This is a genomic window from Promicromonospora sp. NPDC023805 (assembly GCF_040639635.1).
In the GTDB taxonomy this organism is placed as follows: Bacteria; Actinomycetota; Actinomycetes; order Actinomycetales; family Cellulomonadaceae; genus Promicromonospora.
This window is the reverse complement of the sequence record NZ_JBFAAH010000025.1, coordinates 1-101,187: the sequence shown is the minus strand read 5'-3', so window position 1 is coordinate 101,187 and position 101,187 is coordinate 1. Positions and strand designations below refer to the sequence as shown.

At 71.2% G+C, this 101,187-nt stretch carries 89 protein-coding genes and 5 tRNA genes; 44 read left to right on the top strand and 50 right to left on the bottom strand.

Annotated features, from left to right (window positions below; translation table 11 throughout):
* The first annotated feature begins 80 nt into the window (after positions 1-80).
* On the top strand, positions 81-1,712 hold the full coding sequence (locus AB0F70_RS21855) for an ATP-binding cassette domain-containing protein (RefSeq protein WP_357453207.1): 1,632 nt from the start codon (positions 81-83) through the stop codon (positions 1,710-1,712).
* Here the strand turns inward: AB0F70_RS21855 and AB0F70_RS21850 are convergent.
* Complete coding sequence (locus tag AB0F70_RS21850; protein ID WP_116674092.1) at positions 1,709-2,278, bottom strand: NUDIX hydrolase family protein; 570 nt, start codon at positions 2,276-2,278, stop codon at positions 1,709-1,711. The two genes, AB0F70_RS21855 and AB0F70_RS21850, sit on opposite strands and share 4 nt — an antisense overlap.
* 158 nt (positions 2,279-2,436) lie before the next feature.
* Here AB0F70_RS21850 and trxA point away from each other — a divergent pair, with 158 nt between their 5' ends.
* Positions 2,437-2,799 carry a thioredoxin gene (trxA, locus tag AB0F70_RS21845; protein ID WP_357453205.1) on the top strand — a complete coding sequence of 121 codons (363 nt, stop codon included), beginning with the start codon at positions 2,437-2,439 and terminating at the stop codon, positions 2,797-2,799.
* An 86-nt stretch (positions 2,800-2,885) separates the two neighbouring features.
* On the opposite strand, the gene AB0F70_RS21840 is transcribed toward trxA, so the two are convergent.
* From AB0F70_RS21840 to bcp, 3 genes are all read right to left on the bottom strand, one after another.
* Positions 2,886-2,967: transfer RNA gene (locus tag AB0F70_RS21840), tRNA-Leu, on the bottom strand.
* A gap of 31 nt (positions 2,968-2,998) precedes the next feature.
* A complete protein-coding gene (locus AB0F70_RS21835; protein WP_357453203.1) occupies positions 2,999-4,210 on the bottom strand; it encodes an acyl-CoA dehydrogenase family protein in 1,212 nt (403 codons plus the stop codon).
* An 18-nt stretch (positions 4,211-4,228) separates the two neighbouring features.
* Complete coding sequence (gene bcp / locus AB0F70_RS21830) at positions 4,229-4,711, bottom strand: thioredoxin-dependent thiol peroxidase (RefSeq protein WP_357453201.1); 483 nt, start codon at positions 4,709-4,711, stop codon at positions 4,229-4,231.
* 148 nt (positions 4,712-4,859) lie between these two features.
* Between bcp and AB0F70_RS21825 the strand changes: the two genes are divergently transcribed.
* The 3 genes from AB0F70_RS21825 to AB0F70_RS21815 all read left to right on the top strand — a co-directional run bounded on the left by AB0F70_RS21825 (position 4,860) and on the right by AB0F70_RS21815 (position 5,504).
* On the top strand, positions 4,860-5,156 hold the full coding sequence (locus tag AB0F70_RS21825) for a co-chaperone GroES (RefSeq protein ID WP_357453229.1): 297 nt from the start codon (positions 4,860-4,862) through the stop codon (positions 5,154-5,156).
* A 93-nt stretch (positions 5,157-5,249) separates the two neighbouring features.
* Positions 5,250-5,325, top strand: a tRNA-Lys gene (locus AB0F70_RS21820).
* 106 nt (positions 5,326-5,431) lie between these two features.
* A tRNA-Lys gene (locus AB0F70_RS21815) sits at positions 5,432-5,504 on the top strand.
* Between the two features lie 48 nt (positions 5,505-5,552).
* Here the strand turns inward: AB0F70_RS21815 and AB0F70_RS21810 are convergent.
* Positions 5,553-5,876, bottom strand: a complete 324-nt coding sequence (locus tag AB0F70_RS21810; RefSeq protein WP_357453198.1) for a hypothetical protein — start codon at positions 5,874-5,876, stop codon at positions 5,553-5,555.
* A gap of 198 nt (positions 5,877-6,074) precedes the next feature.
* Here AB0F70_RS21810 and AB0F70_RS21805 point away from each other — a divergent pair, with 198 nt between their 5' ends.
* Together AB0F70_RS21805 and AB0F70_RS21800 are read left to right on the top strand one after the other, a co-directional pair.
* Positions 6,075-9,584, top strand: coding sequence for a metallophosphoesterase (locus tag AB0F70_RS21805; RefSeq protein ID WP_357453195.1), 3,510 nt, complete (start codon positions 6,075-6,077; stop codon positions 9,582-9,584).
* Entirely contained in the window at positions 9,581-10,762 is a 1,182-nt protein-coding gene (locus AB0F70_RS21800) for a HupE/UreJ family protein (RefSeq protein WP_357453192.1), read from the top strand. The genes AB0F70_RS21805 and AB0F70_RS21800 overlap by 4 nt, the downstream gene beginning before the upstream one ends.
* A gap of 13 nt (positions 10,763-10,775) precedes the next feature.
* On the opposite strand, the gene AB0F70_RS21795 is transcribed toward AB0F70_RS21800, so the two are convergent.
* Positions 10,776-11,777, bottom strand: coding sequence for an alpha/beta fold hydrolase (locus AB0F70_RS21795; RefSeq protein WP_357453189.1), 1,002 nt, complete (start codon positions 11,775-11,777; stop codon positions 10,776-10,778).
* Between the two features lie 86 nt (positions 11,778-11,863).
* On the opposite strand from AB0F70_RS21795, the gene AB0F70_RS21790 reads away from it, so the two are divergent.
* The gene (locus AB0F70_RS21790; protein WP_357453186.1) at positions 11,864-12,463 is read left to right on the top strand and encodes a TetR/AcrR family transcriptional regulator; all 600 of its coding nucleotides are present in this window, start codon (positions 11,864-11,866) and stop codon (positions 12,461-12,463) included.
* A gap of 12 nt (positions 12,464-12,475) precedes the next feature.
* Here AB0F70_RS21790 and AB0F70_RS21785 read toward each other — a convergent pair whose 3' ends face one another.
* The 3 genes from AB0F70_RS21785 to AB0F70_RS21775 are packed head-to-tail and all read right to left on the bottom strand — an operon-like array spanning position 12,476 to position 13,504.
* Positions 12,476-12,766, bottom strand: a complete 291-nt coding sequence (locus AB0F70_RS21785) for a hypothetical protein (RefSeq protein WP_357453183.1) — start codon at positions 12,764-12,766, stop codon at positions 12,476-12,478.
* Positions 12,767-12,776: 10 nt separating this feature from the next.
* Complete coding sequence (locus AB0F70_RS21780; RefSeq protein WP_357453180.1) at positions 12,777-13,211, bottom strand: PIN domain-containing protein; 435 nt, start codon at positions 13,209-13,211, stop codon at positions 12,777-12,779.
* Positions 13,208-13,504, bottom strand: coding sequence for a CopG family transcriptional regulator (locus tag AB0F70_RS21775; RefSeq protein WP_357453177.1), 297 nt, complete (start codon positions 13,502-13,504; stop codon positions 13,208-13,210). Before AB0F70_RS21775 ends, AB0F70_RS21780 begins: the two co-directional genes overlap by 4 nt.
* Positions 13,505-13,701: 197 nt before the next feature.
* On the opposite strand from AB0F70_RS21775, the gene trmB reads away from it, so the two are divergent.
* The 3 genes from trmB (at position 13,702) to AB0F70_RS21760 (ending at position 16,629) form a co-directional block, all read left to right on the top strand.
* Complete coding sequence (gene trmB, locus AB0F70_RS21770; protein WP_357453226.1) at positions 13,702-14,433, top strand: tRNA (guanosine(46)-N7)-methyltransferase TrmB; 732 nt, start codon at positions 13,702-13,704, stop codon at positions 14,431-14,433.
* A 208-nt stretch (positions 14,434-14,641) separates the two neighbouring features.
* Positions 14,642-14,980 (top strand): DUF485 domain-containing protein, encoded by a 339-nt coding sequence (locus AB0F70_RS21765; protein ID WP_357453173.1) that lies wholly within the window; start codon positions 14,642-14,644, stop codon positions 14,978-14,980.
* An 11-nt stretch (positions 14,981-14,991) separates the two neighbouring features.
* Complete coding sequence (locus tag AB0F70_RS21760; protein WP_357453222.1) at positions 14,992-16,629, top strand: cation acetate symporter; 1,638 nt, start codon at positions 14,992-14,994, stop codon at positions 16,627-16,629.
* 265 nt (positions 16,630-16,894) lie between these two features.
* Here the strand turns inward: AB0F70_RS21760 and AB0F70_RS21755 are convergent, their stop codons facing one another.
* Entirely contained in the window at positions 16,895-19,213 is a 2,319-nt protein-coding gene (locus tag AB0F70_RS21755; RefSeq protein ID WP_357453219.1) for an FdhF/YdeP family oxidoreductase, read from the bottom strand.
* A gap of 90 nt (positions 19,214-19,303) precedes the next feature.
* Entirely contained in the window at positions 19,304-21,307 is a 2,004-nt protein-coding gene (locus AB0F70_RS21750) for a hypothetical protein (RefSeq protein ID WP_357453170.1), read from the bottom strand.
* Between the two features lie 164 nt (positions 21,308-21,471).
* On the opposite strand from AB0F70_RS21750, the gene fdhD reads away from it, so the two are divergent.
* The gene (fdhD, locus tag AB0F70_RS21745; RefSeq protein ID WP_357453167.1) at positions 21,472-22,317 is read left to right on the top strand and encodes a formate dehydrogenase accessory sulfurtransferase FdhD; all 846 of its coding nucleotides are present in this window, start codon (positions 21,472-21,474) and stop codon (positions 22,315-22,317) included.
* Here fdhD and AB0F70_RS21740 read toward each other — a convergent pair.
* Entirely contained in the window at positions 22,290-23,171 is an 882-nt protein-coding gene (locus AB0F70_RS21740) for an alpha/beta hydrolase (protein ID WP_357453164.1), read from the bottom strand. The two genes, fdhD and AB0F70_RS21740, sit on opposite strands and share 28 nt — an antisense overlap.
* Positions 23,172-23,241: 70 nt before the next feature.
* Between AB0F70_RS21740 and AB0F70_RS21735 the strand changes: the two genes are divergently transcribed.
* Entirely contained in the window at positions 23,242-23,688 is a 447-nt protein-coding gene (locus tag AB0F70_RS21735) for a MarR family winged helix-turn-helix transcriptional regulator (protein WP_357453161.1), read from the top strand.
* 96 nt (positions 23,689-23,784) lie between these two features.
* Here AB0F70_RS21735 and AB0F70_RS21730 read toward each other — a convergent pair whose 3' ends face one another.
* The 3 genes from AB0F70_RS21730 to AB0F70_RS21720 form a co-directional block, all read right to left on the bottom strand.
* Positions 23,785-23,943, bottom strand: coding sequence for a hypothetical protein (locus tag AB0F70_RS21730; RefSeq protein ID WP_357453158.1), 159 nt, complete (start codon positions 23,941-23,943; stop codon positions 23,785-23,787).
* A gap of 2 nt (positions 23,944-23,945) precedes the next feature.
* A complete protein-coding gene (locus tag AB0F70_RS21725) occupies positions 23,946-25,337 on the bottom strand; it encodes an OFA family MFS transporter (protein WP_357453216.1) in 1,392 nt (463 codons plus the stop codon).
* A gap of 115 nt (positions 25,338-25,452) precedes the next feature.
* Positions 25,453-26,700, bottom strand: a complete 1,248-nt coding sequence (locus AB0F70_RS21720) for a serpin family protein (RefSeq protein ID WP_357453155.1) — start codon at positions 26,698-26,700, stop codon at positions 25,453-25,455.
* Between the two features lie 304 nt (positions 26,701-27,004).
* On the opposite strand from AB0F70_RS21720, the gene AB0F70_RS21715 reads away from it, so the two are divergent.
* Both AB0F70_RS21715 and AB0F70_RS21710 read left to right on the top strand, forming a co-directional pair.
* Positions 27,005-29,410 carry a Tex family protein gene (locus AB0F70_RS21715; protein WP_357453152.1) on the top strand — a complete coding sequence of 802 codons (2,406 nt, stop codon included), beginning with the start codon at positions 27,005-27,007 and terminating at the stop codon, positions 29,408-29,410.
* 49 nt (positions 29,411-29,459) lie between these two features.
* A complete protein-coding gene (locus tag AB0F70_RS21710; protein ID WP_357453149.1) occupies positions 29,460-31,031 on the top strand; it encodes an NAD(P)/FAD-dependent oxidoreductase in 1,572 nt (523 codons plus the stop codon).
* 74 nt (positions 31,032-31,105) lie between these two features.
* Here AB0F70_RS21710 and AB0F70_RS21705 read toward each other — a convergent pair whose 3' ends face one another.
* From AB0F70_RS21705 to AB0F70_RS21695, 3 genes are all read right to left on the bottom strand, one after another.
* On the bottom strand, positions 31,106-32,146 hold the full coding sequence (locus tag AB0F70_RS21705) for a glycine betaine ABC transporter substrate-binding protein (protein WP_357453146.1): 1,041 nt from the start codon (positions 32,144-32,146) through the stop codon (positions 31,106-31,108).
* A 141-nt stretch (positions 32,147-32,287) separates the two neighbouring features.
* Positions 32,288-32,971 (bottom strand): ABC transporter permease subunit, encoded by a 684-nt coding sequence (locus AB0F70_RS21700; RefSeq protein ID WP_357453143.1) that lies wholly within the window; start codon positions 32,969-32,971, stop codon positions 32,288-32,290.
* Positions 32,968-33,627 (bottom strand): ABC transporter permease, encoded by a 660-nt coding sequence (locus AB0F70_RS21695; protein WP_357453140.1) that lies wholly within the window; start codon positions 33,625-33,627, stop codon positions 32,968-32,970. Before AB0F70_RS21695 ends, AB0F70_RS21700 begins: the two co-directional genes overlap by 4 nt.
* A 41-nt stretch (positions 33,628-33,668) precedes the next feature.
* Between AB0F70_RS21695 and AB0F70_RS21690 the strand changes: the two genes are divergently transcribed.
* Both AB0F70_RS21690 and AB0F70_RS21685 read left to right on the top strand, forming a co-directional pair.
* A complete protein-coding gene (locus AB0F70_RS21690; protein ID WP_357453137.1) occupies positions 33,669-34,739 on the top strand; it encodes an ATP-binding cassette domain-containing protein in 1,071 nt (356 codons plus the stop codon).
* 67 nt (positions 34,740-34,806) lie between these two features.
* Positions 34,807-35,703 (top strand): hypothetical protein, encoded by an 897-nt coding sequence (locus tag AB0F70_RS21685; RefSeq protein ID WP_357453134.1) that lies wholly within the window; start codon positions 34,807-34,809, stop codon positions 35,701-35,703.
* A 50-nt stretch (positions 35,704-35,753) separates the two neighbouring features.
* On the opposite strand, the gene AB0F70_RS21680 is transcribed toward AB0F70_RS21685, so the two are convergent.
* A complete protein-coding gene (locus AB0F70_RS21680; protein ID WP_357453132.1) occupies positions 35,754-35,993 on the bottom strand; it encodes a hypothetical protein in 240 nt (79 codons plus the stop codon).
* Between the two features lie 230 nt (positions 35,994-36,223).
* Here AB0F70_RS21680 and AB0F70_RS21675 point away from each other — a divergent pair, with 230 nt between their 5' ends.
* The 6 genes from AB0F70_RS21675 to AB0F70_RS21650 all read left to right on the top strand — a co-directional run bounded on the left by AB0F70_RS21675 (position 36,224) and on the right by AB0F70_RS21650 (position 40,380).
* Complete coding sequence (locus tag AB0F70_RS21675; protein ID WP_357453127.1) at positions 36,224-36,814, top strand: sigma-70 family RNA polymerase sigma factor; 591 nt, start codon at positions 36,224-36,226, stop codon at positions 36,812-36,814.
* A complete protein-coding gene (locus AB0F70_RS21670) occupies positions 36,807-37,622 on the top strand; it encodes a hypothetical protein (RefSeq protein ID WP_357453124.1) in 816 nt (271 codons plus the stop codon). The genes AB0F70_RS21675 and AB0F70_RS21670 overlap by 8 nt, the downstream gene beginning before the upstream one ends.
* 87 nt (positions 37,623-37,709) lie before the next feature.
* Complete coding sequence (locus tag AB0F70_RS21665) at positions 37,710-38,336, top strand: hypothetical protein (RefSeq protein WP_357453120.1); 627 nt, start codon at positions 37,710-37,712, stop codon at positions 38,334-38,336.
* Entirely contained in the window at positions 38,333-39,097 is a 765-nt protein-coding gene (locus AB0F70_RS21660; protein WP_357453117.1) for a hypothetical protein, read from the top strand. Before AB0F70_RS21665 ends, AB0F70_RS21660 begins: the two co-directional genes overlap by 4 nt.
* A gap of 12 nt (positions 39,098-39,109) precedes the next feature.
* Positions 39,110-39,982 (top strand): ABC transporter ATP-binding protein, encoded by an 873-nt coding sequence (locus AB0F70_RS21655; protein WP_357453114.1) that lies wholly within the window; start codon positions 39,110-39,112, stop codon positions 39,980-39,982.
* On the top strand, positions 39,979-40,380 hold the full coding sequence (locus AB0F70_RS21650) for a hypothetical protein (RefSeq protein ID WP_357453111.1): 402 nt from the start codon (positions 39,979-39,981) through the stop codon (positions 40,378-40,380). The genes AB0F70_RS21655 and AB0F70_RS21650 overlap by 4 nt, the downstream gene beginning before the upstream one ends.
* 227 nt (positions 40,381-40,607) lie before the next feature.
* Here AB0F70_RS21650 and AB0F70_RS21645 read toward each other — a convergent pair.
* The 14 genes from AB0F70_RS21645 to AB0F70_RS21580 all read right to left on the bottom strand — a co-directional run bounded on the left by AB0F70_RS21645 (position 40,608) and on the right by AB0F70_RS21580 (position 54,804).
* Positions 40,608-40,683: transfer RNA gene (locus tag AB0F70_RS21645), tRNA-His, on the bottom strand.
* A gap of 72 nt (positions 40,684-40,755) precedes the next feature.
* Entirely contained in the window at positions 40,756-41,391 is a 636-nt protein-coding gene (gene orn, locus AB0F70_RS21640; protein ID WP_357453108.1) for an oligoribonuclease, read from the bottom strand.
* Between the two features lie 155 nt (positions 41,392-41,546).
* Positions 41,547-41,696: a hypothetical protein gene (locus AB0F70_RS21635; RefSeq protein WP_357453105.1), complete on the bottom strand. Its 150-nt coding sequence runs from the start codon at positions 41,694-41,696 to the stop codon at positions 41,547-41,549.
* A gap of 315 nt (positions 41,697-42,011) precedes the next feature.
* Positions 42,012-42,191: a hypothetical protein gene (locus tag AB0F70_RS21630; protein WP_357453102.1), complete on the bottom strand. Its 180-nt coding sequence runs from the start codon at positions 42,189-42,191 to the stop codon at positions 42,012-42,014.
* Between the two features lie 206 nt (positions 42,192-42,397).
* Positions 42,398-43,246 carry an FHA domain-containing protein gene (locus AB0F70_RS21625; protein WP_357453099.1) on the bottom strand — a complete coding sequence of 283 codons (849 nt, stop codon included), beginning with the start codon at positions 43,244-43,246 and terminating at the stop codon, positions 42,398-42,400.
* Positions 43,243-44,538, bottom strand: a complete 1,296-nt coding sequence (locus AB0F70_RS21620; protein ID WP_357453096.1) for a VWA domain-containing protein — start codon at positions 44,536-44,538, stop codon at positions 43,243-43,245. Before AB0F70_RS21620 ends, AB0F70_RS21625 begins: the two co-directional genes overlap by 4 nt.
* 26 nt (positions 44,539-44,564) lie before the next feature.
* Complete coding sequence (locus AB0F70_RS21615) at positions 44,565-45,692, bottom strand: PP2C family serine/threonine-protein phosphatase (protein WP_357453093.1); 1,128 nt, start codon at positions 45,690-45,692, stop codon at positions 44,565-44,567.
* Between the two features lie 85 nt (positions 45,693-45,777).
* Positions 45,778-48,084 (bottom strand): tetratricopeptide repeat protein, encoded by a 2,307-nt coding sequence (locus AB0F70_RS21610; protein ID WP_357453090.1) that lies wholly within the window; start codon positions 48,082-48,084, stop codon positions 45,778-45,780.
* Positions 48,081-49,184 carry a hypothetical protein gene (locus AB0F70_RS21605; RefSeq protein WP_357453087.1) on the bottom strand — a complete coding sequence of 368 codons (1,104 nt, stop codon included), beginning with the start codon at positions 49,182-49,184 and terminating at the stop codon, positions 48,081-48,083. The genes AB0F70_RS21610 and AB0F70_RS21605 overlap by 4 nt, the downstream gene beginning before the upstream one ends.
* The gene (locus AB0F70_RS21600; RefSeq protein WP_357453084.1) at positions 49,181-50,188 is read right to left on the bottom strand and encodes a glutamate ABC transporter substrate-binding protein; all 1,008 of its coding nucleotides are present in this window, start codon (positions 50,186-50,188) and stop codon (positions 49,181-49,183) included. The genes AB0F70_RS21605 and AB0F70_RS21600 overlap by 4 nt, the downstream gene beginning before the upstream one ends.
* The gene (locus tag AB0F70_RS21595) at positions 50,185-51,510 is read right to left on the bottom strand and encodes a hypothetical protein (RefSeq protein WP_357453081.1); all 1,326 of its coding nucleotides are present in this window, start codon (positions 51,508-51,510) and stop codon (positions 50,185-50,187) included. Before AB0F70_RS21595 ends, AB0F70_RS21600 begins: the two co-directional genes overlap by 4 nt.
* Positions 51,507-52,406 carry an AAA family ATPase gene (locus AB0F70_RS21590; RefSeq protein WP_357453078.1) on the bottom strand — a complete coding sequence of 300 codons (900 nt, stop codon included), beginning with the start codon at positions 52,404-52,406 and terminating at the stop codon, positions 51,507-51,509. The genes AB0F70_RS21595 and AB0F70_RS21590 overlap by 4 nt, the downstream gene beginning before the upstream one ends.
* Positions 52,407-52,978: 572 nt before the next feature.
* Positions 52,979-53,563, bottom strand: a complete 585-nt coding sequence (locus tag AB0F70_RS21585) for a hypothetical protein (RefSeq protein ID WP_357453075.1) — start codon at positions 53,561-53,563, stop codon at positions 52,979-52,981.
* Between the two features lie 20 nt (positions 53,564-53,583).
* On the bottom strand, positions 53,584-54,804 hold the full coding sequence (locus AB0F70_RS21580) for a toxic anion resistance protein (protein ID WP_357453072.1): 1,221 nt from the start codon (positions 54,802-54,804) through the stop codon (positions 53,584-53,586).
* A gap of 263 nt (positions 54,805-55,067) precedes the next feature.
* On the opposite strand from AB0F70_RS21580, the gene AB0F70_RS21575 reads away from it, so the two are divergent.
* Genes AB0F70_RS21575 through AB0F70_RS21560 form a run of 4 tightly spaced genes read left to right on the top strand, consistent with a single transcriptional unit; the run spans position 55,068 to position 60,233 of the window.
* Complete coding sequence (locus tag AB0F70_RS21575) at positions 55,068-56,723, top strand: ABC transporter substrate-binding protein (protein ID WP_357453069.1); 1,656 nt, start codon at positions 55,068-55,070, stop codon at positions 56,721-56,723.
* A gap of 38 nt (positions 56,724-56,761) precedes the next feature.
* Positions 56,762-57,703, top strand: a complete 942-nt coding sequence (locus tag AB0F70_RS21570; RefSeq protein WP_357453213.1) for an ABC transporter permease — start codon at positions 56,762-56,764, stop codon at positions 57,701-57,703.
* Complete coding sequence (locus AB0F70_RS21565) at positions 57,700-58,512, top strand: ABC transporter permease (protein ID WP_357453067.1); 813 nt, start codon at positions 57,700-57,702, stop codon at positions 58,510-58,512. The genes AB0F70_RS21570 and AB0F70_RS21565 overlap by 4 nt, the downstream gene beginning before the upstream one ends.
* Positions 58,509-60,233 carry an ABC transporter ATP-binding protein gene (locus AB0F70_RS21560; protein WP_357453061.1) on the top strand — a complete coding sequence of 575 codons (1,725 nt, stop codon included), beginning with the start codon at positions 58,509-58,511 and terminating at the stop codon, positions 60,231-60,233. Before AB0F70_RS21565 ends, AB0F70_RS21560 begins: the two co-directional genes overlap by 4 nt.
* A 10-nt stretch (positions 60,234-60,243) precedes the next feature.
* On the opposite strand, the gene AB0F70_RS21555 is transcribed toward AB0F70_RS21560, so the two are convergent.
* The 5 genes from AB0F70_RS21555 to AB0F70_RS21535 all read right to left on the bottom strand — a co-directional run bounded on the left by AB0F70_RS21555 (position 60,244) and on the right by AB0F70_RS21535 (position 66,129).
* A complete protein-coding gene (locus tag AB0F70_RS21555; RefSeq protein ID WP_357453058.1) occupies positions 60,244-61,473 on the bottom strand; it encodes a sulfotransferase in 1,230 nt (409 codons plus the stop codon).
* A complete protein-coding gene (locus tag AB0F70_RS21550) occupies positions 61,470-62,777 on the bottom strand; it encodes a hypothetical protein (protein ID WP_357453055.1) in 1,308 nt (435 codons plus the stop codon). Before AB0F70_RS21550 ends, AB0F70_RS21555 begins: the two co-directional genes overlap by 4 nt.
* Positions 62,778-62,886: 109 nt before the next feature.
* Positions 62,887-64,500, bottom strand: coding sequence for an ATP-dependent DNA ligase (locus tag AB0F70_RS21545; RefSeq protein ID WP_357453052.1), 1,614 nt, complete (start codon positions 64,498-64,500; stop codon positions 62,887-62,889).
* A gap of 109 nt (positions 64,501-64,609) precedes the next feature.
* Entirely contained in the window at positions 64,610-64,837 is a 228-nt protein-coding gene (locus tag AB0F70_RS21540) for a nuclear transport factor 2 family protein (RefSeq protein WP_357453048.1), read from the bottom strand.
* Positions 64,838-64,974: 137 nt separating this feature from the next.
* Positions 64,975-66,129: a TetR/AcrR family transcriptional regulator gene (locus AB0F70_RS21535; protein WP_357453045.1), complete on the bottom strand. Its 1,155-nt coding sequence runs from the start codon at positions 66,127-66,129 to the stop codon at positions 64,975-64,977.
* An 88-nt stretch (positions 66,130-66,217) separates the two neighbouring features.
* On the opposite strand from AB0F70_RS21535, the gene AB0F70_RS21530 reads away from it, so the two are divergent.
* Together AB0F70_RS21530 and AB0F70_RS21525 are read left to right on the top strand one after the other, a co-directional pair.
* Positions 66,218-67,180 carry an ATP-binding cassette domain-containing protein gene (locus AB0F70_RS21530; protein WP_357453042.1) on the top strand — a complete coding sequence of 321 codons (963 nt, stop codon included), beginning with the start codon at positions 66,218-66,220 and terminating at the stop codon, positions 67,178-67,180.
* Entirely contained in the window at positions 67,180-67,995 is an 816-nt protein-coding gene (locus AB0F70_RS21525; RefSeq protein WP_357453039.1) for an ABC transporter permease, read from the top strand. The genes AB0F70_RS21530 and AB0F70_RS21525 overlap by 1 nt, the downstream gene beginning before the upstream one ends.
* 12 nt (positions 67,996-68,007) lie before the next feature.
* Here AB0F70_RS21525 and AB0F70_RS21520 read toward each other — a convergent pair whose 3' ends face one another.
* The 3 genes from AB0F70_RS21520 to AB0F70_RS21510 all read right to left on the bottom strand — a co-directional run bounded on the left by AB0F70_RS21520 (position 68,008) and on the right by AB0F70_RS21510 (position 70,928).
* A complete protein-coding gene (locus AB0F70_RS21520; RefSeq protein WP_357453035.1) occupies positions 68,008-69,159 on the bottom strand; it encodes a winged helix DNA-binding domain-containing protein in 1,152 nt (383 codons plus the stop codon).
* Positions 69,160-69,229: 70 nt separating this feature from the next.
* A complete protein-coding gene (locus AB0F70_RS21515) occupies positions 69,230-69,928 on the bottom strand; it encodes an RraA family protein (protein ID WP_357453032.1) in 699 nt (232 codons plus the stop codon).
* A gap of 115 nt (positions 69,929-70,043) precedes the next feature.
* Positions 70,044-70,928, bottom strand: a complete 885-nt coding sequence (locus AB0F70_RS21510) for an alpha/beta hydrolase (RefSeq protein ID WP_357453029.1) — start codon at positions 70,926-70,928, stop codon at positions 70,044-70,046.
* Positions 70,929-71,113: 185 nt separating this feature from the next.
* Between AB0F70_RS21510 and AB0F70_RS21505 the strand changes: the two genes are divergently transcribed.
* Positions 71,114-71,190: transfer RNA gene (locus AB0F70_RS21505), tRNA-Arg, on the top strand.
* Positions 71,191-71,330: 140 nt separating this feature from the next.
* Here AB0F70_RS21505 and AB0F70_RS21500 read toward each other — a convergent pair.
* Positions 71,331-73,676: a right-handed parallel beta-helix repeat-containing protein gene (locus AB0F70_RS21500; protein ID WP_357453026.1), complete on the bottom strand. Its 2,346-nt coding sequence runs from the start codon at positions 73,674-73,676 to the stop codon at positions 71,331-71,333.
* 370 nt (positions 73,677-74,046) lie between these two features.
* On the opposite strand from AB0F70_RS21500, the gene AB0F70_RS21495 reads away from it, so the two are divergent.
* The 8 genes from AB0F70_RS21495 to AB0F70_RS21460 all read left to right on the top strand — a co-directional run bounded on the left by AB0F70_RS21495 (position 74,047) and on the right by AB0F70_RS21460 (position 85,828).
* Positions 74,047-75,726 (top strand): GTPase, encoded by a 1,680-nt coding sequence (locus AB0F70_RS21495; RefSeq protein WP_357453023.1) that lies wholly within the window; start codon positions 74,047-74,049, stop codon positions 75,724-75,726.
* Positions 75,723-77,303 carry an ABC transporter gene (locus AB0F70_RS21490; RefSeq protein ID WP_357453020.1) on the top strand — a complete coding sequence of 527 codons (1,581 nt, stop codon included), beginning with the start codon at positions 75,723-75,725 and terminating at the stop codon, positions 77,301-77,303. The genes AB0F70_RS21495 and AB0F70_RS21490 overlap by 4 nt, the downstream gene beginning before the upstream one ends.
* Positions 77,304-77,356: 53 nt before the next feature.
* Positions 77,357-77,911, top strand: coding sequence for a single-stranded DNA-binding protein (locus AB0F70_RS21485; protein ID WP_357453017.1), 555 nt, complete (start codon positions 77,357-77,359; stop codon positions 77,909-77,911).
* 129 nt (positions 77,912-78,040) lie between these two features.
* Complete coding sequence (gene ettA, locus AB0F70_RS21480) at positions 78,041-79,723, top strand: energy-dependent translational throttle protein EttA (protein WP_357453014.1); 1,683 nt, start codon at positions 78,041-78,043, stop codon at positions 79,721-79,723.
* Between the two features lie 208 nt (positions 79,724-79,931).
* The gene (locus tag AB0F70_RS21475) at positions 79,932-80,885 is read left to right on the top strand and encodes a phosphotransferase (RefSeq protein ID WP_357453011.1); all 954 of its coding nucleotides are present in this window, start codon (positions 79,932-79,934) and stop codon (positions 80,883-80,885) included.
* A gap of 146 nt (positions 80,886-81,031) precedes the next feature.
* A complete protein-coding gene (locus tag AB0F70_RS21470) occupies positions 81,032-81,919 on the top strand; it encodes a hypothetical protein (protein ID WP_357453008.1) in 888 nt (295 codons plus the stop codon).
* Between the two features lie 55 nt (positions 81,920-81,974).
* A complete protein-coding gene (locus AB0F70_RS21465; RefSeq protein WP_357453005.1) occupies positions 81,975-84,053 on the top strand; it encodes a dynamin family protein in 2,079 nt (692 codons plus the stop codon).
* Complete coding sequence (locus tag AB0F70_RS21460; RefSeq protein ID WP_357453002.1) at positions 84,050-85,828, top strand: GTPase; 1,779 nt, start codon at positions 84,050-84,052, stop codon at positions 85,826-85,828. The genes AB0F70_RS21465 and AB0F70_RS21460 overlap by 4 nt, the downstream gene beginning before the upstream one ends.
* A gap of 21 nt (positions 85,829-85,849) precedes the next feature.
* Here AB0F70_RS21460 and AB0F70_RS21455 read toward each other — a convergent pair whose 3' ends face one another.
* Positions 85,850-86,344, bottom strand: a complete 495-nt coding sequence (locus AB0F70_RS21455; protein ID WP_357452999.1) for a thioesterase family protein — start codon at positions 86,342-86,344, stop codon at positions 85,850-85,852.
* A 124-nt stretch (positions 86,345-86,468) separates the two neighbouring features.
* Between AB0F70_RS21455 and AB0F70_RS21450 the strand changes: the two genes are divergently transcribed.
* Positions 86,469-87,119, top strand: coding sequence for a hypothetical protein (locus AB0F70_RS21450; protein WP_357452996.1), 651 nt, complete (start codon positions 86,469-86,471; stop codon positions 87,117-87,119).
* Between the two features lie 356 nt (positions 87,120-87,475).
* On the top strand, positions 87,476-87,988 hold the full coding sequence (locus tag AB0F70_RS21445) for a hypothetical protein (RefSeq protein ID WP_357452993.1): 513 nt from the start codon (positions 87,476-87,478) through the stop codon (positions 87,986-87,988).
* A gap of 139 nt (positions 87,989-88,127) precedes the next feature.
* On the opposite strand, the gene AB0F70_RS21440 is transcribed toward AB0F70_RS21445, so the two are convergent.
* The 6 genes from AB0F70_RS21440 to AB0F70_RS21415 are packed head-to-tail and all read right to left on the bottom strand — an operon-like array spanning position 88,128 to position 93,138.
* Positions 88,128-88,877, bottom strand: coding sequence for a hypothetical protein (locus tag AB0F70_RS21440; RefSeq protein WP_357452990.1), 750 nt, complete (start codon positions 88,875-88,877; stop codon positions 88,128-88,130).
* 12 nt (positions 88,878-88,889) lie between these two features.
* A complete protein-coding gene (locus AB0F70_RS21435) occupies positions 88,890-89,318 on the bottom strand; it encodes a hypothetical protein (protein ID WP_357452987.1) in 429 nt (142 codons plus the stop codon).
* Positions 89,319-89,330: 12 nt separating this feature from the next.
* A complete protein-coding gene (locus AB0F70_RS21430; protein WP_357452984.1) occupies positions 89,331-91,148 on the bottom strand; it encodes a hypothetical protein in 1,818 nt (605 codons plus the stop codon).
* A complete protein-coding gene (locus AB0F70_RS21425) occupies positions 91,145-91,765 on the bottom strand; it encodes a DUF6507 family protein (RefSeq protein ID WP_357452981.1) in 621 nt (206 codons plus the stop codon). The genes AB0F70_RS21430 and AB0F70_RS21425 overlap by 4 nt, the downstream gene beginning before the upstream one ends.
* 7 nt (positions 91,766-91,772) lie before the next feature.
* Positions 91,773-92,729 carry an acyl-CoA thioesterase domain-containing protein gene (locus AB0F70_RS21420; RefSeq protein ID WP_357452978.1) on the bottom strand — a complete coding sequence of 319 codons (957 nt, stop codon included), beginning with the start codon at positions 92,727-92,729 and terminating at the stop codon, positions 91,773-91,775.
* A 25-nt stretch (positions 92,730-92,754) separates the two neighbouring features.
* On the bottom strand, positions 92,755-93,138 hold the full coding sequence (locus AB0F70_RS21415; RefSeq protein WP_357452975.1) for a globin: 384 nt from the start codon (positions 93,136-93,138) through the stop codon (positions 92,755-92,757).
* Between the two features lie 153 nt (positions 93,139-93,291).
* Here AB0F70_RS21415 and AB0F70_RS21410 point away from each other — a divergent pair, with 153 nt between their 5' ends.
* The 3 genes from AB0F70_RS21410 to malQ all read left to right on the top strand — a co-directional run bounded on the left by AB0F70_RS21410 (position 93,292) and on the right by malQ (position 97,178).
* On the top strand, positions 93,292-93,525 hold the full coding sequence (locus AB0F70_RS21410; protein WP_357452972.1) for a PTS glucose/sucrose transporter subunit IIB: 234 nt from the start codon (positions 93,292-93,294) through the stop codon (positions 93,523-93,525).
* Positions 93,526-93,749: 224 nt separating this feature from the next.
* Positions 93,750-94,799 carry a mechanosensitive ion channel domain-containing protein gene (locus tag AB0F70_RS21405; RefSeq protein ID WP_357452969.1) on the top strand — a complete coding sequence of 350 codons (1,050 nt, stop codon included), beginning with the start codon at positions 93,750-93,752 and terminating at the stop codon, positions 94,797-94,799.
* 129 nt (positions 94,800-94,928) lie between these two features.
* Positions 94,929-97,178, top strand: a complete 2,250-nt coding sequence (malQ, locus tag AB0F70_RS21400; protein ID WP_357453210.1) for a 4-alpha-glucanotransferase — start codon at positions 94,929-94,931, stop codon at positions 97,176-97,178.
* A gap of 96 nt (positions 97,179-97,274) precedes the next feature.
* Here malQ and AB0F70_RS21395 read toward each other — a convergent pair whose 3' ends face one another.
* A complete protein-coding gene (locus tag AB0F70_RS21395) occupies positions 97,275-98,300 on the bottom strand; it encodes a hypothetical protein (RefSeq protein WP_357452966.1) in 1,026 nt (341 codons plus the stop codon).
* A 208-nt stretch (positions 98,301-98,508) separates the two neighbouring features.
* On the opposite strand from AB0F70_RS21395, the gene pepN reads away from it, so the two are divergent.
* Entirely contained in the window at positions 98,509-101,049 is a 2,541-nt protein-coding gene (gene pepN / locus AB0F70_RS21390) for an aminopeptidase N (RefSeq protein ID WP_357452963.1), read from the top strand.
* Positions 101,050-101,187 lie beyond the last annotated feature (138 nt).

Genomic DNA, 101,187 nt, shown 5'->3' with positions numbered 1-101,187 from the left:
CGCTGGTCGAGCCTGTCGAGACCGACAGGCTCGACCAGCGCCGGGTCTGCCGAGTCCGGAAGGGCCCGTAGGCTTGGCGGATGCACCTCGTCGCCCAGGATCTTGCCTTCGCATACCCGGGGCGGGACGTGCTGGCCGGTGTGAGCTGCACGGTGAACGACGGCACGCGGCTCGGCGTCGTGGGCGAGAACGGCTCCGGCAAGTCCACGTTCCTGCACCTGCTCGCCGGTGACCTGAAGCCGAAGTCGGGCGAGGTCCGGCGGCACGGTTCGGTGGCCCTCGTCGAGCAGGAGCTGCACCCCACGCCAGGCCAGACCATCGGCGATCTGGTCGAAGCAACGCTCGACGGCCTGCGGACGGCGGCCGCCGAGCTGGAGGCCGCGGCCGCGGCGTTCGACCACGGTTCGGGCGACCTCGCGGTGCTCGAACGCACGCTCTCGCTCGCCGAGCACCTCGCGGTCTGGGACGCCGACCGGCGCGTCGAGGTCGCGCTCACCCGGCTCGGCGCGCCGCGCGACCCCGTCCGCCGCCTCGACGAGCTCAGCGTGGGCGAGCGGTTCCGCGTCCGCCTCGCCTGCCGCCTCGCCGAGCGCTCCGACCTGCTCCTGCTGGACGAACCCACGAACCACCTCGACGACTCCGCCATCCAGTTCCTCACGGGCGAGCTCGTGGCGTGGCGTGGCGGCGTCGTCCTGGTCACGCACGACCGTGAGCTGCTGGACGACGTCGCCACGGGGATCCTCGACCTCGACCCGTCCTGGGACGGCAAGCCGGTGCTCTACGGGCAGCCGGGCTACCTGACCTACCGGTTCGCGAAGAACCAGGCGCTGCACCGCTGGCGGCAGCGCTACCGGGCAGAGCGCAAGCGGGCGGCGGCGCTCGCCGAGCGGCTGGACGAGTCGTACGAGGGCCTGTCCGACGAGTGGCGCCCGGGGAAGGGCTCGCAGAAGCACCGTCGCGCCACCCACGCCCGCATCCACGTCAAGGCCGCTGACCGGCTCGTCCAAAAGCTCGAGGCCGAGGCCATCGAGGTGCCGAAACCGCCGGTCGAGCTGGGCTTCCCGGACCTGCCCGCGATGTCCGCGGGCTGGGACCCGGCCCAGCCGGTCGTCGAGGTCCGCTCACCGCGCGTGGGGGACGGCGGCGGCGCCCGAGTGGACCTGCCGGGCACGCGGATAGCGATCCCGCCGTCGGGCAGGCTGCTCATCGTGGGACCGAACGGGACGGGCAAGTCGACGCTGCTCGGCGCGCTGGCCGGGACGCTGGAGCTGGACCGGGGGACCCGGTTCGTCGCGCCCGGGGCGCGCATCGGCGTCGTCGGGCAGGAGAGCGCGCCGATCACCGGCAAGGCGCGTCTGCGGACCGGTTTCGAGACGTACGCCGACGAGGCGCTCCGGCTGCTCGCCTCGGGCGAGCTGGACCCGGACCACGTGGTGCCGGTCGCGGGGCTCGGCCTGCTCAGCGAGGAGGACCTGGACCGACCGCTCGCCGAGCTGTCCGCGGGTCAGCGCCGCCGGTTCGAGCTGGCGCGGGCGCTCCTGCACGCGCCGCACCTGCTGCTCCTGGACGAACCGACGAACCACCTGTCGATCGACCTCGTCGACGAGCTGACCCGGGCGCTGCAGGTCACGCCGTGCGCGGTGGTCGTGGCCACCCACGACCGCCGCATGCGCTCGGACCTGGAGGACTGGCCGGTCCTTGACCTGAGCTAGGGCAGCCGGCCCACGTGGGCCATCGCCTGCTTGATCAGCATGCCCTGGCCGTTCATCATCTCGGCCTGGACGTCGTCGGCGCACGCCTCCTCCGGCGTCAGCCAGGCGAGGTCCAGGGAGTTCTGCTGGGGGCGGCAGTCGCCCGTCACCGGAACCACGTACGCGAGCGACACCGCGTGCTGGCGCGGGTCGTGGAACGCGGTGATGCCAGGCGTCGGGAAGTACTCGGCGACGGTGAACGGCTGCGGCGACGGCGGGACCTGCGGCAGCGCGACGGGGCCGAGGTCCTTCTCGATGTGCCGCAGCAGCGCGTCCCGGACCCGCTCGTGGTACATGACGCGGCCGGAGACCAGGGCCCGCGTCATCACACCCTGCGTGTTCACGCGCAGCAGCAGGCCGACGGCGACGACGTCACCTGAGTCGTCGACCCGGACCGGGATGGCGTCGATGTAGATGAGCGGGAGCTGTGCCCGCACGACCGCGAGGTCCTCGTCCGTCAGCCACCCCGAGGCCTGGGAGGGGTCGCGGTAGAAATCGTCCTGGGGGTAGTCGGCAGTGTCCGTCACGGGGTCCGTTCTACCAGTTCGCGCCGCGCGGTGCCTTACCCCCGCGCCGTCCGGACCGGCGTAGGGGTGTCGCGCCGCTCACTGCGGCGCTCTTCCCGGAATAGCTGAGGGCAGAACTGTGCTGCACCAGGGAGACGTACAACGAGAGGAAACGCGACATGGCAACCGTCGACATCACCGATGCCACGTTCGAGAAGACAGTCAGCGACAACGGGATCGTCCTCGTGGACTTCTGGGCCGACTGGTGCCCGCCGTGCAAGATGTTCGGCCCCGTCTTCGAGGCGTCCTCGGAGAAGAACGACGACATCGTGCACGCGAAGATCGACACCGACGCGAACCCCGGCGTCTCGTCGGCCGCGCAGGTGACGTCCATCCCCACGCTCATGGCGTTCCGCGACGGTGTGCTGGTCTTCCGCCAGGCGGGCGCGCTGCCGGCCAAGGGCCTCGCCGAGGTCGTGGAGGCCGTACGCGGCCTCGACATGGAGGTCGTGAAGAAGGACCTCGCGGCCCAGCAGAACTGACCTGGCCTGTCGGCCGGTCCGGTAGTGCAGACGGCGACGGCCGCTTCCCTCACGGGAGGCGGCCGTCGCCGTCTGCTGGATCGCTGTGCGCGAGGCGGGACTCGAACCCGCACGTCCGAAGACACCAGGACCTAAACCTGGCGCGGCTGCCAATTACGCCACTCGCGCGCGGCGCTCAGTCTACGGGTCCCGGGGCAGGTCAGCGGAATGCGGCGAGTCCAGTGATGTGTCGTCCGAGCACGAGGGTATGAACCTCGTCGGTGCCCTCGTACGTGCGCACCGACTCCAGGTTGCTCGCGTGCCGCATCGGGGAGTGGTCCAGCGTGATCCCGTTGCCGCCCAGCACCGTGCGCGCCTCGCGGCAGATGTTGATGGCGATGCGCGCGTTGTTGAGCTTGCCCGCCGAGATCATGTGCCCCTCCAGCCGCCCGGCATCCTTGAGCCTGCCGAGCCGCAGCGCCATGAGCTGCGCCTTGGTGATCTCCAGGGCCATGTCCACGAACTTGGCCTGCGTGAGCTGGAAGCCCGCGATCGGCGTGCCGAACTGTTCGCGGCCCTTGGCATAGGCCAGCGCGGCCTCGAACGCGTCCCTCGCGGCGCCGACGGTGCCCCACACGATGCCGTAGCGCGCCTCGTCCAGGCAGGCGAAGGGACCCGCCAGGCCGGGGTGCTCCGGAAGCAGGGCGTCCGCGGGGACGCGGACGGCCTCCAGCGTGATGTCGCACTGCACGGACGCGCGCATCGAAAGCTTCGGCTCGATCGGCACCGCCGCGAACCCTGGCGTCGACGTCGGCACGATGAACCCGCGTACCCGGTCCCGTTCGCCGCCACCCTCCTGCGGCTCCGCCACCTTGGCCCAGATGATCGCGATGTCCGCGAACGAGGCCATGCCGATCCACCGCTTGGCGCCGTCCAGCACCCACTCGCCGCCGGTGTCGCCGCCCTCGCTGCCCGGCACGAACCGGGCGCGCGTCGTCATGCTCGCCGGGTCGGAGCCCGCACCCGGCTCGGTGAGCCCGAAGCAGCCCACCACCTCACCGGTCGCCATGCGGGGGAGCCACTGCTGTTTCTGCGCTTCGGAGCCGTGCTTGTGGATCGCGGACATCGCCAGCGAGCCCTGCACCGACACGAACGTGCGGATGCCGGAGTCGCCGGCCTCCAGCTCCTGCGCTGCCAGCCCGTACTCGACGGCGGAGCGGCCGGCGCAGCCGTACCCGTCCAGGTGCATGCCGAGCAGACCGAGCTCGCCCAGCTCAGGCACCAGCTCCTGCGGGAAGTGCGCGTCGGCGAACCAGCGGGCGATGTCCGGCCGGACGCGCCGGTCCACGAACTCTCGCACCCGGTCCCGGGTGGCCAGCTCAGCGGAGCTCAGCTCCGAGTCGACGTCGAGCAGGTCGGCGGGGGAGCCCATCAGCGCCGCACCCCCGGCTCAGCCATCGAGCCCGAGGGCCTTGCGGATCCGGGCCACGTGGCCTGTCGCCTTCACGTTGTAGAAGGACTCGGCGACCGTCAGGTCCGGGTTCACCACGAAGGTCGAGCGGATGACGCCGACATACGTCTTGCCGTAGTTCTGCTTCTCGCCCCAGGCGCCGTACGCCTCCAGCGTCGCGTGGTCCTCGTCGGACGCGAGCGGGAAGGTGAGCGCCTCGGCGTCGGAGAACTTCGCCAGCTTGGCCACCTTGTCGGGCGAGATGCCCACGACGGCGTAGCCCGCGCCCAGCAGCGACGCCTCGGAGTCGCGGAAGTCGCACGCCTCCTTGGTGCAGCCCGGCGTCGCGGCGGCCGGGTAGAAGTACACGATGACGCCCTTGGACGTGTTCCGCGCCAGGTCGGCGAGGCTGACGGTGGATCCGTCGGCGGTCGGGAGCGTGAAGTCGGGAGCCTTGTCCCCGGTCTCGAGACGTGTGGTCATGCGCGTAACGGTAGCCGCCTCGCGGGCCGACGGCGGTCCGTCCGGCGGGACCTGTGGACAACCCTCTCCGCCGGTCGCGTAGCGTTGTCCTGTGAGCACCCCCGCTGTGACGAACGCCGCTACGAAGCCAGGCACCCTCCCGATCCGCATGCTGCACGACCGGCTGCTGGTCGAGCCGGAGACGGACTCCGCGGAGCGGCACTCGACGGGCGGCCTGGTGATCCCGGCGACCGCCGTCGGGCCCAAGCGGCTCGCGTGGGCCACGGTGGTGGCCAAGGGTGAGCACGTGCGCCAGGTCGACGTCGGGGACCGCGTCCTCTACGACCCCGAGGAGCGCGCAGAGGTGGATCTGGCGGGCCGTGACTACGTGCTCCTGCGTGAGCGCGACGTGCACGGCGTTGCCGAACGGGACGAGGTGGACGGCTCGACCGGCCTGTACCTGTAGGCAGGTCGGTCTGTCGCGCAGTTCACAGGCCGGAGCTGCTCGTTCGGTTTCCGGTGACGGCGCAGGTCCTGGTAGTGTTTCTTCCCGTCGCAGGCGCCATTAGCTCAATTGGCAGAGCAGCTGACTCTTAATCAGCGGGTTCATGGTTCGAGTCCATGATGGCGCACCAGACGATGGTCCAGCAGGCCCCTCCCGGGGGCTTCTGCGCGGGTCGTCGTGAGGCGGAAGTAATGGTGCGCCAGAGGGTCAAAGCCCTGGTAATCTTTCCGTCGCAGGCGCCATTAGCTCAATTGGCAGAGCAGCTGACTCTTAATCAGCGGGTTCATGGTTCGAGTCCATGATGGCGCACAGCAGGACGAAGGCCCCCACCACGGTGGGGGCCTTCGTCATTCCCGCTCAGTTGCCCGGCCGCAGCTCGCCCCGCAGATCAACGGGGAACACCTCGGTGCCCGCCACCACCAGGTCCCGCTCCTCCGCCAGCGCCGTGCGCCGGGGATCGGCGAGGTAGGAGTCCAGGCCGGCCTGGCTCTCGAACCGGTAGAGCTGGACCTCGTGCGGCCGGCCCTCCGCGCCGTCGGACACCGCGCGCTGGAGCACCGTGCCGCCGTGCTCAGGCAGCAGCTTCAGTACCCGGTCCTCGTAGGCGGTCAGTGCCGCCTCCTGACCGGGGTGGGCCCACAGGAAGCAGCAGAGCTGGATCTGGTCGCCAGGGTTCGCCATGCGCAGATCCTAGGGGCTGGCCGAGGCTCAAGTTCACCCAGGTCACGCACGCTCGCTGACCTGGGGCTTCACCCGACTGAGTGGACTATTTGTCCGGTTGTTGCCTCCCGCACCCGTTCTGTTCACCCGCCCGGTCCAGGTTGACGTCCGGGCGCGCTCAGGGCCGTCCACCTTTCACGGACCACAGGGAGGACGGCCATGCGGCCAGTCACCAGGACACAGCGAGGTCGGCAGCAGGCCGGTCTCGTCGCGGCGGTCACGGCGGCCACGCTCGCCATGACGGGGTGGGTCGCGACGTCGTCGTCCGCTGCCCCCGCGGAGGCCGGCAGCACCGCTGCCGGTGCTACCTCGAAGGCGCCGCACGAGCCCGCGAACCCGGCGGCCGACGGCCCCGTCCTCACGCCTGACGAGGGTGAGTTCCTCGAGGGGACCGTTCCGGTCGCGGCCGAACCCGTCGCGCCGGGTGACGACGTCGAACGCCTCGCCGTCGACGGCGTCGACGTGCCGGGTGCCACGGAGACGCTCGGCACTTCGGTGCTCGGCTACGACGTCGCGACGAACTCGACAGAGGCGCGCTACCGGAACTACGTGTCGGTCAACGGCTCCGAGCCCATCTACCTGCCGGACGCCGTGAGCAAGCGCGTCGAGCTGGAGATCCCCAACGAGTACCTCGTGACCGGCGAGAACATCGTCGAGGTGGTCGCGGGCACCATCAGCACCGACTGCGGCGTGAACCACGACGACTTCGTGCTCTCCGACTTCACGCTCGAGCCGCTCGGCGAGACCGCCGACGGCGAGGAGAACGAGTACACCTACGCGTTCGGCGACGGCAGCTGCGGCACCAACACGAGCCTGCTCCTGCGCGCCGAGCTGTCGTTCTTCCTGCAGAGCGACCCGCAGGGCACCACAGGGCTCAGCGCCGACCTCGACACGACGACTCTCGCGAACGGCGAGCACACCATCGAGGCACGCACGGCTGACGGCGACACGACGGCGCACCAGGTCCGCGTGAACAACGCGCCCGTCGGCGCCCCGCGCCTCACCCCGACCGACGGCACGCTCGCCAACGGAACGGTCACCGTCATCGGCGCCCGCCCGGCGGACGGCGAGGGTGCCACCACGGAGCTCACCGTCGACGGCGAAGCGGTGGAGACCACCGGGACGCTCGGCTCCGGCGACGCGGCGTTCTCGTTCAACGTCGGGTCGAACGCCGTGGACGGCAACGCCGCGAACCTGCTGGTCGTCAACGGGACCGAGATGCCGCTGGGCGGCTCGTACGCGAGCCAGCGCGCGAACATCGTCATCCCGAACGAGTGGCTGCGGCCCGGCGAGAACGCCGTCAAGGTAGTCACCGGCACCTTCGCGGGCGACTGCAACCGCGACGACTTCACCATCTCGAACCTCGCGCTGACCCCGGCGTCGGGCACAGCGGCCGGCGTCGGGCTGAAGCCCTCCTACTCGATGGGCGACGGCACCTGCGGCTCCAGCGGCACCGCCCTGCGCGAGGTCACGGTGACCTTCACCGTGGACGCCCCCGCGCGCGGCCTGCGCGCCGACGTCGACACGGCCGCGCTGCCCGACGGCGAGCACGAGCTCGCCGCCACCTCCACCACCGGCGAGACCGCCACCCGCGCCCTGTTCACGGACAACACCGGCCCGGCCCTCGTCTCCGCCACGCCCGCAGACGGCGACCGGCTCACCACCGCCGTGCACCTCGCGGTCACTGTGGACGACGCCTCCGGCGTGGTGCAGGGCCCTGACGTCACGCTCGACGGCGAGAAGGCCACCGTGGGCGACCTGGTCGGGCCAGGCCTCTCCGCGGGCGGCCACACCCTCGCCGTCTCCGCGACGGACGGCCTCGGCAACGAGGTCACCCACGAGATCGCCTTCGTCAGCGCCGGGATTCCCGACGTGCCGGCCGACGTCGCACCGGCGTCGGGCACCTCGGACGTGGGGCGCACCGCGACGCTGCGCGCGACGGTGGCCGAGCCCGACGACGGCCAGGTCACCGCAACCTTCTCCAGCGCCGAGATCCTCACCCCGACCCAGGCCTGGCAGGGCGAGGCGACAGAGGTCCCGAGCACGCTGAGCGTGCGGGGCGAGAAGAAGCTGAGCACCCGGGCGCTGGAGCCGGGCGACGGCCGGTCCGCGGACTCGCCGACGTCGGGCGACGTCACCTACCAGCGGTTCGACGTGCCGGTCCGCGGCCGCGTCGACGCGCCGGTGCTGCGCTGGGAGGGGACCGCCGATCCGGCTCGCCTGGTCAGCCTGCGGGCCTGGAACCCCGACACCGACGCCTGGGACGTCGTGGCCTCGGCGCGCGGCGCCGTCGACGGAGCTACCGTGCTGGAAGGCACGGTGACCAGCGACTACGTGCTGCGGGGCAAGGTGCACGCGATGGTCACCGGCGAGGACCCCTTCGCCGACGACATCGACCCGGGGGACCCGAACAGCTTCGCCGACCCGGCCGGGTACGACTTCTCGATGGTCCACTACACGGATACGCAGTACCTGACAGAGGGCGCCGTCGAGCAGGAGACCGCGGAGGAGCGCGCCGTCTGGGCCAAGGGCTACACGGGCGTCATGGACTGGATCGTCGACAACGCCGACGAGCGCAAGATCGCCTACGTGGCGCACACCGGCGACATCACCGAGAACAACATCCGGGCGATCCCGCCGGAGCTCGAGGAGCAGGTGGCCAGCGAGTTCGAGTTCGCGTCCCAGGCGCAGGGCCGGATCGACGCGGCGGGCATCCCGAACGGTGTCGTCGCCGGTAACCACGACAACCAGTCGGGCACCGACCCCGAGCTGTTCGACGAGCACTTCGGGCCCGACCGCTACGAGGCGCTCGCCGAGGACTGGGAGGACGCGACCTACGGCGGCTCGATGACGCCGGGTTCGAACGAGAACCACTACGACCTGTTCTCGGCCGGCGGCCTGGACTTCGTGGTGGTCGGCCTGTCCTACGGCGTGACCCGGGACGAGGCCGAGTGGGCGGCGTCGATCTTCGACCGCTACTCCGACCGCAACGGCGTCCTGCTCACGCACGACTACCTGGAGCCGTCAACGTCGCCCGACGGGCGCGGGGCAAACTTCGGCGGGTCGGACGGGCCGCTGCTGTACAACCTGCTCGTCAAGGACAACCCGAACGTGTTCCTGGTGCTGGCCGGGCACCGGCACGGCGTGGGCACCAACGTGCGCCCGCCCGTCGTCGGCGACATCGGCGGGGGCGTGGTCGAGCTCCTCGCGGACTACCAGTTCTACACGGTGTCAGCGGGCCAGCTCGGGCTCACCCAGGTCGGCGGGTACGACCCGGCCGACCAGCTCCAGTTCGGTGCGTCCTTCTTGCGGATGCTGCAGTTCGACGTCGACCGCGGCGAGGTGGCCATCGACACCTACTCGCCGCTGCTGGGCGAGTTCGGCGCCACCGAGTACGACACCGAGCACCGGTACAACGGGCTCGAGGACAACATGGTGCTGCCGGTCGACCTGACCTCCCGCACGACGTCGTTCACCACCGAGTCGGTCGTGCTGTACGACCCGGTACACCGGATCGGCAGCGACACCGTGTCCTCCGGTGAGGTCGCCTCGGTCCGGTGGACCGGCCTCAAGCCGGACCGCACGTATGCCTGGTTCGTCACGGCCCGCACCGCGGGTGGCGGCACGACGACGGCCCCGCCGTCGTACTTCACGACGGCGCGGCGTTGAGGTTCCGTCCTCTCCGGCGCGGACGCACCGTCGCCCTGGCGGGGCTGCTCGCAGTGGTGAGCAGCCCCGCCGTCGGGCAGGCCGCGTGGGCGCACGACGCCACGAGCGACGTCTACGCGGAGGTGACTCCGGCGGCGTCCGCCACCGCTGGAGGCGGGCCGGCGGCGGACGTGACCGCCGTGCTCGACCTCGAGTACGACCTGCTCATGAAGTCCGCCTGGCTGCGGGCAGAGGCGTACGAGGCCACCGGCCGTGCGGACCAGCTCACGCAGCTGGACGAGCACGAGCGGGAAGTCGACGGGTACGTCACCGACCGGTTCGTCGTCACGTACGACGGCGAACCGTGCGCACCGACGCTCGGCGCCGCCGACGTGGTGGAGCGCGGCGAGCGGCCGTACGCCTCCCTGACGTACACGTTCGTGTGCGACGGCGAGCCGGAGGGCGTGCACGAGGTCTCCAGCGCCCTGTTCCCGGACGCCGAGTCGTTCGTGCACTCGACCGAGACGATCGTCCGGTACGAGCTCGACGAGGAGGAGGGCTCCGCGGTGCTCACCGCGGGGTCGCCCACCCTCATCACGGGGGAGAACCGCCTGCTCAAGCAGGTGGGGGAGTTCTTCGTGCTGGGCGGCGAGCACCTGCTGTTCGGGCTCGACCACGTGCTGTTCCTGCTGGCGCTGCTGATCGGTGCCCGCCGCCTGCGCGACGTCGTGTGGACCGCCACCGCGTTCACCGTCGCGCACTCGGTGACGTTCCTGCTCGCGGCCCTCGGCGTGGTCTCCGTGCCGGCGATCGTGGTCGAGCCGGTGATAGCGGCGTCGATAGCGGTGGTGGCGGCAGTGGACCTGTACCTGATCTGGCGGGGGAGCGGCGACGAGCTGACCGCCTGGGACCACTGGCGGCTCCCCGTCGTGTTCGTGTTCGGCCTGGTGCACGGCGTCGGGTTCGCCGGCGCGCTGGGCATCGATGCGGCCTGGTCGTGGACCCTGCTGTGGTCGCTGCTGTCGTTCAACGTGGGCATCGAGGCGGTGCAGCTTGGCATCATCGCGGTCGTGTTCCCGCTGCTGGTGCTGCTGCGGGTCCGAGCCCCGCGGAGCGCCGCGTGGGTGCTTGGGACGGCGACCGCCGGCATCGTGGCGGTGGCCCTCTACTGGGTGGTGGAACGCCTGACGGCAGCCTGACGCGTCGCCTGACCTACGGATGCGCCGCCCAGAACGTCTCCAGCTCCGCGTCCAACGCCGGGGCGACCTGCATCGGCAGGGAGTGCGTGGTGTCGGGCCAGATCTTGACCTGGGCGTCCGGGATCAGCCGCGCCTTCTCCGCCCCCGCCTCGCCGCCGGCCAGCGGGGAGTCGCTAGCGATCGCCACGTACACCGGCATGGGCAGGCTCTTCAGCTCCGTATCGGTCAGCTGAACGGGGTTGGGCAGCCCTGACGAGCTGTAGCCCTCGGCGCCGACGTTGATCATCCGCGCCAGCGGGTCGTCGGGGTCGACCTCCTCGTTCTCGACTCCGCCGATGTCGTTCAGTGCCGCCTCGCGCCACGACTCCGGCAGGAAAGTCAGCGAGACCGGGATGCTCGCGAACACCACCGAGAGCGGCAGCGAGCTCAGGGTCAGGACCGGCTCGAGCAGCGTCAGGCTGGCCAGGCGGTCCGGGTACCGCACCGCGACCGCGGCGGCGAGCCCGCCGCCCTGCGAGTGGCCCACCAGGTGTACCCGGTCGAGGTCGAGGCCCGCCATCGCCTCGTCCACCCACCGGGCCGCATCCCCGACGTCGCGCATCGGGACGGTCTGCTGGGACATACCCGTGTCACCGATGACGTCGAAGGCGTAGACGGTGCGGTGCTCGATGTAGTGCGGCACATTGTCGCCCCACATCGGCGCCGCGGACGACCGTCCGGGCAGCAGGACGACGGGGGTGGTGTCCGACTGCCCCTCCGGGATCCACGCGTAGGCCCGCACGGTGCCGAAGGTCGTCTCGATGTCGTGCGTCTCGGTGGGTTCGGGCAGGCGGTCGAGCGCGTCGGCGTACGCGTCCTCGTAGGCCTTGCGTGCTTCCGGCGTGCGGAAGTGGCCGACGCCGGGGCTGCTGGTCGCGAGGAGCAGCACCAGACCGCTCGTCGAGACCGCGGCCAGGATCGCCAGCAGGACGACCGGCCACCGGCGGCGCTTGGGTCCGGTGTGGTTTCTACGCATCGGAGGGTCCTCTCGGAGTGCGGTCGTTTTGCAATACGTTCGCATCGTAACAGGTTACGATGCGAACGTATTGGTACCCTGGGCGCATGCCGAAAGTGGTCGATCACGAGGAACGTCGCTGGGAGATCGTCTATGCGCTCTGGCTGGTGATCGCCGAGCAGGGGATCGAGGGCGTCAGCCTGCGGCACGTCGCGGCCGCGGCGGACGTCTCGATGGGCCGGATCCAGCACTACTTCGGCACCAAGGAGGCGCTCGTCCTGGCCGGCTGCACCGCGCTCGTCCAGAGCGCGCACGGCGGCTATCAGGAGACCGCCGAGGCGGCACCGCGCGTGCGCCTGCTGCACGTGGTGAGCCAGCAGATCCCGCGGGACGACGCCGGCCGGATGGGCGTCAGCGTCTGGTACGCCTACGTGGCGAAGTCGATCAACCACTCCGCCGTCCGCCAGGTGCTGGCCGAGGCCCGGCGAGGGGCGGAGGAGGAGTGCGTGCGGCTGATCCAGGCCCACCGCGCCAGCCTTGCCGACGGCGCACGCCGTGCCGCGGGTGACGACGCCGACCAGGCGGCCCTGGAGCAGGCCAGGCGCCTGCTCGCCCTCGCTGACGGCCTCACGCTGCGGGTCCTGGTCAGGGACCTCGAACCGGCCGAGGCGGTCGCGATGCTCGAGTCCGAGGTGGGCCGGATCTGACCGCCCCGCGGATCAGTCGGGCTCGGCAGGGCTGCTCAGCAGGTCACGGAAGAGATCCTCGGACTGCCGCGCGACCTCGACGTCCCGCGCCGTCCGGTCGGGCGAGGCTTGCCGGTCGTCCGGCTCGGCCCAGATGCGGTTGCTCACCATCCCGCGCCGGATCCACTCGAGGACGAGCCGCGGGCCGGCGATACCGCGTCGGTGCGCTATCGCGGTGAGCCGTGCGAGGTCGCCGTCGGACAGGTCGACGACTATCCGGCGCCCGTCGAGCTCGACGTGCGAGCAGGAGCCGCGTTCGGTCATGGATGCTCGCTCAGCTGTCGTCGGGGAGAACGCGGAACGTCTTGTCCTCGGTGAGCGGGCGGACGGTCCGGAAATCCCGGCGGTCGAGGGTCAGGATCGCGTTCGTGTAGTTCTCGTGCGCGATGACGGTGATGACGGCATCGGCGAGGTCAAGGCCGAGATCGTCGTACCGGACCTGTACGGCACGTGCCGCGCGTAGGTGCTCGGCGGTCAGCGGAGGGACGATGAATCGTCCGGACTCCGCCTGCCGGACGATCTCGTCCATCAGACCGCCGGCAATGTGTCGGCCGAACCGTTCTGTGACGAGGTGATCCAGTTCGGCAAGGACGAGAGGTGGAACAAGGACAGTGCTCGCATGGTCGATCACGGAGCGGGCGCCTTCGTGTTCCGGAGCGTCGGTATCGACCGAGGCGATGATGCCTGAGGTGTCGGCCACGACGATCATTCGGTATCGGGCTCCGTATCTATCGACTTCAGAATCTCGTCGGTTCGCGATGCAAAGGTCGGGTCGCCGCTCGAGACGAGTGGAAAGTTGACCGGCTCGTCCCAGACGCGATTGCGAAGGAGGGCGTGCCGGACGCCCTCGCGAATGATCTCAGCCTCGCTGACGCCGCGGCGGGCAGCCGCGATCTTGAGGTCACGTAGGTCGTTCTCGTCGAGGTAGACGGTGGTCCGCTTGAGAGCCATCTCTATATGGTATTGCTGCCATACGTCGATGGCGGGTGCGGCGGCGAGCATGATCGGTCCTGACTTCGCTGGGTGGTCCGGGCGTCCGCCCCAGGTTGCCGCCTGCCCCCGGGGGCGTGCGCGGCGAGTCCCGAATCCTTGCGGATACGCAACGCTCGGCCGCCACCTCGTACGCTCTACCCGTGAGCCAGCCCGTACCTCCCCAGCCCGACGCCGCCCACCAGCCCGACGCCGCGGACCGGCCCGAGCTGGCGGGGTTCCGGACCAAACCGGTGTCGTTCGTGCGGCGGTCCGGCCGGCTCACGGACAAGCAGAAGCGGATGTGGGCCGAGCGGCACGGCACCTACCTGGTGGACGTGCCGCGGGCGGTCGCGCGCACCTCGGTGGACCCGGAGTTCGTGCTCGACGTCGAGGCGGTCTTCGGACGCCGGGCCCCGCTCGTCGTCGAGATCGGCTCGGGCCTCGGCGACGCAGTGGTCGAGGCGGCCACCACCGACCCCGCACGTGACTACCTCGCCGTGGAGGTCTACCAGCCGGGGCTCGCCCACACGATCGCACGTGCCGAGCGGGCCGGAGCGGCCCTTGGCCAGGACGGGCTGCCGAACCTGCGGCTCGTCCAGGCCAACGCGGCGGAGCTCCTCGAGACCACGCTCCCGGCTGGATCCGTGGACGAGCTGTGGGTCTTCTTTCCCGACCCCTGGCACAAGGCACGCCACCACAAGCGCCGCCTGGTCACCGCGGAGTTCGCGGCGCTCGCGGCCCGGGTGCTGCGGCCGGGCGGGACGCTGCGGCTCGCGACCGACTGGGCGGAGTACGCCGAGCAGATGGTCGAGGTGCTGGAGGCGGATGCCGACCTCACCAACGTGCACGAGCCCGGCGGTGCGGCCCCGCGGTTCAAGCGGCGCGTGCTCACCGGGTTCGAACGCAAGGCTCACCAGGCCGGACGGGAGATCGCCGACCTGGAGTACGTGCGGCGCTGATTCGGCACCGTGGGGGCACTGCCCTGACCTGTCCGTTTTCGAGATCTCTACATGGACTCCGCGAAATATAACGACTTGGTCAAGTCCGGAAATCCACCGTGTGATCTGTTTGCCCCCAGCATGTGAAGTGCGGCACATTGGGCCCAGGTGCGAAGTGCGCACCGGGTCGCGGGCTAGGCGCGCGCCCCCATGAGCCAATGGAGGCGTCATGAGTGACGTAGGGGCTTCAGGCCCGACAGAAACCGATTATCAGCGCGTGGAAAGATCGGAAGAGTTCCAGAGCCTGCGCAAGGCATTCCGGAACTTCGTCTTCCCGATGACCGCACTGTTTCTCGTCTGGTATCTCCTGTACGTGCTCATGAGCACGTACGCACACGACTTCATGAGCATCCGCGTGGGCGGCAACTTCACGATCGGTCTCGTCTTCGGGCTGCTGCAGTTCGTGTCCACCTTCGTGATCACCACGCTCTACGCGCGGTGGGCGAACAACAAGTTCGACGCCCGGGCCAAGGCCCTGCGCGAAGAGATCGAGGAGGGCGCGCTGTGAACGGGACCGTCATGGCCGCGGCAGCGGCGACGAACGTCGGCAACATCTGGATCAACATCGGCATCTTCGCCGCGTTCGTCCTCGTCACGCTGATCATCGTCTTCCGGGTGTCCCGGCAGAACAAGAGCGCCGCCGACTTCTACGCCGGCGGGCGCAACTTCACCGGTACGCAGAACGGCACGGCCATCGCGGGCGACTACCTGTCCGCGGCGAGCTTCCTGGGTATCGCGGGCGCCATCGCCGTCAACGGCTACGACGGCTTCCTTTACTCGATCGGCTTCCTCGTGGCCTGGCTCGTGGCCCTGCTGCTGGTCGCCGAGCTGCTGCGGAACACCGGCAAGTTCACGATGGCCGACGTGCTGTCGTTCCGGCTCAAGCAGCGCCCGATCCGCCTGGCCGCGGCGATCTCCACGCTGGCCGTGGTGTTCTTCTACCTGCTGGCCCAGATGGCCGGCGCCGGCGGGCTCGTCGCGCTCCTGCTCGGCATCACCGACAAGGCGGGCCAGGGCCTCGTCATCGCGATCGTCGGCGCCATCATGATCATGTACGTGCTGGTGGGCGGCATGAAGGGCACCACGTGGGTACAGATCATCAAGGCGACGCTGCTCATCCTGGGCGCCGGCGTCATGACGATCTGGGTGCTCGCGATCTTCGGCTTCAACCTGTCGGCAGTCATGCAGGGGGCCGTGGACAACGCCGGCGACAAGGGTGCGGCCATCCTCGAGCCGGGTCTGCAGTACGGCGCGACGGCACTGTCGCAGCTCGACTTCCTGTCCCTCGCGCTGGCCCTGGTGCTCGGCACCGCGGGTCTGCCGCACGTGCTCACGCGCTTCTACACGGTGCCCTCCGCCAAGGAGGCCCGGAAGTCAGTGGTCGTGGCGATCTGGCTGATCGGCATCTTCTACCTGTTCACCCTGGTGCTCGGCTACGGCGCCGCGGCGCTCGTCGGTCCTGAGCGGATCCTCGCGGCACCCGGCGGGCAGAACTCCGCGGCCCCGCTGCTCGCGTTCGAGCTCGGCGGCGAGATCCTGCTCGGCATCATCGCGGCGGTCGCGTTCGCGACCATCCTCGCGGTGGTGGCCGGCCTGACGATCACGGCGGCGACGAGCTTCGCGCACGACATCTACGCCTCGATCATCAAGAAGGGTCAGGTGGCGCCGGACGGCGAGGTCAAGGTGGCCCGCTGGACGGTGGTCGTGATCGGCATCATCGCGATCATCGGCGGCATCTTCGCCAACGGGCAGAACATCGCGTTCCTCGTGGCGCTGGCGTTCTGCGTCGCGGCGTCGGCGAACCTGCCGACGATCATCTACTCGCTGTTCTGGAAGCGGTTCAACACGTCCGGCGCGCTGTGGAGCATCTACGGCGGCCTGAGCTCGACGATCATCCTGATCATCTTCTCGCCGGTCGTGTCGGGCAAGCCCGCCGACCCGGTCACCGGGCTCAGCAAGTCGATGATCAGCAACCCGGCCATCGACTTCCACTGGTTCCCGCTCGACAACCCGGGCATCGTGACCATCCCGCTCGCGTTCGTGCTCGGCATCGTCGGCACGTACCTGAGCAAGGAGCGGTCGCACCCCGAGAAGTACGCCGAGATGGAGGTCCGCTCCCTCACGGGCGCGGGCGCCGAGAAGGCGACCGCGCACTGACGGCCTGAACCACCCTCGTTGAGTGCTGGGTATTTGTGCGATCAGAAGGCCGGATCGCACAAATACCCAGCACTCAGCTGTTTCAGGGGGCGATCGTCGACGTCACGTACGGGCGGCTCGGCGCGTGGGTGGTCGACCACGCCCTGGGGGTGGACGGGTCCGGTGCGCGAGGCCTACCTCGTCACGCCGGCCGACACCCCCGACGCGCCCGCGTGGCGCACGGAGCTGGCCTGGCCGGTGTTCCGCCTAGCCCCCTGACCAGCGCTCAACGGGTGGGGCGGTCCAGGCGGATGACCACCGACTTGGAGGCCGGGGTGTTGCTGCGGTCCGCCGTGTGGTCCAGGGGGACCAGCACGTTGGTCTCCGGGAAGTAGGCCGCCGCGCAGCCGCTGGCTGTCGGGAAGGCGACGATCCGGAATCCCTCTGCCCGGCGCTCCTCGACCGTGCCGCCCGCCGTCGGCCACTCGCTGACCAGGTCCACCGTGTCGCCGTCGGCGAAGCCGAGGGCCGTGAGGTCCTCGGGACGCACGAACACGACGCGCCGTCCGCCCTTGATGCCGCGGTACCGGTCGTCGAGGCCGTAGACGGTGGTGTTGAACTGGTCGTGGGAGCGGACGGTCTGGAGCAGCAGGCGGCCCTCGGGGACCTGGACTACCTCGAGCTCGTTGACCGTGAAGTTCGCCTTGCCGGTCGTCGTCGGGAACAGGCGGGCGTCACGTGGCGGGTGCGGCAGCACGAAGCCGCCGGGCTCTGCGACCCGCCGCTCGAAGTCCTCGAAACCGGGCACCACGCGCGAGATCGAGTCGCGGACGCGCGAGTAGTCGCCGCCGAACTCCTCCCAGGGTGTCTCGTCCTCGGGGCCGAGCACCCGGCGGGCGAGGTCGCAGAGGATGGCGGTCTCGCTGCGCAGGTGCTCGGACGCCGGGTTCAGGCGCCCCCGGGACGTGTGCACGACGCTCATCGAGTCCTCGACGGTCACCACCTGCTCGCGGCCGCCCGTGCGGTCCTGCTCGGTGCGCCCCAGGCAGGGCAGGATCAGGGACCGCTTGCCGGGCAGGACGTGCGAGCGGTTCAGCTTGGTCGAGACGTGCACCGTGAGCGGTACGTCGCGCAGCGCGGCCTCCGTGACGGCGCTGTCCGGGGTGGCTGCGGCGAAGTTGCCGCCCACCGCCATGAAGACTTTGAGCTGCCCGTCGCGCAGGGCCCGGACAGTGTCGACGACGTCGTACCCGTGGGCGCGCGGTGGCTCGAAGTCGAACTCCGTGGCCAGCGCGTCGAGGAACGCCTCTGTCGGCCGTTCCCAGATGCCCATGGTGCGGTCGCCCTGCACGTTGCTGTGGCCGCGTACCGGGCAGGCGCCCGCACCCGGGCGGCCGACGTTCCCGCGCAGCAGGAGGAAGCTCACGACCTCACGGATCGTCGCGACCGCCTGCTTGTGCTGGGTGAGGCCCATCGCCCAGCAGACGATGATCTTGTCGGCGGCGAGCACGTCGCCCACGAAGTCCTCGATCTCCGACCGGTCCAGGCCGGTCGCAGCGGAGACGTCGGCCCAGTCCAGCCGGCGCCACGCGGCCGCTGCGTCGGCGAAGCCCGAGGTGTGCTCGGCGATGAACTCGTGGTCCAGCACACCCTTGTGCCCGGCCGTGCGTGAGTCGTCGTCCGCCTCCAGGAGCAGGCGGTTGACCGCCTGGAACAGGGCCAGGTCGCCGGCGAGGCGGACCTGGAGGAACCGGTCGGCGAGCTTCGTGCCCGGCCCGACGACACCGCGCACCCGCTGCGGGTTCTTGAAGGTCTGCAGCCCGGCCTCGGGCAGCGGGTTGATGGCCACGATCCGCGCGCCGCGGTCCTTGGCCTCCTCGAGCGCGCTGAGCATGCGCGGGTGGTTGGTCCCGGGATTCTGCCCGACGACGACGATCAGGTCGGCGTGGTCGGTGATGTCCTCCAGCGACACGCTGCCCTTGCCGATGCCCAGCGTCTCGACCAGGGCGGTGCCGGAGGACTCGTGGCACATGTTCGAGCAGTCCGGCAGGTTGTTCGTGCCGAGCTTGCGCGCGAGCAACTGGTAGACGAACGCTGCCTCGTTGCTGGTGCGGCCCGACGTGTAGAACGCGGCCTGGTCCGGCGAGTCGAGGCCGCGGAGCTCGGCCGCGACCAGGTCGAGGGCCTCGGCCCAGGGCACGGGCCGGTAGTGGTCGGAACCCTCCTCGCGCAGCATCGGCTCGGTGAGGCGGCCGGACTTGCCCAGCCGGTGGTCGGTCCAGGTCGCGAGCTCGGAGATCGGGTGCTCGGCGAAGAACGCAGCGTCCGCGCGCTTGCGGGTGGACTCCTCGGCGACCGCCTTGGCGCCGTTCTCGCAGAACTCGGCGAGGTGCGGCTTGCCGGGCTCGGGCCACGCGCAGCCGGGGCAGTCGAAGCCGCCGTGCTGGTTGAGCAGGGGGAGCGTCCGCAGGCCGCTCGCGACCCCCGCCTCCCCGAAGACGTGGGCCAGGCCATGGACCACCCCGGGCACACCTGCCGCACTGCTCTTCGGGGGCCCGACGCGCAGGCTCTTCTCGGGGGCGTCGGTGCGGGCTTCGTCGCTCACGTCAGTCACATCTGCGACCCTACGCCGGACTCACCCGGCCGCGGGAGGGGGCGGACGTCGTGTCGGCGCGGCCCGTCCCCTCCGGCAGGGTCAGCGGATCAGGTAGATCTCCCCGACCCGGATGTACTTGTCAGCAGCGGCGACACGCAGGTTGCCGATGACGCGCGCGGTCCCGTCGAAGGTCACGTACTGGACGCCGTTGGTCGCCGAGTACGCGTCGAAGGAGCCAAGGAGCGTCGTCCCGATGTACACCCGCACGACCCCGTACGACGGACCGGTGTGCACCTTCACGCGGGCGGACTTCCCGGCGATCTGCTGCGCCGAGTACAGGCCCTTGTCCGGGCTCGCGTAGTGCGAGTACGGGCCGGTGCTGTTGCCGCCGTTCATCGTGTCGGTGCCCATGGGCGCGGCCGAGCACGACCAGCCGGTCCAGGGGCTCCACCCCGCCGGGTCCTGCGCGCGCAGGCGCAGGCAGCGCTGGTCACCCTCGTTGAGCACGTAGCTCGCCGAACCGGTGTCGGCGGACAGGGTCTGCGTCGCGGGGAGCGAGACGTTCGTGCCCCGGGCGAGCCAGTGCCCCACCTGGTAGGCGGTGACCGTCTGGTCCGTCGTGCCCCAGGAGTACGTCGGCGACACGGTGTTCACGCCGGTGTTCTCGGTCATGTCGGCGGCCGTGGGCCACTCCGGCAGGTACGTCGGGTCCAGGGCGGGACGCTCGGCGGTGGTGCAGGTCTCGGCCGACCACTGGCTCACGTTCCCTGCGACGTCGGTCGCCGTCGCGGACCAGCAGACCGTCGCGCCTGCGGGGTACGGCTGGCCGTCGACGGGCGCGTAGTCACCGAACTCGGTCGAGCCGGCGGGGCGCAGGCGGTAGCGGTAGTCGTGCTCCGCCACGCCCGTCGCGCGGAACGGCGGGGTCGCCCGGTCCGTGCCGAACGCCTCCACCTCGAACTCGACGGAACCGTTAGCGGTCGTCCCGAGGTAGCGGTGGACCGGCGCGCCGACGACGGGCGCCGCGTCGTCGACGATCTCCGTCGCCGGATCGGACGACCACTCCTGCAGGTCGCTCGCGAGGCGCACGTTCTGGGCCTGGTCCACGAAGGCGACGGCGGTGCCGGCGTCGTCCAGGTCGAAGGCGTCGGTCGGGCTCAGCGTGCCCGCGGTGCCGCCCAGGTATGGAACCACGAGGAGCTGGCCGTCCGACGTCGACCGGCCGAGCACGAACCCGGCGCCCAGCGACAGGTCCTTCGTCCGCAGGCCTGCCGACACCGGGATGTGGGCGTAGACCTTCTGGTCGTCGAGCGTGAGCGCCGCGCCGCCGTCCGTGCACGCCATGAGGGCGAACCGGCCGAAGGCGTCGGCGACCTCGACGGTGCCGGCGCCCGGGATGGAACGGCACGCCTCACCGCCGGAGGAGACCGCGTCGTTGCCCTGGGCGGCCGGGTAGGACCACGTCTCGGTGCCCAGCTCGGGCTCCCAGTCGATGCCGTGCGCCACGAAGGCGCGGTCGCCGTCCAGCGCGTAGCCGAGGGCCGGGTCGATGGGGCCGTAGCCGTCGCTCGGCTCGCCGATCCAGACCTCGTCGCCGCCGGTGACCGGCTGCGTGAACAGCCTGTCGACCGGCGTGTGCTCGACGGGGTAGACGACCCATTCCGCGCCGTGGCCGAGCACGGTGCCCAGCGGCACCTCGCGGCTGCCGCCGCCGTCGCGGGACCAGGCGAGGACCTCGGTGCCGCCCGCGGCGAGATGGACGACATCGTTCTCCGCCGCCAGGAGGTCCCCGGCCAGGACGTGGCCGCCCCAGGAGTCCGACCACTCGCCACCCGCCAGCGGGCGGTGGTAGACGTGCGGGCCGGCCGGGGTCGCGACCTCCACGAGCACGGAGTCCCCCGCGAGCGCGACGTCGCTGACGGTGCCGAGGTCGGCGAGATCCTCCGGTGTCGCCAGGATCTCGGAGGGTATGGGCTCTGCTGCCTGCGCCGTGGGTGCCCTTGGCGCCGCGGAGGCCGAGACGGCCGCCAGAGGTGCCACGAGCAGGCCGGTGCATGCGACCGCTGACATCGCGAGCCTGGTGATCGGTACGAGTCTGTCCATGAGTCGCTCCATCGCTGGCTGCTGGTTCCCCCTGCGGACCGAGTCTGAACCTCATGCGGCCGGCGCTCCACGAAACTACGGGTGAATTGCCCGAGGCACCCGAGTTGTCGCCAGGTCTTCCGCGTGGTGGATATCTCGGTCGGTGCGGGTGCGAGGATGGCGGCATGGGAGTCGTCACCGATCGGCGGCGCGTCGTCCGCGTCCGTGCGGGCGCACGTGCGACACGTCCGGACACGCTCGCCGTCGAGGAACCGCTCATGGTGCGCCTGGTCGACCCCGGGCCGGCCCCGGGCGGGACGACGCCGGCCGGTGGCCCGGCGTCGGGCAGCAGCGCGCTGACACTGACGATGCGCACGCCGGGCGACGACTTCGACCTGGTGGCCGGCTGGCTGGTCTCGGAGGGGGCGGTGGGCGCGCCGGACGACATAGTGGCGATGCGGCTGTGCCCCGACGAGGACAACACCGTCGAGGTGGCGCTCGCGCGCGGCGTCGAGCCACCGCGGCAGCGGGCCTTCGCGACGACGAGCGCGTGCGGGGTCTGCGGGTCGGACACGGTGGTGGAGGTGCGGGCCGGGCTGCGCTGGCCGGTCGCGAAGGATCCGGTGTCCGTCTCGGCGGACATGATCGCGTCTCTGCCCGACCTGCTGCGCGAGCGCCAGCGCGCCTTCGACCGGACCGGCGGCCTGCACGCGGCAGGCCTGTTCACCGCCGACGGCGAGCCCCTCTACGTCCGCGAGGACGTCGGCCGGCACAACGCCGTCGACAAGGTGGTCGGCGCGGCGCTACGCGACGGCGCCCTGCCCGCTGCCGGGACGATCCTCCAGGTCAGCGGGCGGGCGTCGTTCGAGCTGGTGCAGAAGGCCGCTCGGGCCGGTATCCCGGTGCTGTCCGCGATCTCCGCGCCGTCCACGCTGGCCGTTGACCTCGCCGACGAGTGCGGCCTGACCCTGCTCGGCTTCGTGCGCGGCGACTCGATGAACGTCTACACGTGGGCGGACCGGGTGGTCTGATCCGCCGGACCGCGGTCCTTCCCGAGCAGGCGGACGAGGAATGCCGCCGCACTGTCCATCGCTCGCGCTGCCGCCGGCTCGGTGCCGTGGTGGTGCTGGAACACGTGCGCGTTCCCCGGGTAGACCTCGAGCGTGACCTCCACGTCCGCGGCAGCGGCGCGGGCGGCGAGGCCCGTGGAGTCGTCGAGCAGCACCTCGTACGAGCCGACCTGGAGCAGGAGCGGCGGCAGGCCGCGCAGGTCTCCCAGCAGCGGGCTCGCGAGCGGATTGCTGGGGTCGGCGCCCTCCGGCAGGTACTCGTTCGCGTACTCCTTGATGTCGGCGGCGTCGAACACCGGGTCGACGCTCTCCTTGCCGGTGAGGCTGGCGCCGGACGTCGTCAGGTCGAACCAGCCGGAGAACGCGACGACCCCGGCGGGCAGCGGCAGCCCGGCGTCCCGCGCGGCCAGCAGTGTCGCGAGGACGAGACCGCCGCCCGCGGAGTCGCCCGCGAGAACCACGCGTGCCGGGTCGTTGTCGTCGAGCAGCGCCCGGTAGGCGGCCAGCGCGTCGTCGACGGCCGCAGGGAACAGGTGCTCGGGGGCGATCCGGTAGTCGAGGGACAGCGCGCGTAGCCCGGCGCGTGCGGCGAGCGCGGCGGTCAGCGGGACGCCGGTACCGGCGGAACCGATCACGTAGCCGCCGCCGTGCAGGTAGAGCAGCACACCGGCGTCGTCGGCGACGGACGGTACGGCGACGTCGAGCGCGGGGACGCCCCCGAGCGCGGTCTCCGACACGAGGGTGCCCTCCGGCAGCGGCATCTGACCAAACGATGCGTAGAAGGTGCGGAGCTCGGCGAGCGATTTCTGGTCCATGTTTCCTCCATGCCCGAAGATAGATTCCATGGAAGCCAAACAAGATTCCCGGGAATCTATTCCGCCGGAGGTGAGATTCGCCGGCGCGCGGCTGCTCGACGATCTCGTCCGCGTCGAGGTGCGGCTCTACACCCTGCTCGACGCCCGGCTGCGGAGCCTGCACGGCCACGGGCTGGGCCGGATCGACCTGCTCCGCGTGATCGCCGAGGTTCCCGACTGCCGGGTCTCGGACGTGGTCCGGCGCCTCGGCATCACGGTGGGCGCGGCGAGCAAGGGGGTCGAGCGGCAGGTGCGCGACGGCCTGGTGCACCGGGCCGCCAACCCGGAGGACGGCCGCTCGTCGTTCCTCGCGCTCACGCCTGCCGGGCAGCAGATCCTGGACGAGGTGCTGCCGACGCTCGACCAGGAGGTGGCAGCGGTGCTGCACGGCACGGGGGTGTCCGACGGCGACCTCGCGCACCTCGCGCGGGTCCTCGCCGCGGTGCGCGGTGCGCTGGAGGCGGGAAGGGCGACGTGAGCGGCGTCGCCGCCCGCTCGGGCGGTGGTGCGGACGGGGCCTGCGGCCCTGACTCGCGGTACCCGGTACGGCGAGTCAGGGCCGCAGGCCCGACGGTCAGCTCGTGAAGAGCGGGATGACGCTCCGGACCGTCTGGAAGAGGCCGTAGGCCAGCGGGACGGTCACCACGAGCCAGGTGACGACCAGGCGCGGGACCTGGTTCGACGTCGGCTCCGGGGCCGGATCTCCGGCCTGCGTCACGGTCTGTTCCGGCATGGTCACGCCTTTCCCTCGGAGAACGCGTCGGCGCGGCTCGGCGCCTCGTGGAACCGTGCCGCCACGGGGCGGACCAGGATGTTGGCGACGAAGCCGACCGCGAGCACGGCGACCATGGTGAACAGCGCGGGCCGGTAGTCGGCGGCGACCAGCTCGCCGGGCGTTCCCTGGGCGTCGAGGAACCCGTTGATGATCAGCGGGCCGGCGATACCGGCGGCGGACCACGCGGTGAGCAGGCGGCCGTGGATGGCGCCCACCTGGAACGTGCCGAACAGGTCACGCAGGTATGCGGGGACCGTGGCGAAGCCGCCGCCGTAGAACGAGAGGATCACCGCGGCGACGAGCACGAAGATGACCGTGGAGAGGTGTCCAACGGTCGCAAGGAGCAGGTACAGGACCATCCCGACGCCCAGGTACATGACGTACGTCGGCTTGCGGCCTATGTAGTCGGACGTCGACGACCACACGAAGCGGCCCGCCATGTTGAACAGGGACAGGAACGCGACGAAGCCTGCCGCCGTCGTCGGCGCGACGGACGAGGTGCCGCCGTCACGGAAGAAGTCCTGGATCATCGGCGAGGCCTGCTCGAGGATGCCGATGCCTGCCGTCACGTTGCAGAACAGGACGGTCCACAGGAACCAGAACTGCGGGGTCCTTATCGCGTTCGCCGCCGAGACGTTCGCGGCCGACACCATCGGCTTGGCGGCCACCGCACCGGCGTCGAACCCCGCGGGCGCCCAGCCGGGCGGCGGGACCTTCACCGTGAAGGCGCCGAGCATCATCACGAGGAAGTACACGATGCCCAGCGTCACGAAGAGCGAGGTGACGGCGCTGCCGGAGGCCACGGAGGTGGGGTCGGAGGGGTCGTAGCCGCTGTCGTAGAACGCCATGAGCTGGCGCGAGAGCGGCGAGGCGACCAGCGCGCCACCACCGAAGCCCATGATCGCCATGCCGGTGGCCAGTCCCGGCCGGTCCGGGAACCACTTGATCAGCGTGGACACCGGCGAGATGTAGCCGATGCCAAGCCCGATGCCGCCGATGACGCCGTACCCCAGATACACGAGCCACAGCTGCGACGTCGCGATGCCCAGCGCGCCGACGAGGAACCCGGAGGCCCAGAAGGAGGCCGACGCGAACATCGCGGCCCGGGGGCCCGCACGCTCCACCCAGGTCCCCAGCACCGCTGCCGAGAGCCCGAGCATGACTATCGCTATGGAGAAGATGACGCCGATCGCCGTCAGGCTCGACTCGAAGTGCGCGACCAGCGCGCTCTTGTAGACGCTGGTCGCGTACGCCTGGCCGATGCACAGGTGGATGGCGAGCGCCGCCGGCGGGATGAGCCATCTGCTGTAGCCGGGCCTGGCCACCGTGTGCTCGCGGTCGAGGAAGGACAACGCCACGGAAGCACCTCCTCGTGCTCGGGGGATCCGGCCGCAGGGAGTGCGCTTTCACCCGTTCGCTGCGCACGCTACTGGCGGCCGGATGCCCGGGTCAATGGTCGGTCGACGGTCAGTGCTGCGGGCTGCGCACCGCCGCCAGGAAGAGGGGAAGCTTCGTCTCGGTATGAGCGATCCGCAGCAGGTAGGGACGGTCCACCGGCATCCACACCGGGATTTCGGTGGGCATGGCGCCGGTCGTTTCCGCGGCGATCTCGGTGACGGCTGCCGCGACCGTGCCCGCCTCGTCCAGGCTCAGGTAGGCCTGCTGCATCACCTGGCTCACCTGGAGGTTCGCGATGTTCGTGATACCGGTCAGGTCGGGGGCGTCGTACAGCCCGCCGAGGCCCGCCTCCTCCAGCGCCGGGGCCAGGTCCAGGGTGGGCGGGTCGAGCTCCAGGGTCGGCATCATCAGGTCGACGGGCCGCGGCGTCGCGGTGTCGAGCGCGGCGGCGAGGTCAGTCAGGGTGTCGGGCGTGACGTCCGCGGGGTCGGTACCGACCGGAGGCAGCAGGATGTCCGCGTGGAAGGCTTCCACAAAGGGCAGCCGGACGGCGGCCCACCCGCTGTCGCTCTCTGTGTAGGCGTAGCTCTCCGAGGCGTGCAGCATCTCGGTGGGCTCGGTCCCGGACGGGCCGGTGAAGTCCTCGTCGGAGGTCGAGTACTCCGCGAACGGGGTCTCCCAGCGCGCCGCGAGCAGCACGGCGTTCTGCAGGACGAGGCTCAGCTTCGGGTCGGGTTCGATCGCCGACTTCTCGATCAGGCCGCCGGTGTGGTGGTTCACCCAGGCGTCCAGGACCTTCTTGCCCGTATCGCTCCCGAGGTCGGTGCGCTGGACCCCGGCGTCGAACGACGTGGCGATGCGGTCGAGGTAGTCCGGATCGACCTCGAGCTCGTCGTCGAGCACCGCCTGGTTCGCCAGATGCAGCACCGGGTCCTCGGGCAGCTCGTCGTCCTGCGCGACGGCCGGGTCTCCGTCGTGCTCCAGGAGCGCGCCCTGGAGGGCGTTGTAGGCCGACGTGCGGTCGTCGTCCGAGGCGCCGAGCGCCTCGTCCAGTGCCACGCCGGTCTCGCCGTAGGCACCCTCGGCGAGCAGCGCCAGGGCGAACGAGAGGGACGCGGGGGAGACGAGGGCGTTCTCCTCCGGTTCGGTGGACGCACGCAGCGCGTGCAGACCCAGCTCCTCGGTGGCGAGAGCGGCGCCGGCGATCTCGGGCGCGTCGGCGACGGCGATGAACATACGCTCCGCGTCCGAGCGCTCAAGCCCTTCGTCGGCGGCCGGGCCGCAGGCGGTCAGCGCGAGGGCCGCCGTTGCGGCCATCGCTGCGGTAGTCGTCGTACGGCGGTGAGCGCTTCGACGGTGTGGACGCGTACGAGGTTTGGTACGACGACGGGTGGGGCTGGGACGCTGCACCGTTCCTCCTGGGGATGCCCGGCGCGGGAGCGCCTGCGGCGAGGTTCTGATCTCTTGTGTGCCGACCCGCGTCGGGCTTGCAGCGGTTCGTGCGAGGGGCTCTCAGGTCGTCATCATGATCCGGCTGTCTGACACGCACCGTGGATGCGACAAGTGTCAGTGGTGCCAGGCACAATCTGTCCCGACCTTCTAGAAGTGAGGTAAGGGACAAGTGGCAAGTATCAATCGGCGGATCGCCGAGGAGCTGGGTGTTCGTGAGGGGCAGGTAACGGCGGCGGTCGACCTGCTCGACGGCGGCGCGACGGTGCCGTTCATCGCCCGCTACCGCAAGGAGGTCACCGGCACGCTCGACGATGCGCAGCTGCGCACGCTCGAGGAGCGGCTGCGGTACCTGCGCGAGCTGGAGGAGCGGCGCGCGGCGATCCTGTCGTCGGTGGAGGAGCAGGGCAAGCTCACGGACGAGCTGCGCGCCCAGATCCTGTCGGCGGAGACCAAGTCGCGCCTCGAGGACATCTACCTCCCGTACAAGCCGAAGCGGCGCACCAAGGCGCAGATCGCGCGGGAGGCCGGCCTGGAGCCGCTCGCCCTCGCGCTGCTCGGCGACGCGTCGCTCGACCCGACGACGGCTGCCGGCCCCTACGTCGACGCCGACAAGGGCATCGCGGACACGGCGGCGGCGCTCGACGGTGCCCGCTCGATCCTCGTGGAGCGCATGGGTGAGGACGCCGACCTGATCGGCACGCTGCGGGAGCGGCTCTGGAAGCGCGGCCGCATGCTGTCCACCGTCCGCGACGGCACGGAGGAGAAGGGCGCGAAGTTCTCGGACTACTTCGACTTCGCCGAGTCGCTGTCCAGTCTGCCGTCGCACCGGGTGCTCGCCCTCTTCCGGGGCGAGAAGGAGGACGTGCTGGACCTGACGATCGAGCCGGAGGAGGGCATCGAGGCAGGCGTGCCGACGTCCTACGAGGCGACCATCGCGCACCAGTTCGACATCGCGAACCAGGGCCGCCCGGGCGATCGCTGGCTCGCCGACACCGTGCGCTGGGCCTGGCGCACCAAGATCCTCGTGCACCTCGGCATCGACGTGCGGCTGCGGCTGCGTTCCGAGGCGGAGGACGAGGCGGTCCGCGTCTTCGCGGCCAACCTCCGTGACCTGATGCTCGCCGCACCGGCAGGCACGCGGGCCACGATGGGCCTCGACCCGGGCCTGCGCACCGGCGTCAAGGTCGCCGTCGTCGACGCGACGGGCAAGGTGGTCGAGTACGCGACCATCTACCCGCACGCGCCGGCGAACCGCTGGGACGAGTCGCTCGCGAAGCTCGCCACCCTGGCCAAGAAGCACGACGTCGACCTCGTGGCGATCGGCAACGGGACGGCCTCGCGCGAGACCGAGCGCCTGGCCGCCGACCTCATGAAGAAGGCTCCGGAGCTCGGCCTGACCAAGGCCATCGTCTCGGAGGCGGGGGCGTCCGTGTACTCGGCGTCCGCCTACGCGAGCGCGGAGCTCCCCGACCTCGACGTCTCCATCCGCGGCGCGGTGTCCATCGCGCGCCGCCTCCAGGACCCGCTCGCCGAGCTCGTGAAGATCGACCCCAAGTCGATAGGCGTCGGCCAGTACCAGCACGACATCACCGAGACCAAGCTCTCGCGGTCGCTGGACGCGGTGGTCGAGGACTGCGTGAACGGCGTGGGCGTCGACCTCAACACCGCGTCGGTGCCGCTGCTGTCGCGCGTCTCCGGCATCACCTCGACGCTCGCGGAGAACATCGTCGCCCACCGGGACGCCAACGGCCCGTACACGTCGCGTGCGGCGCTCAAGAAGGTGCCGCGGCTGGGCCCCAAGGCGTTCGAGCAGTGCGCGGGCTTCCTCAAGGTCTCGGGCGGCGACGAGCCGCTGGACGCGTCGTCGGTGCACCCCGAGGCGTACCCGCTGGCGCGCCGCATCGTGACATCGGTGGGCGCTGACGTGAAGGCCCTCATCGGCAACGGGAGCGCGCTGCGCACGCTCAAGCCCACCGACTTCGTCGACGAGACGTTCGGTCTGCCCACGGTCACCGACATCTTCGCCGAGCTGGAGAAGCCCGGCCGTGACCCGCGTCCCGCGTTCGTCACGGCGTCCTTCGCGGACGGTGTCGAGAAGCTGGGCGACCTGGTGCCGGGCATGGTCCTGGAGGGCCAGGTCACCAACGTCGCGGCGTTCGGCGCGTTCGTCGACGTCGGCGTGCACCAGGACGGCCTCGTGCACGTCTCGGCGATGTCGAAGAACTTCGTGAGCGACCCGCGCGAGGTCGTGAAGTCGGGCGACATCGTCAAGGTCAAGGTCATGGACGTCGACCTGCCGCGCAAGCGGATCGCCCTCTCGTTGCGCCTGGACGACGAGATCGGCGTGACCGGCGGCCGCACCTCGGGTGGCTCTCGCTCCGGCGGAGAGGGCGGGCAGGGCTCCGGTGGCCAGGGTGGCGGTCAGCGCGGCGGACGTCCGGGTGGCGGCGAGGGCCGCGGCCGGAACGGGCGAGGGCAGGGTGGCCCGGGCCAGGGCGGTCAGGGTGGCCGCGGGCGCCCCGCACCTGCCGACACCGCGATGGCGGATGCACTGCGCAAGGCCGGGCTGGCCTGACGCGTCGAGCCGTCTGGCGACCGGGCCGCCGGGAGGCCACGATGACGGCATGAGCATTCCTGAGGAGACATTCGACGTCGTAGTGATCGGTGGTGGCCCGGTCGGTGAGAACGCCGCCGACCGGGCCTCGCGCACCGGCCTGTCCGTTGCCCTGGTCGAGTCCGAGCTGGTGGGCGGTGAGTGCTCGTACTGGGCCTGCATGCCGTCCAAGGTGCTGCTGCGGGCGGGCGCGGTGCGCGCCCTGGCCAAGGAGACTCCCGGCCTGCGGGATCCGGGTGCGCCCGACGTCGCTGCCGTCTTCGCCCGGCGCGACGAGATCACCAGCAACTGGGACGACTCCGGGCAGGTCTCCTGGGTCGAGAGCGCAGGCCTGACGCTGGTGCGCGGGCACGGGCGGCTGGCCGGGGAGCGGCTCGTCGAGGTCACTGTGCCTGCGGGCTCGGACAGCGAGGCGCAGGGCGGAGCGGACAGCGGCCTCGGGGAGGCGGAGACGGGAGAGACCCCGGCGAAGCGGCTCCTGCGCGCCCGGCATGCGGTGATCGTCGCGACCGGCAGCGTCCCCGTCCTGCCCGGCGCTCCCGGGCTGGCGGAGGCCGCACCCTGGTCGAGCCGCGAGGCGACGGCGGCGGACACCGTCCCCGAGTCGCTGGTGGTCGTCGGCGGCGGGGTGGTCGGCGTCGAGATGGCCAACGCGTACGCGGACCTCGGCGCGCAGGTGACGCTGCTGTCGCGCGGCGGGCTGCTGTCCGCCGCCGAGCCGTTCGCCGGCGAGATGGTCGCGGAGTCGTTGACCGCGCTGGGCGTGGACGTCCGCACCGGCGCCGAGGTGGCCTCGGTCGAGCGCCCCGGCGTCGGTGCGGAGGACGGGGCCTCCGGCCCGGTGACCGTCACCCTTGCGGACGGCGGCACGATCACCGCCGCCGAGATCCTCGTGGCCACCGGCCGGGTGCCGCGCACCGCCGACCTGGGTATCGAGAGCGTGGGTCTGGACGAGTCCGGGCTCGGCCGCGGCGGCGCCCTCGTCGTCGACGAGTCGTTGCAGGTCACCGGCGTGCCGGGCGGCTGGCTGTACGCCTGCGGCGACGTGACCGGCCGCGCGCCGACCACCCATCAGGGCAAGTACCAGGCGCGGATCGTCGGGGACGTGGTGGCCGCGCGGTACGGCACGGAAGCGGGGGACCGGTCGCCCACGAGCGGTGACCCGGAGCCCGCCGTCGGGCAGGAGGGCAAGGCGTGGTCGCGGTATGCCGCGACCGCCGACCACAGTGCGCGCGTCCAGGTCGTGTTCACGCGGCCGCAGGTCTCGTGGGTGGGACCGACCGAACGTGAGGCGCGCGCGGCGGGGATCCCGGTGGAGGCCGTGTCGTACGACCTGGCCTGGGTGGCCGGCGCGAGCGTGGAGGCGCCCGGCTACAAGGGGCGCGCCCAGGTGCTCGTCGACACGCAGCGGCGTGTCCTGGTGGGCGCCACCTTCGTGGGGCCCGACGCCGGGGAGATGCTCCACGCCGCGACGATCGCCGTCGTCGGCGAGGTGCCGCTCGACCGCCTCTGGCACGCGGTCCCCGCCTACCCGACGGTCAGCGAGGTCTGGCTCCGCTTCCTGGAGTCCTACGGCCTGTAGACCGTTGAGTGCTGGATATTTGCGCTGAAACGGCGATCCGAAGCGCAAATATCCAGCACTCAACGACGGGCGGGTCAGCTGGTCGGGGTCAGGGAGCCGTCCGAGCTGAAGACCAGACCCAGGGTGACCTCACCCTGCTGGAGCGCCGACTTGGTCAGCGGGCCGCCGGCGTCGAGCGAGCGGAACTCCGCGAACTCCAGACCGTAGGTCTCCTCGAGGCCCGGCTGGCAGAACGGGCGCTCCGTGCACTCCGGCGGGCCGCCGAGCACGAGGCCGCCACAGGCCTCGGCGAGCTCGCTGAGCGACGTGACGCCGTGCTCGTCCGCGAAGGCCTTGGTCACGGCGAACGCGTTCTGGTCCTGCGCGGGGGAGGGCTGGCCGAACACGAGGCCGACCTCCTCGCCGAGCCCGGTGAGCGCCTCGACGGTGCCGTCCAGGTCGCTGCTGGCGACGGCCTCGGCCTCGGCCTCGGCCCCGTTGACGTCCTTGTTGATGAACTCGGTGAGCGTGCCCACGTACTCGGGGATGATCTGGACCTGCTTGCCGTCCTCCAGCGCGGGGAGGTAGGTCTCACGGTTGCCGATGGTGGTGACCTCGGCCTCGTACCCGGCGGCGTTCAGCACCGTCGCATAGATGGTGCCCAGCGTGGCGCTCTCCGCGAAGTCGGCGGCGCCGATGACGATCTTGCCGCTGCCGCTCTGCTCGGGGGCATCGAGGCCGGCGTCGGCCACGAACTCCTCCGCGACCTCCTTGGAGGTGCGGCGGTCGACGTCCACCGCCTTGTTCAGGCTGATGAGCGTGTCGGTGTCGAGCGCTGCCGAGACCGAGTCGAGGAGCGGCACGAGGGTGTCGTCACCCTCCACGGCCGCCGCGTTGATCGCCGGGATGATGTTGTCCACTGTCTGCAGCTGCTTGTCGTCGTCGAGCACCACCAGCTCGTCGCCGGGGACCGCTTCGCAGGCAGCGACGCCGGCGCCGCCCGTCGAGGTGCCGCCGCCGCCGCTCCCTCCGGCGGATCCCGGTTCGCCGCAGGCGGTGAGGAAGGTGAGGCTGACGACGGCGACTGCCGCGCCGAGCGCCCGGGGCAGGGATAGATGCGTACGGGGGAACTTCATCGATGTCTCCGAACGTGGGTGACGTACAACTGTTCTACGGCTTCGATCGATCCCATTCGACCCCGGTCGGCCCACTATGGCAAGGGATAGACACGCTCGTGAGGATGTCGTTACATCGGCCGGGTTCGCTCCGGTCCGGGCCTAGCGCGAATTCGCGCGCAGCGGGGCCGGCGTGGCCAGACGCTGCCCGATCGCCAGCACCATGTCGATCGCGAGGCAGAGCACCGCGACCACCACACCGCCCGCGAGCACCTCGCCGTACCGCTGCGTGCCCATGCCGAGCGCGATGATCTGGCCCAGGCCGCCTCCGCCGACCAGCGCCGCGAGCGGGATAGTTGCGACCACCTGCACGATGGTGGTGCGCAGCCCGGCGGCGACGAGAGTGGTGGCGAGCGGCAGCTCGACCTGCAGCAGGATGCGCCCGTCGCTCATACCCATGCCGCGCGCCGCGTCGCGGGCGTCGGGATCCGCGCCCCGTACGCCCTCGTAGGTGTTCACCAGCAGCACGGGCACCGCGAAGAATGCCGCGGCGATGACGGCCGCGGAGTTGCCGAACAGCCCGCCTGCGGCGAGCAGCAGGATGATGCCGAGCGTCGGCATCGCCCGGGAGGCGTTGGTGAGCCAGACGACGAGGCCGGCTCCCCGCCCGCTGTGCCCGAGCCAGGCACCGACCGGGATCGCGACGGCAGACGCCACCGCGACGGCGATAGCGGTCATCGCCAGGTGCTCACCGGTCAGGTCGAGCACGCCACCGGGCTCGGTCCAGGTCAGTGGGTCGTTGAGCCACACGAGGGCTTCGTCGACGACGCCGGTGGGGGCGCTCATGAGGACCTCCTGCGCAGCCAGGGAGTAACGGCCCTGCCGGCCGCCCACAGGGCGAGGTCCAGCACGAGAGCGAGCAGGATCGTCGCCAGCGTGGCGGTCATGATCTCGGCCCGGTAGGAGTTGTTGCGGAAGCCCTGGAACATGATCTGCCCCAGCCCGCCGTACCCGACCACGACGCCGACGGTCACCAGCGCGACGCTGGACACCGTGGCCAGCCGCAGACCGGCGATGATGCTCGGCAGCGCGCTCGGCATGGCCACCTGGACGAGCAGCCTGCCGGACCCGTAGCCCAGGCCGCGGGCGGCGTCGAGGACCGCGGGGTCCACGGTGGCGAGGCCGGCCACCGTGTTGCGCAGGATGATGAGCAGCGCGTACACCACCAGGCCCACCAGGACGGGCGGGCGGCCGATCCCGAGCACGGGTGCCAGGATCGCGAACAGCGCGAGGGACGGCACCGTGTACATGACGGCCGCCGTGCCGACGACCGGCCCGGACAGCCAGCGGAACCGGGAGACCAGCACCCCCAGCGGGATGGCGATGGCCGCGGAGATCGCGACGGCCTCGATGGTCAGCCCCGCGTGCTCGACCGTGCGCTGCCACAGCACGGGCGCGTTGTCGATCACGTAGGACCAGGAGAACCAGGGATTGCCGGGCATGCCTGAGAACCTACCGCGTGCGACCCGGTAGGTTCTCAGGCATGGCTGCCCGCACCGTGATCGAGCTGGATTCCGTCCGCAAGGCGTACGGGGACGGCACCGTCGCCGTCGAAGGACTGAGCCTCGCCGTGCGCGAGCACGAGGTGCTCGCGCTGGTCGGCCCGTCGGGCTGCGGCAAGTCCACCACGCTGCGCATGGTGAACCGCCTGGTGGAACCGACGTCGGGCAGGATCCTGCTCGACGGCGAGGACGTCACCACCACCGACCCCGTGGCGCTGCGGCGCCGCATCGGCTACGTGATCCAGAACGTCGGGCTGTTCCCGCACCGCACGGTCGAGGCGAACATCTCGACGGTGCCCGCCCTGCTGGGCTGGGACCGCAGGCGCACGCGGGCGCGCGTCGCCGAGCTGCTCGACCTGGTGGGTCTGCCGGCCGCCACGTACGCCAAGCGGTACCCCCACGAGCTGTCCGGCGGCGAGCGGCAGCGCATCGGCGTGGCCCGCGCCCTGGCCACCGACCCGCCGGTGCTGCTGATGGACGAGCCCTTCGGCGCCGTCGACCCGGAGTTCCGGCGGCACCTGCAGGCGGAGTTCCAGCGCATCCAGCGCGAGACCGGGACCACCGTGATCCTCGTGACGCACGACATCGACGAGGCGGCACGCCTCGGCGACCGGATCGCCGTGCTGACCCGCGGCGGCAAGCTCGAGCAGGTCGCGAGCCCGCTCGCGGTACTGGCGCACCCGGCGTCCGACCGGGTGCGGGACTTCACCGGCGAGGGCGCCGCCTCCCGCATGCTCGCCCTCGCCAGCGTGCAGACCGCCGACCTGGAGGGCGCGGAGCGGATCGTCCAGCCCGCGCCGGCGCCCGTACGGCTGGGCGCGCGCCTGACCGACGCGTTCGAGGCGGTCGCGGCGCTGCCCGGCTCCGCGATGGGCCGGGTGCCGGTCGTGGGGGAGTCGGGCGACGTCGTCGGCTCGCTCACCGCCGACGGGATCCTCGGTGCGCTGCGCCGGGCCGCGGACGCCGCCGGGGCTGAGCCGGGCGTCCAGGACGCCTCGGAAGCCGCCGCCGACGTCCCCGAGGAAGCGCCCGGCCGCGAGCCCGCAGTGTGACCTACGCCGCTCCGTCCGCGGCGTTCGGCGCAGGACCGGGCCTGACCCGTCCCGATAGTCTCGGGGCGTGACCAATGCCCGCGTAGCCCTCGCGACCTGCTCCCAGCTGCCCGACCTCGACACGGACGACGTGCCGCTGATCGCCGCCCTGGCGCAGCGCGGCGTGACCGCCGAGCCCGCCGTGTGGGACGACCCCGCCGTGGACTGGTCCGCCTACGACCTCGTGCTGGTCCGCTCCACCTGGGACTACTCGCCGCGTCACGACGAGTTCCTCGCGTGGGCGCGCTCGCTGCGCAAGGTGGCCAACTCCGCCGACGTCATCGAGTGGAACACCGACAAGCGCTACCTCCGGGTACTCGAGGACGCCGGGATCCCGGTGATCCCCACGATCTGGCTCGACCCCGCGCGGCACCTGTCCAAGCGCGCCGTGCACACCCGTATGCCTGCCTTCGGCGACTTCGTGGTCAAGCCCGTCGTCAGTGCCGGCGCCAAGAACACGGGCCGCTACCAGCCCGTGTCCGCGCAGTCGCGGGCCAAGGCCATCTCGCACGCCGTCCGCCTGCTCGACGACGGCCGCTGGGTCATGATCCAGCCCTACGTCACCTCTGTCGACACCGCCGGTGAGACGTGCCTGATCTTCATCGACGGCGAGCTCACCCACGCCGTCCGCAAGAACGCGCTGCTCACCGGCCCCGCCGAGGACACCAGCGAGCTCTACGCGGAGGAGGAGAAGTCCTCGTTCGAGGCCACGCCCGCCCAGGTCGACGTGGCGGAGCGGGCGCTCGCCGTGGCCCGGGAGGCCACCGGTGCGGAGTTCACCTATGCGCGTGTCGACCTGGTCACCGGCGATGACGGCGTCCCCATGGTCATCGAGCTGGAGCTCACCGAGCCGTCGCTCTGGATGAAGTACGGCACGGGCGTCGAGGACAAGCTCGCTGACGCCGTGGTGAAGCTGCTCGGCTGAGTGCTGGCGGGCGCCGTGGCCCCGGCGGCCGCGGTGCCCGGTCCGTACAGCTAGCCGACGAGCAGGTGAAGGGTCAGGAAGAGCAGCGCTGTCGACAGCAGGATGCCGCCGGTCAGGAAGCTGACCCGGGCGGGCGCCGTCTGCCGCTCAGGCTCGGCCGTCGCGAACATCACCGTGCCCGTGCCCAGGGAGATCAGAACGGCCCTCCATGCCCTGGAGAGGGTGGCAAAGGCGGCCGCACGTTCTGACGCGCGCTCGGCAAGGAGCTGGAGCGACTCGACGAGTTCCACGACCACCATGCCCGCACCGGGCCGCAACTGGTTTCGGGCTCGTCGCGAGCCGGTGGCGCTGAACGAGAGCTGCTCGGGCGCGCGACGGGCGGCCAGCTGCGCATTCTGCGAATGTTCTTGCGGCTCTGTGTGCGCCTCGAGCTCCTTCAGCCGTCAGGTGGTGCTGGTAGGACGGGAGTGAAGTGAACCCTGAAGTGCCTGGGCGCTACTGATCTGATGGTGGCCATCGGATGGAGCGACAAAGCGAGGTGAAGTGGTTGACGCGGGACGCTGAGACGCAGACTGATGATCGTCTGCTGGCTCGGGTCAGTGAGGGTGACGAGCGTGCGCTCAGAGGCCTCTACGCGCGCTATGCATCGGTCGTGTTCGCTTTCGTCCTCGCCCGGGTCTCGGACCGTGGAGTCGCTGAGGAGGTCAGCGCGGATGTCTGGTTGGGCTGCTGGCGTTCTGCCCGCGCGTTCCGGGGCGATGCAAAGGTGCTCACGTGGTTGCTCGGGATCGCAAGGCGTCAGATCTATGTGCACACCCGGCGTAAACGTCTTCCACAGGTGCCTCTCGATGACGCGCGGGCGAATGATGTGCCTTCGGAGGAGCCCAGCCCCGCTGAGCTGGTCATCGCGGCCGACCAGACGGTCGCTGTGCTGGATGCGCTCGATGCGCTTCCGGAAGGGCTGGTCGAGGTGGTGCGGTTGGCGTGGTTGCACGAGCTGCCGTACGAGGAGATCGCCGAGGCGGTCGGCGTGCCGGTCGGAACTGTCAAGAGTCGGGTGTCGCGGGCACGCGGGCTGCTGCGCGAGGAACTGAGGAGGCAGGATGCCTGAAGGCGAGACGAGCGAGAATCGGGGCGAGGGGGTCCGCGACGTGCTGCGCCAGTGGGAGGCCGAGCGCGGCCCGCAGCCACCGGAGTTCGGGGCGGTCCAGCGTCGGATCTCCGAACAGCCGTCACCGCTTGCCGCACCGCGCTGGTCGGCGGGTCGGAGCCTGCGCCTGGCCGGGCTGCTGGCGTGGGCGCAGCTGCGGGTGGTGCCGTGGCTGGTGCCGCCGGTCGTGCTGGTGACGGTGACGATGGCGGTGCTCGCCGCCCGTTTCCTCGGCGTCAGCCAGGGGGCGTCGGCGGCGGTGTCAGGGTTTTCCGCGCTGATGCTGTTCGGCGTGGCCGCGACGGTCACGATGGCGCTGTCGCCGAGCCGTGCCGACGCGGTGTCACTGTCGATGCCGCTGGGGCCGCAGGTCGTGGTGATGGCACGGATCGGGATCGTGCTTGCCCTCGACGTGATCGCGGGGACGGCCGCGTCCGTACTGGTCTCCGCCTGGGGCCACACGGGTGGACTGGCCGCGGTGCTGACCGGTTGGTTGGCACCAATGGCGATGATTGCGGGAGTCGCGACGTTCGTGGCTATCTGGGCAGTGCCGTGGACCGGCATGATCGCCGGCCTGGTGTTGATCCCGCTGGTGACTCCGGCGTCGAACAGCACGATGAGCATCGGCCTCGGCGTGTTCTCCGGAGCGGTCCGGGAGGCGATCACCCCGGCGGGTGTCGCTGGGGTCGGCACTCTGCTCCTCGCCGTCGCGATCGTGTCCGCGCGTTCGGCCGCCGTTCACCGAGGAAAGCTCTCGACATCGGTGTGAACCTTCCTCGTCCTCGTCGCTACTGATCCGGTGAAGGCCGAACAGCGTCCAGCGGTCGGCCGGAAACCAGGGATTGAGGAGGGCGAGATGTCAAGAACTCTGCTGCGGACGCAAGGGCGGCGCGTGGGTCTGTCTGTCGCGGTCGGGCCGACGCTCGTCGCCGTCCTGGTCGCGGCCACGGGCTGGATGGTCTCATTGACATGGCCGGCCTCGCAGACGATGACGCTGGTGAACTGGCTGGCGCAGGTCTTCGTGATCTGCGCAGGGGTCTGCGTCGCCGTCGCGCTCACCGGTGACCCGCTGATCGAGCTGCACGAGTCGACGACGACCAGCTTCCGCACTGTCCAGCTCCTGCGCACCCTGCTCGTCACCGCCTCGGGGCTGGTCGGTGCGGTCGTGATGGTGGTGCCGCTGCGTCTGCTCGGGGTCTGGCCGCGCGACATCGGCTGGGCAAGCGTGCTGTCTCCAGCAGGGGCGGTCGTATTCGTCGCCGTGATCGCACTGGTCGCAGCGGCATTCGCCGGAACGGCGTCGTCGACGACGATCGCAGTCGTCGCAGCGTGGATGTTCCTCGCGATGCTCTGGGACCCGTACGTGCTCCCGCTGCACCTGCAGCGTGGCGTGCCGCTCCTCGTCGCCGCTGGGCTGCTGATGCCGGCCTGGCAGAGGCTCGGCGACTCCGAACGCAACATCGCCAAGGTGGCGCCTGTATGACCCTCATCGGCCTTGCGCGCACCCATTCCCGCGTCGCGCGGAGGCAGAAAGCCCTCTGGTTCACCGCGATCCCACTCACCGCGTTCGCGACGTTGCTCGCGGCCATCTCCCCGGCCCGTCCTGGCACCGGCGGGATCGAAGACCTCGCATTCTCCGGACAGATCATCGCAATCCTCACCGGGATCGCGTACGCGGCCGCGTTCACGGACTTCTTCACCGCCTCGGCCGAGCTCGGCATGCACGAGCTCGAAGCCTCCACACCCATCCCGGGCGGGCTGCTGCGGACGGCGCGCGTGCTCGGCGCATTCAGCGTCGTCATCGCCCCAGCCGTTGCTGTGCTCCTCGCGATGGGGCTGGTGCAGACGATCAGCGGGCATCCCTGGTCTCTACCTGGTGCGCTGGCCGTCACGGCGACGGTGGTTGCTCCGGCCGCGCTGATCGCGATGGCGCTGTCCGGGGTGGCGGGGGCGCTGCTGCCCGCGGCGCTGGGACGGATCGTGGCGGTGCTGTTGTGGTTCTTCCTGATCTTCTCCAGTTCTCTGCTGCCGCTCCCGACACCGAACGGGACCCTGTTCTCCGTGATCGGCGACGCGATAGTCACCGGTTGGTTCGGTGCGGACCCGATGTACCCGGCCTCCGGGCCGCTTGCCTTCGACGGTACCCCGCTGGGTGCGGCCGTCTCCCTGGTCCTCCAGCTCGTCATCGTCTTCGCCCTGCTGCTGGCCGGGTCGTGGCTGGCCGAACGCACCCGGAAGCGCTGAAAGGAATCCCGCATGTTCATCTCGATCGATCACCTCGGCAAGGACTTCCGCAAGAAGCCGGCTGCCCTCGACGGCGTCACCCTCGACGTGCCACAGGGCATGACCGGGCTGCTCGGTTCCAACGGGGCCGGGAAGACCACCCTGATGCGGATCCTGTGCGGCATCATCCGGCCGTCGCGAGGACGGGTACTCATCGACGGCCACGACCTCGCCGACGCGAGCACTCGGCGGGCGGTGAAGAAGACCATCGGATACCTGCCACAAGACGTCGAGCCGTACCCGAATCTCACCCCGCTGGAGTTCCTCGACTACGTCGGCGTCCTCAAAGGCATCGACAACGCCGCCGTGCGCAAGCAGCAGGCCCGTGAGCTCATCGCGCGCGTCGGGCTGACCGATGCGCAGGACCGGCGGATCGGTGGGTTCTCCGGCGGGATGCGCCGCCGCGTCGGGATCGCACAGGCGCTCATGGGTGACCCGAAGCTCCTCATCGTGGACGAACCGACCGCTGGGCTCGACCCGGAGGAGCGGATGCGGTTCCGCGCCCTGCTCGCCAGTCTCGGTCGGGACCGCACCGTGATCCTGTCCACCCACATTCTCGACGACGTCGCCCAGACCTGCCCCTACGTGTTCGTACTCCGCGACGGCCGGGCCCGCTACGACGGTCCGACAGAGGGCCTGATCGACGCCGCCCGTGGTCGTACGTGGCTCACCGCGGCCCGCACCGTGCCGCCGCCCGAGCACGAAACCGTGGTCAACGCGACGACCACAGGCGACGGCACCCAGTACCGAGTCATCACCGATACCCCGCCCGCCGATGCCACCCCGGCCGACCCGAACCTCGAGGACGGCTACATGGCACTTGCTCTACTCAAGGAGACCCCGTGAACCCCAACACCATGTCCGTTCCGCGTCACCGCGCCGTCCGGTTCGCCCTCGCTGCCGGCGCCCTCGTCCTCGGCACAGCGGGGCTTGCCGGGTGCAACGGCCTGCAGCATCCCGAAGACTTCCCGGTCGACGGGCCGAAGGCGACGGTGACGAGCAACCCGGCCGAGGTCAGCAAGGACGATCTTGGGCACTCCTGGAACCTCACCGTCGATCACGGCACCGTCGCCTGCGAGCACAACAAGGATGGCGACCCCGTGCTCACGCTCACCGCCCCCGACGGCACCGTCTACGCGCTCAACGCCGTCGACGAGAACAAGGATCTGCCCGACATCGAGGAGATCTCCGACGGATCCATCGGCACCCTGCGCACCGTCGCGTTCACCGCCTGCGACGCCTGATCCATCCCTGCGGCGGGAGGAACATCCGCCGATGACCGCTCACGACGATCGCGCACGCCCGTCTGCCGGTGCCGCCGCTGCGGGCGGAAGCCCGTCAGGTCTGTGCAAGCAGGTGTTCGCCCGAAACCAGAGCGAGGTGTGAACCTGGACTGGTTTCACAGTCGTGTCCCAGCACCTGCGTCCAGCGAACACGAAGGGCCCCTCACCTGAGTGAGGGGCCCTTCGTATGGGGTGAGCGACGGGACTTGAACCCGCGGCCCTCGCGACCACAACGCGATGCTCTACCAGCTGAGCTACGCCCACCATGCTCGCCGATTGTGGACCGGCGACCGTCGAAAAGCATACATGGTCGGCAGCCCCGGACCGAACTGAAAACTACGGGGCGAGCTGCTTCGTGACGGACGTCTCGGCGATGCGCTGCGCCGCGGCGCGCGAGGTCGCCGTGTCCGGGCCGGGCTGGGTGGGGAACAGGACCTCGCGGTAGTAGCGCAGCTCGTCGATCGACTCCAGGATGTCGGCGAGCGCACGGTGCCCGCCGCCCTTCTTCGGTGACGCGAAGTAGACGCGCGGGTACCAGCGGCGGGCCAGCTCCTTGATCGACGACACGTCGACGATCCGGTAGTGCAGGTGCTCCACGAGCTCGGGCATGTGCAGGTCGAGGAACGTCTTGTCCGTGCCGACCGAGTTACCGGCCAGCGGCGCCTTGCGTGGCTCCGGTACCCACTCGCGGACGTAGGCCAGGATCTGCGCCTGCGCCTCCTCGAGCGTCAGCCCCTCGTCCAGCTCGTCGAGCAGGCCGGACGTGGTGTGCATGGTGCGCACGAAGTCGTTCATCTGCGCCAGTGCCTCGGCCGGAGGCTTGACGAGGACATCGACACCGGTGCCCAGGACGTTGAGGTCGGAGTCGGTGACGATCGCGGCGACCTCGACGAGCGCGTCAGCGCGCAGGTCCAGGCCGGTCATCTCGCAGTCGATCCAGACGATGCGCTCGTTGGGGTTGGGAAGGCTCACGCCGCTCAGCCTATTGCGTCCGGAGCAGCGGAGTTACGCGGGATGGGGTCAAGGGGGCAGCCCGGGCAAACAGAAGGCCCTCCCGCAGGCCGACCGGGTGGTCGTCCTAGGAAGGGCCAGGATGTTCGGCGACGGCGCCCGCGCGCCGGAGCCGGTCAGATCAGGCGGAGTCGCTTGACGCGCTTGGCGGAGCGACGCTCGGGACGCTCACGGAGGGCGCGCTGCTGGGCTTCGGAGGCCTCCGCGCGGCGGGCGATCTCGGCGACCTGTGCGCGGCCGATGTCGTACGCGGTCTGGGCATGCATGTGTCTGGTCCTTCCAGGGGTGGGGAGAGGGTGACGGTGCGGTGGGGCGTACCGGCCGGGTCGCGGCTCGGCGCCTCGCACTGTTTCCGTCGTGTTACATCATCCCTGATCACGGAAATCCCGCGCAAGCCGGACAGGGGTGACGTGCAGCACCCTTCCCCAGGTCAGGGCGCTGCGCAGCGCGTCGAGACCGTCCCGTTCGGAGCGATCAACGGTCGTACAACGCCGAAGCAGAGCGGGTGCCGTGCACGCGCTCTGCTTCGGGGTGTCGAGGGGCGCCGGGTACCGGGTGGAACCCGGCCGGCGCCACGGGGGTCATGCCGACCGCACGCGCAGGGCGGGAACCCGTGCGCGGCTGTTGGTGCTGTGTGCGGCGCCGGCCTCGGCCTTGCGTCGCTTCTGCTCCAGGCGGAGCGTTCGTGAACGCCGATCTTCGTCGGCGGCGCGGAGGCGGTCCCGGTGAAGGATGAGCGCCAGGTCGTACTCGGTATGCACGTGAGTGCCTTTCGTGACGCTGGAGGTGTCGGTCTCCCGACATGGGTCTGGCCGGACCCTTTCCACCGCCCGGTATGGGACCGGACGGACGTCACCGCGGTGTGCCTTGAGCCTCCCAGGTGTCACCCGGTCAGCGCACGGCTTTTTATCCGGGGCAGGCAAGAGGCCCGGGTCAGGTGGGTGACCCGGGCCTCTGCCAGGACCTGCTAGGCCTCGCCCAGGAGCGCCTTCCGGATGACGAGCCGCGTCCAGGCGCCGATGAAGACCCGGTCGCTCTCCTCGATCTCCCGGCGGACGCCCTGCGTCAGCGGGACGTCGGGCAGGGGGTCGCCCGTGGCGGCGACGAATGTGCCGTTCGACGAGCCGAGATCCTCCACCCACCAGCGCATCCCGTCGGTGGTCAGCTGGCAGTGCCGCCGGGACACGCCAGGGTCGCTGCCGCAGTCGACGTCGGGCCGGATGCCGCGGGACTGCGACGGCCGCCCCACGAGCAGGCTGCGCTGCCGCAGCGTGACCAGGCCGGGCAGGCCCGCCGACGGCATCGGGTCCTCTGGCTGCTCGTGCGCGTACCAGTCGGGGTCGACCCAGATCTCCGCGACCCAGGCGTCGTCGCCAGGCACGGGCGGCGCGCTGAGCCCGCCGCCGCCGGGCGACGGTGCGGGTATGCCGCTGGCCGACGGCGGAGGTGTGCCCTGCGACGGCGGGTTCACGGGCGGCGGGTTCGGCGGAGGAGCCGCGGGCGCCGGTGTGCTCGGCTGCTGCGGCGCACTCAGGCCGCCCAGGTCCAGGGCGGACGGCGGGGGTGGCGGCGGAGCCGTCGTGCCGGTCGTGAAGTCGTACCCGCAGTTCTCGCAGAACAGCGAGCCCGACGGGGACAGGTCGCCGCAGTTGGGGCAGGTCTCGGGGCCGCCGGCGGCGGACTCGGCGGACGAGACCGCGACCGACCCTGTCTGGGCAGGCTCGACCGCCGAACGCCCCGCCGGGATCGGCGTACCGCACACGTCGCAGTAGTCCGTGGACTGGCTGCTGTGGCCCTCCGGGCAGACGACCGTCATGCGCGCCGTACCCGGGTCGTCTTGGTGGAAGCGGTGTCGAGTGCCATCTCGTCCAGCTTGGCGGTGTTCCGCTTGAGCCGCACGGTGCCCGCCTCCTCGTTGTCCACCTCCACGATCTTGCGCAGGCGCGAGGTCGCGTCGTCGTTGCCGGTCTCGGCGGCGAGCTGGACGGCGCGGCCGAGCTTCACCGTCGCCGTCGCCTCGTCGCCGGCGGCCTTGGCGGCCAGGCCCTCCTGGATCGCCGAGGCGAGCTCCGCCTGGCCCGTGTAGTGCGCCACCTCGGGGCTGATCCGGGCGGTGAGCGTGGAGTCGTCCGACCACTTGGCCTTGACCAGGCCAGACGCCGTCACCTCGTCGCCGACGGCGACCTGCACGCGCGCCGCGAGCTGTTCGGAGCCCACGGGCTTCGCCGGCACGCGGACCGCCACGTGGTACTCGCGGGTCTCGTCGGCCCACGCGCCCGTGGGGTATCCGCTGGTCAGGGCGTTCACCTGGGTGCGGCGGCCCGTGAGGTCGTCCACCTCCGGCGCTACCTGCTTGACGAACAGGACCTCCGAACCCTGGGGCGCCCACACGCGCAGGTCCACCGCGGCGACACCGCGGGCCATGGACTTGCGCACGAGGGCGGAGAAGTCCTCGGCGATGTCCTCGGGCCGGGCGATGAGGTCGACGGTCCCGAGCAGCGCCGTCGAGATCTTGCGCAGCTCCTCCACCACCCAGCGGTCGCCGACCCCGCGGGCGTCGCACTGGAAGTGCCCGGTGACGTCGGCGATCATCCGGTCGAGGTGCATGGTCGGCTCGGACTCGTTCTTGCCGTCGGTCAGCAGGATCAGGTGCTTCTGGGCCGCCGGGACGGTCGCGAAGAGGTCGTCGGCGAGGCGCAGCCAGGAGGAGATCGCGGTGCCGCCGCTCGCGGACATGGTCGAGATGGCGCGCTTGGCCTCGTTGCGGGCGCCCAGCTCCATGGCCACCATGGGCACGCGTGCGTTGGGGTAGGGGAAGATCCGGGTCGCCACGTGGGAGCCGCCGACGATGGCGAACAGGGTGCCGTCGGGGATCTGGTCCACGGCCACCGCCGCGGCGTGCTTGGCGGCCTCCATGTTGCGGCCCTGCATGGACCCGGAGGTGTCGACGGCGACGATCTCGGCGACGCCGCCCGGACCACCGGTGCTCACCCCGGCACCGCCGCCGGCGCCCGCGCCCGTGCACGTCACGGACACGACCGCGTGCACGTCGGTGGCGCCGTCGGACAGGAACTCGTTCTGGAAGACCTCGGCGGAGAACTCGGCCACGGTGGCTCCTCTCGGGTAACGGCAGGCTATCGCTGCTCGGTGACAGTGGGGGAGACGCGGGCAAGAGCCGCGGTGATGTTGTCCCGCCCGCCCTGTGCGTTGGCCCAGCGCACGAGCGCCGCGGCCGTGGTGTGCGGGTCGCCGGAGGTGGCGAACCGGCGCACGAGGTCACTCATCTCGTGCGCGTCGGAGCAGTAGTTCCACAGGCCGTCGGAGCAGACGAGCAGCCAGCCCGGCCCGGACGGGACCGTCGCGGCGCAGCGGGCGTCCGTGTCCGGGGCGTCAGGACCCAGCCACCGCGTGATCGCGTGCGCCTGGGGCGACGTCTCGGCCTGTGCGCGCGGCACGCCGGCCGCGATCATCTCCTGGGCCCACGAGTCGTCGACACTGAGTTGTTCCGGCTGCGCTGAGTCCGGCTGACCCGAGTCCGGCAGCCAGTACACGCGGGAGTCGCCGAGCCAGCCCGCGACGATCAGGTCGTGGTCCACCACAGCGGCCACGAAGGTGCACGACGGCGGGTCGTCCGCCACGTCCTTCCCCTTCGTCGCGGCGAGCTGTTCCGCTGCGCCCCGCACTGCCTGGCCCGCCGCGCGGGAGGCGGCGACCATGGCGTCGGTCCAGCCCGCGATGCGGCGGCTGGTCGCTCCGACCACGGAGCTCGCTCCCTCGGGGCCGTAGGCCACCAGCACGTCCCGCGCGGCGCGGCTCGCGGCGAGCGATGCGACGTCGGAGTCGGGCGCGCTGGACACGCCGTCGCACACCACAAGCGCTGCGAAGGTGCCGCTGGTGGCGAGGGCCATCGCGTCCTCGTTGCGGGGGTGCCGCACACCGCGGTCGCAGACGCCGGCCACCCACTCGGCCGGGCGCTCCTCGAAGTGGTCGCGCTCGGACTGGCCGGGGGTGCCGCAGTCGGCGCAGTACCCGTCCGGGGCGATGGTGCCGCCGCAGGCGCCGCAGGACCGGCGGCCGGAGGTGTCGCCGGTCGCCGGGTCCGGGTCCACCACGGTGGGTGCCATCTCGAGGGTCACCTCGGAGGGGACGCTCGCACCGGAGCTGCCCAGCGGCGTGCCGCAGTTCTCGCAGAATCGGGCGCGGGGCGCCGCGTTCTCTCCGCAGCTGGGACAGCGGACGAGGCTACTGTCGTCGGCACTCATGTCTGGGAAGTTCTCCTTGCCTCGTCAGGGTTCGCACCCCGCGGCTCTCAGCGTGCTCCTCGCACCTGTCAGGTCGGTCGACCGCTCAACGCATGGTCCACCGCCGTACGGAGTTTGCCCGGTCGACGAGATCCACGCGCTCCCAGCGCTCGTCGGTGAGGTGGGCGAGGGTGCGCAGGGCGAGCTCGAGCCGGTCCCGCAGCTCGGGCTCCGTGGCCTCGGCGCCGGCTATCCGCACGCTCGGGTCGGGTCCGGCCTCCGTGACCAGGTCGAGCGCGCCGGAGAGGGCGTCGACGGTGACCTCGGCCTTGGGCCGGTCGGGGACGTGGGCGGCGTCGAGCCCGGCGACGGCGTCGGACAGGTCGAGCAGGGTGCGGCGCGCGTCGACGAGGAGCCGGGCCCGCCGCAGGCGAGCGTCGGGGAAGGACCCACGGCTGGGGCTCACCAGGTCGAGCGCGCGCAGGGCTCCGTCGAGCTCGCCACCCCCCGCCCGCACCCGGGCGAGGCCGAAGGCGGCTGCGCCCGTGTAGTTGGAGTCGGCTCGTGCGATGGTGCCGTACAGCTGCTCGGCGACACCGGGCTCGCCGGAGACCTCGCAGGCCGTGGCGAGCGCGAGCTTGGGCGCCGGCTCGCCGGGCACCTGCCCGTAGACGGCGTTGAACGACGCGCGGGCGGCCGCCGGGTTGTCCGCCGAGAGGTGGCCGAGGCCCTCCATCCAGGCGGCGCGCCACTCCCACGGGTCGTGCTCGAGGATCTGCGCGACGGTCTCGCGCAGGCGGTCCAGGTCGCCCGCCTCGATCGCGGCCCGCGCCAGGGCGAGCCGTACCTCGACGGTGGGCTCGGCCGCGCCGCCGAGCGCGACCATGCGCGCTGCCGGGTCGGTGACGTTCACGCCGGACAGCCAGGACGCCATCGGGTCCGTCGAGTCCACCTTGAGCACCGGCAGCTCGTCCCAGGCCAGCGCGCCGTCGGCGCCGTCGAGCGGCGGCACGCCGAACAGGACCGACTCGGCAGACGTCGTTGCCGTGTACCCGGGGCCCTTGTCGGTGGAGACCACCTCGCGGAGCACGCCGAGGAGCTGGACGCGGGCCTCGTCGACCCCGCCGAACCGGTCGGCAGGGTTCGGCGCGCACGCCTTGGCCAGCCAGCGGTAGAACGAGTCGTACTTCTGGAAGACCGGCGTCTCGGCCACCGGCGGGAACGACGCCTGGTACACGGTCGTGTTGCCGCGGAAGTCGAGCACCAGAGAGGCCAGGGTGCGGCCCAGCGTGAAGATGTCGGAGGCCACCGACGGCCCGATCTCGGCCACCTCGGGCGCCTGGTAGCCGACGGTGCCGTAGATGGCCGACGTCATGTCGTCGGTGCGGCGCACGCCGCCCATGTCGATCAGCTTGACGCCGTCGCCCTGGGCGATGATGTTGTCCGGCTTGAAGTCGCAGTACAGCAGGTTGTGGTCGTGCAGATAGCTGAAGGCGGGCAGCACCTCGAGGATGTACGCGATGGCCTGGTCCACGGGCAGCGGGCGGGCCTGCCCCTCACCCAGGTCGCGGCGCTCCTTGAGCACGTCCTTGAGCGACTTGCCGCCCACGAACTCCATGACCGTGTAGCCGAGACCCTCGTGCAGCACGAAGTTGAAGATCTCGACGATGAGCGGGTGCTCGACCTCGGCGAGGAACTGACGCTCCGCGACCGCCGCCTCGTATGCCTCCCGGTCGCCCGCGTTGAGCAGGCCCTTGAGCACCACCCAGCGGCCGCTCACGTTGCGGTCGCGGGCCAGGTAGATCCAGCCCAGGCCACCGTGCGCGAGGCAGCCCACCACCTCGTACTGGCCAGCGAGGAGGTCGCCGGCCTTGAGCGCCGGCGCGAAGTCGTACCGCGCGCCGCAGTGTCCGCAGAACCCGGCGATGCGGCCAGGCACACCGTCGCGGGCGCGTCCGACCGGCTGGCCGCACGTGGGGCAGAAGCGCTTGTTCTCCGCGAGCTCCGGCGTGGCCATGACGGCCTGCAGCGGATCGGCCACGGGGGTGTGCGGCACGGTGGTCAGGCCGGCGCCCAGGCGGTGCCCGCGCAGCCGGGTCGACCCGGTGCCCACCCGGCGCGTCTGGTAGGTGCCGGACGACGCCGCGCGCGCCGAGCCCAGCGCCGTCGACGCGAGGCGGGACGAGCTGGTGCGGCCGGTCGACGGCTGGGACATGGCGCCAGGGGCGGAGCCCGGGGCAGATCCGGAGGCACGGACGGTGGACGCGTCCGGGTCCTCGCTGGTCCACGACGCCGCGACCTCGGCGAGCGCGTCGCCTGCGGGGTTGCCCCCGGCGGGCGCGCCGCACACGTCGCAGTAGCCGTCCTCGATGGTGCCGGTGCAGCCGGGCTCGGCGCAGGCCTGTGTCGTCATCGGTGTCCCTCCGGGAGGTCACGCACTAGCGTCTCGAGCTGCTCGGTGAAGTGCCGTGCCAGGGCCAGGTCGCAGGGTGTGGCGTCCAGCGCTTCGCGCGCCTCGTCCTCGCCCGCCTTCACGGTGGACGACGCCGCCCGCCCGTTGCCCTGGGCTTTTGTCATCAGCTTCTTGACGCGGTAGCGCAGCTCGGCGCGTTCGCGCAGCGGTGCGGTGTAGGCGTCCTCCACCCGCGCCATCGCCCGTTCGACGGCGCCCAGCCGCTGGACGTACGTCTTGAGGCGGTCGGGTTCTGCGGGGACGTCGCCGAGCCGGGCCACGTCCGGGATCGCGAGCCGCGGCGGGTCGGTGATCTCCCGGCGGCAGCGTTCCGCGACCTGGCTGAGCACGGGCGCCCGGTCGGCCAGGGTGCTGCGCAGCGCGACGGCGCGGTCCCGGTCCTTGGCGAGCGACCGGCGTCGGGCCGTTGCCACTATGAGGTCGCGCTCGGTGCGCGCTATGGCGTCCTCGAGCGCCGCGAGCGGCCCCGTGATGTCGGCGCCGCGGGCGGCGTCGGACCTGAGACGGGCGAGCCGGTCGCGCAGGCGGGCGACCACCGCGTCGTCCTCGGTGTCCGCCGAGGCGAGCGCGGCGTCCTCGGCCCGGACGAGGCCGGCGGCCAGTGAGCGCAGGCGGGCGGTGACGTCGGCGGCGTGCGGGTCGAAGGAGAGCCGGGCCGCGAGCTGGTCGGCCTGCGCGTCGCACAGGCGCGCGGCGTCGACCAGGGACAGCAGCGAGGTCGCGGGGTCGCCGCCCAGGCGGCCCCAGATCAGCTGGGACATGCGCTCGCGCGCGACGGCGTCCGCGCGGCCGGAGTCCCACACCGTGACCAGCTCGTCGGTGCGCGTGCGCACCGCCTGCCACAGGGTCAGGGCCAGCACGACGTCGGCGGTGACACCCTCCGCGCCCGACTGGCGCGCCGCGGAGTCGAGCCGGTCCAGGTCGGCGCGCCGTGCGTCGAGCCAGGCCTGCAGGTCCGACAGGTAGGTCAGGAGGTCCGTGGGTTCCGCGGCGATCCCCAGGGCGCCGGGTGGCGCCGGCGCGCGCTGGGTCCTGCTCACGGCGTCCGTCCGTACACCGGGCTCGGCGCGGCGGGCGCGGGCCCGAGCGCATCGCCCAGCCAGCGGTCGTAGGACTCCTCCCACTGCCCGCCGGCGATCATGTCCTCCAGCACGCCGTTGACGAACCGCACCATGTCCGGCTGGTCGGCGGGGATGCCGACGCCGTAGGGCTCGTCGCTGACGGCGTCGCCGACGACCTTCGCGTACGGGTCCTGCGCGGCGAAGCCGGCCAGGACGGTGTCGTCGCCGGTGATGGCGTCCACCTCACCCTGCTGGAACAGGACGAGGCACGTGGTGTGGGTCGCGGCGGGCACCGCCTCGACGCCCTCCCACTCCCCGAGGCGTTCCAAGGTGGTGGTGCCCTCGGGTGCGCAGACCCGCTGCCCCTCGAGGTCGTCGATGCCCGCGACCTTCGAGGTCGAGGGCACCAGGAGCTTCTGGCCCGCGTGGTAGTACTCCGCGGAGAACGCGATGTTCTCCCAGCGCTCGCAGTTGATGGTGAAGGCGCGCGTCACGATGTCGACCTGGTGCTCGGCCAGCACGGTCTCCCGGTCGCCCGACGTGATCACGCGAAACTCGATCTTGTCCGGGTCGCCCAGTATCGCGTCGGCGATCTGCCGGGCCACGTCGATGTCGAAGCCCTCGATGTCGCCGGTGAACGGGTCGCGCGAACCCATGAGCAGGGTGTCGGCCGAGACCCCCACCCGGAGGGCACCGTGCGCCCGGATGGCCGCCATGGTGGAGCCGGACGTCACCTCTGGGCTGCCCTCGGGGTCCAGCGACGCGACGGCGGGCCGCCCGTCGGCGCAGTCCTCGGCGGCGGTCGCGACGCCGGACGCCGCTCCACCGGTAGCGGCCTTCGGGGCCGACTCCTGCGCCACCGAGCCTGCGCCGGCCGCGCCGGTGAGCAGGTGAGTCATCGGTTCGGGTGCGCACGCCGCCGTCGTGCCGACTATGGCGAGCGCGACGAGGGCGGCGACCAGCGGTCTGCGAACGGTGCTCATCGGTACTCCTTCAGGCGGACGTTCATCCCGGCGGCAGCGGCTACTGCCCCTGCCACACCGAGCACGAGGGCGATCCAGGCGGCTGTCTGCGCGGTGGTCGCCGCAGCGCCGAGCCGGTCGACCGCTGCGGTGCTCGTCGTCTCGACGTCCGCGTGGGCCTGGTCGGAGAACGCGGCGAAGGCCGCACCCGCCGAGCCGTCGCCGGTGGCAGTCGCCGCGTCGACCGCGTCGTCCCAGCGGCCGCCGTCGTCCAGCTCGCGGATCTCGGCGTGCTTGGCGTCCCACTCGTCCAGGAGGGACAGGGGGTCGGAGCCGGTGTCGGTCGCCTCGGCGGCCTCGGCCAGGAGGGCCTTCGCATCGGTGAGCGACGTCTGGTAGGACTCCTCGAAGTCCGCGCCCGAGCCGCGCTTGATCAGCGTGAAGGACTCCATCGACTTGGCGTCGGTGGCCAGCGACAGCGCCTCCGACGTCGCTACGGTCGCCGCGTACGGGCCGCTTGCGACGGACCGGGCGACGCCGTTGCCGCCCAGCACCGCCGCCACCGTCACGACGCCGCCGACCAGGAGGGCGACGCTCGCGGCCGCCAGCCCGGTGTTCAGGACGCGGTGCGTACGCCGGGCCAGCCAGAGCTGGACGGCGCCCAGCGCCACGAGGGCCAGCAGCACGAACAGGAGCAGCGCCTGGGCGAGGGAGATGGAGCCCATGTCGGCGTCCACCCGCTGCGACGTCGAGACCGCCACCTCGTCGATGGTGGGCAGGACCTCGTCACGCAACGCCGCCGACGCCTGGTCCAGGTACGCCGCGCCGACCGGGAAACCCTGCCGGTTGTTCGCGCGCGCGGACTCGACGAGGCCCGCGTACCGCTGCACCGAGTCGGACACGGCGGCGAGGTCCGCCGCCTCCCCGGCCCCCCGCGCGGTCGCGGCCAGCGACGGGACGGCCTGGGCGGCCTCGGACAGGCTCGCCTCGTAGCGTTCGCGCGCCTCCGTGGGCTCCAGCCCGCCCACGAGGAACGCGTTGGTCGCCGTCGCGTCGGCAGAGACCAGGTCGTTGCGCAGCTCCTGGGTACCCACGAGCTGGGCCGCGTCACGCTGCGCGTCGTGCAGCGCCGCCGACTGGCCGTTGCCCGCGAGAAACCCGGTGATGCCAAGGATCAGGCAGGCCACGACGGCCACGGTAGTGGCCAGCGCGAGCTGGCCCGGGGTGGTCAGCAGCGCCGCCGAGAAGCGGCTGCGCCGACGGAGCAGGACGGCGTTGCGCGGCCCGGGATCCTCGCCGGGGTCGGGCGGGGCGGCCGGGTTCGTCGTCGTCGGTGCGGTCACGCGGTGGCCTCGCTGTCTGTACCGATGTCCACGACATCCTCCAGGTCCTCTGGGACCAGCGTGCGCAGCTGGTCCAGCGTCGGTCGTTCAACGTCCCGCAGGCGCCAGGCGTGCCGGGCGATCGCGGAATCAAGCACATTGCGGGCCCAGCGCCCGTTGCCGAAGCCCTCGCCGCGCGCCTGGTCGGCCGCGAGGCGGTCAAAGCGTTCGAGTGTCTCCGGTTGCGGCTCGAAGTCGGCGGACCTCGTCATGCTCTCGAAGATCCGGCGCAGATCGTCGGGGGAGTAGTCCTCGAACGTGATGGTGCGCGCGAACCGGCTCTCCAGTCCTGGGTTGGTGCCCACGAACCGGGCCATCGGGCCCGGGTAGCCCGCCACGATCACCACGAGGTCGTCGCGGTGGTCCTCCATGTCCTTGACCAGCGTGTCGACGGCCTCGCGGCCGTACTGGTCCTCGGCCAGGGTGTAGGCCTCGTCGATGAACAGCACGCCGCCCAGGGCGCGCTCCACCACCGCCGTCGTCTTCTCGGCGGTCTGGCCCAGGTAGCCGGCGACCAGCTCGGAGCGGTCGACCTCGACCAGGTGGCCCTTGTCGAGCAGGCCCAGGGCGCGGTAGATCCCGGCGACGAGCCTGCCTACCGTCGTCTTGCCGGTGCCTGGGTTGCCTACGAAGACGAGGTGGCGGGTGAGCGTCGGGGCGCTGAGGCCGGCTTCGCCGCGGAGGCGTTCTATGCGGAGGAGCTCGGTCTGGCGACGGATCTCGTCCTTGACTCGGCTTAGTCCGGTGAGGGCGTCGAGCTCGGTCAGAAGCTCTTCGAGGGTGCGTTCTTCGGCGGGCTCGGGGGAGTCGGCTGGGGCGGCCGCGGGGTCCGAGATACCGCGCCGGGATGCGTTCACGGGCCCCAGGGGGCCCTCCACTTCGGGAAGGAATACATCCCGGCGCGGTATCTCGGACCCCGCGGCCTTTGTGGTCAGGTCACCTTGGGTGGGGGGCTTCGTGTCCAGGTGGGGGGTGGTTGGCAGGGGTGGCAGGGGGTGTGGCGTCGAGGGCTGCGTTGCCCTGTCGCGGCCTGCTGCCGCGCTGCGGTGGACTGCCTTGGTGCCTTCTGCTGCGGCTATGGCGCTGATGCTGGGGTCGCCGAGGGTGGCTGCGGCGTCTACCACTGCTGCCAGGGCCTCTGCGTACTGCTGTGCGTGGGGGGAGTTGCTGGTGATGAGGTCCGTGAGGAGGTCTGTTGGGGCGCCGCGCCAGCGGCGGGCGCTTACCGCGGCATCGAAGAAGGGTTGGAGGCTGCTGCTCGACGTCGGATGGGACGTTGCCTTGAGCCAGTCCGTGGGGGCGCCTGGAGAGGACTCGGCTACTGCTGCCGCCAGGCGTTCGGCCTCGGTGCGTGCGGCAGCGGCGCTCAGGTTGGCGGCGGTGGCTGTTGCGGCTAGAGCGTCCAGGGCGGCGGCTAGCGCCGTCGTGGTCATGGTGCTTCCAGGGGAGCGGGGCCCGATGCCGGGCCCTGGCCTGGTGCTCCGGGGGCCGGCAGCGAGCCGGGTGCTGTGCTCGGGAGGTTCAGGGTTGACGGCGTGCCGAACTTTTCCTCGAGGAAGCGGCCGTGCGCGACGAGGGCCACGGCGTCGGCGCGGGAGACGGCGTCGGAGATCTTGTCGATGGTGGCGCCCAGGAGGTCGAGCTGGTCGCACAGGATCATGAGCGACGTCTTGCCGCGGTCCACGACGCGCCGGTCGGCGAAGTCGCGGGGGAGGCGCAGGTAGGCGTCGACCGCCTCGGGCAGGTAGCTCGTCGCGGTGGCGACGACGGTGTGCGCCTGCTGGGAGCCGGCGCCGAGCCGGTCCAGGCGGGGCGCCATCTCGTGCACGGTCTCGGCGACGCGCTGCACCCGGGCGGTGACGGCGGCCGGCGCCTTGCCGGACGTGCGGGCCAGGACGGCGTCGACGGACGTCACTATCTGCTCGGTGGTGGGCGGGGCCGGGATGGAGACGGACCGCGCCTCTTCTTCGGTGCGCCCGGTGCGCCCGCCGAGGAGTCGCCGCCACCAGCTCATGCCTGCCTCCGAGCCCGCGGTCACGGGGTGGTGAGGTCGAGAGAACCGCTCGCCACGCCGTCGGTGTTGGTGCGTCGTGCCCGCTCCACGTACTGGGAGGCCTTGGTGGTCTCGGTCTGGAGCACGCCGATGGTCTGCGACATCGAGTCGAGCGCCCGGACCTTGAAGTCGCTGATCGAGTCCATGGTGGCGTAGATGTTCGCGAACGCGGACTGCAGCTGCTCGATGCCGACGGTCGAGCTCGCGGCCTGCTCCTGGATGGTCGCCGACTGGTCGGCGAGCATCTTGGAGGTCGAGGCGATCATGTTCGACGTCGTCGTGTTCAGCGCGCCGATCTGGTCGAGCACGAGCTTCTGGTTCGCGAGCGCCTGCGCCACGATGACGGCGGTGCGCAGCGCGGAGACCGTCGTCGTCGTGGCGCGGTCGACGCCCTTGGTGAGCTCTACGTTGTTCTTGATGATGATGTCGATCGCGAGGTAGCCCTGGATCGAGACCGCGAGCTGCGTGAGCAGGTCCTGGTGCTTCTGGCGCACGTAGAACAGGACGTCCTCGGACAGTGCCTTGGCCCGCTCGGGCTCGGCGATCTGGAGCTCGGCGATCTTCGCGGAGAGCTGTGCGTCGAGGCGCTCGGCCACGTAGATGTACTGGTTCAGTCGGGCCATCGTGTCCCAGAGGTTCTGCTTCTCCAGGTTGAGCGCCGCGTTGTCCTTGCGGAGCTCGTCCTGCCCGTTGTAGAGGGCCTGGATGATGGCGTTGAGCTGACCCTGTGCGGACTCGTAGCGGCGGAAGTAGTCCTGCAGCTTGTCGCCGAACGGGATGATGCCGAGGATCTTGCGCCCGACGCTGGCCTCGGACGGGTCAAGGTCCTCGACCGTGCGGCGCAGCTCCAGGAGGGTCTGGCCCACCTTGGAACCGTCGGCGAGGCCGCCCTCCTTGAGCGCCCGGACGGGCGTGGCGAGCAGCCGGTTGCTGGAGTCTGCGGCCTGCCGGATCTCCTGGTCGCCCATGGTGCGCACGTCGTCGGCGCGCTTGGCGAACTCGGGGCTCTTGGTGTCGGCGCTCAGCAGCCCGTCGAGGTAGGTGGCCACCTTCTGGTCGAGCGCGGGCGCGACGGCGGGGTCCACCTTGGGAGCCATCTTCGGGGCCTGCGTGGCCGCGACGGCCTGGACCGGGTCGGGCGCGCTCAGCACGAGGGCGTCGGCTGCGGGAGCAGGCGGTTGAAGCGGCATCGGCTCGGTCATCGGTGCTCCTCGTGATAGGGCGTCCGAACCCGGCGAGTATATGCGGGGAGCCGCTCTCGCCGGGAGGAAAACGCCTGGGTGCGGGGTGAGAACGAGAGGGCGACAGTGAGAGTTCCCGCCCCCGTCGGACCTCACCCGGTGGGCTTCGGGTGTGGCGCTCCCCACTCGGCGTCCGAGGACGGAATACGTCCGGCCGGGCGCACAGTTTGGGAGCATGAACGCAGTCGTTCGGAACACCTTCCAGACAGGATGCACACGTAGCCATGCCCTTGCGTCGGTTCTCCCGCCCGCGTGCCGTCGTCGTCGTCACGGCCACGGTCGCTCTCCTGCTCGCCGCCTGCTCGCCCGGGGGAGGGACGCCGGAGGAACCCGTCGGCGAACCCGTCGCGGGCGGGACCCTCACCTACGCCTCGGGTGACGCGGAGCCCTCGTGCCTCGACCCGCACGTCGGCGGCAACTACCCGCAGGCGCTGATCGCAACGCAGTACCTGGAGTCGCTCGTCTCGCTCTCCGACAGCGGCGAGGTCATTCCGTGGCTCGCCACCGAGTGGCAGGAGAGCGACGACGGCCTGAGCTGGGAGTTCACGCTCCGCGAGGACGTCGAGTTCACCGACGGCACGCCGTTCGACGCCGAGGCGGTGGCCGCCAACATCGCGCACGTGCAGGACCCGGCGACTGCGTCGTCGACCGGTTACCTCGCCCTGGCGAAGATCAAGAACGTGGTGGCCGTGGACGACCACCTCGTCCGGCTGGAGCTGACCACGCCAGACAGCGCGCTGCTGGAGTCGCTGTCGCAGATCTGGGTGGCCATGGAGTCGCCCAAGGCCCTGGAGCGCAGCCAGGAGGAGAACTGCGCGTCGCCGGTCGGCACCGGCCCGTTCGTCGTCGACGCGTGGGAGCGCCAGGACTCGGTGACCCTCGTGCGGAACGACGACTACAGCTCTCCGCCGGCCGACGTCGAGGGCACCGGCCTCCCGTACCTCGAGTCGATCGTGTGGCGGTTCATCCCCGACTCCGCGAGCCGCTACGCCGCGCTCCAGTCCGGTGAGGTGCAGGTCATCGACAACGCGCAGCCGGACACCATCCAGTCCGCCGAGACCAGCGGCACCATCAAGGAGCTGGATGCACCCCGTCCCGGCGCCTCGAACCGGATAGAGCTCAACTCGGGCAAGGCGCCGTTCGACGACGAGCGTGTCCGCGAGGCGTTCATTCGCTCCTCGAACGTCGACTCGGGCATCGAGGGCCTGTTCTTCGGGACCGCCGAGCGTTCGTACTCGCCGCTGTCCGGCGTCGAGCCGCTCGGCCTGAGCGAGCCAGACCTCTTCACCGTCGACATCAACGCCGCGGCCACCCTGCTCGACGAGGCGGGCTGGGCCGAGCGCGACGCCGACGGCTACCGCGTCAAGGACGGCGAGCGCCTCACCCTCGACTTCCCGGTGAGCACCAACCAGTCGATCCCCGCCGAGCAGTCCCTGTTCGAGCAGATCCAGGCGGATGCCAAGGCCGCGGGCTTCGAGGTGCGGCTCCACCCGCTCGACCTGTCCAGCTGGTACGGCGCCCTCGCCGAGAACGACTACAACCTGGTCAGCGCCCCGTACACGAAGGTCGGCCCGGACGTGCTGCGGATCCTGTACCACTCGGCGAGCATCGAGCCCGCGCCGAGCGGCTACTTCGCGAACCTCGCCCAGGTGGACGACCCCGCGCTCGACGACCTGCTCACCCGCGCCTCCGCGACGAGCAACCCCGACGACCGCAAGAGCCTGTACGAGCAGGCCCAGCGGATCATCCTCGAGGGCTACTACATCCTGCCGCTGTACGACCAGCAGAACCACTTCCTGTACTCGTCGACGGTGCAGGGCCTGCGGGCGATGCCCACGGTCTCGACGCCGACCTTCACCGAGGCCTGGCTGACGTCTTGACGCTTCCCGTCCCCACCACCGGGGCACGCAGGAGGCCGGTGCCGGGCAACCGGCGCTGGCTCCTCCTGCGTGCCGGTGGGGTCGTGTTCGTGCTCTGGGCCGCCGCGACCATCACGTTCTTCGCGCTCCGGCTGGTCCCCGGCGACCCCGCCGAGGCGATCCTCGGCGGGCCCGGCTCACAGGCCGGGCCGGAGGCGCTGGAGCAGGTACGCCGCGAGTACGGCCTCGACCAGCCGCTCGTCGTGCAGTACCTGACCTACCTCGGCAGGCTCGTGACCGGCGACCTCGGCCAGTCGTACTCCCTGCACAAGCCGGTGGCGACGGCGATAGGGGAGCAGTTCGGCGCCACGCTCAGCCTGGCCCTGTGCTCCCTCGTGCTCGCCTGGGTGCTCGCGTGCGCGCTGGCCGCCTGGAGCGTGCGGGGCGGCCGGGTCGCCTGGGCCATCGGGTCGGGCCTGGAGCTCGTCGCGGCGGCCGTGCCGCACTTCTGGCTCGCGACGGTACTGATCCTGTTCTTCAGCCTCACCCTCGGGATCCTGCCGCCGGTCAGCGTGCCGGGGCCGCTGGGCATCGTGCTGCCCGCGCTGACGATGGCGATCCCGCTGGCCGGGTTCCTCGGCCAGGTCATGCGCGAGTCCCTGCTGACCGCCATGGAGTCACCGTTCGTCACGACGGCGCGCGCCCGCGGCGAGAGCGAGGTCCGGATCTTCTGGCGGCACACGCTGCGGCACGCCGCGATCCCCGCCGTAGGACTGTCCGGCTGGGCCTTCGGGTCGCTGATCAGCGGGGCGGTCGTCGTCGAGTCGGTGTTCGCCCGCCAGGGCCTCGGCCGCAGTCTCCTGTCGGCGGTCCAGCTGCGGGACGTCACGCTCGTGACCGGCATAGTGCTCGTCGTGGCGCTCGCGTACACGGTGATGACCCTCGTGACCGACCTCGCCGACCGGGCCATCGACCCGCGCGGACGGGCGGTGACCGAGTGAGCGCGTTCCGCCCCACGGTCGCCGAGGCCCTCGCCGGACTGGTCCTCCTGCTCCTGCTCGTCGCGGCGCTCTGGCCGAACCTGCTCGCCCCGGGCGACCCGCTCGCCGTCGCGCGCAGCGAAGCCTTCCAGCCGCCGTCGCTCGCGCACCTCTTCGGGACCGACGAGTCGGGCCGCGACATCTACACCCGGGTGATCCACGGGGCCGCGGAGTCGCTGCGGATCGGCGTCCTCGCGACGGCGATAGGCATAGGCCTCGCGACCGTCCTCGGCTTCGCGGCCGGCCTCGGCCCGCGCTGGCTCGACTTCGGCACCACGCGGCTCGTCGAGGTGCTCTTCGCGTTCCCCGGTCTGCTGCTCGGGCTGCTGTTCATCGTGGTGACGGGGCCGGGCGTGCTGAGCTCGACGATCGCCGTCGGCCTGGCCGCCGCGCCCGGCTACGCGCGGATCATCCGGTCCCAGGTGCGGCGGACGGCGTCCGCCGAGTTCGTCGAGGCCGCCCGCGTGCTGGGGCGCGGCCGGCTCTGGATCGTCGTCCGGCACATCCTGCCGAACGTGACCGCCGCGCTGTTCGTGCTCGCGACCCTCGGGCTCGGGCAGGCGGTCATCTGGGTGTCCTCGCTGAGCTACCTCGGCCTCGGCGCAGTGCCGCCCGCCGCGGAGTGGGGCGCGATGCTCGCAGCGGGCCGCACCTACATCGCGAACTTCTGGTGGATGACGTTCTTCCCCGGCCTTGCGATCGTCGCCGGCGCTGCCGCCGCCACCGTCATCGGACGCGGCATCCAGAAGCGGAACAGGAGCGCCGGATGACCGGGCCGAACCAGCCGGTGCTGAACGTCGAGGACCTCGCCGTCACGTTCCCGGAGCGCGGTGGGACGGGCCGGCGCGTCGTCGACGGCGTCAGCTTCCAGGTGGCGGCCGGCGAGTGCGTCGCCATCGTCGGCGAGTCGGGCTCGGGCAAGAGCGTCACCGCGCGCAGCATCGTGGGCCTCGCGGGGGAGGGCGCCCGGGTCACCGCCGCGGAGCTCACGGTCGCCGGGCAGGACGTGCTCTCGCTGTCCGGCCGGCGTCTGCGCGCGTTACGCGGCGGGACAGTCGGCCTGATCGCGCAGGACGCGCTCGTCTCCCTGGACCCGCTGCGACCCGTCGGGCGCGAGATCGGCGACACGCTCGCCCTGCACACCGGGCTCGACGCCGCCGCGCGCCGCGCGCGCACCATCGAGCTCCTGGAGCGTGTAGGTCTGCCCGACGCCGAGCTGCGGGCCCGCCAGCGCCCCGGCCAGCTCTCCGGCGGCCAGCGGCAGCGCGCCCTGATCGCCGCGGGGATCGCGGGCGAGCCGCGGCTGGTCATCGCCGACGAGCCGACCACCGCGCTGGACCAGCCGGTCCAGGCCGGCGTGCTCCGGCTCCTGGGGCAGCTGCGCGACGACGGCACCGGCGTGCTGCTCATCAGCCACGACCTGTCGGTGGTGCTGGGCATCGCCGACCGGGTGCTCGTGATGACAGACGGTGCCGTGGTCGAGGAGGGCACCCCGGCGGAGGTCTTCGAGCGCCCCCGGCACCCGTACACCCGCAAGCTGGTGTCCGCCGTCCCGGCGGGCGTCCCCCGGGGCGCCCCGCTGTCGGCGGCTGCCGGCCCAGCAGGCGGCGTCGAACGTACGAGTGGTCGCGGCATAGCCGCTGACAGGCCGACGAAGCCTACGTTCGGCGGCGCGGGCGCTCGTGGAGCGACCAGGCCTACGTTCGGCGACACCCTCCTCGAGGCCCGGGGGCTCGCGCGGACGTTCCAGGTCGGCGGGCGGGAGATCGTCGCCGCCGACGACGTCTCGTTCACCCTCCGCGCGGGGCGGACCCTCGGGCTGGTCGGGGAGTCCGGTTCGGGCAAGTCCACCACCGCCCGGCTCCTCCTCGGGCTGGAGCGGCCCGACGCCGGCGAGGTCACGCTGCTCGGCGAGCCCTGGATCCCTCTCCCCGAGGCCCGGCGGCGCGCGCGCCGTCCGCTCGTCGGCGCCGTGTTCCAGGACGCCCTCAGCTCGTTCGACCCGCGCTGGACCGTCGGTACGGTCCTCGCCGACGCCCTCACCCGCGGCCGGACGACCCGGCCGGGACCGGTCCGCAACGAGATCGCGGAGCTGCTCGACACGGTGGGCCTCGATCCGGCGGTGGCCACCCGCCGTCCGCTGCATCTCTCGGGCGGCCAGCGGCAGCGTGTCGCCGTCGCGCGGGCGCTCGCGGCCGACCCCCGGGTGCTGATCCTGGACGAGCCGGTCTCCGCGCTCGATGTCTCCGTCCAGGCGCAGGTGCTCGACCTGCTCGACCGGCTCCAGCGCGAGCGGAACCTCGCCTACCTCCTGATCACGCACGACCTCGGGGTCGCGCTGCACATGAGCGACGACGTCGCCGTCATGCAGGAGGGCCACATCGTCGGGTCCGGCCCGGCGGCGACCGTCTTCGACGACCCGCAGCATCCTTACGTGCGGCTGCTGCGGGAGGCCGCGCCGATCGCCGTCCGGGGAACCGGCAGGGACTGACCGGCCTGCGCTACATCTCGATCCTGGGCTTGGCGTCCAGCACGTCGAAGGTGTTCAGCAGGCGCAGGTAGGGCGCGAAGGCCGCGTCCACCTGCTCCGGCTCCAGCCCGTAGCGCCGCATGTCGTACTGGTGCGGCTTCGACCCCGCCGGCCGGGCGAGCACCTGGTCGAGCTTCGCCTGGTCGCTCACCGTCCAGGTGGCCCCGATCGCCGAGTACAGCCGCGGCACCTCGGTGTGCGGGTCGGCGCTCAGCGCGTGGTACGGCACGTCCACGATGGCCGACGGCGGCAGGCTGAGCCGCGACTCCAGGGCGTTGTTCACCCAGGTGACCATGGAGTCCATGATGAGGTTTCCGACCTCGAGCGGGTCCGGGTCCTTCTGGTACGGCGCCCACAGCGTCTCCACGAGGCTGCACGCCGAGCCGACGACGGTGCCCGGGTCACGGTGCGTCCACACGAACGTGGCGTCCGGGAACACCTTCCGGATCACCGTCATGTCGTTCAGGTGCGCCGGGTACTTGACGACCCACCGCTTGGCCGGGCGTCCGTGCTGCAGCACCTGCAGGCCCTGCTTCAGGCACTCGTAGTCGGTGGCCAGCTCCGCCGCGCTGCGCTGCGCGTACCAGGCACGGTACGAGGGCATGCTGCCGTGGAACAGCGGCCAGAAGGTGCCGTGCGGCATGAGCAGCAGCGACTCCTCAGGGTTCTCCGCGTTGAGCGGGTGGATGTGCTTCAGCCCTGGCGCGAAGACCTTCGTGAGCATCTGCGCGCTCTGGTTGAACTTCTTGATCTCCCGCTTGGCGACTGCCGGGTCGGCAAGAGTCGTGTGCTGCATCTCCCAGGCGAGCGGCCCGCGGTGGTCGGGCGACGCGGCGAGCACCTTGTGGGCGAGGGTGGTCGCGGTCCGCGGCAGCCCGAGCACGAACACCGGGTTGACGATCTGCTCGGCGGCGATCTCCGGGCGTTCGGCGATCAGGCTCTTGATGCGCAGCCGGTTGGCGTAGCGCTCCTTGATCGTGCCAAGTGCGAAGAACCAGCCGACGGGCGTCAGCCGGGGCTCCTCGGCGATGCTCCCGAACACCCTGCCGAGACCTTCGGCGAGCTCGCGGTCCTGGATGCCGGCCTCCTTCTCGACGTCGGCGGCGGCCTTCGCCCAGGCGCCCGCTGGGTCCTCCCGCCCACGGATGGCGGGGGCGAGGACGGTGTTGAGAACCTTGGAGGCTCGGGTGTTGCTGCTCACGATGTCCCTTCGAGTGCGGAGTCCTGCTCTGGGCGGAAGGCGACCGGGAGCGCCTCCAGCAGACGGAAACGGAAGTCGGGTGCCCACCGGAGCTCGTCCGTACGCAGCGCGAGAGCGGGTGTGAGGCGGCGGTGCAGCGTCTCGGCCGCGGTGCGGACTATCAACCGGGCGAGGTGCGGCGCGGGGCACGCGTGGGCGCCTACCCCGAAGGCGAGGTGGGCGCCGCTGCCGGAGCCGTCCCACGGACCCTCGCCGCGGATGCTCGGATCCGAGCCGACGGCGCCTACCGCGAGCAGCATCGCGTCGCCGCTCTGCACGAGCTTGCCGTCCAGCAGGAAGTCCTCGACGGCGATCCGGGGCGCCAGCGAGCTCACGGGCGGCGCGCTCCACAGCACCTCGTCGAGTGCCTCGTCGGTCCCGAGCCGTCCGCCCGCGAGCCGCCTGGCGAACTGTGCGTCGGTCAGGGAGAGGTAGAGCGTCTGTGCCAGCCAGGCCTGCAGCCCGAGGGCCGCGGTGGCGGTGAGCGACACGATGCCGAGCGCCGCCTCGGCGGTGCTCTCGTAGGCGGCGTGCCGGGCGAGCCGGCCGGCAGGAGTGGGCGTGCCGTCCGGGCGGCGGGCCGCCGTCTGCCCGTTGAGCAGGAAGCTCACCTCGTGCACGGTCGCCGCGGCGTAGCGTTCCGACGCCGGGAGCGTGGCGATCTCGAACACCTGCTTCGCGGTCGCGGCGTCGAACCCGAGGAGCGCGCCCAGTGTCAGGTGCGGCATCGGCGCGACGTACTCGCGCACCAGGTCGGCGACGCCCGTCGCGGCGAACCTGTCGATCAGCTCCTCGCACCTGTCGCGGGTGGTCCGGGCGACCTCTGCGTCGTCGATCACGCCGAGGACCTCGTCGAGCGGGGTACGGAGCCTGCCGTGCGTGCCTCCCTCGGCTTGTTCGACCGTCGGCCGGCTGACCGGCGCGAGCGGGCGGAGCAGCAGCGAGTTCGCGTCGGGTCCCAGCTGCTCGTGGCCGTTCCAGGTCCCGGTAGTCGTCGCGAGGGGGAACTGGCCGCGGGCCATCGCGACGATGGTCCGGTACTCCGTCACGAGCCACGCGCGGGTGCCGGGCTCCAGCCCGACGGGGGCGACGTCCCCCCACTCCTCGCGAAGTCGCGCGTGCACGGCTGCCGCGTCGGGCGACGCGGTCACCTCCGTGATGGACATGACGGTGGCCGGGTCGTCGAGCTTCAAGGGCCGGTGGGCGGGCTCACCGCTGACGGTGTCGCCGATGCCGGCGATGCCGGCGATCATGGTCGAGCTCATCGAGTCCCCGTCTGGGTCGGGTACAGGTTCCTGGTTCCGGCCAAACCTTGCCCGATATGTGCGCGTATGTCGAGAAGCTGGCTAGGACTCGTGGAGGGCTACCCGCTGGTCAGAAGCCCGCGAGAGCCCGCACCGCCTCGATGGTGTCGGCCTCGGCGGCGCTCTTGTCGTCGCGGTAGCGCAGCACCCGCGCGAAACGCAGCGCGAGCCCACCCGGATAGCGGGTGGAGCGCTGCAGCCCGTCGAACGCGATCTCCACGACCTGCTCCGGCCGGACGGTCACCACCCAGCCGTCGTCGTCGGTCCTGAGCTCGGTGAAGCGCGCGGTCTGCCACTCCAGCATCTCGTCGGTCATGCCCTTGAACGTCTTGCCCAGCATCACGAACCCGCCCTCCGGGTCGCGCGCACCGAGGTGGATGTTGGAGAGCCAGCCCTGCCGGCGGCCCGAGCCCCGCTCGACCGCGAGCACCACGAGGTCGAGGGTCTGGCGCGGCTTGACCTTCACCCAGCCCGCGCCCCGGCGTCCGGCCGCGTAGGGCGCGTCGAGCGACTTGACCACCACACCCTCCTGACCCTCGCGCAGTGCCCCCGCGAAGAACTCGGCGGCGGCCTCCGGGTCCGACGTGACCAGCCGGCGCACCGTATGCGGCCCGGCGATCTCGTCGAGCACGGTGAGGCGCTCGCGGAGCGGGGCGTCGACCAGGTCGCGCCCGTCGGCGTGCAGCACGTCGAAGAAGAACGGGGTGAGCTGCAGCTGGGCGGCCAGCTCCGCCTCCGACGTCGTCTCCTTGGTCGCGGACCGCGCGGCGGTCTCCTGGAACGGCCTGGGCACGCCGTCCTCCCCGACGGCCAGGGCCTCGCCGTCGAGCACCAGGCGGTCCGACGGGAGCGCGCGCACCACCTCGACGATCTCGGGCACGCGCTCGGTGATGTCGTCCAGGGACCGCGTGACGACGCGCACGTCGTCGCCGAGCCGGTGCACCTGGATGCGGATGCCGTCGAGCTTGACGTCGACGCAGAGCTCCGGGCCGCCCTCGGGAGCATCGCCGGCGCGGAGCTTCTCGAAGGCAGCCGCGATGTCCGGCGCTGACGCGGCGAGCATCGGCCGCACCGGCCGCCCGACCTCGAGCGCGAAAGCCGCAAGCACCGCGAGCGGGTCCTCCGCGAGGAGGGCGGCGCTCGCGACCGGGCCGGTTGCGCCGCGCATCATGACGGCGCGCCGGACGGCGTCGGCGGGGGTGCCCGCGGCCTCCGCGACGGCGTCGACCACCACCGAGTCGAGCGCGCCCTGGCGCAGCTCGCCGGCGACCAGGCCGCGGAGGAACGCCTGCTCGCGCTCGGTGGCGGCGCCGAAGAGCTCCCCGGCTGCGGTGGAGCGGGCCTGGGCGGAACCAGGGCCTTCGAGGGCTGCCATCTCGGCGAAGGCGGCGTCGACGGCGCGCACGGTGAGCGTTGCCGTCGCCGCAGGGGGTGGCAGGTCGCGCAGCGCCGCGTAACCGAGACCGGTGCGCCGCTGGCGGAGTGCGCCGGCGAGGTAGGAGACGACTATCTCGAGGTCGGCGGCGGTGTCGGTGCCCGCCGTGCCGCCCCCGCCGTCCCCGGACTCGGCCTGGTTGCCCGCAGCCGTACGGCGCAGCAGGTCGGCGATGGCCGCACGCTTGGCGAGGCGCGAGCGCGTGGCGGCGACGGCGTCGGACGTGGCGGCGACCTCGGCGAGCAGCATGCTCCATCTTGACGCGTCTTCAGTCGGGGCGCCGCTCTGTTGCGGCCGACCGCACGAATGACCATGCACCTGCTGCCAGGCTGGCTGGATCTTGGCAGCAACTGCATGGTCATTCCGCGGCCTCTCGCTTGGGTGCCCACCAGGTCAGGTGGCTCGCCGCCTCCGACGTCGGTTCGATGGTCTCCCAGGCCTCGGCGATCAGCCCGTCCTCGAACCGCATGATGTCGACGACCGTGATCTCCGGCCCGGAAGGGAGCCGGCGGCGCGAGCGCAGGACGACGTGGTCGCCGTCGGCCAGCATGTGTTTGATCTCGACCTGCATGCTCTCCGTGGTCATGGCAGCAGTGTTTGCCGCGGTCGCGGGCGCGAGCTGCGGCTCTTCTCGACGATCACCACGTTCGGCACGCCCATGGACATCACCCTGGCCGAGGTCGCCGTCGAGTCGTACTACCCGGCGGACGCGGAGAGCGCCACCTACTTCACACGGGCCGACGGCGCCTGACCGCGCGCATGCTCGGTGGCCGTGCCCGTGCCGGCGATCGCTTCCGCATCCGCCATCGCTACCGCGTACGCGGCGCCCAGCCCCTGGGCGCGGGCGGTGATCAGACCGTTCCGGATGCGCACGGCCGCCTGCGTGTCGTCGTCGACGCCGGTCAGGCCGGTGGCCGACGCCGCCACCGCACCGTCGTCGATGACGAGCCGGACGTGCCGCCAGGGCGCCGGCCCGAAGACCCGGTGCAGGCTCCGGGCGAGATCGCCGACCCGGAGCCGGACAAGGTTCGAGGTCTCGGCAGGATCGCTCATGACGACGACCACCGTCGCCTGCTCGCCGGGCAGGACGGAACGAACTACCTCCTCGGCCGCACCCAGCCGGTGAGCGCCGAGCACCGCGACCAGCCCGTCGGCGCCGAGGTCGACGGCGCCGCCCGCGATCTCGTCCACCAGCTCGCTCGGCGGGCTCCACGTGTCTCGTACCGGCTCGGCGGGCTCGACATGCGGTAGGTAGGGCGGCGCCCAGGCGTCGTCCAGATCGACCCCGGCCAGGTGCTCGCACGCGCGCGCCCGGTCGAACGGGTCGCCGAACCCCGGCGCCATCTCGGCCAGCGACGCCGAGCCGCCCAGCATCGTCAGCACCAGCTCGGCCAGGCGTACCCGGCGGGTCGCCACCTCATCCAGCCGGCTGTCCGGCCCGCAGGACTCCAGCCCGACGGCAAGCAGCAGCGCTTCCAGCCGGGCGAGCTGAGCCAGCACGGTCCTGCCCTGCTCGTCATCGACGACGCCGGCGAGCGACCGCAGCTGCAGGCGGCCCCCCGACGCCGTGTCGTCGGCCAGGGGGAGGCGCTCCAGCCAGGTCCGCGCGAACCCGCCCAGCGCTTCGGCGAGCGAGCCGGGTGGCCGTGGGGGACCGGCGGCCTCCACACCTTCGACCAGCGCTACCAGCACCGCAAGGTACAGCGCACGCTTACCCGGGAAGTTCGAGTACACCGCGCCGCGGGTCAGCTCCGCCCGCTCGGCGATCCGGTCGATCTTCGCCAGTGCGTAGCCGTGCTCGACGAACTCCTCCCGTGCGGCGGCCAGGACCGTCTTGCGGGTGCGCTCCTGCTGCTCGACCCGGGTCAGTCGGACCACCGGCGCTCCCTTCCTCGAACCATGAGCTTAAGATACTCTGGAAATCCAGATGATCACATCATCTGAAATTGAGCGAAGGGTGCCGCCAGTGACAGGGCTAGGGTTCGAGGCCGAAGGGCTGACCAAGAGATTCGGCAAGGTGGCCGCGCTCGACGGGGTCAGCCTGGCTGTCCCGCGCGGCCAGGTGCTGGGCCTGCTGGGCCCCAACGGTGCGGGCAAGACGACGATGATCCGGATCCTGGCGACGCTGCTGCGCCCGGACAGCGGGCGCGCGTCGGTGGCCGGGCTCGACGTCGTGCGGCGTGCGGGGGAGGTCCGACGGCGGATCGCGCTGTCGGGTCAGCACACCAGCGTGGACGAGGAGCTGACCGGCTCGGCCAACCTCGTCATGATCGGGCGGCTGCTGGACCTGCCTCGCGCCCAGGCGGTCCGGCGTGCGACGGAGCTGCTCGCCCGCTTCGGCCTCGACGAGGCGGCGAAGCGGCCCGTCGCGGGCTACTCCGGCGGCATGCGCCGGCGGCTCGACCTCGCGGCGAGCCTGGTTGGACATCCCGAGGTCGTCTTCCTGGACGAGCCCTCGGTCGGGCTGGACCCCGGCAAGCGGGACGAGCTGTGGCAGATGATCCGGGGGCTGAGCGCCGACGGCGTCACCGTCCTCCTCACCACCCAGTACCTCGAGGAGGCGGACGCCCTCGCGGACGCCATAGCGGTCATCGACCACGGCCGGGTCATCGCCTCCGGCACTCCGGCGGAGCTCAAGAGCCAGGTCGGCGGGCACACCATCACGGTCCGGCCCGACGACCCGGCCGAGACGGACGCGGCCGCCATGATCCTGGCCGACGTCGCGGGCCGGGCGCCGGAGCGCTCCACCCGGCACGAGCTCGTGGTGCCGGTGACGGGCGACGAGGCCTTCTTCGAGATCACCGCCCGCCTGCGCGAGCACCACATCGGCGTCTCGGAGCTGTCGCTGCGGCTCCCCAGCCTCGACGAGGTGTTCCTCACCCTGACCGGCACACCTGCCACCGACCACGAACCGACGAAGGCCGCCTGATGACCACCACCACGCCCGCCCTGCCCGCCGCCGTCGGCCCGTCGCCTGCTCGGCCGATGGCGTGGATGCGGCACAGCCTCGTGCTCGCCGGCCGCAGCCTCGCCAAGACGACCCGCAACCCTGGTCCGGTCATCAACGGGGTGGTCACCCCTGCCCTGTTCATGGTGCTGTTCGTGTACCTCTTCGGCGGTTCGGTCGCCGGTTCCACCACCGCCTACCTCCAGTACCTCTTCCCCGGCATCCTCGTCATGGGCGCGGGGCTCGCCGGGATGGTCTCGACGGGCAGCGCCATCAACCTCGACCTCAAGAACGGTGTGACCGACCGGTTCCGGAGCCTGCCGATCAGCCGGCTGGCTCCTCTGCTCGGCTCCGTGCTCGCCGACATCGTCCGCTACCTGCTCGCCGTCGGGATCCTCTTCGCCATCGGCGTGCTGCTCGGCTTCCGCGTGCACGGCGGGCTCACGGGTGCCCTCGCCGCGGCCGGCCTGGCCATCCTGTTCGGCTTCTGTCTGAGCTGGGTCATCGTGTTCGTCGGTGTCCTGGTCCGGAGCGCCGAGACCGTCCTGGCGATCAGCTTCATCAGCTTCCTGCCGCTGCAGCTCGGTTCCAGCCTCGCCGCTCCCGTCGAGACACTGCCCGGCTGGCTGCGGTCCTGGGCGGAGATCAATCCTGTCACCCAGGTCATGGACGCCTGCCGGGCTCTGCTCAACGGCGCCCCGGCCGGCGACACGGTCACCACGACGCTCATCTGGTGCGCGGCGCTGTTCGTCGTGTTCTGCCCGCTCGCCGTGCGGGCCTACGGCCGTCAGCAGTGACGGTCGCGAACGTCAGCCCAGGTGCCAGGCGGCCACCGCGGCCTCTACCGCGGCGCGGGTGTCTGCCTGGATTCCCGGCACGAGCTCGAACGGCGCCTCGCCCGACTTGGGCGCGCGGCGCCAGGTCCCGACCACACGCCCGTCCAGGAGGACCGCCGGCCGGAAGATCCCGTTGACGAACGGGACGACGGTGCGCATCGCCTCGGCGTCCGCGACCAGCCCGCGGTCCTGGTAGCCCAGGACGATCTCGTCGAACCCCGGCGCGAGCACCACGCCGGACGGTTCGGCGAGATCGGTGCCGGTTCCGGGACCGGGTGCCGGATCGGCGCCAGGGCCGCCCGGCGCCTGCCCGACGAGCAGCACCTTCCCGTCGACGACCACCTCGGCGACGGCCTCCTGCCGTTCCGCACGCAGCTCGGCGACGGCGGTGCGCACCGGGACCTTGGGCAGGCCGAGCCACCACGCGAGATCTTCGGTGGTGGCGGGCCCGCGGCTGGCGAAGTATGAGCGCGCGATGCGGCGCAGCACCGTGTCCGGTTCCTCGGCCGGGACGTCGCCGAACCCGCCGCCCGGTGACTCGACCATCAGCTGCTGTGCCCCCGCGAACGGCCCCCAGTGCAGCACGCCCTGGACCCCGAGGGTGGCGATCAGGTGATAGCCGCGCTGCCCCTCGATGGGTACCCCCGCCTGCTGCCACAGGTCGACCATCGCGGTGCGCGAGATGCCGCCGTCGGCGGGGGACGCCCTGAGCGCCTCGAGGGCTACCGCCTCGGCGCGGGCCACCACGTCGTCGTCCAGGCCCTCGGCCTCGCGGGTCTTCCGGCCGGCCCGGAGCATGCGTGCGCCGGTGAGCGAGAGGAGCGCGGTGAGGTCGCCCGGTGTGGTCGCGAAGAGGGTGCCGCGCTGGGTCCACCCGCGCACGAGCTCGCCGGCGTCGAACGCCGCGCGGACGTCGTCCAGCGTGGTGCCCTGGCGGGACCGGACCGCGATCGCCCGCAGCACTGCCGGCAGGTCCTGGCCCTGGAGCGCGACCATCCGGCGGACGACGTCGGCGGGGGACCGGTCCGGGGTACCCGCGCCGCCGTCGGGCAAGGTGAGGCCCTGCGTGCGCAGGCGAAGCCGGCGCGCGGCTGCGGGCGAGAGCTCGGTCGGTCCGGAAGGCATGCGGGAAGGCTACGGGGCAGGTCTGACACTCACCGGCCGGCGGGCCGTCCGGCTGGCGGTTGTGCCCCGCTTACTCCTCGATGGCGCCACCGATGGCACGGAGGTGCTGGCGGAAGGTCGTGCCGTCGCGGTCGCGAGCTGCGAGGTACTCGGTGAACCGGGTCTGCTCGCGGAGGCTGGTGCCGAGGTTCATGCGTATCGCCTGGCGGCGCTCGGTGTCGCGGATGGTGGCTGCGAGCTCTGCGATCTCGGCGGCGCGATCGAGGGGCAGGAACAGGACGCCGTCGTCGTCGCCGAGCACGAGGTCGTCGCCGGTGACCGTGTGGTCACCGAACCGCGCGGCGGTCAGGGCATCCGCTGGCAGTGCGTCGAGACGCTGCGGCCCGGCGGGGACGGCGCCCTGGCTGAACACCGGCAGGTGGATCGTGCGCAGGTCGCGGGAGTCGCGGTGCAGCCCCCAGATCACTATCCCGCCGAGTCCGGCGCACTGGACCTCGAGGGTGATGAGGTCTCCGACGCAGGCCTCGTCCGTGCGGGCCGCGTTGTCGACCACGAGCACGTCGCCGGGCTCGGCCAGCTCGATCGCTTCGAGGAACACGTCCACGCTGCCGACGTGCCGGGCCGGGCAGGCGCGGCCGACGACGCGCGCGCCCTCCCACAGCGGACGGACGTCCGCTGGCGCCTGCCGGACGGGAACACCGAGGCGCACCATCGCGTCGGCGACATGGGGCGTGGTGAGGTCGAGGTACGCACCTTGCAGATCGAGCACGTCGGTCGGTCTCCTCCGTCAGGCGCGCCGACCGGGCTTCCGGCGCTCGTCGGCGCAACCATATCGCCGAGCCCACCGCCGGACCGGGGTCGCCGTCCCCGGGGCAAGGCGCTGGCTAAGGGCGCGGGTCGAGCGTCGAGGCAAGGAACTCCCGGGCCAGCCTGGTGAACTCCTCGGGCTGGTCGTAGGTGACGATGTGCCCGGCGTTCGCGACGGTGACCAGGCGCGAGCCGGGAGCCGCCGCGGCCGCAGCCGACAGCTCGGCTTCCCCCACGAGCGTGTCCTGGTCGCCCCGGACCCACAGCGTCGGGACGGTCAGCCTCGGCAGGTCGGGCAGGAGATTCAGCCGCATCGAGAACGGCCCGTAGGCCTGGGTCTGCCAGTCGTCGAGCCCTGGTTCGCCGTGCTGGTCCTTGGCCCTGGCTTCCTCGACGGCCAGACGGACGATGTCCTCGAAGTCGGGGGTGTCCGCGCCGGCGGTGAGGCTGGTGATCATCGACCGCCGGACCAGCTCCGGACGCCTGGCGAGGTACCGGCTGGTCAGCCGCATGGAGCCGGGAGTGCGCAGGAACAGCCAGGTGAGGAGCTGCGCCCGCCGTCGGGCGCCGATCCCTCCGGGCCCGACGGCGATCAGGGAGCTGACCCGCTCGGGGTGGTCCAACGCGTAACCGGTGGCGATGCCGCCACCCATCGAGAGCCCGATGATCGCCGTCTGCGGCAGGTCCAGGACGTCCAGCAGGTCGTCGAGGAAGCGACGGTAGAAGGCGTCGTCGAGCACGCCGCGCCAGGGGCGGCTGCCGCCGTGCCGGGGCAGGTCGATGACGTGCACGCGGTAGTCGGTCGCCAGCGCTTGTGCCACGCGACGCCACACGCCCCGGGCCGTGTCGAGCATGGCGCCGTGGAGCAGCAGGAGCGGCGGCCCCGACTCGCCGGCCCGGTACAGCCGCACCGGGCCTCCGGAGACCGTGAGGTCGGTGCAGACGTCGAAGAGGTCGGTCACGAGGGCTCCTTCAGCAGGTCGAGTGCCATTGTCCCGCGGCACGGCATCCGGCCGGACAGTACGTCGCCCACCGCGGCCACCTGGTGGACGCTGACGTACCGCCGGCCGACCTGGCGGCCCGACTGCCTGGTGCGTGAATTGTTATGGTCAAGACCCGCCCGACCTGGGCTAAACTCGGCAGGCTTGCCTCCGTAGCTCAGTTGGATAGAGCGGGTCACTTCTAATGACTAGGTCGCGGGTTCGAATCCTGCCGGGGGCACCAAACGGATATGCGACGCCGGTCGCGGCACGAGCGTGTCGGTCTGCTCGGCCTGGGCGTACCGCGCTGTGCGGCGAACGGGCAGGCGCACCGACTCGGTGCACCCGCCCGCTCCGCACTCCCGCCGCGTGCTGTTGCGGCCGCTACTTCCGCACGCCGGTCGCGCTGAACTCCTGTACGCCGACCTTTCCGTTCTGGTTGCTGTTACGCACGTAGAGCCGGATGCCGGTGGTGGCGACGTCGGCCGGCGGCCGGTAGACGACCGGCGCCGTGGTGCTGATCGCCTGGTAGGGGAAGATGTCGATCCAGCCGTTCTGGCTGGCACTCCACCGCTGCACCTTCCAGTCTGTTGCCATCCACGTGCAGCAGCTGTCCTGCTGGATGGTGAAGGCGAACCGGTCGTAGTCGGCGCCGAGATCGAACTGCACCCAGGACTCGTTCGTGTTGGAGCTGGCTTCGCCGGACTCGGCGACGCCGTCCCAGAGCTTGCCGAGGCCGCTGTCCCAGGCGCTGCGCTGCGACACGGTCGAGTAGTCGGCCAGGTTCACCCTGGGCACTCTCCACCGGAGCCCGGCGTACGCCGGTTCCAGGCCCGCCTGGTTCATGATGGTCCGCGCCTCGGCCGGCCACGCACCATCCGTCACCACGTGCGGTGGCCCGTCGCTGTCGAAGACGGCCCCGTTGAGCCAGTTGTCAGTGAAGTCGGTGTAGTTGTGCGACGCGTACACCGACAAGGGCCGGCGGTACCGCGGGGAGAAGTCGAACCGCCCGCCCAGGCCGACGTTGTAGTCCCAGCGGGTCTGGTGACTCTGGTTGTCGCTGTAGAAGTTGGCGGTCGACGTCCCGTGGTGCACGTAGTTGTGGCTGATCGCGCTGCCCGGCCATGACCCGAACGAGTAGACGGCCCCCGAGTCGTGCACCCCCCAGGACACCTTGGACGTGGCGTTGTGCACCTCGTTGTGACTGAACGTCGTCCTGCCGATCCCGTCCACCCCGTCGAGGAGGCTGGTCTCCTCCGCCTTGCGCTGATGGAAGCCGCTGTATGCGGTGTCGTAGACGAGGTTGTGCGTGACGGCCACGTTGTAGGTGTTCATCAGGCTGATCCCGGTCGCCGGGAAGAAGTCGTCGCCGGTGTCGGTCACGACGTTGTTGCTGATCCTCACGTTCTTGGTGCGCTGGGCGCCGCTGACGTGCACGTCCATCCACCGGCCCACGATGAGGCCGGCGGCGGTCAGGTTGTGGAAGAGGTTGCCGGTGACGGTGACGTCCTCGGCTCCGGTCAGCAGCTGCAGTCCGCCACTGCCCATCTTGCGTACGGTGTTGTTGGTGAAGGTGATGCCCCTGCTGTTGGTCAGCTTGATCTGACCGGGCACCTCGCCGCCGTAGCCGTCCTGGTTCGGATCCTTGAAGGGGTCGTCCGCGTACTGCGCCTCCGCTTGCGAGCCGCCGATGAACCGGTCGCGAGGCAGCAGCCAGTTGCCGTGCTCGAACGTGATGCCGTCGAACGCGATCGCGCTCGCCTTCGCGGACGGGCTGGACCCGGCCACGTTGACCAGCGTCTCCACCACCGGCACGTACGCCCCGGCCTGGTTGACGTCCTCTCCGGTCCGCGGGTAGTAGTACACCTTGTTCGTCGCCCGGTTCAGGTACCACTCGCCGGGGGAGTCCAGCTCCTCGAACGCGTTGAGCACGTAGAACGTGTCGTCGTAGTCCAGCGAGAAGCCGTCGTCGCGGTTCAGCCGCGCCTGGAAGTGCGGCTGCGCCAGGCGGACGCGCTTGTCGGCGCCACTCGTGCTGATGTCCACCACGGGGAAGTAGTCGATCTTGAAGCCGATCGCGATGTGCAGCAGCCGGATGTCGCGGACGTTGGTGTACGCCGGAACGCTCCCCGCCGGGAACTGCACCCCGTCGTAGGAGCGGGTCGGCCGCTCCGGGTTGGCCGGCGGGTTGGGGATCGATGCCTCGTCGAAGAAGCCGTTGCCCACGATGCCCTTGCCCATCGCCTGCTGGGCTCGCCGGTCACCGACGTAGAGCTGCCGGAAGTAGTCGGCATAGCCCGCGGACTCCGGTACGTCGGCCACGAGGTAGGGCCGGTCGGTGACCTGCTTCCATCCCGTGACGGCCTTCCCGCCGTCGATGACGGGCGTCTCACCTGGGTACGCCTGGTAGGCGACCTTGAACCCGTTGGAACCCGAGTCCGTCTCGTTCAGGTTGAAGGTGGCCGTCCGCGTATATCGGCCCCCACGCAGGCAGACGGCTAGGTCGGCCCTCATCTCCTTGTTGAGCCGGTGCTGTCGGATGTGGTCCCGGGCCTTTTCCAAGGTCGCCCAGGGGCGATCCGTCGAGGTTCCGGCGTTGCCGTCGCTGCCCGACGGGGAGACGTAGAAGGTGCACGGGCCCGCCGTGTGCGCCGGCGCGGCGGGCACCAGGCACGCGGCCAGCGCGAGTGCGGCGACCGCCGCCACGGCTGCTCGCCTACGAATGTTCATGGCGTTCCACTCCTTGCTCGGTGGTTGCGGAAGGGCGGTGATCCGAATGGATCTCGGCACCGAGCTCGATGGCTTGCCTTCTGGTCACGTCTGGCATCTCGGTCCTCCGTTGGACGTCGTCAGCGCGCGCGGCCGGCTCTGAGAGCTGGCGGCGATAACCTATAAAGGTATGACGTATGATGTCAACCATCGAGTTGCCGCGGACGAAACGAGCCGAGAAGGTGGGGTGCTTCGGCCCAAACATCCAACCTTCTGGACCTACGTCGGCACGTGATCCTGGGTGACTCGACCTACGACGAACCCTGTGTCTCCGCACACCAACAGTCCTGCACGGCTTGGCAGAACGTTCTTTACCAATCAGGATGAAGCCGTGACTCCAGGAACACGCTCCGCAGTGCTCGGCCGTCGGGGTGGTGTGGACCCGAACGTTGCGGAGCAGCTCGGCTTCACGGTGCACGACGTCGTCAGAGATCTGCGCCGCGACGTCGCCGCCGCGACCCTGCCCCTTCCCATCGACAGTGCCGAAGAAGCAGAAGCCTCCCGCGAACGACTCCTGGCGCAGCTCGACGAACACCTGCTGCCGCGCCTCGCCGAGCTGTCCAGCCCCGCCGTCGTCGTCCTGGCGGGCTCCACGGGAGCCGGCAAGTCCACCCTGTTCAACAGCCTCCTGCGCGAGGAGGTGTCCGAGGCCGGGGTGCTGCGGCCCACCACCCGCGAGCCCGTGGTGGGTGTGCACCCGCGAGACGTCGACACGCTCACCCCCGGACCCGTCACCGAGCTGGCCCGGCTGGTCAAGCACGAGGGCGTGCCACGCGGAACCGCGCTGATGGACGCGCCGGACCTCGACTCGTTCCTGTCGGAGAACCGCTCCACCGCCCACCAGCTGCTCGAAGCGGCAGACCTCTGGCTCTTCGTCACCACCGCGGCCCGGTACGGCGACGCGCTGCCGTGGCAGGCCCTGGACCGCGCCAAGGAGCGCGGCGCGAGCGTCGCCATGGTGCTCAACCGGGTACCGAAGGAAACGCTCGCGACCATCCGCGCGGACCTGAACTCGCGGTTGAAGGAGCGGGGTATGAAGGACGTCCCGCTGTTCATCGTGCCCGACGTCGGACCGCACGAGGGGCTGCTCGACCCGAAGCTGGTGGCGCCCATCCAGCGCTGGCTCGGCCTGATGGCCGGCCCCGAGCGCTCACGCACGATCATCCTGCGCACGCTCAAGGGCGCGCTCGGCGCCCTCCCCGAATGGGTGATGGGGCTCGTCGCAGCAGTGGAGGACCAGGGCACCGCCGCGTTCGACCTGCGCACCGCCGTCAACTCGGTGGTCCCGGACGAGCAGCTGGCGGCCCGCACCGCCGTCCTGTCCGGTGCGGCGGGCGAGGGCACCGTCGCCGCACGGTTCACCGAGCTCGTCAGCACCAACCGCATCTCCCGCATCACCGTCCGCGACGGCGTCGCCCGAACGACCAAACGTGCGGGCAAGGCCCGCGAGGCAGCGCTCGTCCGGCTGCGCGAGGAGGTAGAGGCCACCACCGCCCGGGCCTTCGTGGCAGCCGGCGTCCGCACCGAGGAGAGCCTGCGCGGCGCACTGACCGGCCCCGGTGCACCACCTGCCGGGGAGACGATCCTCCCGAACAGCACCGCCCGTGCCAAGGACCGCCTGGCCTGGGGCCAGGCGACAGCCACCGAGTGGTCCGGGCAGGCGGACGAGATCGTCGGCCGCCTGGACGTCACCGCCGCCGAGAGCCCCGAACCGGATGCCGCGGCCCGAGCGGCCGGCGCCCGCAAGGCGTTCGGCGACACCGGCCTCGCCACCCTGCTGCTCGCCACAGCGCTCGGCAACGAGGACTCCGCACACCTCGTCGACCGGGTCCTCGGCGAGACCGCAGGCGAGGCCATCGAGGAACTTCAGGGCGAACTTGCCGAGAAGGTGGCGCTAGCGGTTGCGGAAGAGGCCCGTTCTGTCCAGAGTGCCCTTGACGTCCCCGCCTTAGCCGACGACGCGGCCGCTCCGCTCCGCGTCCGGCTGGCCGAGCTCAGGAGGCTGACATGACGAGCCACGACGCGACACTGGGCGCACGCACAGAGGACCTCGGCCGCGCCTTGCAGATCGCGGGATCACGCCTCGACGACTCGGTCTTCGGCAAGGTCGCGAGCTCCGTCGCGGGCGTGCGCGAACGGCTCGCGCTCGGCGTCGACCACACGGTCGTGGCGCTCGCGGGCGGCACCGGCTCGGGCAAGTCGAGCACGTTCAACAAGATCTCCCGCCTCACGTTCGCCGATGTCGGCGTGAAGCGCCCGACCACCGCCAAGGTGACGGCGTGCTCGTGGAGCGACGACGCCGCGCCGCTGCTCGACTGGCTCGGTGTGGAGCGCGAGCGCCGCATCAACCGGTCCGGCGAGCTCGACGCGGCGGACGACGCCAGCCTCGCCGGGCTGGTGCTGCTGGACCTGCCCGACCACGACTCCGTGGCGCCCGGTCACCGGGACGTGGTGGACAGGGTGCTGCCGCTGGTCGACCTGCTCGTCTGGGTGGTGGATCCCCAGAAGTACGCGGACGACGCCCTGCACACGGGCTACCTGCGTGACTCGTCGGGCATGCAGGCCTCGACCGTCGTGGTGCTCAACCAGATCGACACGGTGCCGGTAGGGCAGCGGAACAACCTGGTCAACGACGTGAAGCGGCTGCTGCGGGACGACGGTCTGGAGAACGTCCCGGTGGTCGCGGCGTCGACGAAGACGGACATCGGCATCGCCGACCTGCGCGGGCTCCTCGAGCAGACGGTCGCGCGCCGCTCGGTCTCGGCAGGCCGGGCAGCGGGCGAGCTGGACGCCGCGGCGACCCTGCTGCTGAGCCAGACGCCGGCCGAGGTGCCCTGGCACATCGACACGGTGCTCGAACGCGAGGTGGACGCCCTGGCGCGGGCGGCGGGGCTGGAGTCGGTCGCGGCGCAGGTCGGCGCCGCGGTGCGCAACGGGTACGGCTCGCCTGAGTTCCGTGCGCCCGACCCGGACTCGATAGCGCTGTCGCGGGCGCGCTGGCTCAACGGCGCGGGGGAGTCGCTCAAGTCCGGCTGGCGCCGGTCGCTGGGGGCGAGCGTCGCGGGTGCGCCGGAGGTGGCCGCCGCCGTCTCGACGGCGCTGCAGGGCGTCACCCTGGACACCCGCGGCCCGACGACGCAGCCGCTCACCCGCAGGCTCGCGCTCGGTTCCGTGCTGGTCGCCGTGGTGCTCGGGATCGCGACGGTGCTGGCCGCCATGGGCCTCCTACCGGTCGGCGAGACCTGGACGACCGTCCTCGGTGTGCTCGCCGTCGTGGCGGCGGTGGCCGCATCGGTGGTGTTCCTCGTGGCGGTGCAGCTGCGCCGGGCGCTTGCCGCCCGGCGGGCGCAGGGCGTCGTCGCATCGGGTCGGGCGGCGCTCGAGAGAGTGCTGCAGCAGACCCTGGGTGTGCCCACCCAGAAGCTGCTCGACGAGCATCGTGCGGTGCGCGAGCTCGCACAGAGTGCGCGGGACGACGGACCCTCCGCACCGCTTCGCCTGGAAGAGAACGCGACCACAGGCGGTCATCTCCCGCCCCGGTACACAGGCACGGTCCAGCTGTCGGATCTGCGTATCGCCCGCGCCTGATGCTGGGTACGGACCGGCCGCTCGGGTCGGTCCGGACACCCAGGAGGCCTCAAATGAACGACGTCACGGTGACCGTGTCGGGCAATGTCGGCAGTACTCCGGCCTTGCACGTGAACGCGGCCAAGAATCTGCAGTGGTCCACGTTCCGCATGGCCAGCACCCGGCGCTACGTGAACGAGAACGGCGACTGGACCGACGGCGCGACGCTGTGGTTCACGGTCAAGGCCTGGCGGGCGGCCGCGGCGAACGTGGTCGAGTCGGTCCACAAGGGCATCCCGGTGGTCGTCACGGGACGGCTCGAGGTCGAGGAGTGGACCGGCCCCGAGGGGGAGCAGCGCACGGGGCTGGTGATCGTCGCGACAGCGATCGGCGTCGACGCGACCCGTGGCAAGGTCGGGTTCACGCGGGTGGTGCACCACGACACGGTGCCCGACGACGCCCCGGTCACCCCAGTGGACCGCGGTGAGCTGGCCGCCGTGCGGCCGGGCGACGGCGACCCGTTCGCCCTCGACGCTCTGGGCTCCAGGAACGCCGCCGCACTCCTGGGTGACGAGGGCGACCAGGGCGACGACGCCGGCGTCGGGCAGCGCGAGCTGGTGAACGCGTAGGCTGGGGGCAGTCGTGCTCCGCGGACCGCGGGTGCCGGGAGGGAACCTCCCCGCAGGGACAACCCGGCACCCGCTCCGCGTGAGCGACCCTAATCCGAAGTACCTTCTGTGAACGGTGGAACACAGGCAGTGGCTGAATACATCTACTCCATGTACAAGGCGCGCAAGGCGCACGGCGACAAGGTCATCCTCGATGACGTGTCGCTGAACTTCCTGCCCGGCGCGAAGATCGGCGTCGTCGGACCGAACGGTGCCGGTAAGTCGACGATCCTCAAGATCATGGCCGGGCTGGACACGCCCTCGAACGGCGAGGCACGGCTCTCGCCCGGTTTCACCGTCGGCATCCTGCTGCAGGAGCCGCCGCTGAACGAGGAGAAGACGGTCCTGGGCAACGTCCAGGAGGCGGTCGGCCCGATCCTGGCCAAGAAGGCGCGGTTCGACGAGATCTCCGCCCTCATGGCCGAGCCCGACGCCGACTTCGACGCGCTGCTCGCTGAGATGGGCACGCTGCAGGAGGACATCGACGCGGCCGACGCGTGGGACCTCGACTCCCAGCTCGAACAGGCCATGGACGCGCTGCGCTGCCCGCCGCCGGACGCCGACGTGTCCGTGCTCTCCGGTGGTGAGCGTCGCCGGGTCGCGCTCTGCAAGCTGCTCCTGGAGAAGCCCGACCTGCTGCTGCTGGACGAGCCCACCAACCACCTCGACGCCGAGTCCGTGCTGTGGCTCGAGCAGCACCTCGCCGGTTACGCCGGCGCCGTGCTCGCCGTCACGCACGACCGGTACTTCCTCGACCACGTCGCGGAGTGGATCTGCGAGATCGACCGCGGCCGTCTCTACCCGTACGAGGGCAACTACTCGACGTACCTCGAGAAGAAGCAGGCGCGCCTCGAGGTCCAGGGCAAGAAGGACGCGAAGCTCTCCCGGCGCCTCAAGGAGGAGCTGGAGTGGGTGCGGTCCAACGCCAAGGGCCGCCAGACCAAGTCGAAGGCCCGTCTGGCCCGGTACGAGGAGATGGCCGCGGAGGCGGACCGCACCAGGAAGCTCGACTTCGAGGAGATCCAGATCCCCGCGGGCCCGCGCCTCGGCTCGCTGGTCCTGGACGCCGACAAGCTGAAGAAGGGCTTCGACGACCGCGTGCTCATCGACGGCCTGTCGTTCACGCTGCCGCGCAACGGCATCGTCGGCGTCATCGGCCCGAACGGTGTCGGTAAGACGACGCTGTTCAAGACCATCGTGGGCCTGGAGCCGCTCGACGGCGGCAACCTCAAGGTCGGCGAGACCGTCTCGATCTCGTACGTCGACCAGTCGCGTGGCGGCATCGACCCGAAGAAGACCCTGTGGGAGGTCGTGTCCGACGGGCTCGACTTCATCAAGGTCGGCAACGTCGAGATCCCGTCGCGGGCGTACGTCGCGTCGTTCGGGTTCAAGGGCCCGGACCAGCAGAAGCCGGCCGGCGTGCTCTCCGGTGGTGAGCGCAACCGCCTCAACCTGGCGCTGACGCTCAAGCAGGGCGGCAACCTGCTGCTGCTCGACGAGCCCACCAACGACCTCGACGTCGAGACCCTCGGCTCCCTGGAGAACGCTCTGCTCGAGTTCCCCGGCTGCGCCGTGGTGGTCTCTCACGACCGGTGGTTCCTCGACCGCGTGGTGACGCACATCCTCGCGTACGAGGGCACCGAGGAGAACCCTGGGAACTGGTACTGGTTCGAGGGCAACTTCGAGTCGTACGAGGCCAACAAGGTCGAGCGCCTGGGTGCGGACGCGGCGCGTCCGCACCGGGTCACGTACCGCAAGCTGACCCGCGACTGACGACGCGGTCGGCGGGGAGTAGCCGAGGAACGAGGCCCCTCCCCGCCGAGCCCGAGGAAGTCGCGAAACAGGTACTGCGACTGACGGGTAGCAACTGAGGGCTGTGGTCGGCGTCCAGACGCCGACCACAGCCCTCTTTCATGGCGAAAATATCCATGCAAAAGAGGTCATCCTTGCCGCATCCGGACATCTTCGACAAGATGCCGCAGTGAGCCCTGCCCTACGACCCGGGTGGCGTGACCTTCCGCCTCCGCTGCGAGACCGCATCACCCACCTGCTCGGCGCGCGCGTGATCGCCGCCAAGCATCCGGAGGAGTCCGGGATCCTGCCGGGTGCGCAGTTCCATGTGCAGACGATCAAGGGCGACACCCTCGTCAAGGTGCTGGGTACGGAGAAGCCGGAACCGCTGAACTTTCTGCGCCAGGAGATCGCACTCTCGCCGCTGCTGCCGTCCGCCGCACCCCACCCCGAGCTCATGTGGTCGATCGACGAGGTGCTGCCCACCCTCGGCACCTGGGTTGCGGTCGGCTACTCGATGCGCCCCAAGGTGCGGCCGATCGACCTCTCCTGGCCGGAGGAGGACGTCGAGTCCCTGATCAGGGTGATCCGCTCGATCGGTGAGATCGAGGCGCCCGACCATCCCATGTTCCTGCCCGAGGAGAAGGTGTTTCCCACCAACTCGTGGGAGATTCTCGCGGACACCCTGCCCGCCGGGCTCGCGAACCACTCGCCGTGGCTGGCACACCGCCTGGACGGCCTCGCGGAGATCGCCTCGCACGCCCCCGACGCGATAGCGGGCAGGAGCCTGCAGCACGGCGCGCTGCGCGTGCAGAACGTGATGCTGCCCGCCGTGCCGGACGAGAAGCCGCTGGTCTCGGACTGGATCCGGGGCAGTGCCGCGGCTCCCTACCTCGACCTGATCTCGATGCTGGTGCACGTCCGGACCAGCGACGGGCCGCCGCCCGAGGCGACGCTGCGCCGGTACGGTCTGCCGCCCGGCACCGAGGCTGACGCCGTGACCTGCTGGATCGCGGCGCTCGCCGGGCACTACCTCAAGTCGTCGATGGACCCGCCCCCGTCCGAGATGCCGGAGCTGCGGTCCTACCAGCACCGGCTGGCGCGTACCGCGGTCTCCTGGCTGCAGACCCGGCTCGGTTTCTGACCCCGTCGCAGGTCACGGACCGCTGGCCGTGATGCGCGCACCGCTGTCTGTGGTTTGCAGGGTGAACTTCTGTTGGGCACACTCCGGCCATGAGTGCTGCTCGGCGACCGGCATGGTCCGATCTCCCCCCCTCTGTCCGTTCCCGCGTGAGCGAGACCATGGGGGGACGTGTGATCGGCTCCGCTCCTATGAGCGGGACCGAGCAGTCCGGCGTCCTGGAGGTGCTGCAGACCACGTCGGGCCGGTCGATAGTCCGCGCCGTCGGGCCCGAGGCGCCGTTGACGCAGGACCGGATGGCCGCCGAGGCCGTCTCCGTCGCCGCGCTGCCCGACGACATCCCGAACCTCCCGCGCGAGTGGTTCGTCGACGAGGTGCTGCCGGGGGCCGGACGCTGGGTGGTGCTCGGCTACCGCAACGAGCCCATCCGCCCGCCGCACGACCCCTGGGACGACGGGGACCTTGCAGCGGCCGTCGAGCTCGCCATCCAGATCGGCTCCAGCGAGGCGCCGGCAGACCTGCCCGACGCACTCGACCTGATCGACAGCCAGGCCTGGGCCACCATCGCGGCGATGCGGCCGCCCGGCCTGTCGGCCTTCACACCCTGGCTGACCGACAAGATCGACCACCTCGCCGAGATCGCCAGCTTCGCCGGGGAGGCGATGGGCGGCAAGAACCTCGTGCACGGCGCACTTCGCCGCGAGTCGATACTGATCACCGACCACGGCTGGGACGCGACGAGCGCGCACGCGGTCGACTGGTTCATGCCGTCGCGCGGCGCGTCGTTCATCGACTTCGTGCTGCTCCTGCCCTACCTCCGGGTCGACGGCGCCCCGCCGCCCGAGGTGGTCATGGACCGGCACCCGCTGCCCGACGTCGACCCCGACGCCCTCACCTGTGCCATCACCGTCACCGCTGGGTCGCTCGTGCTCGACTCGATGCGTCCGCCGCAGCCCGGCCTGCCGCACGGCCGGGCCGTGCAGCGCGAGGTGGCGCACGCGGCCCTCGAATGGCTGCGCACCCGCCTCGGCGGCTGAATCTCTTCGCGACACGGACGCGCCTGACCAGGGTGTCTACGGCAGACTGGGCGCCATGACCGATCAGCCCGACGACTCCGCCGCACCCAGCGCACGGGACCTCGCGGCAGGCTCCGAGCCGGCGCCCAGCCCGGAGCCGTCGGCAGGCCCTGGTGCAGGGTCTGGCACGGGTCCCAGCGCAGAGTCCGGCCTGGTCGGCGCCCTGGAGGTCCTGCGGGCCCGGCTCGGTGCCCTGCGCCTGCCGCTGGAGACGTCGGGCGTAGGGGCCGCACGCACGGACCTGCGCCGCGCCACCGACCAGCTCGACGACTACCTGCTGCCGCGGCTGCGCTCGCAGAAGGCGCCGCTGCTCGTGGTGGTCGGCGGGTCGACGGGCGCGGGCAAGTCGACGCTCGTGAACTCGGTGCTGGGCGAGCTCGTGACGCAGCCCGGCGTGCTGCGGCCCACCACCAAGGCTCCGGTGCTGGTGCACCACCCGCTGGACGCCCGCTGGTTCTCCACGGACCGGGTGCTGCCGGGCATGGCGCGCCTGACGACGTCGGGCAGCGCGGGGCTCGGCGGGACGCCGTCGGCGGGCGCGACGACTGGTCAGCCGCTGGACGGCGCGACGCCGTCCGAACCCAGCCGCACCCTGCGCCTCGTGCCGAGCGAGGCACTGCCGAAGGGCCTGGCCCTGCTGGACGCGCCGGACATCGACTCGGTGGACACGGCCAACCGCGAGCTCGCGGCACAGCTGCTGGGCGCGGCCGACCTGTGGCTGTTCGTCACGACGTCCGCCCGGTACGCGGACGCGGTGCCGTGGGACCTGCTGCTGCAGGCGGCGGGACGCAAGGCGCAGGTGGCGATGGTGCTGGACCGCGTGGACCCTGGCGCCGAGGCCACCGCCGACGACCTGCGGGACATGATGGTGGAGCAGGGCCTGGCGGAGAGCGCGCTGTTCGTCATCCCCGAGGCAGAGCTCGTCGACGGGATGCTGCCGGAGGAGGCGGTCGCGGAGGTGTCGCGCTGGCTCACCGGCCTGGGCGGTGACGCCGAGGCGCGTGGGCGCGTCATCGCGGCGACCCGCGACGGCGTCGTGGACTCCCTGGTCGAGCGGGCGACAGCCCTGGCCGACGCCGCGGACGAGCAGCAGGCCGCCGACGTCCGGCTGCGGCACGTCGTCGAGCGCGCCTACACGGACGCGGTGGCCCACGTGGCGGCGGCGACGTCGGACGGCGCGCTGCTGCGCGGCGAGGTGCTCGCCCGCTGGCAGGACTTCGTGGGCACCGGCGAGTTCTTCCGGGCGGTCGAGGAGGGCATCGGCAGGTTCCGGGACGCGGTCGCCGGGTTCTTCCGGGGCAAGCCGAAGGAGGCGCCCCAGGTCGAGCAGGCCATCGCCCACGGTCTGGAGTCGGTGGTGCTGGACGCCGCGGAGGACGCGGCCGAGCGCTCCTACCAGGGCTGGCGGGGTGACGCCGCCGGCGCGGTGCTCCTGGAGGGTCTGGAGCTGTCGCGGACGCCCGCGTCGCTGCGCGCCGAGGTGACCGCTCAGATCCGCGGCTGGCAGGGTGACGTCCTGGAGCTCGTGCGCGAGCAGGGCGCGGCCAAGCGCGGCACCGCGCGGGTGCTGTCCTTCGGCGTGAACGGGCTCGGGGTCGCCCTGATGATCTTCGTGTTCGCCTCGACGGGCGGCCTCACCGGCATCGAGGTCGGCATCGCGGGCGGATCCGCGGTGCTGGCGCAGCGGCTGCTGGAGGCAGTGTTCGGGGAGGACGCCGTGCGGCGCCTGGCCGTGCAGGCACGCGACCGGCTGCGCGCCCGGATCCAGGCGGTCATGGACGGGCAGGCCGCCCGGTACACGGCGCAGCTGGACGCGCTCGGCTCGGCCGAGGCGGGCGGGGACGGTCTGCGCTCGGCCGCGGACACCGTCGCCTCCGCGGCCTCGGCGGAACGCCGTGACCGGGCGGATGCCATCAACGTCGCGCTGGATGCCGCTCCAGGGGCACCCGTCGAGGATCTCACCGAGGGCAGGGGCCTGCGGGGCGCACGGGTCCGTCCGGGGCGCGAGATGCTGGCGAAGGGGCGCTCCGACATCGTCGAGGAGCCCGCCAAGAAGAGTTTCTGGAAGCGGATGTTCGGCGAGGGCGACCGATGAGCCGGCTCGACCTGAGCGACCGGACCACGGCTCTCGAGACCGCCGTCCGGGCTGCTGAGGGGCGTATCGAGCCGGCCCTGCTGGACGAGGCGCGTGCCATCGCGACGCGTGCGCGGGAGCGGGGCGGGCTGTCCGCCGAGCACACGGTCGTGGCGCTGGCGGGCGCGACGGGTTCGGGCAAGTCGTCGGTGCTCAACGCGGTGGCCGGGGTCGCCGTCGCGCAGCCGGGCGTGCGGCGTCCGACGACGTCGCACCCGATGGCCGCGGTCTGGGGCGCGGGCGCGGACCCGCTCCTGGACTGGCTCGAGGTGGGGCGGCGGCACCAGGTGGGCGCGCCCTCGGTCGAGACCCCGGATCCGACAGCGGACGTCCCGGCGAGCTCGACCGACGACGGCGGGCGCGGGCCGTTCCGTCGTCGGACCCCGGTGGGGGACAACTCCGGGCTGGTGCTGCTGGACCTGCCCGACCACGACTCGATAGTGACCGAGCACCGCATGCGGGCCGAGCGGCTGGTGCAGCGCGCCGACCTGCTGGTCTGGGTCGTCGATCCGCAGAAGTACGCGGACGCCGCGCTGCACGAGGGCTTCCTGCGTCCGCTCGCCGGGCGGGCAGAGGTGGTGGTCGTCGCGCTCAACCAGGCGGACCGCCTCACGCCGGACGAGACGTCGGCGATGCTCGCGGACCTCAAGCGCCTGGTGGCACAGGACGGCCTGGAGGGTGCGCGGGTGCTCGCCGTGTCCGCGAAGACGGGCCAGGGTATGGACGAGCTCCGGGGGCTGCTGGCGAAGGCGGCGGCCAAGCGGGAGGCGGCGACGGCCCGGCTCGCCGCGGACGAGCGGGCGGTCGCGCAGAAGATCGTCGACGAGTGCGGGACACCGCCGCCGTCGCGCCAGGGGAACCAGGCAAAGGGCGACCTGGTGGCGGCGCTGGAGGCGGCGGCGGGCGTGGCGACGGTGGTCGACGCCGTACGCGCGTCCGCCCGCAGGGACGCGCGCGCGGCGACCGGCTGGCCGCTGACCCGCTGGGTCGGACGGCTGCGCAAGGACCCGCTGCGGCGGCTCGGGCTACGGACGGCGGACCGGGAGCACCGGGCGCCGTCGGGCAGGGACGACCTGGTGCGCACGTCGCTCCCGACGGCTCGGCCGGCGGTGCGGTCGGCCGCCGCGTCGGCGGTGCGGCGCTACGTCGAGGAGGTGACGCGTGGGGCCGCGGACCCGTGGGTCCTGGCCGCGCGCTCCCGCGGACAGGCGGGGATCGGCACGCTCCCGGACGCGCTCGACCAGGCAGTGGCGACGACCCGCGTGGAGGCCTCGCGGCGCCCGGTGTGGTGGTCGCTGGTCAACACGGTCCAGTGGACCCTGATCGCCGTGGTGGCGGCCGGGCTCCTCTGGCTGCTGGTGCTGTTCGGCTTCGCCTACCTGCAGCTCCCGCCGCCGCCGACGCCGGTGCTCACGCTGCCGACCTGGTCGGGCTCCGATGGCATCGTGTTCCCCGGGGCGCCGGAGTCCGGCGCCGGTGACGGGCTCGGCGTCGACCCCTTCCGGATCCCGTGGCCGACGCTCATGGTGCTCGGCGGGCTGGCTCTCGGCCTGCTGCTCGCGCTCGTCTGCCGCGTGTTCGGCACGCTGGGCGCGCGCCGTCGGGCGATGGGAGCCCGACGCCGCCTCCGGCAGTCGGTCGGCGCCGTCGCGGACGAGCTGGTGCGCAAACCCGTAGGTGACGAGCTGGCCCGCCTGGCGAGCTGCCGGACGGCGGCCACGGTCGCCGCGAGCTGACAGCGGGGTCTGGGGCGGGGCTCAGCGGCGGAACGTGACCGGCTCCTCCTCGAACGGCTTCCATGCCAGTCGCTCGTTCTCGGTGAGCCTCCGGGGCTTGTTCGTGGCGGCGTCCACGAAGACCAGGGTGGTGGTGGCCCGCGCGTAGAGCTGGCCGCCCGCCGTCGGCCCCGTCTTCGCCATACCGGCGACGCCGTCGTGCACCTCGTAGCAGACCTCGGCGCTGGCGCCGCCGATCCGGCCCAGCCACATCTCGACGCGCACCGGCGTGCGTGTGAACAGCAGCGGCCGCAGGTACTCGATGCGCTGGCCTGCCACGAGGGTGTGGGAGTCGGCGTCGGGCCCGGTGGGAACCACCGCCGTCGGCCAGGCCTCGCCCTCCGGTGCCTCCGGGTGCAGCCAGAAGGCGGTGATCCGGGCGTCCTCCAGCAGACGGAACATCGCTACGTTGTTGACGTGCGCGTATGCGTCGAGGTCGGACCAGCGCAGCGTGACGGGGACGTGGAGGCGTGTCATGGTGCCCATTTTCCTCCACGCGAAGTACTCGCCGTTCTGACGCGGTGGCGCGCCGGGCCGAGTGGTCCCCGGCCTGCCCGAATTGGTAGATTCATCCCCCTTGGTTTTGGCTGCGGAGGAACAGTTGGATCTGCCCAGGCACCACTTCGACCCGGTAACGCTGCACGAGGTGTTCGACGACGTCCCGGCCGCCCAGGCGGTCCACGCCGAGCTGGCGGGGCGTCCGGACCGCGACGCACCGGCCGTCCTCGCCGTGCGCGTGCCGCTGGCCCGCGCGCTGGCTCCCGAGGCTGACGACCCGGACGCCGAGCTGGCCGAGGCCGAGCGCCTCGGCTGGCTCGCGGTCCGGCAGGCCGGTGGGCCCGGCGACGAGCTGAAGGCCGCGCACTCGCACGCCGAGGAGGTGCCCCTCGGTGCCGTAGCGCCGCTGTTGCGGCTGGCCCACGTGCTGCAGTGGCGGCACCGGTTCTCCGAGGCGGACCTGTTGTTCGGGCTGGTCCTGGAGGCGGCGCACCACTACGGGGACTACTCCGCGAGTGTCGAGCATGCGCGCCGGCTGGAGTGCTTCGCCCTGCAGCACTGGGGCAAGTGCCGGTACGACCAGGCGCTGGAGGCGCATGCCGACCAGGCCCGGCCGTTCCTCGGCGAGGCCCTGGCCCTGTTCGTGCAAGCCCTGGAGCTGCGCGTGGAGGCGGGCGTGGCCCCGGACCAGGTCGCATCGACCCGGCAGGCGATCCAGGCGACCCGCGACCGGTTGGCCGAGCTGGGGGCTTGAGGTTCCTTTCGTGTCGTGCTGGGTTTCACCCGGCTACGATCCGGGTCAGGTAGTGGCCGATTCGTCTACTCCGTGCGAGGACCGGTACGACACCGCTGATTCCCCGGACTGCGGCTACAAGTGCACCAAGCAGGGCGAGTACGAGGTGACCGCGACGTCGGACGCACCACCAGTGGGCAAGAGCCTCTTTCTGCACCCAGGAGATCAGCACCATGAACAGTTTTGTCGGGCACGATGAACACCGCCCCTCCACATTCGTACGCACACGCACGCTCGTGGGTGTCGCGGCCGCATTCCTCCTCACAGGGTGCGCGAGTACGGCACCCGGGGGCAGCTCCGAGCCGGAACTTACCCAGGTGAGCCGTCCGCCTGCCGAGTACAGCGTTCCCTCCGGCTGGGAGGAGGACGACCAGGACAACGTCACTCACGTCATCGACGGCGAGACCCCGGAACAGTGGGTCGAGCATCAGTCCGGTGGCGAGGCGATCGTGCAGTGGTCGGTGATGAGCCCTCCACAGTCGGAGCCCACTGAGGAGCAGGTCCGCGAAGCGATTGACGCCGGGTTGGAAGACATGAAGTCCGCGACGCCGCAGCAGATCGGGTACCTGCGTGAGGCGGCCGGAATGGGTTGCGTCGGTGACGCGACGGTCGTCGACCCGCCGCGCACGGAGGAGGTCGGTGCGGGCTACGCCCTGCGCTACGGGTACACGTGCCCCTCGCCGTCCGGTCCGTCGCGGTCGATCGTGATCACCGCGTACGGCTGGGATGGCCGGAAGCACTCGTGGACCGTGTCGACGACCGAGGGCTTCTGGGACGAACACGCCACGGAACTCGAAGCCTCGGCCGACTCGTTCCGTATCACCGACTGACGCCCGCCAACCACGACGTCGACCGCGGAGTGGGCGACCGCCATCGGCGTGGGAGTTCAGGCGGCCAGGTCTTCGTCAGTCGCATCGCGCGCGCCGATCTCAGGGTCGGCGTCCTGGGAACCGACGACGTAGTAGATGGTCAGCGGGGTCCGCTGCGGTACTCGGCGTTGACACCCATCGCGCCGGCGAGGGCCCATTGGAGCTCGGCTGCGACGGATCCGACGGGGCGCTGGGTTCGAGTGAGCGTGCCGTCGCGGCGCTGGACGTCGAACAGGGTGTCGTCGGTGACGGCCCAGAGGCGTGACCAGAACCTGGCCAGGCGGTCGGGTGTCAGCCATGCCTCGACGACGATCTGCAGGACGGCGTCCGCGTCGTCGAACGTCGTTCCCGGCCAGGGGGCACCGTCGTCGAAGGCCGTGTCGGTGCGGTCGGAGTCTGGTGGTCTTGGGTCGTGTCCGACGGCGTTTGCGGGCGCGCGCAGGACATCGAGCGGCGGGATCGCAGCCTGCAGAGCAGACCACAAGGTCTGCGGGGCAGCGAGGCGGAGCTCGGCTCCAGGCTCGATCAGGACGCGGCCGTCGCGCTCGGCGATGGCTTGGACGATCACCAGCGCTTCGTCGCCGACAAGCGATGCGCGGGCGACCGAACCGCGGCTGCCTGTCGTGGCGACGAGCGACGCCCGGACGGGGGCTGAGCCGTGACGGAGCAGGAGGTCGACGGGCGACGTCGCGCCCTTCGGACCGGCTCGAAACGCGGTTGCTGGCTCCTCCACGGGCGACGCCGAGCCGAGGACGCCTGCCGTGCGAGTGGACACCTGGGCGAGCGCGGCAGCCCACTGCTCACCGTTCAGTCGGACCGATCGGATCGCGGGGGCTTTGGGGGTGGTCACGAGTGCTCCTGGCTACGGCGTGGGTGTGGGAGTGATGCCGTACTTCTCGCGCATCTCATCGATCGTTGGATAACTACCCTCGAATCCGAGGTCGCTATTGTCGAACCGCTCTCCACCACTCTCTGACACGAAATCGGCAAATGGGGCGCTCGAATATGTCAGTCGCGGATCTTCGGCGAAGGACCGGTAGACCTCTTCGATAGCAGGGTTTGCCTCTTCTTGCGTGTCAACGGCAAGGGTCACCGTGCCCCGATCGGAACTGTTGCCGAAACTGCCGCCGCACGTGAATTCCGCCGACACGACTGAGGCGACCTTCAAGGCTGCCTGTTTGTAAGCTGCGGCACAGTCCTCATCTCGATCACCCGACGGGCCGCATCCGGGGAGGGAAATGCTGATTGCTAGAATTGCTGCAACCGTTAGTGGGATCAATCCCTTTTTCATGGTCGGCGGATCTCACTTTCTCCGGACGGGCACGTCGTAAATGTCAAACTCTGCTTTGGGATCCTGAATCTCAGGACCCTCTGACTCTGGATCGAGATATCCCTCGCCAATGATTCGATCCTCGAATTCGGAGAGGCCGGAACTTGTGGCGTCCTCCACCGATACGCCGTACTGAAAGTGATCGTGGTAGTCCTTGGGGTTCTCGGATCCTGGCGGGTTCGGGAGTGTGACCTTGGTGTGTCGTTCGGGGTCCGGTGCGTAGCCGCTGCCTGAGACCTCGAGGTGGAAGGGCATGCCAGGGATCGAGCCAGATCCAGGTTCCAGGCTGACTCGGGCGTCTGTGAAGTCGAGGTCGGGGACGATGTCTCCCTCGTGATCGATCTCCAGGACGTGGATTCCTTGGTCGATCCGGTTGTTGTCGATGGGCGAACCGGCCGTAACGACATCGGTGACGTTGTGACCGTCGAGGAAGTCCGGGTCGGAGGCCAGGTCCCCGGCAGTGATGCCTCCCAGGGAATGGCCCGCCAGGAGAATCGGAGTGTCAGCGTCCAGATCCGGGTCGGCAGCCATGACCGCGTCGATAGCCATGGCCACCGAGTCACTGTAGGTCGAGCGTCCCCCCGCCGCGCCGACGATGTCCCCGATGAAGTCCGCGGGGTGGTCGTTGCCGGGGTCGTTCCAAGGCCACCAGGGCTGCGTACCCGGAATGCTCACGACCAGGCGCGGGTCACCGCCATCGCCCGGGTTGACCTTCGTGATCCGCACGTACCCCTCTGCCCAGTCATTCTTGGACACCTGACCGAGGCCCGTGTTGGTTTCGTACGAGTCGGAGACACTCCACAGGACATCCGCGAGGCCATTCAGGTCTCGTGGAGCTTTTTGTCCGTCGTTCGGGCCGTCGTATTTGATCGGTGTGCCGACCGCAGGTTCGCCGTCACCCGCCAGGTCTAGGTCCCAGATTCCGGCAGTCGTGGTCGTTACCCCGGCGTCCAGCAGGGCACCGAGCGTCTGTAGGTAAGCGGCTCCGACCCGGGTCAGCTGGGGGCGGGAGTCGTCCGCGGTGCCAGCAAGGGCAACGGGGAACAGGGCGAAGGCGTCACCGACGTCGATCCAGGAACCTATGACCGACGTATCCAGGTCGACTCTCCAGCGGGCGAAGTCATAGGCGCCCTCGGTGGTCCACTCCCAGCCGGTCGCGGCCGCGTCCTGGACGGCGTCAACCGTGGTGTCCCAGGACTCCTTGGTCCCCTGAACCGCGCCACTGATCGAGGCCCCGATGGCGGCGGCCGTGTCCTGGAGCCATGTCCCAGCCCTGTCCAGCAGCGTGGCAGGCGAGCCGATCGCCTTGATCTTGTTCGCGCACTCCAGCTCCGCTGTCTCGAACCGCTCACCCAATAGTCGTGACTGGCCAAGCAGCGTCTGGTTCTCGAGCGACAGCTCGGGAGCGAGCACACCCGCCAAGGTCGGGGAGCCGAAGGGGGCAGCTTCTGCCGCGGCCCGGGAGCGGAAGTCTCCGATCTGTGCGACCAAACTCGATCTGTTGGCCTGCAGGGACCGGACCTCGTCCGCGAACCGGTCCAGGACGTCGGCAACTTCGTCGAGGTCGTCGGCCAGTTTGTCTGTCGCTATCCGCACCGGGTCGAGCGCACGCAGCACCTGGTCCGTATCCGGTGTCTCGTAGCAGGCGCCCAGCCCTTGCCACGCGCTCGAGACCGCGACTCCGGCGTCGCGCACGGCGGTCGCGTCACGCCGCAGGGACTTCGCGCCCATCTCGATGCTCTCGGCGTCGAGCTGCTGGCCGGGTACGCGCTCGGCGTCGACGAGCATCACGAGCCTGCTCCGGTCGCAGATCCGGGCCGCGCACCGAATCTCTTCGGGTCAAAGGCCGGTACGGGGTCCTCGGACGGCGCAAGTGACGTCTGCGAGGGACCGAACCGGCCCGGATCGAACGTCTGCCCGCCGCCAGGCGTCGTAGGGCCCGGCGCTCCCAGAGTTCCGGACGGGTAGCCCAGCCGAGGCGGCTGGAACGTATCGGCCTGCGACAACCCGAGCGAGTGCGTCTGGGCCATCTCCTCATCACCATCAAGGATCGCCGCGACTGCGCGCACCATGCCGCCCGGCGCCGACTCCAGTCGGTCCGCGACCGACTGCATGTCGTCCTGCGCGGCCTCGACAAAGCCGCTCAGCGCGGCCGCCACGATCTCGCTGCCACCCGCCGCGTGAGGAGCATCGGTCCCGACGTCCTCCAGGGCGCGCCCCAGCCCGTCCGCCTCAGCACGGACACGACCCAGTGTGTGGTCCACACCCTGCGGCGAAACGCGATACCCCGTCACAGCGCCCCCTTCATCCCGCGCAACCACAGCGATCGAGCCGTCGCAGAGACCTGCTGCTACGACGCGAGCACACGGTGGCACGCGAGACCCGCCGTGTCCAAGAAAGCCCGCCATTCGCCCGCTACGCAGGCAGGCGGATCATGCCCTCCTGGCCTGCCGAGGCGACCAGCGTGCCGTCCTGCGTGTAGACCTTGGCCGTCCCCAGGGCGCGACCGCCCTGCGCTGTGGGCGAGCTCTGTACGAACAGCATCCACTCGTCCACCTGCACGTCGCGGTGCCACCACATGCCGTGGTCGAGGCTGGCCATCGGCACGGAGCCGCCGACGTCCTGCCAGGACTTGCCGGCGGCGCGCAGGGCGGGTTCGAGCATGAGCTGGTCGCACGCGAACGCGAGCAGGGCGCGGTGCATCGCCTGCTCCTTGATCTCCAGCGGGCGACGCGTGCGCATCCAGACCATCTGCGTGGCGGGCGGCGTGCCGCCGTCGGCCACCGCGGCATCCGGGCGCAGGTACAGCGAGCCGCCCACGTGGCGCAGCTCGAACGCCGAGTCCGTCCAGAACTGGGCCCGCACGGCGACGCCCTCCGGCAGGCTGGCCAGCTCGTCGAAGGCGGAGCCGACCTCGTCGGGCGGCGGGACGTCGTCGGGCATCGACATCGCGTGCTCGTAGCCCGGCTGGTCGTCCTGGAACGACGCGATCATCGACAGGATCGGCTTGCCGAACTGGATCGCGTGGGTGCGCCGCGCACTGAACGAACGCCCGTCACGCAGCCGCTCGACAGCGAAGTCGATGGGCTCCTCGACCCGTCCCTCGCGCAGGAAGTAGCCGTGCAGCGAGTGGATCAGACGGCCGTCCGGGACGGTGCGGTCGGCGGCCAGGATGGCCTGCGCGAGCACCTGGCCGCCGTAGGCGCGGTTGGCCGGGCCAGGCATGCTGTCACCGCGCAGCACGTCCTCCTCACCGCGCGGGCCCCAGCCCTCGAGGTGCCGCAGGTCGAGCACCTGCAGCAGGCGGTCGAGCGCGTCGGGCTGGCGGTCCGGCGTGCTGCCGGCGAGCGGATCGGGGGTGGTGGCGTCCACGAGCGGGCGTCTCCTTCAGGTCCGGTCAGTCTTCGAAAGTGTTGATCATGCTGAAGGCGGCGCGCTCCAGGTAGTCCCACAGCTGCGACTCGTGGATGGGCGCGAGGCCCAGCGAGTCGACGGCGGTCCGCATGTGCGCGAGCCAGCGGTCGCGTGCGTCGGGATTGACCTTGAACGGCATGTGCCGCATGCGCAGCCGCGGGTGCCCGCGCTGCTCGGAGTAGGTGCCCGGACCGCCCCAGTACTGCTCGAGGAACAACGTGAACCGCTCCTTGGCGGGCCCCAGGTCCTCCTCGGGGTACATGGGGCGCAGCACCGGGTCGTCCGCGACGCCGTCGTAGAACGCGTCGACGAGACGGACGAACGTGTCGTGGCCGCCGACAGCGTCGAAGAAGGATTCCTGTGTCACGTCCGTCATCCTGCCACTCGACTGTGACAGCCCGATGGCAGCGGTGTGAAACCGAGTCTCGTGTGAGCAAGGAGACAGTTGGGTGGGCGGAACGCTTGCCAGGACCGATAGGCTGGTCGAAGACCTGCAGCGGCGCACGGTGGGAGTTGAGACATGACCAAGGCTGACCAGATCCTTGCGGCACTCGGAGGGACCTCGAACGTCGTCGAGCTGGAGCCGTGCATCACTCGGCTCCGGGTAGAGGTGAGCGATCCGTCGCTCGTGGACGAGTCCGGACTGAAGTCGTCCGGTGCATTCGGCGTGGTCCGGTCCGGGCGAGTGGTCCAGGTGATCGTCGGGCCCGAGGCGGACAGCCTCGCGGCGGAGCTCGAGACACTCAGAGTCTGAGGTAGGACGCAGACCACGAGACGGGGCGGGACAAGAGCGAGCTCGACGGTGAGCCCGCTGGGATGACGGCGCGGGCCCGGGTGTTCCCGGGCCCGTGACCCGTCTCACGGTTGAGCCGCCTCCCGCGCCCGTGAGGCGAACGCCCTGTGAAAATCGCGCGGCAGTCCCTGGAACTCGGCCGGAGCAGTCTGATCCGGCTCGCGGACCCGAGTAGGTTTGCGTCCGTGTTCGAGTCCCTTGCTGCCTCCGTCTTCGACGGCGCTGAGAACTTCTGGTCCTGGTTCATGGACAGACCGCTGACGGTGATCCTGACCGTCGTGATCGGCCTGATCACGATCTACGTCCTGCGGCGCGTCATCACTTCTCTCACAGAGCGCATCGCCATCGGCCAGAAGCCGCGATCGGTGGTCGAGCGCGCTGCCGACCCCGTGGGCACGACCACGGGTGGCGTGCCGAGCACCGCACCTGCGAAGGTCAAACGGCGCCGCAAGAACATGCTGATGTCGCCACAAGCCCTCGCCGACGCCTTGACCGTGGCCAACCCGCGGGCAGCCGAACGGCGCGCACAGCGCGCGCGGACCGTCGGCTCGGTGCTGAACTCGTCGGTCAACATCGTGGTCGGCGCCATCATGGTGCTGTACATCCTGCAGACCATCGGGCTGAACATCGCACCGCTGCTGGCTACCGCCGGCGTGGCGGGCGTCGCCATCGGTTTCGGCGCCCAGAGCCTCGTCAAGGACTTCCTGTCCGGCATCCTCCTCCTCATCGAGGACCAGTTCGGCGTGGGGGACAACGTCGACCTCGGGAGCGACGTCGTCGGCACCGTCGAGGCCATGGGCCTCCGGCTCACCGAGGTCCGCGCGTTCGACGGCACCCTCTGGTACGTCCGCAACGGCGAGATCCTGCGCGCGGGCAACCGGACACAGGAGTGGAGCCGCGCGGTCGCCTCGGTGCAGGTGCCGCTCGGGACCGACGTGGACGCCGTCCGCACCGCGCTCGGCCGCGCCGTCGACCGGGTCAAGAACGACCCGGAGCTGGCCGACAGCCTGCTGGAGACGCCGTCGGTGCGTGGCGTGGACGCCGTCGACCAGGCGGGCCTCACCTTCACGCTGTTCGCCCAGGTGCGCCCCGCGCAGCAGTGGGTGGTCGCCCGGGCGCTGCGCGTCGCGGCCCACTCGGCCCTGCTGAACGCTGGGATCGTCGCGCGCTCGGCGCCCCTGCCGCTCGACGGGGTCGCCTCGCAGGGTACGGACGGCGGTCCGGGCGTCGTCTGACCCGGCCCGGAACCGTTTCTCCAGAACACGCCATCTTCCCGGGCCAGCTGCCAATTCGTCGGACACGCCCGCGTTGCGCCCGGTGAGCGCCGGTAGATGGCAAGATCTTTCCTTGTGACCGACGAACCGATGCCTGGGTCCACCGGAGACGGCGCCGCCGTGCCGCCGGAGCTGGCCCAGCTGGCGACCGCCCACGGCGTGCAGTGCGTGTACACCGACCACGACGGCCGCGTACAGCAGGTCAGCGTGTCGACGGTCGTCGCGGTGCTGGAGGCGCTCGACGTGCCTGCGTCGACGCCGGGCGCGATCGCCACGAGCCTGGACCGGGTAGAGGACGACGAGTGGCGCGCGATGCTGCCGCCGACCGTCGTGACCCGGGAGGGCACAGAGGTGCAGGTCCCTGTGCACGTCGCGGACGGCGCGGACGTGACGGCGTGGATAGCGCTCGAGCAGTCCGAGCAGCCAGTGGTGCCCACCAGTGCCACCCCGTGGCGCGTCACGGCGCCGCAGGCGACCACGACCACCGGCTCGTTCGCGGTGGTGCGGGGTCCCCGCGTCCAGCTGCGGCGGGCCGACGTCCATACCGAGCCCCGCACGGTGGACAGCCGCAAGGTCGGGCGCGCGACGTTCACCGTCCCGGCAGACCTGCCGCTCGGCTGGCACACGCTGCACGCCGAGTCGGGCGGCCAGACGGCGCAGACCCCGCTCGTGGTGACGCCCGAGCGGCTGGAGCTGCGCAAGAAGGTCGCTCGCAAGCAGGCCTGGGGCTTCATGATCCAGCTCTACTCGGTGCGGTCCAAGGACTCCTGGGGCATGGGCGACCTCGCCGACCTGGCCGACCTCGCCTGGCAGACGGCGCACAACGGCGGTGCGGACTTCGTCGGGATCAACCCCCTGCACGCCACCGAGCCGGTGCTGCCGCTGACGCCGAGCCCCTACCTGCCGACGTCGCGCCGCTTCATGTCGCCGCTGTACATCCGCGTCGAGGACATCCGTGAGACGGCGTATCTTTCCGCCGCCGACCGGTCGCTCGTGGAATGGGCGGGAGAACCCGTCCGCGAGCTGTCCGAGGACTCCGGGCCGATCGACCGGGACGCCATCTGGGAGGCCAAGAAGGCCGCCCTCGAGGTCGTGTACACGGGCCAGCGGTCGGCGGCCCGGCAGACGGCGTTCGACGAGTTCGTGCTGGCGCAGGGCAAGGGTCTTGTCGACTTCGCGACGTGGTGCGCCATCACGGAGCACCTTGACGGCCGCGACTGGCCGAGAGAGCTCGCCGACCCGTCGTCGTCCGGTGTGACGACCCTGCGCAACGCGCTCTCCGAACGCGTGCAGTTCTACTGCTGGCTCCAGTGGGTCGCCGACGAGCAGCTCCACGCGGCGCACCGCGCCGGGCTCGACGCCGGCATGCGGCTCGGCCTGCTCAAGGACCTGGCCGTCGGCTCGTCCTCGGACGGCGCAGATGCGTGGGCGGACGCCGGTGTGCTCGCCCAGGGAGTGTCCATCGGTGCTCCGCCGGACATGTACAACCAGCAGGGCCAGAACTGGTCCCCGGCGCCGTGGCACCCGCGTGCGCTCGCGAAGGCGGGCTACGCGCCCTACCGCGAGATGCTGCGCACCGTGCTGCGACACTGCGGCGCGCTGCGGATCGACCACATCCTCGGGCTCTTCCGCCTCTGGTGGATCCCGGGCGGGGCGCGCGCGTCGGCCGGCGCCTACGTCACCTACGACCACGAGGCCCTGATCGGCATCCTGTGCCTGGAGGCGCAGCGTGCCGGGGTGACGGTCATCGGCGAGGACCTCGGCACCTTCGAGCCGTGGATCCGCGACTACCTCGAGGAGCGCGGGATCCTTGGCACCTCGGTGCTGCTCTTCGAGCGGGACGCCGCCGGGGCGCCCATCGAGCCGGAGGCGTACCGCCGGACGGCGCTGGCCACGGTCACCACGCACGACCTGCCGCCGACCGCCGGCTATCTCGCGGGCGAGCACGTGGACCTGCGGGAGCGTCTCGGGCTGCTCACGGAGGAGCCGACGGTGCTGCGGGCCCAGGCGCGCGCGGAGCGCGAGTCGCTCGTGGAGGCGCTGTCCCGCCGCGGCCTGACGACGTTCGACCCGTCCGAGCGCGAGCTCGTCGAGGGGCTGCACCGCTACCTCAAGGACACGCCGGCCGCGCTGGTCGGGGTGTACCTGACCGACGCCGTGGGGGAGCGGCGCGCTCAGAACCAGCCAGGGACCAACACCGAGTACCCGAACTGGAAGGTCCCGCTGGCGGACTCCGCTGGAACGGTGGTCCTCCTGGAGGACCTGTTCGCCAACGCCCGCCTGCGTTCGCTGGTGACGGTCATGAACGAGGAAGACCCCGAGGCCGATCCGCCGAGGTAGAACCCTGGCGAGGTAGAACTGTGGCGCACCCCGAGCGGGGTGCGCCACAGTTCTACCTCGGCGGGGTGGTGCGGTGGGTGGTGCGGTGGAGTGAGGTCAGGCGGCGCCGATGCCCGCGCGGGCGATCGAGAACCCGCTGCCGGTCGCGTCGGCCACGCACTTCACTCCTGATTCCGAGCTGAGGCACGTAAAGCCGTGGGCCTTCTTCTCCGCGCCGTAGTTCAGGATCGAGACGTCACCCTTCGCCTTCTTGGGCTGGTCCTGCTTGGTGACGCAAGGCTGGGTCACGTTGCCGCTCGGGTCGACCTTCGCCACGTAGCCGGACGCGCCGCCGCACGAGTCGTCGGGCGCGGGCTTCTGGTCGAGCTCCGCGATGCCGCACGCGGCGGCGTCCGCGGAGATCGTGCACGTGATGTTGAGCGAGGGTGCGGCGAACGTCTCGACGCCGGCCCCGCCGTCGGTCTCCAGACCCTCCTCGGGCTCCGGCGACGCCGACTCCTCGGCGGCCGGCGTCCCGCCCGTCTCGAGCGTGGTGTCGGGGGTGCTCAGCAGGTTCACCGCGAAAACGATCGCGGCGATCACGAGCAGCACGTCCAGGGCGATGAAGGCGATCCAGCCGGGGCTGAGCTTCTTGCGCTCGTGCGGCGGCTCGGGCGGGTAGCCCCCGCCCTGCGCGCCGTAGACCGGCTGGCCGTACTGGTCGTAGCCCTGCGGCGGATACGGCTGCGGCGGGTACTGGCCAGCCTGCGGCGCCTGCTGCGCGTATGCCTGAGGCTGCGCGTAGCCCTGCTGGTTGGGCTGCTGGTTGGGCTGCTGGTTGGGCTGCTGGTACGGCTGCTGGTACTGCTCGGTGTAGTACTGCGGGGCGCTGCCGCCGTTGTGGATGTGGACGGACTGCACCACGGGAGCGCCGGGCGCGGCGGGCGCCGGCGTCACAGCCTGCGAGAACTGGCTCGCGGGTGAGATGGCGGGTGGTTTACGGGTCGCCGCGGAGACACGCTGCACCGGCCCCTGCTGGGCAGGCGTCGGCGCGGTGGGCGGGTCCTGCTCCTGGGGCGGCGTACCCGGGTCCTCGTCGGGCCAACCGCCTGGCGGCGGTGGCGGCGGCACTGTGCCGGACATCAGGCGACTCCCTCAGCTCAAATCGGTCGGTCGGGCGACCGCGGTCGATCGTACACAAAGGCGTTACTCGCTGTTACTCCTGCGTGGCATGATCGACGAGTCGTCGCAGGTAGTTCACAGACCGGACGACAACCCAACCGAAAAGGCGCGCCCGTCGGGCGTGCGGGGCGTCATTCGCCGCCCCCGAGAAGACAGACGTGGAGGGCCTGTGCCCGGAGAGAACCTGACCCGCGCCGAGGCAGTCGAACGCGCAGGCGTCGTATCGGTCGAGTCGTACGAGATCGCGCTGGACCTGACCACCGGCCCGGAGACTTTCGCGTCCGCCACGACTGTGCGCTTCACCGCGACGGAGGGTGCCTCGACGTTCGTCGATTTGGTCGCCCCGTCGGTGCGGTCCGTGGTGCTGAACGGCCGTGAGCTGGACCCGTCGGCAGTGTTCGCGGACTCCAGGATCACCCTGGAGGGCCTGGCCGCCGACAACGAGCTCGTCGTCGTCGCCGACTGCGGCTACACGAACACCGGCGAGGGCCTGCACCGCTTCGTGGACCCGGTGGACGGCGAGGTCTACCTGTACACGCAGTTCGAGGTACCGGACGCCCGCCGCGTGTTCGCCTGCTTCGAGCAGCCGGACCTCAAGGCGACGTTCCAGTTCACGGTCACCGCGCCCGCTGCGTGGCAGGTCGTGAGCAACGAGCCGACGCCGGAGCCCGCCGCGGACGGCGACGTCGCCACCTGGACCTTCGAGCCCACCGGCCGCATCTCCACGTACATCACGGCGCTCGTCGCCGGCCCGTACGCGGTGGTCCGGTCGTCGCTTACGTCGTCGGACGGTCGCGAGATCCCGCTCGGCGCGTTCTGCCGCAAGTCGCTGTCGGAGCACTTCGACGCCGACTACATCTTCGAGAAGACCCGGCAGGGCTTCGAGTTCTACGAGAACACGTTCGGCGTGCCGTACCCGTTCACCAAGTACGACCAGCTCTTCGTGCCCGAGTACAACATGGGCGCCATGGAGAACGCGGGCTGCGTGACCTTCACGGAGTCGTACGTGTTCCGCTCCAAGGTCACCGACGCCGTGCGCGAGCGCCGCGTCGTGACGATCCTGCACGAGCTGGCGCACATGTGGTTCGGCGACCTGGTCACCATGAAGTGGTGGAACGACCTCTGGCTCAACGAGTCGTTCGCGGAGTACGCGTCCACGCTCGCCACGGCCGAGGCCACCGAGTGGGACGCCGCCTGGACCACGTTCTCCGCGATGGAGAAGTCCTGGGCCTACAAGCAGGACCAGCTGCCGTCCACGCACCCGATCGTCGCCGAGATCAAGGACCTCGAGGACGTCCAGGTCAACTTCGACGGCATCACCTACGCCAAGGGCGCGTCGGTGCTCAAGCAGCTCGTGGCCTGGGTGGGGCGTGAGGCGTTCATCTCCGGCGTCTCCGCGTACTTCGGCAAGCACGCGTGGGGCAACACCGAGCTGCCCGACCTGCTCACCGAGCTCGAGACGACCAGCGGCCGTGACCTCAAGGCCTGGTCGAAGCTCTGGCTGGAGACCGCCGGCGTGAACACGCTGCGTCCGGTGATCGAGACGGACAGCCACGGCCGCATCATGTCGTTCGTCGTCGAGCAGACGGCGCCCGCCGAGTGGCCAACGATCCGCCCGCACCGCCTCGGCATCGGCTTCTACAGCCTGTCCGACGCCGGCGAGCTCGTGCGCACCCACTTCGTCGAGGTAGACATCGACGGCCCGCGGACGGACGTGAAGGAGCTCGTCGAGCTCGACCGCCCGGCGCTCGTGCTGCTCAACGACGAGGACCTCGCGTACGCGAAGATCCGCCTCGACGCCGCGTCGCTCCGCGTCGCGCTGGAGCACCTTGCCGACATCGCGGACCCGCTGGCCCGCTCCCTGGTGTGGGGCTCGGTCTGGGACTCGGTGCGCGACGGCGAGGTCCCGGCGTCGGAGTACGTCCGCCTGGTGCTCGGTGGCATCTCCCGCGAGACCGAGTCGACGACGCTCCGCACCACGCTCAACCAGATGGTGCTGGCGGCGAGGCAGTACGTGGCGCCGTCGTCCCGTGCCGCGACCCTCGCCGAGGTGGGCGACACGCTCTGGGCGCTCGTGGGCGACGCGGCCGCCGGCTCGGACACCCAGTTCCAGCTGGTGAAGTTCTTCGCGCACGTCGCGTCGACGCCGGCGCACGTCGAGACGCTGTCCGGGCTGCTGGACGGTTCGGTCGCGCTCGACGGGCTCGAGATCGACACGGACCTGCGGTGGGAGCTGCTGGAGGGCCTCGTGCTCAACGGCGCAGCGGGCGACGAGGAGATCGACGCGACGCTCGCCGCCGACGACACCGCGACGGGCCGCCAGTCCGCCGCGCGTGCCCGGGCCGCGAAGCCGACCGTCGAGGGCAAGCTGGCCGCGCTGTCGTCAGTGGTGGACGCCGACGTGCCGAACGCGATCATCCGGAACACGGGTCTCGGGTTCGTGCACGTGAGCGATCCGGCCGTGCTGGCCGGCGTCGTGCAGCCGTACCTGGACGCAGTGCTCAAGGTGTGGAACGAGCGGAGCTACCACATCGCCGAGGAGGTCATCGAGGGCTTCTACCCGGCGCCGCTGGCGTCGGCGGAGCTGCGGGACGCCACGGCGGCCTGGCTGGAGGCGAACGCCTCCGCTGCCCCGGCCCTGCGCCGCCTGGTCGTGGAGTCCCTGGCCGGCACGGACCGAGCCCTGAAGGCGCAGTCCGCCGACGCCTGACCAGTTCGCGAAGTCGCCGAAGTAGAGCGCCTGTCCGAGTCTCCCCGGGCCGTCGCGCAGGATGGAGACGACGCCGGGGAGCGCGCGCAGCCGGCGGGCGCCGTCGAGCACCACGACCACCTGCGGGCCCGACATGAC

Excerpts from the sequence above, each read along its gene's own strand:
- AB0F70_RS21855 (WP_357453207.1), top strand. The coding sequence starts at position 81 with ATGCACCTCGTCGCCCAGGATCTTGCCTTCGCATACCCGGGGCGGGAC.
- trxA (WP_357453205.1), top strand. The coding sequence starts at position 2,437 with ATGGCAACCGTCGACATCACCGATGCCACGTTCGAGAAGACAGTCAGC.
- AB0F70_RS21835 (WP_357453203.1), bottom strand. The coding sequence starts at position 4,210 with ATGGGCTCCCCCGCCGACCTGCTCGACGTCGACTCGGAGCTGAGCTCC.
- bcp (WP_357453201.1), bottom strand. The coding sequence starts at position 4,711 with ATGACCACACGTCTCGAGACCGGGGACAAGGCTCCCGACTTCACGCTC.
- AB0F70_RS21825 (WP_357453229.1), top strand. The coding sequence starts at position 4,860 with ATGCTGCACGACCGGCTGCTGGTCGAGCCGGAGACGGACTCCGCGGAG.
- AB0F70_RS21810 (WP_357453198.1), bottom strand. The coding sequence starts at position 5,876 with ATGGCGAACCCTGGCGACCAGATCCAGCTCTGCTGCTTCCTGTGGGCC.
- AB0F70_RS21805 (WP_357453195.1), top strand. The coding sequence starts at position 6,075 with ATGCGGCCAGTCACCAGGACACAGCGAGGTCGGCAGCAGGCCGGTCTC.
- AB0F70_RS21795 (WP_357453189.1), bottom strand. The coding sequence starts at position 11,777 with ATGCGTAGAAACCACACCGGACCCAAGCGCCGCCGGTGGCCGGTCGTC.
- AB0F70_RS21790 (WP_357453186.1), top strand. The coding sequence starts at position 11,864 with ATGCCGAAAGTGGTCGATCACGAGGAACGTCGCTGGGAGATCGTCTAT.
- AB0F70_RS21785 (WP_357453183.1), bottom strand. The coding sequence starts at position 12,766 with ATGACCGAACGCGGCTCCTGCTCGCACGTCGAGCTCGACGGGCGCCGG.
- AB0F70_RS21780 (WP_357453180.1), bottom strand. The coding sequence starts at position 13,211 with ATGATCGTCGTGGCCGACACCTCAGGCATCATCGCCTCGGTCGATACC.
- AB0F70_RS21775 (WP_357453177.1), bottom strand. The coding sequence starts at position 13,504 with ATGCTCGCCGCCGCACCCGCCATCGACGTATGGCAGCAATACCATATA.
- AB0F70_RS21765 (WP_357453173.1), top strand. The coding sequence starts at position 14,642 with ATGAGTGACGTAGGGGCTTCAGGCCCGACAGAAACCGATTATCAGCGC.
- AB0F70_RS21760 (WP_357453222.1), top strand. The coding sequence starts at position 14,992 with ATGGCCGCGGCAGCGGCGACGAACGTCGGCAACATCTGGATCAACATC.
- AB0F70_RS21750 (WP_357453170.1), bottom strand. The coding sequence starts at position 21,307 with ATGGACAGACTCGTACCGATCACCAGGCTCGCGATGTCAGCGGTCGCA.
- fdhD (WP_357453167.1), top strand. The coding sequence starts at position 21,472 with ATGGGAGTCGTCACCGATCGGCGGCGCGTCGTCCGCGTCCGTGCGGGC.
- AB0F70_RS21740 (WP_357453164.1), bottom strand. The coding sequence starts at position 23,171 with ATGGACCAGAAATCGCTCGCCGAGCTCCGCACCTTCTACGCATCGTTT.
- AB0F70_RS21730 (WP_357453158.1), bottom strand. The coding sequence starts at position 23,943 with ATGCCGGAACAGACCGTGACGCAGGCCGGAGATCCGGCCCCGGAGCCG.
- AB0F70_RS21720 (WP_357453155.1), bottom strand. The coding sequence starts at position 26,700 with ATGGCCGCAACGGCGGCCCTCGCGCTGACCGCCTGCGGCCCGGCCGCC.
- AB0F70_RS21710 (WP_357453149.1), top strand. The coding sequence starts at position 29,460 with ATGAGCATTCCTGAGGAGACATTCGACGTCGTAGTGATCGGTGGTGGC.
- AB0F70_RS21705 (WP_357453146.1), bottom strand. The coding sequence starts at position 32,146 with ATGAAGTTCCCCCGTACGCATCTATCCCTGCCCCGGGCGCTCGGCGCG.
- AB0F70_RS21700 (WP_357453143.1), bottom strand. The coding sequence starts at position 32,971 with ATGAGCGCCCCCACCGGCGTCGTCGACGAAGCCCTCGTGTGGCTCAAC.
- AB0F70_RS21695 (WP_357453140.1), bottom strand. The coding sequence starts at position 33,627 with ATGCCCGGCAATCCCTGGTTCTCCTGGTCCTACGTGATCGACAACGCG.
- AB0F70_RS21690 (WP_357453137.1), top strand. The coding sequence starts at position 33,669 with ATGGCTGCCCGCACCGTGATCGAGCTGGATTCCGTCCGCAAGGCGTAC.
- AB0F70_RS21675 (WP_357453127.1), top strand. The coding sequence starts at position 36,224 with ATGGAGCGACAAAGCGAGGTGAAGTGGTTGACGCGGGACGCTGAGACG.
- AB0F70_RS21670 (WP_357453124.1), top strand. The coding sequence starts at position 36,807 with ATGCCTGAAGGCGAGACGAGCGAGAATCGGGGCGAGGGGGTCCGCGAC.
- AB0F70_RS21665 (WP_357453120.1), top strand. The coding sequence starts at position 37,710 with ATGTCAAGAACTCTGCTGCGGACGCAAGGGCGGCGCGTGGGTCTGTCT.
- AB0F70_RS21660 (WP_357453117.1), top strand. The coding sequence starts at position 38,333 with ATGACCCTCATCGGCCTTGCGCGCACCCATTCCCGCGTCGCGCGGAGG.
- AB0F70_RS21655 (WP_357453114.1), top strand. The coding sequence starts at position 39,110 with ATGTTCATCTCGATCGATCACCTCGGCAAGGACTTCCGCAAGAAGCCG.
- AB0F70_RS21635 (WP_357453105.1), bottom strand. The coding sequence starts at position 41,696 with ATGCATGCCCAGACCGCGTACGACATCGGCCGCGCACAGGTCGCCGAG.
- AB0F70_RS21625 (WP_357453099.1), bottom strand. The coding sequence starts at position 43,246 with ATGACGGTCGTCTGCCCGGAGGGCCACAGCAGCCAGTCCACGGACTAC.
- AB0F70_RS21615 (WP_357453093.1), bottom strand. The coding sequence starts at position 45,692 with ATGAGTGCCGACGACAGTAGCCTCGTCCGCTGTCCCAGCTGCGGAGAG.
- AB0F70_RS21610 (WP_357453090.1), bottom strand. The coding sequence starts at position 48,084 with ATGACGACACAGGCCTGCGCCGAGCCCGGCTGCACCGGCACCATCGAG.
- AB0F70_RS21600 (WP_357453084.1), bottom strand. The coding sequence starts at position 50,188 with ATGAGCACCGTTCGCAGACCGCTGGTCGCCGCCCTCGTCGCGCTCGCC.
- AB0F70_RS21585 (WP_357453075.1), bottom strand. The coding sequence starts at position 53,563 with ATGAGCTGGTGGCGGCGACTCCTCGGCGGGCGCACCGGGCGCACCGAA.
- AB0F70_RS21580 (WP_357453072.1), bottom strand. The coding sequence starts at position 54,804 with ATGACCGAGCCGATGCCGCTTCAACCGCCTGCTCCCGCAGCCGACGCC.
- AB0F70_RS21575 (WP_357453069.1), top strand. The coding sequence starts at position 55,068 with ATGCCCTTGCGTCGGTTCTCCCGCCCGCGTGCCGTCGTCGTCGTCACG.
- AB0F70_RS21560 (WP_357453061.1), top strand. The coding sequence starts at position 58,509 with ATGACCGGGCCGAACCAGCCGGTGCTGAACGTCGAGGACCTCGCCGTC.
- AB0F70_RS21550 (WP_357453055.1), bottom strand. The coding sequence starts at position 62,777 with ATGAGCTCGACCATGATCGCCGGCATCGCCGGCATCGGCGACACCGTC.
- AB0F70_RS21545 (WP_357453052.1), bottom strand. The coding sequence starts at position 64,500 with ATGCTGCTCGCCGAGGTCGCCGCCACGTCCGACGCCGTCGCCGCCACG.
- AB0F70_RS21540 (WP_357453048.1), bottom strand. The coding sequence starts at position 64,837 with ATGACCACGGAGAGCATGCAGGTCGAGATCAAACACATGCTGGCCGAC.
- AB0F70_RS21525 (WP_357453039.1), top strand. The coding sequence starts at position 67,180 with ATGACCACCACCACGCCCGCCCTGCCCGCCGCCGTCGGCCCGTCGCCT.
- AB0F70_RS21520 (WP_357453035.1), bottom strand. The coding sequence starts at position 69,159 with ATGCCTTCCGGACCGACCGAGCTCTCGCCCGCAGCCGCGCGCCGGCTT.
- AB0F70_RS21500 (WP_357453026.1), bottom strand. The coding sequence starts at position 73,676 with ATGAACATTCGTAGGCGAGCAGCCGTGGCGGCGGTCGCCGCACTCGCG.
- AB0F70_RS21490 (WP_357453020.1), top strand. The coding sequence starts at position 75,723 with ATGACGAGCCACGACGCGACACTGGGCGCACGCACAGAGGACCTCGGC.
- AB0F70_RS21485 (WP_357453017.1), top strand. The coding sequence starts at position 77,357 with ATGAACGACGTCACGGTGACCGTGTCGGGCAATGTCGGCAGTACTCCG.
- AB0F70_RS21465 (WP_357453005.1), top strand. The coding sequence starts at position 81,975 with ATGACCGATCAGCCCGACGACTCCGCCGCACCCAGCGCACGGGACCTC.
- AB0F70_RS21460 (WP_357453002.1), top strand. The coding sequence starts at position 84,050 with ATGAGCCGGCTCGACCTGAGCGACCGGACCACGGCTCTCGAGACCGCC.
- AB0F70_RS21455 (WP_357452999.1), bottom strand. The coding sequence starts at position 86,344 with ATGACACGCCTCCACGTCCCCGTCACGCTGCGCTGGTCCGACCTCGAC.
- AB0F70_RS21435 (WP_357452987.1), bottom strand. The coding sequence starts at position 89,318 with ATGAAAAAGGGATTGATCCCACTAACGGTTGCAGCAATTCTAGCAATC.
- AB0F70_RS21425 (WP_357452981.1), bottom strand. The coding sequence starts at position 91,765 with ATGGCGGGCTTTCTTGGACACGGCGGGTCTCGCGTGCCACCGTGTGCT.
- AB0F70_RS21410 (WP_357452972.1), top strand. The coding sequence starts at position 93,292 with ATGACCAAGGCTGACCAGATCCTTGCGGCACTCGGAGGGACCTCGAAC.
- malQ (WP_357453210.1), top strand. The coding sequence starts at position 94,929 with ATGCCTGGGTCCACCGGAGACGGCGCCGCCGTGCCGCCGGAGCTGGCC.
- AB0F70_RS21395 (WP_357452966.1), bottom strand. The coding sequence starts at position 98,300 with ATGTCCGGCACAGTGCCGCCGCCACCGCCGCCAGGCGGTTGGCCCGAC.